At 71.5% G+C, this 115,343-nt stretch carries 92 protein-coding genes and 1 pseudogene (2 of these 93 running past the window's edge); 42 read left to right on the top strand and 51 right to left on the bottom strand.

Features of this window, described 5'->3' with window-relative positions:
- The 4 genes from ACFPZ3_RS38985 to ACFPZ3_RS38970 all read left to right on the top strand — a co-directional run.
- Positions 1-310 carry the end of a carbohydrate ABC transporter permease gene (locus tag ACFPZ3_RS38985; RefSeq protein WP_379519378.1) on the top strand. 563 nt of this gene lie to the left of the window's left edge, so 310 of the gene's 873 nt are visible here — the last part of the coding sequence; its start codon lies off the left edge, out of view; the stop codon is at positions 308-310.
- Positions 307-1,107 carry a carbohydrate ABC transporter permease gene (locus ACFPZ3_RS38980; protein ID WP_379519377.1) on the top strand — a complete coding sequence of 267 codons (801 nt, stop codon included), beginning with the start codon at positions 307-309 and terminating at the stop codon, positions 1,105-1,107. The genes ACFPZ3_RS38985 and ACFPZ3_RS38980 overlap by 4 nt, the downstream gene beginning before the upstream one ends.
- Positions 1,108-1,120: 13 nt before the next feature.
- On the top strand, positions 1,121-3,865 hold the full coding sequence (locus tag ACFPZ3_RS38975) for a sugar-binding protein (protein WP_379519376.1): 2,745 nt from the start codon (positions 1,121-1,123) through the stop codon (positions 3,863-3,865).
- A 144-nt stretch (positions 3,866-4,009) separates the two neighbouring features.
- Entirely contained in the window at positions 4,010-4,924 is a 915-nt protein-coding gene (locus ACFPZ3_RS38970) for a zinc metalloprotease (protein WP_379519375.1), read from the top strand.
- A gap of 150 nt (positions 4,925-5,074) precedes the next feature.
- Here the strand turns inward: ACFPZ3_RS38970 and ACFPZ3_RS38965 are convergent.
- Positions 5,075-5,323 (bottom strand): annotated as a pseudogene (locus ACFPZ3_RS38965) (ATP-binding cassette domain-containing protein); the annotation flags it as partial.
- Entirely contained in the window at positions 5,320-6,210 is an 891-nt protein-coding gene (locus ACFPZ3_RS38960) for a hypothetical protein (protein ID WP_379519374.1), read from the bottom strand. The gene ACFPZ3_RS38960 and the pseudogene ACFPZ3_RS38965, both read right to left, overlap by 4 nt.
- A 138-nt stretch (positions 6,211-6,348) precedes the next feature.
- Here ACFPZ3_RS38960 and ACFPZ3_RS38955 point away from each other — a divergent pair, with 138 nt between their 5' ends.
- Both ACFPZ3_RS38955 and ACFPZ3_RS38950 read left to right on the top strand, forming a co-directional pair.
- Complete coding sequence (locus tag ACFPZ3_RS38955; RefSeq protein WP_379519373.1) at positions 6,349-7,578, top strand: NAD(P)/FAD-dependent oxidoreductase; 1,230 nt, start codon at positions 6,349-6,351, stop codon at positions 7,576-7,578.
- Between the two features lie 224 nt (positions 7,579-7,802).
- Positions 7,803-8,498 carry a DUF3152 domain-containing protein gene (locus ACFPZ3_RS38950; protein ID WP_379519372.1) on the top strand — a complete coding sequence of 232 codons (696 nt, stop codon included), beginning with the start codon at positions 7,803-7,805 and terminating at the stop codon, positions 8,496-8,498.
- Positions 8,499-8,641: 143 nt separating this feature from the next.
- Here the strand turns inward: ACFPZ3_RS38950 and ACFPZ3_RS38945 are convergent, their stop codons facing one another.
- Positions 8,642-9,217 carry a TetR/AcrR family transcriptional regulator gene (locus ACFPZ3_RS38945; RefSeq protein ID WP_379519371.1) on the bottom strand — a complete coding sequence of 192 codons (576 nt, stop codon included), beginning with the start codon at positions 9,215-9,217 and terminating at the stop codon, positions 8,642-8,644.
- A gap of 107 nt (positions 9,218-9,324) precedes the next feature.
- Here ACFPZ3_RS38945 and ACFPZ3_RS38940 point away from each other — a divergent pair, with 107 nt between their 5' ends.
- Complete coding sequence (locus ACFPZ3_RS38940; RefSeq protein ID WP_379519370.1) at positions 9,325-10,113, top strand: SDR family NAD(P)-dependent oxidoreductase; 789 nt, start codon at positions 9,325-9,327, stop codon at positions 10,111-10,113.
- A gap of 86 nt (positions 10,114-10,199) precedes the next feature.
- Positions 10,200-11,321: an MBL fold metallo-hydrolase gene (locus tag ACFPZ3_RS38935; RefSeq protein ID WP_379519369.1), complete on the top strand. Its 1,122-nt coding sequence runs from the start codon at positions 10,200-10,202 to the stop codon at positions 11,319-11,321.
- A gap of 8 nt (positions 11,322-11,329) precedes the next feature.
- On the opposite strand, the gene ACFPZ3_RS38930 is transcribed toward ACFPZ3_RS38935, so the two are convergent.
- Entirely contained in the window at positions 11,330-11,476 is a 147-nt protein-coding gene (locus tag ACFPZ3_RS38930; protein ID WP_379519368.1) for a hypothetical protein, read from the bottom strand.
- A 90-nt stretch (positions 11,477-11,566) separates the two neighbouring features.
- A complete protein-coding gene (locus ACFPZ3_RS38925) occupies positions 11,567-12,127 on the bottom strand; it encodes a hypothetical protein (RefSeq protein ID WP_379519367.1) in 561 nt (186 codons plus the stop codon).
- 65 nt (positions 12,128-12,192) lie between these two features.
- Between ACFPZ3_RS38925 and ACFPZ3_RS38920 the strand changes: the two genes are divergently transcribed.
- Positions 12,193-13,128 (top strand): pirin family protein, encoded by a 936-nt coding sequence (locus ACFPZ3_RS38920; protein WP_379519366.1) that lies wholly within the window; start codon positions 12,193-12,195, stop codon positions 13,126-13,128.
- An 8-nt stretch (positions 13,129-13,136) separates the two neighbouring features.
- Here ACFPZ3_RS38920 and ACFPZ3_RS38915 read toward each other — a convergent pair whose 3' ends face one another.
- From ACFPZ3_RS38915 to ACFPZ3_RS38890, 6 genes are all read right to left on the bottom strand, one after another.
- Positions 13,137-15,500, bottom strand: coding sequence for a serine/threonine protein kinase (locus tag ACFPZ3_RS38915; protein ID WP_379519365.1), 2,364 nt, complete (start codon positions 15,498-15,500; stop codon positions 13,137-13,139).
- A 75-nt stretch (positions 15,501-15,575) separates the two neighbouring features.
- Positions 15,576-16,529, bottom strand: coding sequence for an ABC transporter permease (locus tag ACFPZ3_RS38910; protein ID WP_379519364.1), 954 nt, complete (start codon positions 16,527-16,529; stop codon positions 15,576-15,578).
- The gene (locus ACFPZ3_RS38905) at positions 16,526-17,506 is read right to left on the bottom strand and encodes an ABC transporter permease (RefSeq protein WP_379519363.1); all 981 of its coding nucleotides are present in this window, start codon (positions 17,504-17,506) and stop codon (positions 16,526-16,528) included. The genes ACFPZ3_RS38910 and ACFPZ3_RS38905 overlap by 4 nt, the downstream gene beginning before the upstream one ends.
- Positions 17,499-19,061, bottom strand: a complete 1,563-nt coding sequence (locus ACFPZ3_RS38900; protein WP_379519362.1) for a sugar ABC transporter ATP-binding protein — start codon at positions 19,059-19,061, stop codon at positions 17,499-17,501. The genes ACFPZ3_RS38905 and ACFPZ3_RS38900 overlap by 8 nt, the downstream gene beginning before the upstream one ends.
- Positions 19,048-20,115, bottom strand: coding sequence for an ABC transporter substrate-binding protein (locus ACFPZ3_RS38895; RefSeq protein WP_379519361.1), 1,068 nt, complete (start codon positions 20,113-20,115; stop codon positions 19,048-19,050). Before ACFPZ3_RS38895 ends, ACFPZ3_RS38900 begins: the two co-directional genes overlap by 14 nt.
- Positions 20,116-20,176: 61 nt before the next feature.
- The gene (locus ACFPZ3_RS38890) at positions 20,177-22,702 is read right to left on the bottom strand and encodes a PA14 domain-containing protein (RefSeq protein ID WP_379519360.1); all 2,526 of its coding nucleotides are present in this window, start codon (positions 22,700-22,702) and stop codon (positions 20,177-20,179) included.
- Positions 22,703-22,864: 162 nt separating this feature from the next.
- Here ACFPZ3_RS38890 and ACFPZ3_RS38885 point away from each other — a divergent pair, with 162 nt between their 5' ends.
- From ACFPZ3_RS38885 to ACFPZ3_RS38870, 4 genes are all read left to right on the top strand, one after another.
- The gene (locus ACFPZ3_RS38885) at positions 22,865-23,665 is read left to right on the top strand and encodes a DeoR/GlpR family DNA-binding transcription regulator (protein ID WP_379519359.1); all 801 of its coding nucleotides are present in this window, start codon (positions 22,865-22,867) and stop codon (positions 23,663-23,665) included.
- 515 nt (positions 23,666-24,180) lie between these two features.
- On the top strand, positions 24,181-24,657 hold the full coding sequence (locus ACFPZ3_RS38880) for a hypothetical protein (RefSeq protein ID WP_379519358.1): 477 nt from the start codon (positions 24,181-24,183) through the stop codon (positions 24,655-24,657).
- Positions 24,658-24,925: 268 nt separating this feature from the next.
- The gene (locus ACFPZ3_RS38875; protein ID WP_379519357.1) at positions 24,926-25,324 is read left to right on the top strand and encodes a hypothetical protein; all 399 of its coding nucleotides are present in this window, start codon (positions 24,926-24,928) and stop codon (positions 25,322-25,324) included.
- Between the two features lie 282 nt (positions 25,325-25,606).
- Positions 25,607-26,125, top strand: a complete 519-nt coding sequence (locus ACFPZ3_RS38870) for a DUF6879 family protein (RefSeq protein ID WP_379519356.1) — start codon at positions 25,607-25,609, stop codon at positions 26,123-26,125.
- A gap of 51 nt (positions 26,126-26,176) precedes the next feature.
- Here ACFPZ3_RS38870 and ACFPZ3_RS38865 read toward each other — a convergent pair whose 3' ends face one another.
- The 4 genes from ACFPZ3_RS38865 to ACFPZ3_RS38850 form a co-directional block, all read right to left on the bottom strand.
- Complete coding sequence (locus ACFPZ3_RS38865; RefSeq protein ID WP_379519355.1) at positions 26,177-26,551, bottom strand: hypothetical protein; 375 nt, start codon at positions 26,549-26,551, stop codon at positions 26,177-26,179.
- A gap of 120 nt (positions 26,552-26,671) precedes the next feature.
- Positions 26,672-27,511, bottom strand: coding sequence for a helix-turn-helix domain-containing protein (locus tag ACFPZ3_RS38860; RefSeq protein ID WP_379519354.1), 840 nt, complete (start codon positions 27,509-27,511; stop codon positions 26,672-26,674).
- Between the two features lie 3 nt (positions 27,512-27,514).
- On the bottom strand, positions 27,515-28,036 hold the full coding sequence (locus tag ACFPZ3_RS38855; protein ID WP_379519353.1) for a DUF6879 family protein: 522 nt from the start codon (positions 28,034-28,036) through the stop codon (positions 27,515-27,517).
- A complete protein-coding gene (locus tag ACFPZ3_RS38850) occupies positions 28,017-28,421 on the bottom strand; it encodes a hypothetical protein (RefSeq protein ID WP_379519352.1) in 405 nt (134 codons plus the stop codon). The genes ACFPZ3_RS38855 and ACFPZ3_RS38850 overlap by 20 nt, the downstream gene beginning before the upstream one ends.
- Positions 28,422-28,881: 460 nt before the next feature.
- Between ACFPZ3_RS38850 and ACFPZ3_RS38845 the strand changes: the two genes are divergently transcribed.
- On the top strand, positions 28,882-30,363 hold the full coding sequence (locus ACFPZ3_RS38845) for a sugar ABC transporter ATP-binding protein (protein WP_379519351.1): 1,482 nt from the start codon (positions 28,882-28,884) through the stop codon (positions 30,361-30,363).
- Here ACFPZ3_RS38845 and ACFPZ3_RS38840 read toward each other — a convergent pair.
- The 5 genes from ACFPZ3_RS38840 to ACFPZ3_RS38820 form a co-directional block, all read right to left on the bottom strand.
- Positions 30,360-31,343: a coiled-coil domain-containing protein gene (locus ACFPZ3_RS38840; RefSeq protein WP_379519350.1), complete on the bottom strand. Its 984-nt coding sequence runs from the start codon at positions 31,341-31,343 to the stop codon at positions 30,360-30,362. The genes ACFPZ3_RS38845 and ACFPZ3_RS38840 overlap by 4 nt on opposite strands.
- 110 nt (positions 31,344-31,453) lie before the next feature.
- Positions 31,454-33,076, bottom strand: a complete 1,623-nt coding sequence (locus ACFPZ3_RS38835) for a serine/threonine-protein kinase (RefSeq protein WP_379519349.1) — start codon at positions 33,074-33,076, stop codon at positions 31,454-31,456.
- A 134-nt stretch (positions 33,077-33,210) separates the two neighbouring features.
- A complete protein-coding gene (locus tag ACFPZ3_RS38830) occupies positions 33,211-34,278 on the bottom strand; it encodes an NAD(P)-binding domain-containing protein (protein ID WP_379519348.1) in 1,068 nt (355 codons plus the stop codon).
- A 56-nt stretch (positions 34,279-34,334) separates the two neighbouring features.
- Complete coding sequence (locus ACFPZ3_RS38825) at positions 34,335-35,357, bottom strand: LacI family DNA-binding transcriptional regulator (RefSeq protein ID WP_379519347.1); 1,023 nt, start codon at positions 35,355-35,357, stop codon at positions 34,335-34,337.
- A complete protein-coding gene (locus tag ACFPZ3_RS38820; protein WP_379519346.1) occupies positions 35,341-37,890 on the bottom strand; it encodes a glycoside hydrolase family 3 N-terminal domain-containing protein in 2,550 nt (849 codons plus the stop codon). Before ACFPZ3_RS38820 ends, ACFPZ3_RS38825 begins: the two co-directional genes overlap by 17 nt.
- Before the next feature lie 364 nt (positions 37,891-38,254).
- Here ACFPZ3_RS38820 and ACFPZ3_RS38815 point away from each other — a divergent pair, with 364 nt between their 5' ends.
- Genes ACFPZ3_RS38815 through ACFPZ3_RS38805 form a run of 3 tightly spaced genes read left to right on the top strand, consistent with a single transcriptional unit; the run spans position 38,255 to position 41,433 of the window.
- Complete coding sequence (locus ACFPZ3_RS38815) at positions 38,255-39,610, top strand: extracellular solute-binding protein (protein ID WP_379519345.1); 1,356 nt, start codon at positions 38,255-38,257, stop codon at positions 39,608-39,610.
- Complete coding sequence (locus tag ACFPZ3_RS38810; RefSeq protein ID WP_379519344.1) at positions 39,607-40,521, top strand: carbohydrate ABC transporter permease; 915 nt, start codon at positions 39,607-39,609, stop codon at positions 40,519-40,521. The genes ACFPZ3_RS38815 and ACFPZ3_RS38810 overlap by 4 nt, the downstream gene beginning before the upstream one ends.
- Before the next feature lie 3 nt (positions 40,522-40,524).
- Positions 40,525-41,433, top strand: coding sequence for a carbohydrate ABC transporter permease (locus ACFPZ3_RS38805; RefSeq protein WP_379519343.1), 909 nt, complete (start codon positions 40,525-40,527; stop codon positions 41,431-41,433).
- Here the strand turns inward: ACFPZ3_RS38805 and ACFPZ3_RS38800 are convergent.
- Positions 41,369-42,184, bottom strand: a complete 816-nt coding sequence (locus ACFPZ3_RS38800) for a phosphotransferase enzyme family protein (RefSeq protein ID WP_379519342.1) — start codon at positions 42,182-42,184, stop codon at positions 41,369-41,371. The genes ACFPZ3_RS38805 and ACFPZ3_RS38800 overlap by 65 nt on opposite strands.
- A 99-nt stretch (positions 42,185-42,283) precedes the next feature.
- On the opposite strand from ACFPZ3_RS38800, the gene ACFPZ3_RS38795 reads away from it, so the two are divergent.
- The 5 genes from ACFPZ3_RS38795 to ACFPZ3_RS38775 all read left to right on the top strand — a co-directional run bounded on the left by ACFPZ3_RS38795 (position 42,284) and on the right by ACFPZ3_RS38775 (position 47,903).
- Positions 42,284-43,006, top strand: a complete 723-nt coding sequence (locus ACFPZ3_RS38795) for a response regulator transcription factor (RefSeq protein ID WP_379519341.1) — start codon at positions 42,284-42,286, stop codon at positions 43,004-43,006.
- A gap of 8 nt (positions 43,007-43,014) precedes the next feature.
- A complete protein-coding gene (locus ACFPZ3_RS38790; RefSeq protein ID WP_379519340.1) occupies positions 43,015-44,412 on the top strand; it encodes a sensor histidine kinase in 1,398 nt (465 codons plus the stop codon).
- 88 nt (positions 44,413-44,500) lie between these two features.
- Positions 44,501-45,442 (top strand): polyphosphate polymerase domain-containing protein, encoded by a 942-nt coding sequence (locus ACFPZ3_RS38785; RefSeq protein ID WP_379519339.1) that lies wholly within the window; start codon positions 44,501-44,503, stop codon positions 45,440-45,442.
- A 6-nt stretch (positions 45,443-45,448) separates the two neighbouring features.
- On the top strand, positions 45,449-46,126 hold the full coding sequence (locus ACFPZ3_RS38780) for a DUF4956 domain-containing protein (RefSeq protein WP_379519338.1): 678 nt from the start codon (positions 45,449-45,451) through the stop codon (positions 46,124-46,126).
- A gap of 10 nt (positions 46,127-46,136) precedes the next feature.
- Positions 46,137-47,903: a CotH kinase family protein gene (locus tag ACFPZ3_RS38775; RefSeq protein ID WP_379519337.1), complete on the top strand. Its 1,767-nt coding sequence runs from the start codon at positions 46,137-46,139 to the stop codon at positions 47,901-47,903.
- Here the strand turns inward: ACFPZ3_RS38775 and ACFPZ3_RS38770 are convergent, their stop codons facing one another.
- The 3 genes from ACFPZ3_RS38770 to ACFPZ3_RS38760 form a co-directional block, all read right to left on the bottom strand.
- The gene (locus ACFPZ3_RS38770) at positions 47,904-48,143 is read right to left on the bottom strand and encodes a hypothetical protein (protein ID WP_379519336.1); all 240 of its coding nucleotides are present in this window, start codon (positions 48,141-48,143) and stop codon (positions 47,904-47,906) included.
- Positions 48,144-48,820: 677 nt separating this feature from the next.
- A complete protein-coding gene (locus ACFPZ3_RS38765) occupies positions 48,821-49,588 on the bottom strand; it encodes a bestrophin-like domain (RefSeq protein ID WP_379519335.1) in 768 nt (255 codons plus the stop codon).
- Between the two features lie 1,655 nt (positions 49,589-51,243).
- Positions 51,244-51,402, bottom strand: a complete 159-nt coding sequence (locus ACFPZ3_RS38760; protein WP_379519334.1) for a hypothetical protein — start codon at positions 51,400-51,402, stop codon at positions 51,244-51,246.
- Between the two features lie 166 nt (positions 51,403-51,568).
- Between ACFPZ3_RS38760 and ACFPZ3_RS38755 the strand changes: the two genes are divergently transcribed.
- A complete protein-coding gene (locus tag ACFPZ3_RS38755; protein WP_379519333.1) occupies positions 51,569-54,301 on the top strand; it encodes a helix-turn-helix transcriptional regulator in 2,733 nt (910 codons plus the stop codon).
- Between the two features lie 121 nt (positions 54,302-54,422).
- On the top strand, positions 54,423-54,758 hold the full coding sequence (locus ACFPZ3_RS38750) for an avidin-fold protein (protein ID WP_379519332.1): 336 nt from the start codon (positions 54,423-54,425) through the stop codon (positions 54,756-54,758).
- 7 nt (positions 54,759-54,765) lie between these two features.
- Here ACFPZ3_RS38750 and ACFPZ3_RS38745 read toward each other — a convergent pair whose 3' ends face one another.
- Complete coding sequence (locus ACFPZ3_RS38745) at positions 54,766-55,404, bottom strand: Lrp/AsnC family transcriptional regulator (protein ID WP_379519331.1); 639 nt, start codon at positions 55,402-55,404, stop codon at positions 54,766-54,768.
- Positions 55,405-55,514: 110 nt separating this feature from the next.
- Here ACFPZ3_RS38745 and ACFPZ3_RS38740 point away from each other — a divergent pair, with 110 nt between their 5' ends.
- The 10 genes from ACFPZ3_RS38740 (at position 55,515) to menC (ending at position 66,022) form a co-directional block, all read left to right on the top strand.
- Positions 55,515-57,089, top strand: a complete 1,575-nt coding sequence (locus ACFPZ3_RS38740; protein ID WP_379519330.1) for an ABC transporter substrate-binding protein — start codon at positions 55,515-55,517, stop codon at positions 57,087-57,089.
- Positions 57,090-57,096: 7 nt separating this feature from the next.
- Positions 57,097-58,185 (top strand): ABC transporter permease, encoded by a 1,089-nt coding sequence (locus tag ACFPZ3_RS38735; protein ID WP_379519329.1) that lies wholly within the window; start codon positions 57,097-57,099, stop codon positions 58,183-58,185.
- Positions 58,182-59,060, top strand: coding sequence for an ABC transporter permease (locus tag ACFPZ3_RS38730; RefSeq protein ID WP_379519328.1), 879 nt, complete (start codon positions 58,182-58,184; stop codon positions 59,058-59,060). The genes ACFPZ3_RS38735 and ACFPZ3_RS38730 overlap by 4 nt, the downstream gene beginning before the upstream one ends.
- Positions 59,057-59,830 (top strand): ABC transporter ATP-binding protein, encoded by a 774-nt coding sequence (locus tag ACFPZ3_RS38725; RefSeq protein WP_379519327.1) that lies wholly within the window; start codon positions 59,057-59,059, stop codon positions 59,828-59,830. Before ACFPZ3_RS38730 ends, ACFPZ3_RS38725 begins: the two co-directional genes overlap by 4 nt.
- Positions 59,827-60,738, top strand: coding sequence for an ABC transporter ATP-binding protein (locus ACFPZ3_RS38720; protein WP_379519326.1), 912 nt, complete (start codon positions 59,827-59,829; stop codon positions 60,736-60,738). Before ACFPZ3_RS38725 ends, ACFPZ3_RS38720 begins: the two co-directional genes overlap by 4 nt.
- Positions 60,735-61,751, top strand: coding sequence for a M24 family metallopeptidase (locus ACFPZ3_RS38715; protein ID WP_379519325.1), 1,017 nt, complete (start codon positions 60,735-60,737; stop codon positions 61,749-61,751). The genes ACFPZ3_RS38720 and ACFPZ3_RS38715 overlap by 4 nt, the downstream gene beginning before the upstream one ends.
- A 101-nt stretch (positions 61,752-61,852) precedes the next feature.
- A complete protein-coding gene (locus ACFPZ3_RS38710) occupies positions 61,853-63,439 on the top strand; it encodes a Na+/H+ antiporter (RefSeq protein ID WP_379519324.1) in 1,587 nt (528 codons plus the stop codon).
- 55 nt (positions 63,440-63,494) lie between these two features.
- The gene (locus ACFPZ3_RS38705) at positions 63,495-64,052 is read left to right on the top strand and encodes an acyclic terpene utilization AtuA family protein (protein WP_379519323.1); all 558 of its coding nucleotides are present in this window, start codon (positions 63,495-63,497) and stop codon (positions 64,050-64,052) included.
- 108 nt (positions 64,053-64,160) lie between these two features.
- Positions 64,161-64,925 carry a GNAT family N-acetyltransferase gene (locus ACFPZ3_RS38700; RefSeq protein WP_379519322.1) on the top strand — a complete coding sequence of 255 codons (765 nt, stop codon included), beginning with the start codon at positions 64,161-64,163 and terminating at the stop codon, positions 64,923-64,925.
- The gene (gene menC / locus ACFPZ3_RS38695) at positions 64,922-66,022 is read left to right on the top strand and encodes an o-succinylbenzoate synthase (protein ID WP_379519321.1); all 1,101 of its coding nucleotides are present in this window, start codon (positions 64,922-64,924) and stop codon (positions 66,020-66,022) included. Before ACFPZ3_RS38700 ends, menC begins: the two co-directional genes overlap by 4 nt.
- Here the strand turns inward: menC and ACFPZ3_RS38690 are convergent.
- From ACFPZ3_RS38690 to ACFPZ3_RS38660, 7 genes are all read right to left on the bottom strand, one after another.
- Positions 66,012-66,677 carry an ABC transporter ATP-binding protein gene (locus ACFPZ3_RS38690; protein WP_379519320.1) on the bottom strand — a complete coding sequence of 222 codons (666 nt, stop codon included), beginning with the start codon at positions 66,675-66,677 and terminating at the stop codon, positions 66,012-66,014. The genes menC and ACFPZ3_RS38690 overlap by 11 nt on opposite strands.
- Positions 66,674-68,584 (bottom strand): dipeptide/oligopeptide/nickel ABC transporter permease/ATP-binding protein, encoded by a 1,911-nt coding sequence (locus ACFPZ3_RS38685; protein WP_379519319.1) that lies wholly within the window; start codon positions 68,582-68,584, stop codon positions 66,674-66,676. Before ACFPZ3_RS38685 ends, ACFPZ3_RS38690 begins: the two co-directional genes overlap by 4 nt.
- Entirely contained in the window at positions 68,581-69,525 is a 945-nt protein-coding gene (locus tag ACFPZ3_RS38680) for an ABC transporter permease (protein WP_379519318.1), read from the bottom strand. Before ACFPZ3_RS38680 ends, ACFPZ3_RS38685 begins: the two co-directional genes overlap by 4 nt.
- Positions 69,522-71,087 (bottom strand): ABC transporter substrate-binding protein, encoded by a 1,566-nt coding sequence (locus ACFPZ3_RS38675; RefSeq protein ID WP_379519317.1) that lies wholly within the window; start codon positions 71,085-71,087, stop codon positions 69,522-69,524. The genes ACFPZ3_RS38680 and ACFPZ3_RS38675 overlap by 4 nt, the downstream gene beginning before the upstream one ends.
- Before the next feature lie 319 nt (positions 71,088-71,406).
- Positions 71,407-72,990: a PucR family transcriptional regulator gene (locus ACFPZ3_RS38670; RefSeq protein WP_379519316.1), complete on the bottom strand. Its 1,584-nt coding sequence runs from the start codon at positions 72,988-72,990 to the stop codon at positions 71,407-71,409.
- A 14-nt stretch (positions 72,991-73,004) separates the two neighbouring features.
- A complete protein-coding gene (locus tag ACFPZ3_RS38665) occupies positions 73,005-74,318 on the bottom strand; it encodes a serine hydrolase domain-containing protein (protein WP_379519315.1) in 1,314 nt (437 codons plus the stop codon).
- Positions 74,282-76,138 carry a S9 family peptidase gene (locus ACFPZ3_RS38660; protein WP_379519314.1) on the bottom strand — a complete coding sequence of 619 codons (1,857 nt, stop codon included), beginning with the start codon at positions 76,136-76,138 and terminating at the stop codon, positions 74,282-74,284. The genes ACFPZ3_RS38665 and ACFPZ3_RS38660 overlap by 37 nt, the downstream gene beginning before the upstream one ends.
- 382 nt (positions 76,139-76,520) lie before the next feature.
- On the opposite strand from ACFPZ3_RS38660, the gene ACFPZ3_RS38655 reads away from it, so the two are divergent.
- Positions 76,521-77,816: a UDP-glucose dehydrogenase family protein gene (locus tag ACFPZ3_RS38655; protein ID WP_379519313.1), complete on the top strand. Its 1,296-nt coding sequence runs from the start codon at positions 76,521-76,523 to the stop codon at positions 77,814-77,816.
- A gap of 231 nt (positions 77,817-78,047) precedes the next feature.
- Positions 78,048-79,214: an elongation factor Tu gene (gene tuf / locus ACFPZ3_RS38650; protein WP_379519312.1), complete on the top strand. Its 1,167-nt coding sequence runs from the start codon at positions 78,048-78,050 to the stop codon at positions 79,212-79,214.
- A gap of 165 nt (positions 79,215-79,379) precedes the next feature.
- Here tuf and ACFPZ3_RS38645 read toward each other — a convergent pair whose 3' ends face one another.
- The 9 genes from ACFPZ3_RS38645 to ACFPZ3_RS38605 form a co-directional block, all read right to left on the bottom strand.
- Positions 79,380-82,181, bottom strand: coding sequence for a glycoside hydrolase family 2 TIM barrel-domain containing protein (locus ACFPZ3_RS38645; RefSeq protein WP_379519311.1), 2,802 nt, complete (start codon positions 82,179-82,181; stop codon positions 79,380-79,382).
- 33 nt (positions 82,182-82,214) lie between these two features.
- Entirely contained in the window at positions 82,215-83,642 is a 1,428-nt protein-coding gene (locus ACFPZ3_RS38640; RefSeq protein WP_379519310.1) for a M20 metallopeptidase family protein, read from the bottom strand.
- On the bottom strand, positions 83,639-84,784 hold the full coding sequence (locus ACFPZ3_RS38635; protein ID WP_379519309.1) for an amidohydrolase family protein: 1,146 nt from the start codon (positions 84,782-84,784) through the stop codon (positions 83,639-83,641). Before ACFPZ3_RS38635 ends, ACFPZ3_RS38640 begins: the two co-directional genes overlap by 4 nt.
- A gap of 101 nt (positions 84,785-84,885) precedes the next feature.
- Positions 84,886-88,281 carry a phosphodiester glycosidase family protein gene (locus ACFPZ3_RS38630; protein WP_379519308.1) on the bottom strand — a complete coding sequence of 1,132 codons (3,396 nt, stop codon included), beginning with the start codon at positions 88,279-88,281 and terminating at the stop codon, positions 84,886-84,888.
- A gap of 105 nt (positions 88,282-88,386) precedes the next feature.
- Positions 88,387-90,516, bottom strand: a complete 2,130-nt coding sequence (locus ACFPZ3_RS38625; protein WP_379519307.1) for a hypothetical protein — start codon at positions 90,514-90,516, stop codon at positions 88,387-88,389.
- Between the two features lie 55 nt (positions 90,517-90,571).
- Positions 90,572-92,827 (bottom strand): hypothetical protein, encoded by a 2,256-nt coding sequence (locus ACFPZ3_RS38620; protein ID WP_379519306.1) that lies wholly within the window; start codon positions 92,825-92,827, stop codon positions 90,572-90,574.
- 112 nt (positions 92,828-92,939) lie between these two features.
- Positions 92,940-93,791: a sugar ABC transporter permease gene (locus ACFPZ3_RS38615; protein WP_379519305.1), complete on the bottom strand. Its 852-nt coding sequence runs from the start codon at positions 93,789-93,791 to the stop codon at positions 92,940-92,942.
- Entirely contained in the window at positions 93,788-94,789 is a 1,002-nt protein-coding gene (locus ACFPZ3_RS38610) for a carbohydrate ABC transporter permease (protein WP_379519304.1), read from the bottom strand. Before ACFPZ3_RS38610 ends, ACFPZ3_RS38615 begins: the two co-directional genes overlap by 4 nt.
- 3 nt (positions 94,790-94,792) lie before the next feature.
- Positions 94,793-96,082, bottom strand: a complete 1,290-nt coding sequence (locus ACFPZ3_RS38605) for an extracellular solute-binding protein (RefSeq protein ID WP_379519303.1) — start codon at positions 96,080-96,082, stop codon at positions 94,793-94,795.
- A 334-nt stretch (positions 96,083-96,416) separates the two neighbouring features.
- On the opposite strand from ACFPZ3_RS38605, the gene pulA reads away from it, so the two are divergent.
- Entirely contained in the window at positions 96,417-99,233 is a 2,817-nt protein-coding gene (gene pulA / locus ACFPZ3_RS38600) for a pullulanase-type alpha-1,6-glucosidase (protein ID WP_379519302.1), read from the top strand.
- A gap of 127 nt (positions 99,234-99,360) precedes the next feature.
- Here pulA and ACFPZ3_RS38595 read toward each other — a convergent pair whose 3' ends face one another.
- Complete coding sequence (locus ACFPZ3_RS38595; RefSeq protein WP_379519301.1) at positions 99,361-99,951, bottom strand: TetR/AcrR family transcriptional regulator; 591 nt, start codon at positions 99,949-99,951, stop codon at positions 99,361-99,363.
- A gap of 91 nt (positions 99,952-100,042) precedes the next feature.
- On the opposite strand from ACFPZ3_RS38595, the gene ACFPZ3_RS38590 reads away from it, so the two are divergent.
- Together ACFPZ3_RS38590 and ACFPZ3_RS38585 are read left to right on the top strand one after the other, a co-directional pair.
- Positions 100,043-100,975 carry an SDR family NAD(P)-dependent oxidoreductase gene (locus ACFPZ3_RS38590; RefSeq protein ID WP_379519300.1) on the top strand — a complete coding sequence of 311 codons (933 nt, stop codon included), beginning with the start codon at positions 100,043-100,045 and terminating at the stop codon, positions 100,973-100,975.
- 276 nt (positions 100,976-101,251) lie between these two features.
- Positions 101,252-101,917 (top strand): hypothetical protein, encoded by a 666-nt coding sequence (locus tag ACFPZ3_RS38585; protein ID WP_379519299.1) that lies wholly within the window; start codon positions 101,252-101,254, stop codon positions 101,915-101,917.
- 27 nt (positions 101,918-101,944) lie between these two features.
- Here the strand turns inward: ACFPZ3_RS38585 and ACFPZ3_RS38580 are convergent, their stop codons facing one another.
- The gene (locus ACFPZ3_RS38580; protein ID WP_379519298.1) at positions 101,945-102,574 is read right to left on the bottom strand and encodes a Uma2 family endonuclease; all 630 of its coding nucleotides are present in this window, start codon (positions 102,572-102,574) and stop codon (positions 101,945-101,947) included.
- 242 nt (positions 102,575-102,816) lie between these two features.
- Between ACFPZ3_RS38580 and ACFPZ3_RS38575 the strand changes: the two genes are divergently transcribed.
- Positions 102,817-103,539 carry a VIT1/CCC1 transporter family protein gene (locus tag ACFPZ3_RS38575; RefSeq protein ID WP_379519297.1) on the top strand — a complete coding sequence of 241 codons (723 nt, stop codon included), beginning with the start codon at positions 102,817-102,819 and terminating at the stop codon, positions 103,537-103,539.
- A 300-nt stretch (positions 103,540-103,839) separates the two neighbouring features.
- On the opposite strand, the gene ACFPZ3_RS38570 is transcribed toward ACFPZ3_RS38575, so the two are convergent.
- The 5 genes from ACFPZ3_RS38570 to ACFPZ3_RS38550 all read right to left on the bottom strand — a co-directional run bounded on the left by ACFPZ3_RS38570 (position 103,840) and on the right by ACFPZ3_RS38550 (position 109,921).
- Positions 103,840-104,466: a LysE family translocator gene (locus tag ACFPZ3_RS38570; protein WP_379519296.1), complete on the bottom strand. Its 627-nt coding sequence runs from the start codon at positions 104,464-104,466 to the stop codon at positions 103,840-103,842.
- A 225-nt stretch (positions 104,467-104,691) separates the two neighbouring features.
- Positions 104,692-105,045 carry a GerW family sporulation protein gene (locus tag ACFPZ3_RS38565; protein WP_379519295.1) on the bottom strand — a complete coding sequence of 118 codons (354 nt, stop codon included), beginning with the start codon at positions 105,043-105,045 and terminating at the stop codon, positions 104,692-104,694.
- Between the two features lie 48 nt (positions 105,046-105,093).
- Positions 105,094-106,473, bottom strand: coding sequence for a glucose-6-phosphate dehydrogenase (zwf, locus tag ACFPZ3_RS38560; protein WP_379519294.1), 1,380 nt, complete (start codon positions 106,471-106,473; stop codon positions 105,094-105,096).
- A 1-nt stretch (position 106,474) separates the two neighbouring features.
- On the bottom strand, positions 106,475-108,106 hold the full coding sequence (pgi, locus tag ACFPZ3_RS38555) for a glucose-6-phosphate isomerase (protein ID WP_379519293.1): 1,632 nt from the start codon (positions 108,104-108,106) through the stop codon (positions 106,475-106,477).
- A 108-nt stretch (positions 108,107-108,214) separates the two neighbouring features.
- Entirely contained in the window at positions 108,215-109,921 is a 1,707-nt protein-coding gene (locus ACFPZ3_RS38550; protein WP_379519292.1) for an IlvD/Edd family dehydratase, read from the bottom strand.
- A gap of 53 nt (positions 109,922-109,974) precedes the next feature.
- Between ACFPZ3_RS38550 and ACFPZ3_RS38545 the strand changes: the two genes are divergently transcribed.
- Together ACFPZ3_RS38545 and ACFPZ3_RS38540 are read left to right on the top strand one after the other, a co-directional pair.
- The gene (locus ACFPZ3_RS38545) at positions 109,975-112,278 is read left to right on the top strand and encodes a phosphoketolase family protein (protein WP_379519291.1); all 2,304 of its coding nucleotides are present in this window, start codon (positions 109,975-109,977) and stop codon (positions 112,276-112,278) included.
- On the top strand, positions 112,254-113,414 hold the full coding sequence (locus tag ACFPZ3_RS38540; RefSeq protein WP_379519290.1) for an acetate/propionate family kinase: 1,161 nt from the start codon (positions 112,254-112,256) through the stop codon (positions 113,412-113,414). Before ACFPZ3_RS38545 ends, ACFPZ3_RS38540 begins: the two co-directional genes overlap by 25 nt.
- Here the strand turns inward: ACFPZ3_RS38540 and ACFPZ3_RS38535 are convergent.
- From ACFPZ3_RS38535 to ACFPZ3_RS38525, 3 genes are all read right to left on the bottom strand, one after another.
- Positions 113,411-114,454: a PAS domain-containing sensor histidine kinase gene (locus ACFPZ3_RS38535; RefSeq protein ID WP_379519289.1), complete on the bottom strand. Its 1,044-nt coding sequence runs from the start codon at positions 114,452-114,454 to the stop codon at positions 113,411-113,413. The genes ACFPZ3_RS38540 and ACFPZ3_RS38535 overlap by 4 nt on opposite strands.
- Positions 114,455-114,504: 50 nt before the next feature.
- Positions 114,505-114,939 (bottom strand): ATP-binding protein, encoded by a 435-nt coding sequence (locus ACFPZ3_RS38530; protein ID WP_379519288.1) that lies wholly within the window; start codon positions 114,937-114,939, stop codon positions 114,505-114,507.
- Between the two features lie 94 nt (positions 114,940-115,033).
- Positions 115,034-115,343, bottom strand: partial view of a response regulator gene (locus ACFPZ3_RS38525; RefSeq protein ID WP_379519287.1) — the end only. It continues 335 nt past the right edge of the window; the window shows 310 of its 645 coding nt (coding positions 336-645); its start codon lies beyond the right edge, outside the window; the stop codon is at positions 115,034-115,036.

The following is a 115,343-nucleotide window of genomic DNA, read 5'->3' as shown; positions in this document are numbered from 1 at the left end:
GGCCGCGCGCCTGGACGGGGCCGGGGCCGTGCGGGAGTTCTTCGCGGTCACTCTGCCGTCGGTCCGCGCGGAGATCGCGGTGGCCCTGACGCTCACCGTGATCGCCGCGCTGCGCACCTTCGACCTGGTGTACGTCACCACGCGCGGCGGACCCGGCGATTCCACCTCGGTGCCGTCGTACGAGGTCTACCACCGCGCCTTCGGTCTGGGCCAGGTCGGCTCCGCGGCGGCCATCGGCGTCACGCTCACCGTGGTGATCTTCGTGATCTCGTTCGGGATCAACCGTTTCGCGGACAGGGGGGTCTCGTGATCTCGCGCGGGGAGCGGGTGGCCAACTACGTCATCCTGTCGGTGTTCGCCGCCTTCGCGCTCTATCCCATCGTGGTCATCCTCTCGGCCGCGCTCGGCACCGCCGACAGCGGCGGCACGGCCGGGCTCGCGAACTTCGCGGCGGCGTGGGAGATCGGCCGGTTCGGCGACTACCTGCGCACGAGCCTGGCAGTGTCGGCGTTCGTCGTGGTCGTGAGCGTAGTGTTGTCGATCATGAGTGGGTACGCGTTCGGCACGATGCGCTTCCGCGGCCGGTCGGTGCTGTTCTACCTGTTCATGCTCGGGATCATGATGCCGAGCGAGGCCGTGGCCGTGCCCCTCTACTTCGACCTGCGCACACTCGGGCTCATCGACACCTTCTGGTCGATCTCGCTGCCGCAGGTGGCGTTGTCGGTGGCGTTCGGCACGTTCTGGATGCGGGCGTACTTCCTGGGCGCCAACCGGGCCATCGTCGAGGCGGCCCGCATCGACGGGGCGACGAGCTGGCGCATCCTGTGGCAGGTCCTCCTCCCGCCCGCCCGGCCCGCCGTCGTCACGCTGATCGTGCTGGTGTTCATGTGGACCTGGAACGAGTTCCTCATCCCGTTGATCATGGTGACGAGCGAGTCGCTGCGTACGGCGCCGCTGGGACTGGCCTTCTTCCAGGGGCAGTACACCTCCGGCTTCACGTTGCTGGCGGCCGGCTCGGTCATCGTGGCCACGCCTGTCGTGGTCTTCTACCTGTTCCTCCAGCGCCACTTCGTCCGCGGGCTGCTCCAGGGGGCGGTACGCGAATAACTCCGGAGGTTCGATGCGTTCCCAACCCGTGTCCGGCTCCACTCCCTTGACCAGGTCCACCGGCGCGCGCCGCCTGGTGACGTTCGCCGGCGCGGTCGCGCTCGCGTTCCTGCCCGCCATCGTCTCCCTGCCCGCCTCCGCTACCGAGCCCGCACCGATCGACCTCGACGTCCTGTTCGTCGGCGCCCACCCCGACGACGAGGCGGGCAACCTGTCCACGCTCGGCCAGTGGAACGAGGACCACGACGTGCGTACCGGCGTCGTGACCGTCACCAGGGGCGAGGGCGGCGGGAACGCGGTCGGGCCCGAGGAGGGGCCCGCGCTCGGGCTGCTGCGCGAGGCGGAGGAGCGGACGGCGGTCGGGAAGGCGGCCGTGCGCGAGGTGTTCAACCTCGACGACGTCGACTTCTACTACACGGTCAGCGCCCCGCTCACCGACCAGGTGTGGGGCGGCGGCACCCTGGAGAAGGTCGTCCGGATCATCCGCAGGACCAGGCCCGAGATCCTGCTGACCATGGACCCGGCTCCCACGCCGGGCAACCACGGCAACCACCAGGAGGCCGCGCGGCTGGCCGTCGAGGCGTTCTACGCGGCGGCCGACCCGAAGGCGTTCCCCGAGCAGATCAGCCGGGAAGGGCTGCGTGCCTTCGCCCCCGCCCGGCTGTTCACCGGCGGCGGGCGCGGCACCTCCCAGACCGGGCAGGACTGCGCCTCGACGTTCCGCCCGGCCAACCCGGCGCAGAACGTGTTCGGGGTGTGGAGCGGACGCGCCTCGCCGAGCCGGGGCACGACGTGGGCCGCCGTGGAGCGTGCGGCGCAGCGCGCCTACGCGTCCCAGGGCTGGGCCGGCTTTCCCGACGTGCCCGCCGATCCGGCCCGGCTCGGCTGCGACTTCTTCACCCAGGTCGACGCGCGGGTGCCGTTCCCCGAGCCGGGCGGCACCGCGGCCGCCGCGCCGACGGCGATCCTCGACGGGGCGCTGACCAGGGCGAGCGGCGCCGTGCCCCTGGGCACCCGGTTCGACCTGCGGACCAGTACGTTCGACGTGCTCCCCGGCGTTCCGTTCACGGTCGAGGTCTCCGCGACCGCGCCGCCCCGCGAGCCCCTGGGCCGGTCGTCGGTGACCCTGCGCGTCCCGGACGGCTGGACGGTCACCGGAACCGGCGGCCTGGGCAGGCTCGCCGCGAGCCGTTCCGGGTCGGCGGCGTTCACGGTGACCCCGGCGAAGAGCGCCACCGCGGGCCGGGCCAGGGTCGCGGCCACGCTCACCACGGAGCGGGGCGGCGGCTACACCGACCGGCAGGTCGAGCTCAGCCCCGCCGTACGAGGGACGCAGCAGCCGCTCCCCCAGGTCGCCCAGTACGAGAAGTGGACCACCGAGGTCGGCGTGCCGCAGCTACGCGGCGTGGTCACCCCGGTGCTCACGCTGCCCTCCGCCGGCAGCAGGCAGGTCGGCGTCGTGGTCACGAACGTGAGCGACGCGGCCAGGTCCGGTGCCGTAGGCCTGGACCTGCCCGCCGGCTTCACCGCCGACCGCGCCGAGGCCCCGTACGACGACCTGGCCGCCGGCGCCACCACGACGGTGCCGTTCACCATCACCAACACCGACCCCTCGCTCAAGACCTCCAACGAGGGCGGCGACTACACCTACACGATCACCACGACGGGCACCACGACAGGCACCACGACGGGCACCAGCCGCCCCGCCTTGGAACTGGTCCCGGCGGCTTCCATTCCCCAGGCGGCCTCGGCCCCGGCCGTGGACGGTGCCGAGGGCGACGGCGAGTACGCGGGCACCGCCCTGGACATCTCCCGCCTGTGGGAGGGCACGGCGTGCTCGTCGGCGGCCGACTGCTCCGGCACGGCCAAGGTCACCTGGCACGACGACACCCTGTACCTGCTGGTCCACGTGAAGGACGACGTCGCCGGCACCCGGCTGGCCACCGCCGACTGCAAGCGCCACTGGCGTACCGACTCGGTGGAGATCACCCTCGACCCGCGCGGCACCTCCGAGAACACCTCGACCACGTTCAAGGCCGCGGTGCTCCCGGTGACGGCCGAGGGCCCGCCCTGCTACCTCCGCGACGCCGACAACCGCCAGGGCCCCGGCGAGGAGACGGCCCCGGGGACGCGGGTGGCCTCGAAGGTGTCCGCCGGGGAGTACACGGTGGAGCTGTCCATCCCGATGCGGGTCCTGCCGGGCGCCGTCGATCCGGCCCACCTGGGGCTGAACATCCTCGTGTACGACTCCGACACCCAGGACAAGACCGGCCAGACCCGCATCGGCTGGTCGACGTGGGGCGGCGTCCAGGGCGACCCGTACCGATGGGCCGTCGCCACCCTGCCCGGCTACCAGCCTCCGGCCGACCGTCCGACCACCCCGCCGGACCCGGTGATCCCCGACACGGCGCTGTCCAGCCTGGACTCACCGCAGTCCCTGGAGCAGGCGGCCCGAGTGCACGTGCCGCTGGGCGGAGGCCCCGCGGCCAAGCCCTCGGAGAGCGGCCAGGCCGTCTCGGCCTCGGGCGCCCGGGGGACGGTGAAGGTGACGCTACAGGCCGCGGGAGCCGGCAAGGCGCACCTGTTCGTCCGTGACGGCGACGGGACGGCGGGCAGCCGCGTGGTGACCGTGTCCGGGAAGGGAACCACGAGCGTGACCGTGCCCCTGACACGAGCACTGGCCGCGCATCCGGCGGTGGTGGCCGGATGGCAGGCGCCCGGCGGCGGAACGACGACCTCCCAGGTCCCGGTCCGCTGACCGCCCTGGGTCGTCTGTGCGCCGGTCGACCGGCGCACAGACGACCCCCACAGGTCACGGGAGATTCAAGACATAACTCTGAGTGATTAAAGAACTACGGTACGGGTACGCGTACAGGAACCAGGCCCCCACGAAGGGAACCCCGTGTCCGACCGTTGCGCCACCATGCCCGTCCACCGCCGGCTCCTCGCCGCCTCGCCCCGCTACGCGCTCGCCCTGTCCTCCATCGAGAACGCGACGTTCGCCAGGAAGAACGCGCGCACGGCGGCCCGTGAGGAGGTGGTCACCATCCCCGTCGTCGTCCACGTCGTCTACCGCACCCCCGAGCAGAACATCGGGCAGGAGCAGATCGACAGCCAGCTCAAGGTGCTCAACGAGGACTTCCGGCGCGCCAACCCCGACGCGAGCAAGGTGCCCGAGGTGTGGAAGGAGCTCGCGGCCGACGCGCGACTGGAGTTCAAGCTGGCCGAGACAGGCCCCGACGGCGGGCCGACCTCAGGTGTCGTACGCCGCCAGACCGACGCCGAGGAGTTCCAGCCCGACGACAAGGTCAAGTTCGACGCCCAGGGCGGCTCCAGCGCCTGGCCCGCCGACCGCTACCTCAACGTGTGGGTGTGCGAGATGCGGGGCGTTCTCGGGTACGCCACCTTCCCCGGCGGCCCCAGCGACATCGACGGGGTCGTGATCGCGCACACCGCGTTCGGCACGACGGGCACGGTGGCGGCGCCCTACGACAGAGGCCGCACCGCCACCCACGAGATCGGGCACTGGCTCAACCTGCGCCACATCTGGGGCGACGACGGCGACGGCTGTTCCGGCACCGACTTCGTGGACGACACCCCCAACCAGGCCGGCCAGAACCACGGAGCCCCTGACTTCCCCAAGCTGAGCTGCGACAACGGCCCCAACGGGGACATGTTCATGAACTACATGGACTACACCGAGGACTCGGCCATGTTCATGTTCACGAGGGGGCAGGCGGAGCGGATGGACGCGGCGCTGGCCGGGCCCCGATCGTCGTTCCTCCCGTCGCAGGCCACGGCCGGCACACCCACCTGACCGGCAGCCGATCTCGATCAGCCGGGTGAGCCGCCAGCCTGCGGCTTCCGTACGGGTACGCCACATGCGGGCGTAATGGCCGTCGAGGGCGATCAGCTCGGCGTGAGTGCCGCGTTCCAGCACGCGGCCCGGCGGGTCCTCATCGAGCAGGACGACGGGACGGTCCTGGAGTGCGACCCTGGCCAGGGCCACGCGCTGGCGTTCGCCGCCGGACAGGGCCGAGCCGCGCTCGCCCACGGGCGTGTCCCAGCCTTCGGGCAGGCGGGCGATCATCTCGTCCACACCGGCGAGCGCGGCGGCCCGGTCGAGCGCGTCCTGGTCCGAGCCGGGGCGGCCCGCCAGGACGTTCTCCCTGACGGTCCGTACAGCCTGGGCGGCATCGCGGGCCGCCGGCCTCACACCGCGACGATCAGTGCCTGGGAACGGCCGGCGGGGAAGGCCCAGACGTGCTTGCCCGCCGCGATCATCAGCGCGAGCGGCGCCCGCAGCCCTAACCTGATCACGCGCAGCGCGGCGCCGGCGGCCGAGGCGAGGGTGAACAGGTCGCGCCCGCCGCCCGCCAGCACCCCGTTCGCACACACCAGGAACGGCACCGGCCCCTCCGGCGTCCCCACGAACCGCCCCGGCTCCCCCGACCAGGCCGATACGCGTAACAACCCGCCGGTGACGCTGATCCACAGGGAGCCGGCGCACACGGTCATGGCGCCGCGCTCGCGCCGCCCGAGGTCCACCTCTTTCGGCCCGCCGCGCAGGACGGTGTCACGCGTGGAGGTCCACCACAACCGCTCGCCCTCCACGGCGCACAGGTCGAGGCCGGGCAGTTCGAGGGGCTCCAGGAGCGTCCCCGGCCCGGCCAGCCTGCGGGCGAGGCCGTCGCCGACGGCCCAGATCTCCCCGCCGCCCGCGAGCACCCGGCCGCTGAAGGGCACGCCCGCGATCGGCGCGCCGGAGTGGTCGAGCCAGTGGACCCGGCCCCCGGCGATGCCCGCCAGCGTCCCCTCGGACAACGGGTTGGACGGCGACACGCCCGCGAACAACCCCGCGAACGACCGGGGCACGACCACGGTCTCCGCCAGCGTGCCGGGCACCCCCGCGGAACCGGTCACCGTCCCGGGCACCGCCGCCAGGGACCGCAGCCGCGGCGCCGCTCCGTTCCCCGGCAGCGGGGTGCCGGTGGTCGTGTAGGCATGCACTCCGCCGGGGCCGGCACACCAGACGGTGGTCCCGTCGGACGCGGCCGCGCGGACGGGACGAGGCAGGTCGATCCTGGTGACCGCGACGTCCATGCGCTGACCTTAGACCCCGGCGACGCGCTCGGGGAGAGGCGGCTCAGGCACGGAGAAGACCGCGCCGCGGTAATCCGCACGGCAAGAGACCGATCCCGGTCATCGGCCCCGGTGACCCCGGCTGCGATCATTGTGACCATGCGTGTTGTGGTGATCGGAAGCGGCATCGTCGGGGCCGGCGCGGCCTACCACCTGAGCCGCAGGGGCGTGGCGGTGACCGTGGTGGACGGCGGGTACCCAGGCGAGGCGACGCAGGCGGGCGCGGGCATCGTGTGCCCGTGGGTGGACCATCCGGAGGACGACGACTGGTACCGCCTGACCAGGGAGGGCGCCCGCCACTATCCCGGGCTGGTGGAGGAGCTGGGCGAGGACATCGGCTACGCCAAGGTGGGCGCCCTGCTGGTCTCCGAGGACCCGTCCGACCTGGAGCCGGTACGCGCGCTGCTGCGCCGCCGTCACCCGGCCGCGCCGGAGATGGGCGACATCACCGACGTGCCCACCCCGTCCGAGTTGTTCCCGCCGTTGTCGGACGACCTGAGCGCGATCCTGGTGCCGGGCGCGGCGCGGGTGGACGGCCGTTCGGTACGCGACGCGCTCCTGCGCGCCGCCGTGGCCCAGGGCGCTCAGGTACGCGCGGGCTCCGCCACCCTCACCCCCGACGGCCAGGTGCTCCTGCACGCCGCGGCCGGGGAGCCGTACGAGGACACGGCCACGCCTCCTCTCCCGGTCGCGACGGCCGGCGTCAGTGGTGAGACCAGTGGTGAGACCGCGTCCTGGCGGCAGGCCGCGCCTCTCACGCCCGCCGCCCCGCCCCGGGCCGGCTCCGGGATCAGGAAGGCCGGGGAGGGTGAGCCGCTGGAGGCCGACGTGGTGATCGTCGCCGCCGGGGCCTGGACCGGTGAGGTGTGCCGCCCCCTGGGCGTCGAGCTGCCGGTCTTCCCGAGGCGCGGCCAGATCCTGCACGCCACCCTGGAAGGCGTGGACACCGCGTGGTGGCCGATCATCCTGCCCAGGATGGGCCCGTACCTGCTGGGCTTCCCCGACTCCCGCGTCGTGATCGGCGCGACCGTCGAGGACGTCGGGTTCGCCCCGCGTGTCACGATGGGTGGCCTGGACGAGGTGGTCGAGGCGGGGCTGCGGGTGGCCCCTGGCCTGTTCAACGCGACGGTGACGGAGACCAGGGTCGGCCTGCGGCCCGTGTACGCGCCCGGCCCGGCCCTCATCGGCACCCTGACGGAGCGGGTGATCGTGGCGACGGGCCTGAGCGCGTACGGGCTGACGGCGGGCCCGCTCACCGGCCAGATCGCCACCGCGCTGGCTCTCGGTGAGACGCCGCCCATCGACATCTCGCCCTACGCGCCCGCGTAGGGCGAGACGCCGCCCCCGGCATCACACCCAATGTGCCCGCGTAGGGCAAGACGCCACCCCCCGACATCACGCCCAATGTGCCCGCGTAGGGCGAGACGCCGCCCCCCGGCATCACACCTAATGTGCCAGCGTAAAACCGGCGAAAGACGACCTGACCGCCAAGCGCGACAAGCCCCAACGTAATATCGGATACCTCCCCACCGTGAAGTCGTGGGGAGGCTGTCGTGCCGCTGCTCCTCTTGCTCGTGCTGCTCGTCGTGGTGGCCGCGGGATGCGCGTCCGAGCCGCAGACACCCCCGCGGCCACCGGCGACGAAACCGGCCCAGCCGCCCGCCCCGCAGCCCAAGCCCATCGCTCCGAGGGAGCGCGACGTGAAGGTCCGGGTGCCGCAGGCCGCCTCGGGCCGCTACGCGGTGGTGCCCGGCGGCGGGCCCGCCCGGCCGGGACGGGGCGCGGCGGTGCGGTATCTGGTCGAGGTGGAGCGCGGGCTGCCGTTCGATCCGGTGGAGTTCGCCGCCGAGGTGCACAAGACGCTCAACGACATACGCGGCTGGGCCCGGTTCGAACGCGTGGACCACGGCCCGGTACGGGTGCGCGTCGCCCTGTCCAGCCCTCACCTGACCACCCGCGAGTGCCGCCCGCTGCGCACGGGAGGCGAGTTGTCCTGCTGGAACGGCCACCGCTCGGTCATCAACGCCCTGCGCTGGGCCAAGGGCGTCCCGCAGTACAAGGGCGATCTGGCCGCCTACCGCGACTACGTGATCAGCCACGAGGTCGGCCACGGCCTGGGACACCACCACCGCTCCTGCCCCGGCCCCGGCCGCCTGGCCCCGGTCATGGCGCAGCAGTCGAAGTCACTGGGCCGCTGCCGCCCCAACCCGTGGCCCTTCCCGAACCGCGAGCGGGACGAGGAACGCTGACCCCCGCACGCCCCCGCGGGCCGGCCGGGCGGGCGCTGCCGTGCCTGTTGCCGTGCCTGTTGCCATGCCTGTTGCCATGCCTGTTGCCATGCCTGTTGCCATGCCTGTTGACGGCGGGGATCCCCGCAGGCCAGAGTCCGGTTTCAGGCCAGTCCGCGTCCCGTGCCGACGCCCCGCAGCAGCGTGTCCACCACGCGCGCGGCCAGGGCGTCGGGGTCGCCGTCGCGGACCTGCACCGACTCGTGGATCAGCGCGTAGTAGACCCGCTTGGCCCACAGCGGGTCCACCTCCTCACGCAGCACCCCTGCCTCCTGGGCCTTCCTGAACAGCCGCTCGCAGCGCTCCTCCACGTCCGCGTGCACCCTGGCCACCTCGGGGTCGGCCGACAGCGCCCGGCTCATCGCGAAGCCCCAGTCGCTCTTGACCCGCAGCACGTTGGCGGTGACCTGGTAGAGCGCGACCAGCGGCGGCGTGGTGTCGGGATGGGCGGCCGCCACGGCCTCGGCGAACTGCCGGGTGGCCCAGGCCGCCATCGCGTCCACCAGCGCCTCACGCGAGGCGAAGCGCCGGTGCACGGTCGTGCGCGCCACCCCGGCCGCCTCGGCGATCTGCTCCATGCTGGCCGCCGGGTTCCTGCTGAGCACGCGCTCGGCGGCCTCCAGGATCGTGCGCATCGTGCGCTCGGTGTCGGAACGCGGCGCGCGGGTCGTCTCACTCACACGCCACAGGGTACGGCATCGTCCCCCCTTACGACAGACTTGCGTCATCGATGTTGCAAGTCGTAGAGTCGAGGCATCAAACGTGATGCGGATAGGAGAACGACGTCATGGACATGGGACTGACCGGCAAGACCGCCGTGGTGACGGGCGCGAGCAGGGGCATCGGGCTGGCGATCGTACGGGCGCTGATCGGCGAGGGGACGCGGGTCGTGGCGGCCTCGCGGACGATCACGCCCGAGCTCAAGGAGACCGGCGCCGCCCTCGTGACGGCCGACCTGTCCACCCCGCACGGGCCCGCCGAGATGATCGGCCGGGCGCTGGAGGAGCTGGGCGAGATCGACCTGCTGGTCAACAACGTGGGTGGCGGCGACACCGGCGATGAGCTCGCCGGCGGGTTCCTGGGCACCGATGACGACGTGTGGCGCCAGGTCCACGACCTGAACTTCCTCAGCGCCGTGCGCGTCACCCGCGCCGCCCTCCCTAGCCTGCTCAGGCAGCGCGGCGCGGTGGTCAACATCTCCTCCAACGGCGCCAGGATCCCGCACGCGGGGCCGATCTCGTACACGACGGCCAAGGCCGCGCTGACCGCGCTCGGCAAGGCTCTCGCCGAGGAGTTCGGGCCGCGTGGCGTGCGGGTCAACACCGTCTCGCCCGGCGCCGTGCTCACCTCCATGTGGGAGGCCCCCGGCGGGTACGGCGCCGCCGTCGCGGCCGCCCACGGCGTGGAGCACGAGCAGTTCCTGGCGGGGCTGCCGTCGAACGCCGGAATGACGACCGGTAGGTTCATCCAACCGGACGAGGTCGCCGCTCTGGTGACATGGCTGGCATCGCCGCACGCGGGAAGCGTCAGCGGCGCCGACTACGTCATCGATGGAGGGGCGATCAAAACCGTCTGACCTATCGCGATATATCGTAGGAAGAACAACCGGGGAGTCCCGTTCGGAGGGAACGGGATGATCGACCTTCCAGGGGAGAGTGGGCGATGGCAGGGATGCGGACAGCGCGGCGGATCCTGGCGGGCGGCGCGGCGCTCGCCGCGGCCGGCTGGGCACTGCGCGAGGTGCCGGCCGAGCTGGGCATGCGGCCGCTGGCGTCGGGGCCGGAACGGGCGTCGAGGATACGGCACTCGCCGCAGTTCAGGAACGGCTCGTTCGTGAACACGATGCCCGAGACGACCACCATGATGACCAGGCCTCCGGTGAGCCTGCTCGGCGAGCTGACCAAGGACAGGAACCAGCGCCACCCGGCCGGCCCCGTCCCGCTGCGCATCCCGCCGTCGGACCCGCCGCCCGCCGACGGGGTCCGCGCGATCTGGTACGGCCACGCCTCCACGCTGGTGGAGATCGAGGGCCGGCGGGTGCTGTTCGACCCGGTGTGGAGCAGGCGGCCCTCCCCCTCCCGGTTCGTCGGCCCCAAGCGGCACCACCCGGTGCCCGTGGGGCTGGACGAGCTGGGCGACGTGGACGCCATCGCCATCTCGCACGACCACTACGACCACCTCGACATGGCGACCGTGCGCACGCTGACCCGCACGCAGAAGGCGCCGTTCCTGGTGCCGCTGGGCATCGGGGCGCACCTGGAGCGGTGGGGCGTGCCCACCTACCGGATCATCGAGATGGACTGGGACGAGGAGACCGAGGTCGCGGGGCTGCGCTTCATCGCCACGGCGGCCCGCCACTTCTCCGGCCGCTCCCTCGTCCGCAATGACACGTTGTGGGGCTCCTGGGTGGTCGCGGGCGCGGCCAGGAAAGTCTTCTACGCGGGCGACTCGGGATACTTCGAGGGCTATCGGGGCATCGGGTCCGCGCACGGGCCGTTCGACCTGACGCTGATGCCGATCGGCGCCTACAGCCCGGCCTGGCCGGACATCCACATGGACCCGGAGCAGGCCGTCAACGCCCACCTCGACCTGGGCGGCGGCCTGCTGCTGCCGGTGCACTGGGCGACGTTCACGCTGGCCCTGCACCCGTGGGCGGAGCCGGTGGAGCGGCTGTGGCGGGAGGCCAAGGCGCGCGATGTGAAGGTGGTCGTGCCGCGCCCCGGTGAGGCCGTGGACACCTCAGCCGCCCCTGCGGTGGAGGGCTGGTGGGAGATGCTGGGCTGAGAGCTTCGTCAGCTCGCGATGTCGCGATCGGCGCAGAGCGCGGCGAGGACCTCGTCGCGGTCGGCGCAAAGTGCGGCGAGGACCTCGTCGCGGTCGGCGCAGAGTGCGGCGAGGACCTCGTCGGGGTCGTCGGGCACGTGTACGTAGGCGCGCAACGAGGCGAGGTGCGCCTCGCACTCCGTCTGGAGGCGTAGCAGGTCGCCGAGGTCGGGCGGTGGCCACGGCGGCCCCTCCCCGAGGGTGTCTCATTCGGCGAGCTGCTCGGCGGCCCGCGCGAGCGCGGCGTGCAGGTCGCCGCGTTCCGGGTTGCCGGCGCCCAGCCACAGTGCCCGGGCCCGCTCGCGGAGCGCGTGCCGTTTCCTGCGGCCTGGGTACCGTGCGCGGCGGCCGGCCGGGCCGCCCTCGCCCGTGGCCTCGGCCAGGCGGGCGGGGCCGGCCTCGAAGACGCGGGGCGAGAGCAGTCGCATCGTCTGCGCGACCCCGGCGAACAGCCGCAGCCGCTCTGTCCGCTCGCGGTGGTTTCCCGGTTCGCGCAGACCCGCGCGGGTGCACGCCTGGCCCACGCGGTAGGCCAGCAGCGGGAGCAGGTGGGAGTGCAGGCGCGCGGCCAGGTCGGCGGCGTGGTGCGCCTGTTCGGCGGTGTGCAGGGCGGCTCCGTGCCAGGGGGTGGCGCCTGACTGGAGCTTGAATCCGCCCAGGTGGGCGAAGTCGCGTATTTCATCCCGGATCGAGTCGGCCGTCCCGGCGTCGGTGACCGGCTCCGCCTCGATCAGGGCGGTCCTGCGGTTGTCGAAGGGTTCTGCCATGAGTGTCTCCTCTGCCCTGGCAGGGCCTTTGCAGTCCCGTGGCGGGCGGAACGTACAGTTTTGACGTGAGCAACCTGGAACGTGACCCGCAGGAGATCCGCTGCGCCACCGGTGTGGGCGCCGAGGCCGAGGTGCTGACAGGACGGGAGGTGCTGACGGGGCGGGAGGTGCCGCTGGGCGGGCCGCGGGCGATGACGGTGAGCAGGACGTTGCCGGGCGTGCGCCGGCGGATGATCGGCGCGTGGTGCTTCGTGGACGCCTACGGGCCCGAGCGGGCCGTGATGCGGGTGCCGCCGCATCCGCACACCGGGCTGCAGACGGTCAGCTGGCTGATCGCCGGGGAGGTGCTGCACCGTGACAGCCTCGGCACGCTGCGGGAGGTCCGCCCCGGGCAGCTCAACCTCATGACGGCCGGGCGCGGCATCTCGCACTCGGAGGAGTCCGCGGCGGGGGTGCTGCACGGGGTGCAGCTCTGGGTGGCGCTGCCCGGCGCGCACCGGCACACCTCGCCGGCCTTCGAACACCATCCGTCGTTGCCCGTCCTGTCCGGCTCCGGTTTCGAGGCGACCGTCGTCATGGGGTCGCTCGGCGGGGTCTCCTCGCCCGCCACCGCCTACAGCCCGCTCGTGGGGGCCGAGGTCGCCGTGGACGGCTCGTGCGAGGTGCCACTCGATCTCGGGTACGAGCACGGGCTGCTGCTGCTCAACGGTGAGGTGGCGGAGCTGGGGCGGGGGCCGCTGACATACCTGCCGCCGGGACTCTCCGGGGTACGGCTGTCGGGGCGCGGACGGGTGTTGCTGATCGGCGGGGAGCCGTTCAGCGAAGAGATCGTCATGTGGTGGAACTTCGTGGGCCGCTCCCACGACGAGATCGCCGCGTACCGGAAGGAGTGGATGGAGGGCGAGGGGTTCGGGGCCGTCGAGGGGTTCGACGGCGCGCCGCTTCCCGCGCCGGTCCTGCCGGGCATCCGGCTCAAGCCGCGCGGGCGGGTGCGCGAGTAGACCCGACGCTAGTTGCGGCGGGTGGTGGTGTAGATCACGTCGAGGCCGGTGGCGTTCTCCGGTACGTCGGCCAGCAGGCGCACCATCTCCCCGGTGAAGTCGATCACCTGGATCTGCTGCCCGCCGGCCGACGGGTCAGGGCGAACCCAGCAGGCCAGGTGGTCGTCGTCGTACCAGGTGGCCAGGCCGGTGCAGGGTGACTCGACGCGCTTCACCTCGGCGCCGGTCCGGGAGTCGTACAGGCAGTTGTCGCCGTTGCGCAGGCCCGGGCAGTTGGTGACGAACAGCTTGCCGGACGGCGAGAACATCGCCTCCGCGATGCCCGCCCCGACGTTGGGCAGGCGGCGCACGCGCAGCCCGCGAGCGTCGAAGAAGCGCAGCGCCTGCTGGCCGGCGTCGTTCGACAGGGCCACGACGCCGGTGCCGTCCTGGTCGAAGCCGTACCTGATGCCCTTGAGCGAGCCTTCCCTGAGCGAGGCGACGGTGGCCTTGCGGGCGGTGACGTCCACGATGGCGAAACCGGTGGACTGCCAGAGCTGCTTGACCGGGTTGCCGATGTTGACCAGCAGGCGGGTGCTGTCGCGCGACCAGCCCTGTACGTACGCGCTGAGCGGCTGGCGGGAGGTCTTCACCGTGAACCGCCGTGATGTCATCTTGTCCGTGATCTCCACGGTGTCGTAGCCGTCGACGTAGCTCTTGCCGCGCTGGGCCAGGTACCGGCCGTTGGGCGAGAGCATGCTCTCCCACGTGTTCTTATAGCTGGTGAACGACCCGGTGAGGGAGTCTCTCGCGTAGTACACCCACGCACCGGATTTGGCGTCCTTGACCAGGTATGTGGTGAGGCGGACCGGGTCAGCGGGACTCTCGTAGACAGTGGCGCCGGTGTCGGGCAGCTTCACCGGGATCAGGTTCGCGGTCGGAACCGGGGACGGGGAGGCCGTGGCGGGGACGGTCTGGCTGGGGCGGGGCTGCGGCTTGATCGGCAGGCTGACGGCGGTGACCACGACTATGGCGACGGCCGCCACCAGGGCCACACCCGCCACGCCCGCCCCGATCAGCCAGTTCCTCCTGTTGCCCGTGGACCGCGGCCAGGCGGGCGGCTGACCTGGGGAGCCGGCCGTTCCCGTCGGCGGCGGGTAAGCGGGATCGTGGAAGGGGGCGGGTTGGGCCGAGCGGCCGAAGTCTGGCCGGGCACTTGGCGGCGGCGGTCCGGAGCCGGGCGGCGGGAAACCGGATGACCTGCCACTCGGAGGTGGCGGCCCCGAGCCGGGCGGCGGGAAGGGGAACGGCCTCCCGCTCGGAGGCGGCGGCCCCGAGCCGGGCGGCGGGGAGCCGGTGCCGGGAGCGGTGCCGGGAGCGGTGCCGGGGATGGAGGACTGCTGAGGGCCCGATGGGTGGCCGACGGCCGGCGACTGCGGAGGGCCGGAGGACGGGGGGTGCCAGGGAGCCTGTCGAGAGAGATCGCCGCTGGGTGCGGCGGAGGGGTGGCGGACGTCGTCCGGGGCGGTGGAGGGACGGTGGAGGTCGTCCGGGGCGGCGGAGAGGTGGTGGGAGGTGGTGGTGGAGGGGTGGTCCAGGAGGCGGAGGATGACCTGGTCGGCGGGCGGCCGATGGGCGGGGTCCTTGGACAGGCAGGCGGCGAGGAGGTCGCGGAGGGGGCCCGTGAGGTGGGAGAGGTCAGGGGCGGCGTGCAGGACGCGGTGGATGATGGCCGGGACCGTCTCGGCTTCGAAGGGGCCGGCTCCCCCGGCCGCGAACACCATCGTGCCGGCCCAGGCGAACAGGTCGGCGGGCGGGCCGACGGGGTGGGCGAGGATTTGCTCGGGGGCCATGAAGGCGGGCGTGCCGAGCGGGGTGGAGGTGATCGTCGAGGTGGCGTCGAGGGCTTTGGCGATGCCGAAGTCGATCACGCGGGGGCCTTCGGTGCCGAGGAGCACGTTGGCGGGGCTGAAATCGCGGTGCACGATGCCGGCCTGGTGGATCGCGGCGAGCGCGGTGGCCGTGCCGACGGCGAGGCGGTGCAGGGCCGCCTCCGTGCGCGGGCCCTCGTCGGCGACGGCCTGTTGCAGGGACGGGCCGTCGACGTACTCGCTGGCGATGTACGGCCGCTGCTCGTGTACGCCGGTCCCGAGCACCTGCGCGATGCAGAACGGCGCCACCCGCCGCGCGGCCGCCGCCTCCCTGACGAAGCGCTCCGCCGCCACCTCGTCGCTCGCCAGGTGCGGGCGCAGCCACTTGATCGCCGCCTGGGTGCCCTGGTCGTCCACCCCGAGGTAGACGACGCCCTGTCCGCCCTCTCCCAGGCGCCCCCGGAGTTCGTAGCCTCCGAGACTGGCGGGATCTCCTGCTCGCAGCTCAGAAATCGACGGCATACGGGGATTATGCGCCCAGAAAGTTGCAATCGGCTTTCACCGATTCGCAGCTTTCGTCCCACGGCGGGGGCGGGGTCAGGTCAGTCTTTGTGCCTTGCTGAGCAGGCGTTGCGCCACCACCACCAGCGCCAGGAACACCCCGCTGACCACCTGCTGGAACGCCGAGGTCAGACTCCCCACCTGGTTGATCAGACTCTGGATGACCCCGAGCAGCAGCACTCCTGCCACCGACCCCGTGATGCCCCCGGCGCCGCCGGTCAGGAGGGTGCCGCCGATGACGACGGCGGCGATGGCGTCCAGTTCGAGGCCGATGCCGAGGATCGTCACCCCGGAGGAGAGCCGGGCGGCGTTGAGGGCGCCGGCCAGGCCCGCCAGGAGGCCGGACATGACGTACACGTACACCTTCGTGCGCGTGACCGGCACACCCATGAGGGCGGCGGCCTGCTCGTTGCCCCCGATGGCGTACACGTTCTGGCCGAAGCCGGTGCGCTGGAGCAGGACCATCGCGACGAGGGCCAGGGCGACGGTGATGTACACGGGGTAGGACAGGCCGAGGATCTCGCCCTGGCCGAGGGTGGCGAAGGCGCGGTCCTTGACGAGGTAGGTGACGGCGCCCTCGTCGGAGATCGCCAGCATCAGGCCGCGCACGCCGAGCAGCCCGGCCAGGGTCACGATGAACGGCGCCATCCCCGTACGCGCGATGACCAGTCCCTGCAGCAGCCCCACCACCCCGCACACCGCCAGGGGCAGCAGGAGGGCGACGAGGAGGCCGTACTGGGAGCCGTAGGCCGCCAGCACCCCGCCCAGTACGAACAACGACCCCACGGACAGGTCGATGCCGCCACTGATGATCACGAACGTCATGCCGATCGCGATGATCGCCAGGAACGACGAGGACACGACGACGCTGGCCGCGTTCCCTGGCGTGGCGAAGGAGTCGAAGGCCAGGCTGCCCACGATCACCAGCAGTCCCAGCACCATGGAGGCGCCGTGCTGCTGGAGCACCCGGCTCACCTGTTCGCGGTTCAACGGGTCTCCCGTTTCCTGGTGGCGTACACGGCGGCCAGGATGATGACCGCCTGGACCATCTGGGTCCACGACTGCGGCAGGTTGTGCTTGATCAGCGTGGCCGCGAGGAGTTGCATGAGCAGCGCGCCCATGACGGTGCTGAGCACCCTGATCCGGCCGCCGGTCAGCGGGGTGCCGCCGACCACGACGGCGGTGATCGCCGACAGCTCGATGAACTGGCCGAGCGAGGTCGGGTCGCTGGCCTGCAGCCGGGCCGTGGCCAGCACTCCGGCCAGGGCCGCGAGGAGGCCGGAGATCACGTACACGGTCAGGAGCACCCGTTTGACGGGCAGTCCGGACAGCTCGCTGGCCGACCGGTTGCCGCCGATGGCGACGACCTGCCGCCCGAACGTGGTGCGCCGCACCACGAACAGCACGATCACGGTCAGCGCCGCCGCGATGAGCACGATCACCGGGAGCCCGGCCACCGAGCTGCTGCCCAGCGCGATCAGGCCGGGGTTGCGGAACTCGACGAGCTGCGGCACCAGGACGTTCGCCAGGCCGCGCACGCCGACCAGCAACGCCAGTGTCGCCACGATCGGCTGCACCCCCACGTACGCGACCAGCGCCCCTCCCGCGGCCCCTGCCACCGCGCCGCCGATCACGGCCACGATGAGAGCGGGCAGCCAGCCGTACCCGAGGTAGAGCACGGTCAGCGCGGCGGCCAGCGCCATCACCGAGCCGACGGACAGGTCGATGCCCTGGGTGCCGATCACCAGCGCCATGCCCAGCGAGATGATCACGATGGGGGTGACCTGGACGAGCTGGGTGCGGAAGTTGGAGGCGTCCAGGAAGTGCGGGGTGAACAGCACGTTGAACAGCAGCAGCGCCAGTACGGCCGCGTACACGCCGTAGTCCTGCACCCAGGCGAACACCTGCGGCTTGAGCACGGTCATGCGCCCGCCGCGCCCGCCCTGCCGTGAGGTGAGCTCAGCCATCGGCCTGCTCCGCGATCGTCGCCATGATCCTCTCCTCGGTCACCTCGTCGCCCGACAACTCGCCGACGACCGTGCCCTCGCGCAGCACGAGGATCCTGTCGGCGCCCTCGACCAGCTCCTCCAGGTCGGAGGAGATCAGCAGCACGCCCAGCCCTTCCTCGGCCAGCTCGTCGATCAGCGCCTGCACCTCGGCCTTGGCCCCGACGTCGATGCCCCGGGTGGGCTCGTCCAGCAGCAGCACCTTGGGGCGCACGGCCAGCCAGCGGGCCAGCAGCACCTTCTGCTGGTTGCCGCCGGACAGCTCGGAGACGAGCTGGTTCGGCGAGGCGGCCTTGATCCTCAGCCTCCGCATGAAGATCCCGACCACCCGGTCGATCTTCGCCTCGGACACCACGCCCGCCCTGCCCAGGGAGGGCAGGGCGGCCAGGGCGATGTTCTCGCGCACGGACAGGGTCGGGATGATGCCCTCGGCCTTGCGGTCCTCGGGCAGCAGGCTGACGCCCGCCCTGATCGCCGCCGCCGTGGACCCCTGCCGCAGCGGGAGCCCGGCCACGAGCACCTGCCCGCCGTCCAGGGGAAGCGCGCCGACGATGGCCTTGGCGGTCTCGGTACGTCCCGCGCCCAGCAGACCGCCCAGCCCGACGACCTCACCGGGCTTGACACTCACGTCCACGCCGTCGAGCACGTGACGCCGCGTGAGCCCGCGTGCCTCGACGGCCGGCACGTGCCCGTTGCCCCGCTCCTCGCCCGGGGACGCGGTGGCGGGGCGGCGGTCGCGGGCGAAGCTGGTCATGCCGTCCGAGCGGACCACGTTCAGGTCGCGCCCGAGCATGAGCGAGATCAGCCGCAGCCGTTCCAGCTCCGCCAGCGGGCCCGTGTGCGCCAGGCGGCCGTCCCGCAGGACGGTCACCCGGTCGCACACCCGGTACAGCTCGTCGAGGCGGTGGCTGACGTACAGGACGGCGATCCCGCTGTCCCGCAGCCGCCTGATCACCCCGAACAGCGTCTCCACCTCGCGCGGCTCCAGCGACGACGTGGGCTCGTCCATGATGACCACCCGCGCGTCCACCGAGACCGCCCGCGCCAGGGCGACCATCTGCTGCGCCCCGACCCCGAGCGTGCGCAGCGGCCGCCGTACGTCGGTGGCCACGCCGTAGCCGGCCAGAACGCGTTCCGCCTCCGTGTACATGGCGGTCGCGTCGATCACCCCGAACCGGCCGCGCGGCTCGCGGCCGAGCAGCAGGTTGCGGGCCACCGACATCATGGGGACGAGGTTGACCTCCTGGTAGATGGTGGAGATCCCGGCGCGCTGCGCTTCCATGGGGGTGCCGAACGCGGCGGGGACGCCCTGGTAGCGCAGTTCGCCGCCGTCCGGCTGGTACACGCCGGTGAAGACCTTGATCAGGGTGGACTTGCCCGCGCCGTTCTCGCCGACGAGCGCGTGCACCTCGCCCGGCTGCAGGGCGAGGGACACGTCGTCGAGGGCGAGCACGCCGGGGAAACGTTTGCTGACCTCCCTGGCTTCGAGAACCGGTTCCAAGTCAGTACGCCTCACCGAGGGAGTCCTTGGCGTTGGTCGTGTCGTAGTCGCGGTCGGAGATGATCACCTTGTCGGGGATGGCCTCGCCGTCGAGGAACTTCTGGGCGGTCTCGAAGGCGAGCGGGCCGAAGCGCGGGTTGGACTCGATGACCGCGTGCAGCCAGCCGTCGGCGATGCCCTGGACGGCGCTGCGGGTGCCGTCCACCGAGACGATCTTGATGTTGCCTGCCTCCTTGCCCGCGCCCTTCAGCGCGGTGACCGCGCCCAGCGCCATCTCGTCGTTCTCGGCGTAGATGCCGTTGATGTCGGGGTTGGACTGGATGAGCTGCTCGGTGACCTGCTGCCCCTTCTCGCGGGCGAACTCGCCGGTCTGCTCGAACGAGATCGTGATCCCGGGGGCCTTCTCCTTGACGCGGTCCTTGAAGCCGTTCGTCCGCTCGGTGGTGACGTTGTTGCCCGGCGCGCCGAGCAGGATCGCCACCTTGCCCTTCCCGGACAGGGCATCGATCATGCGGTCGGCGGCACGCTTGCCCTGCTCGTAGAAGTCCGAGCCGATGAACGTCAGGTAGTCGCTGCACGCCTTGGCGTTGATCTTGCGGTCGACCGTGATGATGGGGATCTTCTTGGCGGCGGCCTGCTGGAGCACCGGCTCCCAGCCGTCGGAGTTCAGCGGGGCGATGACCAGGAGCCGCACGCCCTGCGCGATGAGCTGCTGGACGTCGGTGATCTGCTTGGAGAACTGCGACTGGGCGTTGGTGACCTTGAGGTTCGTGATGCCGAGCTTGGCCGCCTCATCCTTGATCGACTTGGTCTCGGCGATGCGGAACGGGTTGGCCTCCTTCTCCGACTGGGAGAAGCCGACCGTGGCCGTCTTGAGGTCGAACTTCGTGCCGCCGAACTGCTCCAGCGTGCATGTCGGCCCGGCCGTGCCCGAAGGCGTCTGGACGACCTGCTGCCCCGCCGTGCTGGTGGCGGCGGGCGCGCTCTGCGGCTCCTCCGCCTTGGCGCAGGCCGCCGCGGTGAGGAGGACGGCCAGCGCCAGCGCGGCCGTCCGGAGATGGGGGGTCATCGCGGTTCCTTTCCTATCAGGTGCGGCGCCCGGGCCACGAGAGCCCGGGCGCTCGAGAGGGTCAGCTACAGGTCGGGTTGATCGCGCTCGTCAGCGCCTTGTGGGCATCGTGTACGCGCTTGACGTCGGGCTTGGTGACGGCCCTGTCGTACGTCATGAGGCCGTTGATCTCGGTCTCGACGTCCGTCGTCTGGGTGTAGATCGCGGCGCTGAGCTGCTCGCAGGCGTGCAGCTTCTCCAGTTCCTTGATCATGTTCACGTAGCGGGTGGTGAGGGACGCGGGGTCGGGCTCCACCGCGTAGCCCCAGCCGCCGCCGGACCAGGTGTGGCCGACCACGGGCAGGGCCAGGCCGCCGTACTCGCCGATGACGTTCGCCCTGGTGCCCGATGGTTTGCCGGGGTTGCCGGGGCCGGGGTAGATGTGGAAGTCCTTGACGTCGCCGTTGCCGCCGTCCACGGCGCCGCAGCAGTTGATCCCGCTCATGTTGTTCACCAGGCGGGAGGGGTCCCAGCCCTTGACCATGTCGGCGATGCGCGCCTGGTCGTACTGGCCCCAGCCCTCGTTGAACGGCACCCACATCACGATCGACGGGCTGCTGCGGTGCTGGTCGAACATCTCGCGCAGCTCGGCCTCGAACTGCGGCCTGTCGGTGGTGCGGAAGGCGGCGGGCATGTCCTGCCAGACCAGCAGGCCGAGCTTGTCGGCGTGGTAGTACCAGCGGTCGGACTCGACCTTGGTGTGCTTGCGCACGACGTTGAAGCCGAGGGCCTTGGTCTGCTCCAGGTCGTAGCGCAGCGCCTCGTCGGTCGGCGGCGTGTAGATGCCGTCGGGCCAGAAGCCCTGGTCGAGCGGGCCGATCTGGAAGACCGGCTGCCCGTTGAGCAACATGCGGTTGCCGGACAGCTCGATGGAGCGCATCCCGAAGTACGACTCCACCTTGTCGCTCTTGAGCCTGACCTCCAGGTCGTACAGGTGCGGGTCGTCAGGGGACCACAACTTCGGGTTCGGCACGGGCAGCCGCAGCTTCTGGCCGACCTGCCCGTGGATGACGCCGACCACGCGCCGGCCGTCCCTGGCGATCACGGTGGCGGTGCCCGGGGAGCCCTGGACGGTCACGTACAGGGCCTTGGCCTCCAGGTCGGGGACGGTGTCCACGCGCTCGATACGGTCCTTGGCGACCGGCTCGATCCAGACGGTCTGCCAGATGCCGGACACGGCGGTGTACCAGATGCCGCTCGGGTTGAGCCGCTGCTTGCCGATGGCCTGGGCGCCGTTGTCGGTGGGGTCGTACACGCCGACGACCAGTTCCTGCCTGCCCTCGCGCTTGAGCGCGCCGGTCACGTCCACGCTGATCCGGTCGTAGCCGCCCTTGTGGGTGGTGACCTGCTTGCCGTTCACGTAGACGGCGGCGTCCCAGTCGACGGCGTCGAGGTGCAACATCAGCCGCTCGCCGCGCCAGGTGCGGGGCACCTCGAACGTGCGGCGGTACCACATGCGCTCCTCGTGCCGGCCGATGCCCGACAGCTGCGACTCCACCGGGTACGGCACCACGATCTTCTCGGGCAGCTTGCGGCCGATGGGCGCGGCCTCGCCCTCCTTGGCCGGGCCGAACTCCCAGGCGCCGTTGAGGCTGCGCCAGCGGTCGCGGACGAGCTGCGGCCTGGGGTAGTCGGGCAGCGGGCTCGCCGGGTTCACGTCGTCGGCCCACTTCGTCCTGAGGACGTAGGTGGAGGCGTTGACCACGTGGGCGAAGGGGTAGGCGGCCAGCGGGGTGCCGTCGGCGTAGGTGATGCCGCCGTTGCCGTCGTAGGAGGTGCGGACGGTGCTGCCGGCCTTCGACGGAACCGGATATTTAAGCTTCAGCTCCACCGTTTCCGGATTTTTCTGGACTGCTGAGGTGACGGGCCAGGCCGCGCTTCCGACCGTGACCGCCAGCTTCCCGGCGGCGTCCGCGGGCAGGGCGCTCAGCGGCTTGGCGTAGGTGAGCGTCGCGACGTCACCGGCCGCGTTCAGCCTGGCGTCGTACGGACCGTCCGGCTGGAAGTCCGCCGGCACGGTGAACGCCTCCATGGGCACGATGGCCTTCGGCTGGCTCGGGCTCTGCCAGCGCAGCCGCAGGTTGGCGCCGCCGAAGTGCTCGAAGTACTCGACCTTGACGTCGTACTTCGTGCCCGCCTCCAGGGCGATCGGGGTGCCGGCGTGCTCCACGTCCCAGTCGTCCACCCAGTGGTCGATGATCGGCTTGCCGTCCACCCACAGGCGGTAGCCGTTGTCGCCGACGATGGAGAAGGTGTAGGTCTCGGAGTATTTCGCGGTGATCTGCCCCGTCCACCGTACGGTGACGTCGTCCTCCCTGCCGGTCAGCAGCTTGAACGTCGGGTTCAGGTCGGACATCTCCAGGTTCGGGTCGATGATGCTCGCCTTGAGCTCGGCGAAGTCGAACTTCCCTGCCGCCGAGGCCAGGTAGTAGTCGCCGCGCAGCCCGTTCCGCTCGGGAAGGGCGGCGGAGTCGGCTGAGGCGAGGGCTGGCATCTGCCATAAGACGGACATCAGTACGGCCAGCAACAACGCGAGGCGCTTACGCACGGGGGGTCCTTTCGAAACGCGCCGATCAGGTTCGGACAGCTTTTGACCCTGACATGCTCCAAAGTAAGCACCGGCGGACCGAGGCGGTCAAGATTTCCGATCAAATTCGTTCTCGTTCGGTCAGAGGTGAACTTGGGTTGGCGCGTCGACTATGATCGGGCCGTGAGCGACACGCAGAGTGACGGACGCAGGCCGGTGTTCGCCGCTGAACGCCGGCAGCGCATCCTCGAACTCGTGCGTGCCAACGGCGCCGTGTCGCTGCGCGAGCTCGCCCAGTCCGTGCACTCCTCCGAGGTGACCGTCCGCCGCGACCTGCGCGCGCTGGAGTCGGAGGGCCTGCTCAACCGCCACCACGGCGGCGCCACCATGCCGGGCGAGCTGTCCCGCGAAGCCGGCTACGCGCACAAGGTCTCCCTGGAGTCGGCCGAGAAGGCCGCCATCGCCGACCTGGCCGGAGCCCTGGTCGAGGACGGCGACGCGATCGTGGTCGGGCCCGGCACCACCACGCAGGAGTTCGCCCGCCGCCTGGCCAGGCATTCCGAGCTGGCCGTGGTGACCAACTCACTGCTGGTCGCCCAGGTGCTGGCCGGGTCGCCGCGGATCGAGGTGATGCTGACCGGCGGCACCCTGCGCGGCTCGATCCTGGCCCTGGTGGGCAGCGCCGCCGAGCACTCCCTGGCCGGGCTGCGCGTGCGCCGGGCCTTCATCTCCGGCAACGGGCTCACCGCCGAGCGCGGGCTGTCCACACCCAACATGCAGGTCGCCGGGGTGGACCGGGCGCTGGCGGCGGCGGCCGAGGAGGTCGTGGTGCTGGCCGACCACACGAAGATCGGCGTGGACACCATGGTGCAGACCGTCGCCCCCGACCGCATCGACCACCTGGTCACCGACGACTCCGCGGCCCGCGACGTCCTCGACGAGCTGAGCGCCCGCGGCGTCCGCCTCCACGTCGCCCAATTCTGACCGCCCGCCGGCGCCTCGCGGGTAGCTGCATGGCCTTCCATGGGGGGCGCTGCGCGCCATGGGATTCCAGACAGCTCTTCCCAAGGGGCTCGCGCCCCTTTCGAACCCCCGACAAGCCCGCTCGCTGACGCTCGCCGAACCCGCCCGAGCCCCGGTTACACGGTGGGCCGTTGGACCCCACCCCGAGCGGTCCTCGCTGATCGCTCGGGCTGACCGCCCGGGGGCTCGCTGACGCTCGCCTCTGGATCCGCCCGGCACCGTGTGTGCGGTGAGCCGGGCTTTCACGTTCTCCCGCGTCCGTGGATCGTCGAACGATCGCCTTCATCGCCAGCCGGAACCGACGCGTCTTCCGCCGTCGGCGTTCTTCTCCCTTTTCCCTACAGTTAACCTGGAGGATTCCGCATGGTCACCTCAGTATCTTCGCGGTATGTCCGGAGTATATTTCCGGATATCGCGGTTGCGTAAACGGTGGAACAGCGGGGATTATTCGCTTGATTCCACAAGAGAGGGAACCAATGAACAGAATCGGCGCTTTATTCGTATCCACCCTCTTTTTCGCGGCTACGGCAATCGTCACCACTACCCCCGCGCACGCGGCCGCCGCCTGCGGCTACTACATGCAGCTCTGGATGCCCGCGCCGCTGCATTACCCGTGGACGTTGGAGATCGATGCAAAAGCCGTCAATTCGGCCAAGCCGGCTGGCTGCCGGGTCAAAGTTTACACACATTTCAACCTCAAGGGCCTGTCCGGAACCAGGATAGCGAAATCGAGCCGCAACGATACCTTCAGCTACAGCTCGCCTTCACCCGGATTCACGGTTTACAGCTACAGCGCGGGAGCAGCCGGCGCGTCGAATCGCATCATCATGAACAACGACGACGCCGCATCCGCGAAACTGGACCACGTCGAGACGTACTACGTGCTCTACAAGAACGAGAAATACGTGAAGACGTGTGCCTACGGGCAGAGCCAAGACTCCTGGTGTGGCTGAGCGGATCTCCTGAAAGGGTGCTGCGCGCGACCGCGACCGACCCGCTGCAGGCGCAGTTATGGCCGCAGCGGGTCGCTTGCCGAGTTGCTCGGTCGCGAATCCCGGCGAGTGTGACATCTACGCGGCCACCAGGGGCCCCTCAGCGGTCCGCACCCTGCAGGCGGCTGACCCAGACTTCTAAGCACGTCTTGGGGTGATGGCGTGACGTCGGCCGGCCGGTTTACGATCACCGGAAACCCTGTCCACGACGATCACCTGGGGGGCCGCAATGTCAGTCGGCGTTTCGCGTTCGGGGTTTTTAGCGTTCCTCGGCGTCCTCGCCCTCGCGGGCGCCGTGCTAGTGGCGATCGTCGCCTTCCGCGGCACCGACGACCAGCGGTTCATCCGCTCAGCCGCAGAGATGGAAGCGTTCGCCCGCACAATGAGGGACGGTGACCGGCTCGGCCTCCGCACCGTCGGCGGGATGGACTTCGAGGAGGTCCGCCGCGAGCGCGGGGTGGTCGTTTTCCAACAGGGCGAGACCTTGGCCAGCCCCTACGGCTACGCCTGGAGCCCACAGGGCAATCCAGCCCGACTCCTTGAGGACGTGGAGTGGTCAGAGGATCACGTCGATCACTATTTCGAGCATCTGCACGGCGCCTTCTACTCCTGGCATGGAAGGCGCTGACGCGCGGCTGAGCTTCGGTCGGCCACGGCCGCAGACGCGGAGTCTGCCACAGCTATGCCGGGCTCCGTGGCCAATGCGGCATTCCATGATCACGCGCCAGGTAGTCTGAGACATTCCACCCGGCACGCCATGATCGCTGAGACAACCGCATCCTTGACGTCTCAGCCGACTTGGCGTCCACCAGGTCAAAGCCTCGCGCGCACGCCAAGTTCAATGAGACGGGACAGAAAGGGACCGAGCATGAAGCTACGAGCGCTGCTCCGCTTCACCAAGGAGGCCTGAGTGCCATCCTTGTCCGCCGCGGAGTTCGGCGAACTCTGGGACACATTCGAGCACACCGCGTTCAAGTTCGAGATGCGTGACCGTTACAACGTGGCGTCCGAGCAAGAGTCGCTGCGCCGCTTCCTCGCCGGCCAGCCGGATCCCGAGCGGGCGGCGCGGCCGTGGCTCGCCAAGATGAAGGCCGCGACCGGGTCGGGTAGGCGGGTCGAGCGGGTGCGGATCGTTTCGGAACCTTACAGCGAGTACGTGCGCTTCCTGCTCGACGGCACCCCGCTCAACATCGCTGCGGGTGAGGACATCCGATATCTGGAACGTCCACGTGCGGCCCGGATGGGGCTCCCCGGCCACGACTTCGCGCTGTTCGATTCCGCGCGTCTTGTGCTGCTCCGCTTCGATGCCGACGATCGGCCTCTCCGGCACGAACTGGTGACCGATCCTGGTGCAGTGCTCCAGCACTGCCAGTGGCGGGACGCCGCCTGGCACCACGCCGTGCCGTTCGAGCGGTACGCGGGCCAGTAGCATCGGCGCGTGACGCGGGTTCGGGAAGCCCGCGAGGGCCTCGGTCGGCAACTAGGGAGCCGGGGCAGCCCGATCGCTCTCCGCCTCGCCGGCCAGGACGTCGCGGACCACGCCCGGGTACCGCTGGATCAGCTCACGGAGCACTGCTTCCGCTTCGACGACCTGGGGTGGCTTCGCGCGATTGCGGCGGATCGCCGCTCCGAAGTCAGCCAATCCCCGGTGGAGCTGGAGGCGGTCGGTCCAGCTCCGCGCCAGGTCCTCGATCGTGCCGCCCGCTTCCGCGATCGCCACCTCCTGCAGGCGCTCCAGTGCGGCGGGGTCGGCACCGTCGTCGATCGCCTCCTGCTGGACGCGCCGGATGTCCTTCGGCGTGATCGTTTCCAGGTTGTGCAGCCACCAGGATGGGTCGTAGTCAAAACGCTTCATGAGGCCTCTCCGCACATCAGGCGCATCACGCCGCATCGCAGGCTCTGACCTGCGGCTGTCCATGCCTAGGACGGTAGAGGAGGCTTTGCTTCAGCCCCAAGATGTTTGCTCATGTTTGCTTCAAGGAAGTCGAGCGAGTGCTTCGGCGACAAGCCGCCGGGCGTTCTGACCGTATACAGCCGATCGCTGAAGCAGACCGAACGCGCGACCGTACATCGCGATCTCGTTCGGCTCAGTGATGGTCAGTTCCGCCGAGTACGTCTCCAGCATCACCATGCGCTCGTCGAACATGATGAACATGTTTCCTGGCCAGATCTCGTACGCCGCCCGGACAGGGATGACGCCGAGGCTGAGCCGGGGCAGCGACATGACCGCCAGGAGCCGATCGAGCTGGCCTCGCATCACTCCCGGACCGCCGATGTTCGTGTGAAGCGCCTGCTCTCCCAGGAGCACGTTGAACATGCGGTCGCCCCGGTACAGGTATTGCTGGCGTTCCATACGGGCCTCGACGCCCGCCTCGATGTCGTTCGGCCCGTCGCCCATGAAGTCGGCCAGTTGCCGCATGAGCGTTTCGGCGTACTCAGCCGTCTGGAGGGTTCCCCAGATGATGGCGGGATTGTAGGCGCGGAAAACACGCGTCCGCTCGTACTGGTCGAGGGAGCGTCGCTGCCGATGACGCGTGCCGGCCCGGAGGGCGCGTCGCCACTCCATCCACAAGGTTTCGATCGTGCGGACCGCTGCCACGAGATCGGGCAGAATGTCCTCGCGCCGGCAATGGCTCAGCCAAAGCCGGACGTCGGCTTCGGTCGCGGCCTGTTTGCCGTGCTCGATCTTGCTGATCTTGGAGAGTTGCCAGCCGGTCAGCTCGGCGAGCGCGCGCCCGGTGAACCCCGCTTGGAGGCGGATCTCACGCAACCGGATGCCGAGCGCCTCACGCGATCGCTGAGCTTCTTGAGACACTGTTCAGATCTTGTACTCGTCGTGAGGAACAGCCTGCGCCCACAGCAGATCGCGAACCTCTGCGCACCGTGCCACCACGGCGGCGTCGGTGACGAGTTCGGAGCCGAGCACACGGCCATCGTCGTCGAACCGGCCGACCGCCAGCAATCGATCGTCGAACAGCCACCAGTCGGCGCCGCTCATCGGCAGTTCGAGTCGGGACAGGCGATGGCGCGGCAACCAGCGGATGTCCTCACCGGCCTCCAGATTGGTCGGAGCAACAGCGTGCTCCCATCGTATGTAGTCGCTGACCGGCTCTGTGACCACGCGGACCCGCCGTACGATCCGATCGGCGGACGTGGCCGCCCGAACCCGGGCCAGCCATGGTTGGAGCCATCCCAGGTCATCCGGTACACCTCGCCGCCAGCGGGCGAACGGCCCTTCCTCTCCGGGCACGCCGTAGTGGTCGCGCAACTCCAGGTGGAACGCCTCGCACCGGAATGACTCGAACAGCTCGTCGCGCTGGTCAGACGTGATGAACTCCATGCCCCTCCTCCTGGAGCAAGGCGGCGACGGCGGCCCGCGGCACCTCGACGCAGCTCTCATGCCCGGGCATGTCCATGGTGACCAGCGTCTCGGGGTCGGTGACGCGGGAGCCCCGGATGAAGCACGTCTGGCGTTCGGTGACGTGGACGACGGGAGGAGACCAGTTGGTGACGATGCCGGACAAGCCGTCCTTGGCGAAGTGGCCGAACAGGTTGAACGGGATCTCTACGACGTCCTGATCTGGTTCGAGGGCGGCCTTCGCGCGTAGATCGGGGTCGTCGGCAACCCACCCCTGGATGATGAAGGTGTCGTGGTCAGTGGCGTAGACGGTGGGGGAATCGCCGCCCACGGAGTTCGTGTCCTTGCCGAGGAACCGTAGTGCCATGCTGAGCTCCTGACACAGTTTGCTTGAGATTGCTCGCAACACTGAGCATGCGTGCGATGGTTCGCTCCGTCAAGGGGTACGTAGGGACTCACTGGCCGGAGGTAACGCTGGTCAGCGGATCCAGAGGCGAGCGTCAGCGAGCCCCCGGGCAGTCAGCCCGAGCGATCAGCGAGAACCGCTTTGGGGTGGGGTCCCGCCGGCCCACCGTGTAACCGGGGCCCGGGCGGGTTCGGCGAGCGCGAGCGAGCGGGCTTGTCGGGGGTTCGAAAGGGGGGCCGTCGGCCCCCCTTGGGAAGCGCTGTCTGGAATCCCGTGCGCGCAGCGCCCCCCATGCAAGGCCATGCAGTCGCCGGGCGCCCGAGGGGCTTCAGGGTGTTCGGTTCTGATCGAATGTGACAGGGTCGTTACTGGAACGTTTCCTTCCTGGACCACGATCGAGGCGGAGGCAACCGTGCTACAGGTGGCTGGCGTTCTCAAGGCGTTCCAGGGTGTCACCGCCCTCGACCACGTCACCCTGTCCGTACGCGCCGGCGAGGTGCACGCCCTGGTGGGCGGCAACGGCGCCGGCAAGTCGACCCTGGTCAAGGTGCTCTCGGGCGTCCACCAGCCGGACGCGGGCGAGCTGCGTTTCCTCGGCGAGCCGGTGAGGTTCGCCGGACCGGCCGACGCCAAGCGCGCCGGGATCGCCACGATCCATCAGGAGACGAACCTCGTCCCGACCATGAGCGTGGCCCGCAACCTGCTCCTGGGCAGGGAGCCACGGGGCCGCCTCGGGCTGATCGACTCCACGGCCGTGCACGCCCGCGCCGAGGAGATGCTGGCCGCGTACGGACTGAAGGTGGACGTGCGCCGCCCGCTCGGCTCGCTGGGCGAGGGCGCCCGCCAGATCGTGGCTCTGGCCAGGGCGGCCTCCGCGGACGCCCGCCTGGTGATCATGGACGAGCCCACCACGGCGCTGGACCACGCCGAGCTGCGGACCCTGTTCGGGGCCGTGACCCGGCTGCGCGAGCAGGGCCGCTCGGTCGTCTACGTGACGCACCGGCTGGAGGAGCTGTACGGGATCTGCGACCGTGTCACGGTGCTGCGCGAGGGCCGGGTCGTGCACACGGGACCGCTGGCCGGGCTCGACCGGTTGCGACTGGTTTCGCTCATGCTGGGCCGCCCCTTCCATCCCGTCGAGCCGCCGCTCCAGGCGGGCGAGCCGGACGTGCCGGCCGATGTGCCGGTGCTGGAGGCCAAGGGCCTGACCCGCCACCACATGCTGGACGGGGTGTCGCTGGAGATGCGGGCCGGCGAGGTGGTCGGGCTGGGCGGGCTGCTCGGCGCGGGCCGCAGCGAGACGGCCCGCGCGATCGCGGGTGTGCTGCCGGTGGACGCGGGTCAGGTGACGGTGGCCGGGGCGTCCGCGCGCAAGTGGTCGATCAGGAGCGCCGTACGCGCGGGGATCGGCCTGGTGCCGGAGAACAGGAAGACCGAGGGCATCGTGCCGACCCTGTCGGTACGCGACAACATCGCCCTGGCCGCCCTGCCACGCCTGTCACGGGCGGGGATCGTGTCGGACGCACAGGTGGACAACATCGTGGCGACGTTCATGCGGCGGCTGGGCATCAAGGCGGTCTCGCCCCGGCAGCCCGCCGGGGAGTTGTCGGGCGGCAACCAGCAGAAGGTGCTGCTGGCGAGGTGGCTGGCCATGCATCCCCGGGTGCTGCTGCTGGACGAGCCGACCAGGGGCGTGGACGTGGCGACCAAGCTGGAGATGCAGGTGCTGCTGGACGAGCTGGCCGTGGACGGCCTGGCGATCCTGCTGATCTCCTCCGACGTGGCCGAGCTGGCCGGGAACTGCGACAGCGTGGTGGTGCTCAGGGACGGCGCGATCACCGAGCAGCTCACCGGCACCGAGGTCACCGAGGACCGGCTGCTGGCAGCCCTGGCGAAGGACTAGTAGACCGAGACGTGCGGGTGGTCGTAGTGGTTGGCCGTCGTGCCGCCACGGTCGGACATGGTGCGCCATGAGCCCGTTCTGGCGTGCCAGATGCGCTGGCGGTAGATCACGTACAGGATGCCCAGTCGTCTGGCGTTCTTGATCGCCCAGGCGGCGATCTGCTCGCCGCGCTTCAGCTCCTCCCCCGCCGGCATCGCGCCGCCCCTGCTCAGCATGAAGTCGCAGGCCCGCCCGAGCGGGTGCTCGCCGCCGTCCTGGATCACCCGGTAACACCCGATCCCGTACGGCACCTCGAACCGCTCCTGGATGAGCTGCTTGACCAGCCGCATCCGGGGCGTGATGTTGTCCGCGCCCTCGGGGAGCTGCGGCACCCACGTGCCGTCGGGACGCCGGATCCCCGGCGCCGTGTAGAGCTGGTCGATCTTGTCCTTGATCTTCTCGATCTGTTTCTCGGCCTTCTTCTTGCGCTTGTCCAGCTCCTCCACCGTGCCGTCGAGCTCGTCCGCGCGGGCCGACGCCTCGTCCTCGGCCAGCTGCCGGGCGTCCCTGACCTGGGCGTAGCCGCGCAGTCTGGCGTCCTGCGCGTCGATCAGGTGCTGGGTCAGCGCCATCCGGCCGAGCAGCGTGGTCGGGTCCTGCCCGCTGGTGAGCAGGGCGATCTGGCCGGGCTCGCCGCCCATGTACTGGGCGAGGGCCATGGCGCGCAGCTCGGTGGAGTGCTGGTCGTAGAGCTCCTGGGCGGCGGCGAGGTTCTCGCGGGCCGCCTTCTCGCTCTGCTCCGCCTTCTGGCGGGCGATGCGGCTGTTGTAGTACTCGGTGATGAGCTTGTCGGAGTCCTTCTGCAGCGCGGCCAGTTCCTTCTTGAGCTGCTTGACCGTGGGCTTCGGGGCGGCCTGGGCCGGGGTGGTGTGGAGCAGGAGCGCCAGGGTGAAAAGCACGACCGGCCAGCGCGACCGGTGGGTGGGGGACGCAGCCGCCACTCTTCTCCTCTGCCCGAGCCTCAGGGCAGTTCCGGTCGTCAGCTATTCAGGCCGGGGGACACCCTCTATTCGACGCACGATAGTAGGGATCATGCCTCCCGGCACGCAATTCACCGCTTTTCGCGACCTTTGCGTACTCTGCGCACCACGATCTGCCGTCCGGCCAGCACCGAACCCGGCACCACCACGAACCCCAGCAGGCCGGTGCCCAGGCCCAGGCCGATGTCGGCGTCCACCAGCCCGTCGCCGTCGCCGCCGAGCAGCGGCAGGCCGAGCGACACGCTCACCGAGACGGAGAGCAGCGGCTTATGGGCCGGGGCGGGTTCTGGCGCGCTCGTCGCCGGCGGCCGGGTGGCGGGCGGGTCGTCCGGAGGCCGCGTGGTGGGCGGCCGGGTGCTCGGCTGCGGCTCGCTGGACCTCGTGGGCTCCCGCGTCGGTTCGCGGGTGGGCTGCCTGGTCGGCTCGCGCGTGGGCTCGCGCGTCGGCTCCCGGGTGGGCCGGCGGGTCGGCTCGCGGGTCGGCCGGCTCGTCGGCGGTCCTCCGGTGGGGTCCGAGGTCGGCCGGCTCACGAAGCTCACGGGCGGGGAGAGCGTGATGGGCTCGCTCAGCGTGGGCACCGCTTGCGAGGGGGTCGGCTCCTGCGGCGTCGGCGAGGCGGGGGCCGGGGTGAACGGCGGGGCCGAGGTGGCGGGCGGCTGGGCGGGCGGCAGGGCGGTGCCGCTCTCCGGCTCGGGCGAGCCGCCCAGGATCACGAACGCCGACGCCACCGCCGCCGCGGTCGCCAGCACCAGCCCGCCGGTCACCGCGAACTTGCCCACCGGCGACACCGTGTTGTGGAACAGGCTCGTGGCGCCGCCCCCGTCCGCGACCGGCGGCGGGTTCGGCAGCAGGGCCGCCAGCGGCACGGTGAGGATGGCGAGGCCGGTCCGTCCCCGCAGCTCCCATCCACGCCCGTACGTCTCCCGGGCGACCTCCTCCAGCTCGCTCAGGAACTCCTCCGCCGACTCCGGCCGGCCGCCGGGGTCCTTGGCCAGGCCGTGCAGGACCAGCGGGCGCAGCGGCTCCTCGATGTCCTCCATCGGGGGCGGCACGTGCTGGTGCTGGTAGGCCAGGGCGGCCACGTTCTCGCCGTGGAAGGCGCGGTGGCCGGCCAGGCACTCGTAGAAGACCAGGCTGGCGGCGTACACGTCGGTCGCCGGGCCGGCCGGGGCGTCGTCCCACTGCTCGGGCGCCATGTACGACGGGGTGCCGACGAGCGCCGCCGTCTCCCCGAAGTGCGCGGCCACGCCGAAGTCGACGAGCTTGCTGTCGCCGTCCTGGGTGATCATCACGTTCTCGGGCTTGAAGTCACGGTGCACGACCCCGTGCCGGTGGGCCTCGGCCAGGCCGAGCAGGGCCCCCTTCAGCACCACGAGCGCCGCCTCCGCGCCGGTCGCGCCCTCGTGCTCCAGCAGCCGCCGCAGCGTGACGCCGTCCACCAGCTCCATGACGATGACGGCGTCGTCGCCGCTCTCGACGTAGTCCAGCAGGCGGGCAGTGTGGGGGCTGTCGATCTCCCGGATGACCAGGGCCTCCGCCCGGAACCTCGCGACGAATCGCACGTCGTCGCGCAACGGCTCGGACAGGTGCTTGATCGCGACCGCCAGCCCGTCGGAGTCCCGTACGCCGAGCATCACCCGGCCGGTCCCGCCGTGGCCGAGTTCCCGGATCTCGGTGTAGCCGGGAACCTCCATGTGGGACCTCCTGACCGGATAAAGATCCTTATGTCAGGACGCTATCCCGGCGTCACACCGCGTGTCGAGGCCCTTCGCCGGAGTGACCACAGCAGTGCCGCAATCGGTATTTTTACTACCTCGGATAGTAGGTTTCAGGCCGCGAGGCGGGCGGCCAGGAGGGCGCGGACGTTGCGGGCGGCGGTGCGGCCCGCGCGGTTGGCGCCGATCGTGCTGGCCGAGGGGCCGTAGCCGACCAGTTGCAGCCGGGGCTCCCTGAGTACCTGGGTGCCGTCCACGCGGATGCCGCCACCGGGCTCCCTGAGGCGCAGCGGGGCGAGGTGGTCGAGCGCCGAGCGGAAACCGGTGGCCCAGATGATCGTGTCAGCCTCGACGGACGCGCCTCCGTCCCACGCCACCCCGTGCCCGGTGATCCGGTCGAACATCGGCAGCCGGTTCAGCGCGCCCTTGGCCAGCGCCTCGCGTACGACGGCGCTGTAGCCGAGGCCGGTCGCGCTGACGACGCTCTGCGGCGGCAGCCCGGCGCGGACGCGCTCCTCCACCCTGGCCACGGCCTCCCGCCTGGCCTCCTCGCCGAAGTCGTCGTCCCTGAAGACGGGCGGCCGCCGGGTCACCCAGGCGGCCACCCCGGAGAGCTCCGACAATACGTGCATCGCCGCCGCCCCGCCGCCCACCACGACCACGCGCCGTTCCGCGAACTCCTCCGGCCCCCGGTAGTGCGCGTAGTGGAGCTGCCTGCCCGCGAAGGCGGCCGCGCCCGGATAGTACGGCCAGTACGGGCGCGTCCACGTGCCGGTCGCGTTGACCACGGCCCTGGCCGCCCACTCCCCCGCGTCCGTCCCGACCACCAGCCGGTCGCCCGCGTCACGGCCTGCGTCGAGGTCCGTGTCGCGCACGGCCGTGACGCGGACCGGCCGCACGACCTCCAGCCCGGTCTCCCGCTCGTAACCGGCGTAGTAGGCGGGCACCGCCTCGGCGGCGGGCCTGCGCCCGTCACCGTCCGGCCGCCGGGGCACGCCGGGCAGGTCGAAGACGCCGTGCACCTTGTCCATGGTCAGCGACGGCGAGCGGTGCCGCCACGCCCCTCCGGCGCCCTCGGCCGCGTCCAGCACGACCGGCTCGAACCCGAACCGCCGCAGGAAGTACGCGCTGGACAGCCCCGCCTGCCCGGCGCCGATCACGACGACCTCGCTCAGCTCCACGACAGGCTGCAACCACGACGGCGCCGCCGATCTTCCCGGCCCGCGGGTCCCGGCTGTCAGGACCGTCCAGGCACCGGGGCCGTCGAGCCACGTACCACCAGCTCGGTCGCCAGCTCCACGTGATGGGAGTCGATCCTCTCGCCCGCCGCCAGCCGCAGCGCCGTGCGCAGGGCGACGCCGCCCATCTCGCGCAGCGGCTGCCGGATGGTGGTCAGCGGCGGCGAGGTCACCTGGGCGATCTGGGTGTCGTCGAACCCCACGATGCTGAGGTCCTCGGGGATGCGCAGCCCCCGGGCCCGCGCCGCCTCCATGATCCCGACCGCCATCTCGTCGCTGCCCGCGAAGATGGCCGTCGGCGCGCGCGGCAGGCCGAGCACCGCCGCCCCGCCCTCCACCCCGTCGTGGTAGCGGAAGTGGCCGGAGCGCACGTAGCCCGGCAGGACCGGCGCGCCCTCGGCCTCCATCGCGGCGCGGTAGCCGTGCAGCCGCGCCTGGTTGCAGGCGGCGGTGGCCGGGCCGCCGATGTAGGCGACGCGGCGGTGCCCCAGGGAGAGCAGGTGGTGGGTGGCGGCCAGGCCCCCGGCGAAGTTGGTCGAGCCGATGCTGGTGACGCGGGTGCGCGGCAGGTTGAGCGGGTCGATGAGGACCAGCGGCAACCGCGCCCTGGCCAGCGCGCCCGGCTGCCCGGAGGTCAGCTCGCTGGTGACGGCGATCAACGCGCGCCGGCCGGCCGCGACCAGCTCGCGAGCCCAGGTCGTGGTGCGGTCGGCGCCCTTCCTCATGCTGATGACGATCCCGACCCCCGCCTCCGCCCCGGCCTCCACCGCACCCTGGATGATCTCGGTGGAGTAGGCGTTGAGGTCGGCGTCGAACTGCACCTCGACGGTGGCCAGCCCGGTCGGCTCGCGGCGCGGCGCGGGCGCGACGTAGTCGTGCTGCTGCAGCAGCGACTGCACGAGTGAGCGGGTGGCCGGCGAGACGTCGCTGCGGCCGTTGAGCACCTTGGAGACGGTGGCGACCGACACCCCGGCCGAGGCCGCGACGGTGGCCAGTGTGGCGCGCCTAGGGCCGGCCGGCATCGGCACCCCCTTGCCGTGCTGTGGCCCCTTCCACCTCGGCGGGCGTGCGGAGCCGCCGGTCGTGGCCGACGTGCCGGGACGGCCCGGTCAGTCGTACGACGCCGCGGCACGGCAGGTCCGCAGCCGACGTCCCGGCGAGCACCTCGACCTCGCCGGGCTCGACCACGCGGCGCAGGTCGCGGCCGGTGAAGGCGGTGCGGTCGGCGTGCACCAGGAAGCGCACGTCGGCGCTCTCGCCCGGCGCCAGCCGGACCCGCGCGAATCCGGCGAGCTGCCGTACCGGCCGGGTGACCTGGGCCAGGACGTCGTGCAGATAGAGCTGGACGACCTCCTCCCCGCTCCGGCCGCCGGTGTTGCGGACGGTGACGGCCGCGGTGAACTCGCCGTCGGTGGGCACCTCGGCGTCGCTGATCCGCAGGTCCGCGACCTCGAAGGTGGTGTAGGAGGCGCCGTACCCGAACGGGAAGAGCGGGCTCGGGTCGAGGTTGCTGATGCCGTGGCTGTCGGCGCCCAGCGGCGGCTGCAGGTACGTGCCCGGCTGCCCGCCGGGACCGCGCGGGATCTGCACGGGCAGCCTGCCCACCGGTTGCACGCGGCCGGACAGCACGCCTGCGATGGCCGCGCCGCCCTCCTCGCCCGGCATGAACGCCTGTACGAGCGCGGCGGCCGAGTCGTGCACCTCGCCCAGCGCGTACGGGCGGCCGGAGACGACGACCACGACCAGCGGCGTGCCGGTGGCGGCCAGCTCTGCCAGCAGGCCGGCCTGCGCCCCCGGCAGCCGCAGGTCTTCCGCGTCGCAGCCCTCGCCCGAGGTGCCGTGCCCGAACAGGCCCGCCAGGTCGCCCACCGCGGCCACGCACACGTCGGCCTCGCGGGCGGCGGCCACCGCGGCGGCGAACCCTGAGCGGTCGTCGTCGCGCACGTCGCAGCCCCGCTCGTAGCGGATCTCGGCGCCGGGCAGCTCGGCGGTGAGCGCGTCGAGGAGAGTGGGCGCCTCGATGCCGAGCCCGAGCCCTGGGTGGCGGGGCGAGACGTGGTTGGGGAAGGCGTAGCAGCCCATGAACGTGCGCGGGTCGTGCGCGGCGGGCCCGACGACGGCGATCCGGCGCACCACGGCACGCCCCTGGTCAAGCGCCACGGCACGCCCCTCGTCAAGCACCACGGCACGCCCCTCGTCAGGCGACGCGGCGGGCCCTCCGTCAAGCGGCTCTGTGCGCCCGTCTCCGAGGGGCCCGCGCAGCGGCAGGACGGTCCCCGCGTCGAGCAGGACGACCGACCGTTCGGCCAGCTCCCTGGCCAGCGCCCGGTTGCCCGGCGAGTCGAGATCCACGGCGGCGGCCCCCGCGACCGAGCCCTCCGGCGTCCAGTCCGGGTCGAGCAGCCCGAGCTGCACCTTCTGGGTGAGCAGCCGGCGCGCCGCCCGATCCACCAGAGCCTCTGACAGCTCGCCGCGCCGCACCCGCCCGGCCAGCTGCTGCCCGAATCCGAGCGTGTCGGGCAGCTCGACGTCGATCCCGGCGCTGAGCGCCTGGGCGCCGGCCTCGGCCGGGTCGGCGGCGATCCGGTGCATGGTGGCCAGGAACGGCACGGCCCAGTAGTCGGAGACGACGGTCCCGGTGAACCCCCACTCCTCGCGCAGCACCTCGGTCAGCAACCAGGAGTCGGCTCCGGCCGGGACACCGTCCACGTCGGCGTAGGAGTTCATCACCGAGCGGGCCCCGCCGAGCGCGATGGCCGTCTCGAACGGCGGCAGCACCATGTCCATCAGCTCCCGCCGCCCCATCGGCACCGGCCCGTGGTTGCGGGCGGCGCGCGAGGCGGAGTAGCCGGCGAAGTGCTTGAGCGTGGCGATGATCCCGGCGCTCTCCAGCCCGCGCACGTAGGCGGCGCCGAGCATGGAGACCAGGTACGGGTCCTCCCCCATCGTCTCCTCGACGCGCCCCCACCGGTAGTCGCGCACCACGTCCAGCACCGGCGACAATCCCTGGTGCACCCCCACGGCCGCCATGTCCCGCCCGATGGCGGCGGCCATCCGCTCCACCAGCCCGGGGTCGAACGTGGCCGCCCACGCGATGGCCGCCGGATAGACGGTCGCCCCGTAGGTGGTGAACCCGGTCAGGCACTCCTCGTGCACGATCGCCGGAATGCCCAGCCTGGACTGCTCGACGACGGCCCGCTGCAACCGGACGACCTCCGCGGCTCCCTGCGCGGCCGTGACGGGGGCGCTGCCGTGGACGCGGGTCAGGTGGCCGAGCCCGTGCCGGATCGCCTCCTCCAGCGGGACGGTCCCGGAGGCGGCGAACACGTCCTGCATCGGCGCCACGTTCAGCGTCTCGGCGTCCGCCGGTTCGGCGGCTCCGGGCTCGGCCTGCGACATGTCGTTGCCGATCCACCGGCTGCCGAGCTGGCCGATCTTCTCCTCCAGGGTCAGCTCCGCGAGGAGGGCGTCGACTCGGTCGGCCACGGCGAGCGCCGGGTCCTGCCATGGGCGCAGAGCCCTGTCCGCCGTGGGGGTCCGATCTAGAGCCGTCATGTACTGCACTCCTTAAAGAGGTGCGGTGCGGTCGCAAGTTTTCGAAATGTTTCGACGCCTTGGACGACCTCCGCGCGAAACCTTCCGCTCTATCGAAACACCAGCTAAAGGTGCGCGCGGAAGTACATTACACGTGACACTCAGGAAATCCAGTGGTTGCCTGATCGACAAGGTCTTGACACCTTTATTGCCGAAACCTAGATTGGCGAACCCCGCGGTCATGTCGAAAATGTTTCGATGAGCTGACATTAGGAGGAGTGGACCCGTGGCATCGGTACGATGCCGATCCACGACCGCCGGCCATCGCATCCAGTGATCAACGAGCCGCATCCCCAGCCCGCGGCACTCGAGTACGGAGATCAGCGTGGAGTCCAGGACTACCTCTCGCCGCAATTTCCTCAGCCTCTCCATGGGGCTTCCCCTGGGAGCCGCGCTCGCCGCGTGCGGCAGCTCAGGCCCCACCCAGACCGGCGCGGGCGGCACCGCCGCCGCCACCGGCGACGCTGGTGGCGGCGCCACTTATTGGTACCTGTCGACGCAGCCCCAGGAAGGCGTGCGCACCAGGACGATGGAGCGGTTCAACAAGGCCAACCCCAATGGCAAGATCACCGGCACCACGTTCCAGAACGACGCGTTCAAGACGAAGATCAAGACGGCTATCGGGGCCGGCCAGGCGCCCACCCTGATCTGGGGCTGGGGCGGCGGCGGGCTGCGCAGCTACGTGCAGGCGGGCCAGGTCGAGGACCTGACCTCGTGGTTCGACCAGAACGCCGCGCTCAAGGACAAGCTGTTCCCCTCGTCCTTCGGCGCCGCCACCATCGAGGGCAAGGTCTACGCGATGCCCTGCGAGACGATGCAGCCCATCGTCCTCTACTACGACAAGCGGGCCTTCGAGAAGATCGGCGCGCAGCCGCCCCAGTCGTGGGGCGACATCATGGACCTGGTTCCGAAGTTCAACGCCAAGGGCATCGCGCCGTTCTCGCTCGGCGGGCAGTCGCGCTGGACCAACATGATGTGGCTGGAGTTCCTCTTCGACCGCCAGGGCGGCCCCGAGATCTTCCAGGCCGTGTTCGACGGCGAGAAGGACGCCTGGAACAACCCGGTCGCCATCGACGCGTTGGGCAAGATGCAGGAGCTGATCAAGGCCAACGGGTTCATCAAGGGCTTCTCCTCGATCACCGCCGACTCCAACGCCGACCAGGCGCTGCTCTACACCGGCAAGGCCGCGATGATGCTGCACGGCGGCTGGACCTACGGCAGCATGTCCACCGACGGCGGCGACTTCGTCTCCGGCGGCAACCTGGGCTACATGAACTTCCCGCCGATCGACGGCGGCAAGGGCGACCCCGGCAACACTGTGGGCAACCCCGGCCAGTACATCGCGATCTCCTCCAAGGCCACCGCCGAGCAGAAGGAAATCGCCAAGAAGTTCTTCTCCACCGAGCTGATGGGCGACACGGCGGTCAAGGAGTGGGTCGGGACCGGCGCGGTGCCGATCGTCAAGGGCGCCAACGCGCAATTCGCCGGCTCCAAGGACGCCGACTTCCTGAACTTCGTCTACGACATCGCCGTCAACGCCAAGACCTTCGCCCAGTCCTGGGACCAGGCGCTCAGCCCGACCGCCGCCGAGGTGCTGCTGGACAACATCTCCAAGTTGTTCCAGCTGTCGATCTCGCCGAAGGAATTCGCCACCAACATGAACGCGGTCATCGGCAAGTGAGCGCGGCCACGACCACCACCCGGCCCGCGGGACACGCGGGCCGCGGTGGCGGCTCACTCGGGTGGCTGGCCATCCCCGCGCTGCTGTTCTTCGCCGCGTTCGGCATAATCCCGCTGCTCGGGGTCCTCGTTCTCAGCTTCACCTCCTGGGACGGGCTCGGCGACATCCACGCCACCGGGTTCGACAGCTGGCGGGCCGTGCTGAGCGATCCCGGCCTGCCGCACGCGCTCTGGATCACCTTCCTCGTGATGGCCGTGTCGTGGTTGGTCCAGACGCCGGCGAGCATCCTCATGGGCGTGTTCCTGGCCGGGCACCAGCGCTACCGCGCGGTCCTGTCGGTGGTGTACTTCGTCCCGCTGCTGCTCAGCTCGGCGGCCCTGGCGATCACGTTCAAGGCGCTGCTGGACCCGAACTTCGGGCTCGGCGCGGGGCTGCAGATCCCGCTGCTGGTGCAGGACTGGCTGGGCGATCCGGTGCTGGCCTTCGGCGTGGTGATCTTCGTGGTCTCCTGGCAGTACATCCCGTTCCATTCGCTGATCTACCAGGGCGGTGTGCGGCAGATCCCCCGCTCCATGTACGAGGCCGCGGAGCTGGACGGCGCGGGCCGGGTCCGCAGATTCTTCAGCATCACCCTGCCGCAGCTCAAGTACACGATCATCACCTCCTCGACCCTCATGGTCGTCGGTTCGCTGACCTTCTTCGACCTGATCTTCGTGCTGACCGCGGGCGGCCCGGGTGACGCCACCCGGGTGCTGGCCCTGGACATGTACAAGCGCGGTTTCCAGGCCAACCTCATGGGCCCGGCCAGCGCGATCGCGGTCATCCTCGTTCTCGTCGGCCTCGTCCTGGCGCTGCTCCTGCGCCGGATCGGCGGCCGCGACGCCAGCCAAAGCCAGCTCGAAGGGGCCTGACGCATGACGACCGTCCCCACCAGGGCCCCCGAGCTCGCCGCCGCTCCCCCGTCCGAGCCCCGCCACCGCCGCAGGGTCCGCCGCCGCAGCAGCGAGCGTCCCAACTATCTGGCCGGCCTGACCAGCGTCATCTGGCTGGCGATCGTGATCGTGCCGATCTACTGGATCGTCGTCACCAGCTTCAAGTCGCAGAGCAGGTACTACGCGGAGAATCCGCTCGTGCCGCCGGCCGAGCCGACGATGGCCAACTACCGGATGGTCATCGAGGCGGACTTCCCGCAGTACTTCCTCAACAGCGTCATCGCCACGCTCGGCGCCGTCGTGCCCGCGGTGTTGTTCAGCTTCATGGCGGCGTACGCGATCGTGCGGGCGAGCAGGAAGAGCCGGTTCCTGCGCTGGACGAACTCCATGTTCCTCATGGGCCTGGCCATCCCGCTGCAGGCCACGGTCATCCCGATCTACCTGATCATCATCCGGCTGCACCTGTACGACACCCTGCTGGCGCTGATCCTCCCGTCGATCGCCTTCGCCATCCCGCTGTCGGTGCTGATCCTGGCCAACTTCATCAGGGACGTGCCGAAGGAACTGTTCGACTCGATGCGGATCGACGGCGCGAGCGAGCAGGTGACGATGTGGCGGCTGGCGTTCCCGCTGACCCGCCCGGCCGTGGTGACGGTGACGGTCTACAACGCGCTGCAGATCTGGAACGGGTTCCTGCTGCCGCTGATCCTCACCCAGAGCCCCGACAAGCGCACTCTGCCGCTGGCGCTGTGGTCGTTCCAGGGTCAGTACAGCATCAACGTGCCCGCGGTGCTGGCCTCGGTCGTGCTCACCACGCTGCCCATCCTCATCCTGTACGTGGTGGGCCGCCGTCAGCTCCTGGCCGGTCTGACCGCGGGGTTCGGGAAGTGACCCAGTCGAACGTGGCCAGGTGCGCCATGTCCGTCTCGTAGAAGCGGTCGTCCCCCCGGGCGACGTGGCCGGCGAAGGCCGCGTCGCCCGCGGCGGCCCGTTCGCGCATGAACCGGACCAGGTGCGCGAGGCGCGCCCGCGCCGTCTCCACCAGCGCCGCCCTGTCGTCGTCGCCGAGCCCGTACGCGTCGGCGAACAGCCGCAGCCGCCGCGCCTGCTCCTCCACCGGGCACGCGCCGTCATGGCCCGGGTCGTTGAGCGGCACGAACCGGTAGGCGGCGTAGGCCACGTCCCAGACCCGCGGCCCGGGGTGCGCCGTGTCGAAGTCGATGAACGCCACCGGCAGCCCGTCCCTGAACACGCAGTTGTACGGCGCGATGTCCCCATGGCAGATCACCTCGGCCGGTTCGACCGGCGGGAAGTACCAGGCGGCGTCCGCGGGAACCGGGAAGGCGACGGTGGCGTCGTGGTATTCGCGCAGCAGCCGGGCCACCGCGACCAGGGCCTCGTCGGTGCGCACCCAGCCGGGCAGCGGATAGTCGGCGGTCTCGCCGGGCACGAAGTCGAGGACCTCCCTGCCCCGCGCGTCGAGCCCGTGACCCTTGGGCGCGCCGGTGAACCCCCACGCGACCAGGTGCCGGAGGAGGGCGTGCACGGCCGGGGTCCAAGGGCCTACCGGTCTGCGTACGGTGTCGTTCACCCTGACCACGTGGTTGACGCCGCCGCCGGTCAGCACCTCTTCGCCGGGCACCGCACCTCCTTGATCGCGTCTGGCCAGTGTGCCACGCGACGCCGTGCCTTTGCGTCCCCTTTTAACCGGATTCCCAGGTAGACCGGATAGAACAGGCTCATGGACGTAGGGCCCAGACCTCCCGTGGTGCTCGTGGTGGACGACGAGCCCAACATCCGCGAGTTGTTGTTCGACGCCCTGGAGCTGAACGGGTTCCGGGTGCGCACGGCCGCCACGGGCACGCAGGCGCTCGAATCGGTCGGCCGGGAGCGCCCCGACCTCATTCTCCTGGACGTGATGCTGCCCGACCTCGACGGGTTCGCCGTGGCGCAGCGGCTGCGGCCGGACGGCGGCGGGCCGCCGGTGTTGTTCCTGACCGCGCGTGACACGGTGGCCGACAGGATCGCGGGGCTGAGCGCGGGCGGCGACGACTACGTGACGAAACCGTTCAGCCTGGAGGAGGTGGTGCTGCGCATCCGGGCCATCCTGCGGCGTACGGGGCCGCGCGAGGAGTCCTGCGACGACGGGCTGCTGCGCTACGCCGACCTGGAGCTGGACGAGGAGACGCACGTCGTGCGGCGGGCCGGGCGGCGCGTGCACCTGTCGCCGACCGAGTTCGCCCTGCTGCGCTACCTGATGATCAACGCGGAACGGGTGATCAGCAAGTCCCAGATCCTCGACCGCGTGTGGGACCACGGGTTCGGGACCGACAGCCGCATCGTGGAGTCCTACATCAGCTACCTGCGGCGCAAGATCGACGTCGAGGGGCCGCCGCTGATCCACACCCTGCGAGGGGTCGGCTACTCGCTGCGCGACCAGAGCCTGCTGGACCGGGGCCGATGAAGAGGCCGATGAGGGGTCCGCTGAAGCCCATGGGCCGGGCCTGGCCGCTGCGGCACCGGCTGCTGGCGGCCCTGCTGGGACTGTCGGCGGCGGCGCTGGCGGCGTTCGCGGCGGCGGGGGTGCTGCTGCTCGACCGGTCGCTGACCTCGCGGGTGGACACCCAGCTCACCGACTTCGCCGCCACGTTCATGAAGGGGCCGCCGCCGGGCGCGCCGGTGCGGCCGCCGCGCCGCGACGACGTGGAGCTGCCCACCCAGTTCCGCGTCGCCTTCTTCACCGCCTCGGGCGCCGTCGTACGCCGCCTGCCCGACTACGGCGACGGCCCCGCCATCCCGGCCGAAGCGGTCTCCGCCGTTCCCCCGGCCCCCTTCACCGTGCCCGCCAGGTCCGGGACGGGCGAATGGCGCACGATCGTGGTCGGCATGCCGGACGGCAACCGGGCCGCGGTGTCGATCTCCCTGGCGGACAACCGGAGCACCGTGCGGCAGTTGCTGCTCATCGAGGCGGCGGCGGGCGCGCTGGTCCTGGCCCTGCTGGGGGCGGTGGCCCTCGTCGTGGTGCGCCTCGGCCTGCGCCCGCTGACCCGGATGGAGCGCACGGCCACCGCGATCGCGGCGGGCGAGCTGGACCGGCGGGTGTCCGACAGCGACCCGCGTACCGAGACCGGGCGGCTCGGCAGCGCGTTGAACGTCATGCTCGGCCGCCTCGGTGAGGCCCTGCACCAGCGTGAACGCTCCGAGCGGCGGCTGCGCCACTTCCTCGCCGACGCCTCCCACGAGCTGCGCACGCCGCTGACCTCCATCAGGGGTTTCGCGGAGTTGTACCGGCACGGCAGGAGCGAGCCTGACCCGGCCGTGGCGCGCATCCTGAGCCGCATCGAGGGCGAGGCCGAGCGGATGGGGGTCCTGGTGGAGGACCTGCTGCTGCTGGCCCGGCTGGACCAGGAGCGGGCGCTGGACCTGACGGAGGTGGACCTGCACGTCATCGCGGGCGACGTGGTGCACGGGGCGCGGGCGCGCGATCCGGAGCGTCCCATCGAGCTGGCGCTGGGCGAACGCCCGGTGCGGGTGACCGGGGACGAGCACCGCCTGCACCGGGTGGTCGCGAACCTGGTCACCAACGCCGTCGCCCACACGCCGCCGGGGACGGCCGTACGGGTGCTGGTGCAGCGGGCCGGGTCCATGGCGGCCGTCGAGGTACGCGACGACGGGCCGGGAATCGAGCCTGACCACCTGCCGTACGTGTTCGACCGCTTCTACCGCGACGGGAACGACGGCGGCACCGGCCTGGGGCTGGCCATCGCGGCGGCGCTGGTGGAGGCGCACGGCGGCCGCATCGAGGCGAACAGCAGGCCCGGCCACGGCACGACCTTCCGCGTCCTGCTGCCCGTGCGGGGACCCGCCTGAGCCGCTCGTTCACCTTTCATTTGGGCCGCGTTCACACACTATTCCCAGGTTGTTGCTGTGAGCTGTGCTCGGACACGAAAGGAGGATCATGCTGCAGAGGTTCAGGAAGCAACGCCTCTCCCCAGCTCAGAGCACATCCGCGCCCCCGGGGAAAGAGCATGCGGAAGGGGACGCGGGGCACCGGCTGCGCGCGCCGAGCACGCTGCACGCCTTCAACCGCTACGAGATCAAGTACCTGATCGACACGGCGCAGGTGCGCGAGTTGCGCGAGGAGATGGAGCGGCGGCTCGACCGCGACCAGCACTGCCCCGACGCGGGTTACACCATCTGGAGCGTCTACTACGACACCCGTCAGCTGCGCTTCTACTGGGAGAAGATCGAAGGGCTGAAGTTCCGCAGGAAGCTGCGCATCCGCCACTACGGCGACCGGTTCGCCGCGGGCGAGGACACGCCGGTGTTCGTGGAGATCAAGCAGCGGGTCAACCGGGTCACGCAGAAGCGCCGGGTGCTGCTGCCCTACCGCGACGCCCTGACCCTGTGCGACGGGCGGCGGATGGTCGAGCACGAGCCGTCCCAGCGGGCCTTCCTGGAGGAGGTGCTCGATCTGGTGTCCAGGCTGGAGCTGAATCCGACCGCCATGACGGGTTACCAGCGCCACGCGTACATGGGCCGCGACGCCGACGTGGGCCTGCGGGTGACCTTCGACCAGCGCGTCCGCGGCCGGGACCGGGACTTCCACTTCGGCGCCGACGCCGAGAACCGGCTGATCGTCCCGGCCGGCAAGGCGATCATGGAGGTCAAGGCCAACGAGCGCGTGCCGTACTGGCTGACCGACCTGACCGCCAGGCGGAACCTGCAGGTGGTGCGGGTCTCCAAGTACTGCCAGAGCGTGGAGGCGTACGGACTGGCGCCGCGCTCGATCTTCCACATCCCCGACCACGACCTAGATCTCGACCACGACCTAGACCACGACCTTGACCTTGACCGGGGCCGCCCGCAGGCGGACCTGACGGCTGCCACGGAGGCATGACCCCCCATGGACTTCTCTTTCCAGGACCTGTCCGGCACGTTCAGCGTCGCTGACATCGCGATCGCGATGTCCCTGTCGTTCGTGCTCAGCGCGATGATCGGCTGGGTCTACCGGGCCACGCACCGCAACGTCTCCTACAGCCAGTCGTACGTGCAGACGCTCGTCATCCTCGGCATGCTGATCTCGCTCATCATGCTCGTCGTCGGCTCGAACATCGCCCGCGCCTTCGCCCTGGTCGGCGCCCTGTCGGTGGTGCGCTTCCGCAACGCCATCAAGGAGACCCGCGACGTCGGGTTCATCTTCCTGGTGATGGGCGTCGGCATGGCCGTCGGCACCCGCTTCTACCTGCTGGGCATCGTCGCCGCCGTGGCGATCTCGCTGATCGTCATGGTCATGCACCGGTTCAACTGGTTCCAGCTCAACGTGCGCCGCCAGGTCGTCAAGGTGCAGGTGCCCTCCGACGAGGACTACACGCACGCCGTCCAGGACGTGCTCGTGCGCCACACGGACGAGTTCGAGCTGGTCAGCATGGAGTCGATCCGGGCCGGCGCGCTCATGGAGCTGATGTACACCGTCAAGATCAAGAAGGGCAGCGAGCCCGCCGACGTCATCGCCGCGCTGCGCGAACGCAATCACGGCCAGTCGGTCACGGTCCTGACCGGATACGACCAGACCGACCTGTGAGGCCCCTTTCATGGCACAGCCCAAACGGCTCAAACACCGCATCCCCGTCAAGCTCCGGCACAACTGGAAGCTGGTCGCGTTGTGCACGGCGTTCCTGGCGGCGTGCTGGGGGGTGTTCGGCAGCGGCACCATCCGCCCGTACGTCACCACCTCCCAGACCGCCGAGGCCGACGTCGCCGTGCAGAACCTCACCGGGTCGCGGGAGTTGTTCAGCGCCTCCACGCCGCACGAGGTGTCGCTCACGTTCAGGGACGAGAGCTATCAGGACATGCTGACGGAGTACTTCAAGGACGGCGACAAGAAGTACGTCGAGGCCGACCTGACCATCGACGGGACCCGCATCCCCAGCGTGGGCATCCGCCTCAAGGGCAACTCGACGCTCCAGGGCCTGACCTGGAAGGGCCAGTCCAAGCCCCGTTCGATGCCGGCAGGCGGCCAGCCCGGCGCGGGCCGCCCCGGTGGCGGGCAGCCCGGCGCGGGCCAGCCAGGCGCGGGCCAGCCAGGTCAGCCTCCCGAGGGTGTCCAGCTTCCCGAGGGCTTCCAGCCTCCCGGTGACGGGCAGCAGCAGGGTGGCAACGGCCGGCAGCCCGCCGGCGGCGGGCGTCCGGGCGGCTTCGGCACCTCGCTCAAGGCCGAGGAGCCGGAGAACCTGCCGTGGTTGATCAGCTTCGACGAGTTCGTGGAGGGCCGCCGCTACCAGGGCCACACCCAGGTCGCCGTACGCCCGGCCGCGATGCAGTCCTCGACCCTGCTCAACGAGTCCCTGGCCATCGCCATGGTCGGGGCGGCCGGGGAGCCCACCCAGCGCTCGGCCTACTCCTCCTTCACGGTCAACGGCCGCGCCTCCAAGCCGCGCCTCCTGGTCGAGTATCTGGACGAGGGGTACGCCGAGAGCCTCGGCAACGGCGTCCTGTACAAGTCCCTGGCCTCCAGCAGCTTCGCCTACCAGGGCGAGGACCAGACCGAGTACGTCGACGACTTCAAGCAGGTCAACCTCAAGGGCCAGCGCGACCTGCAACCCGTGATCGACCTGATCAAATGGGTCGAGCAGTCCTCCGCCAAAGAATTCTCAGCGGGCCTGTCCTCCCGCCTGGACGTGAACTCCTTCGCCCGTTACGTGGCCCTGCAGAACATGCTGCTGAACTTCGACGACATGGCCGGTCCCGGCCGCAACTACTACCTCTGGTACGACCTGGACACCCGCAAGTTCAAGGTGATCGCCTGGGACCTCAACTTCGCGCTCAGCGGAGACGCCACGGCCGGCCCCAACGACACGATCGGCATGGGCGGCATGGGCGCCAACCGCGGCCGCACCACCCAGACCGGCCAGGCGCAGCCGAACACGCAGGCCCAAACCCAGACGCCCACGCCCACACCCACGGGCACGCCCACACCCACGGGCACGCCCACACCCACGCGCACGGGCACGGCCACACCCACACCCACCGCGACGGCGACGGCGCAGCCCGGGCAGCCCCAGAATAACCAGAACGGGCAGAACGGGCGCGCCGGTGGCGGTCCCGGGGGTATGCAGATGGGTCACGCCTTGAAGGACAAGTTCCTCAAGGACGCCGGGTTCAAGAAGGTCTACGAACGCGAGTACGCCGCCCTGTACCGCAAGCTGCTGGCCAACGGCACCGCGACGGGGCTGCTGGATCAGGCGCTGGCGGCGTACAAGAACAATCAGGGCGCCGACGCCGCCAAGGCCGCCGCGGAGGCGACCACCCTGCGCAAGACCCTCGAAACCCGCACCGAGGCGCTCAAGTCGATGGCCTGATCACCGGCGCGACCGGAACGCCACGGCCGTCGTCGAGGTGATCGCCGTCACCAGCACGACCGAGACCAGCACGGTGTTCATCGGGTTACGCCGCCGCTGCGGCGGCTCGGCCCGCTCGACGTGCGCCCGAGCCGACGGCGTCCGGCTCGGGGTAGGCGTCGGGGCCGGGGTCGGTGATGGCGGTGGCGGCGACACCAGCGCCGTCACCGGCACCACCGGCGGCACCACCGGGCGCTTCACCCGTGCCTTCCTCCGCGGACACGGCCCCACCTGCACCCCACCCACACACACCCCATCGGGATAGACGGTGACCTGAGGCACCGTGACCATAGGCGCCGCCCGCCGCTTACCAGGGGGCATCGAGATCGACACCCTGGGCCTCGGCGACCGCTGCACCATCACTCTCGGCACCTTCACCCGTGGCCCCACGGTGACCCTTTCCGGCGGAGCGGGCGGCCGCACGGTCACCTTCGGCACTCGCCGAGGCCCCGGCACAGGATCGTCCACCGCCCCCCGCCCAGCCATCGGCACCACCACCGATTCCGCCCCCGGACCGTCCACGGCCACCTGGCCAACCATCGGCACCCGCCCGGCCATCGGCACCACCACCAAACCCGCCACCGAATCGGCCACCCCATCAACCGCACGGTCCGCCGCACGGTCCGCCGCACGGTCCGCCGCACGGTCCGCCGCACGGTCCGCCGCACGGTCCGCCATCGGGATAGACACCGGATCAGCTACCCAGTCGGCCGCTCGGCCAGCCACTCGGTCAGCCATCGGGCCAGACGCCGGATCAGCCACCGGGTCAGCTACCGGCGTTCGACCGGGCTCTCCGAAGGCTGTCGCGGGGCCGGCCGCGGCGGCGGTCGCGAGGAGGGCGGCGGCCAGCAGGAGCGGCGCGCGCCTGACGCCCACGGTCACATCCCCCCGGCGATCCGCGCGAACTCGTCCAGCGCCCCCCGGAACGCCTCCGGCCCGACCGCCAGCGGCCCCGCGAAGGCGTGGGAGATGTCCCAGGACAGGTAGACGCCGAAGCCGATCAGCGCCGCCGTGGCCACCAGCGGCAACATGGCCAGCCCGCGCGGCCGGGCCCCGGCCAGGAACGGGAAGACGATGACCAGCACGCCGGTGAGGACGGTCAGGAACAGCAGCCCCTCCGGCGGAGAGGCGGCGGCGTCGGCGGTGCGCTGGGCGCGGGCCGTGGAGATGGCGCTGAGGTGCTCCAGCACGGAGGCCTTGGCGTCCTCTTCGTCGGCGTCGCTGGTCTTGAGCTCGGTGACCCGGCCGCGCAGGTCGTCCATCCGTTCCGCGCCGACCGGGTGCATCTTGCCGTCGGCCATGACCGGCCACTCGTCCCTGACCACGAACGAGACATAGTCACGCAACGACCTGCGCACCTCCTCGGGTGCGTTGCCGGGCAGGTCGGAGGCCGCCCAGTAGGCGTCGACCGCGGCCTGACTCTCGCTGTGGGTGTTGAGCCGCGCGGCGTCGGCCGTGGTCCACGGCACGATGATCGCGATGGCGAACACCAGCAGGAACATGGCCGACAACATCGCCCCGGCGTGAGCGGCGGACGGGCCGCTGGGGTCACGGTCCTCTCCGGCTCTCTTCACCCGCCTGAACACCAGCGCGGTGAGCGCCACCGCGCCCACCGCCGCCAAGATCGAGAGCGCGTACGCCACCATGAATATCTCCCGGATCCATTCGAATACGCAGTGTCACATTACTATCACACAGCGCAATGATGGCGTCAGGCCAAGAAAGGTAAAGTCCCGGGCAACCCGCTCCCGCAACCCCACCAGGAAGCAGGGCAGAACGCAGGGCTCAGACCCGCCAGGGCGCACGGGGCAGAGCGCACGGCTCAGGCCCGTCAGGGCGCACGGCAGAGCGCACGGCCAGAGCACTCGGCCAGAGCACTCGGCTAAGGCCCATCGGGGCGCACGGGACAGGGCGGCACGACCCATGCACGGCAACGCCCACGGCAGAGCACTCGGCTCAGGCCCGTCAGAGTGCACGAGGCAGGACGGACGGCAGAGCCGCACGACGGCTCGTCACGGCAGGGCGCATGACTGGGCGTACGACCGGGCGCGGCAAGGCGCACGGCTCATCGCGGTCCTGCTCGGCCGCCTCACCCCTTGGTCCCCCGGCATGGTGCCGTTCGGACGCGGGCTGACACGCAGGTGCATTGCGGCACGGGTCCCGGCGCGACGTTCGGGGCCGCGCGGCCCCGTGATCCGCGCGGCCCCGAACGTCGTGCTCGCCCCGCGAGCCGCCGCCCGGCGCCCCAGGCCCAGCAGGCCGTAACCGGGCGATCCAAGGCCAGCGGCCCGCCGGCCCGGCGTCCCAGAGCCAGCAGGCCCGCCCGACGTCCCAGGACCGACAGGCCGCGGGCCCGGCGCCCCAGGCCCAGCAGGCCGTGACCAAGCGATCCAAGGCCAGCGGGCCGCCGACCCGGCATCCCAGAGCCGGCAGGCCACGGGCCCGGCGTCCCAGGCCAACAGGCCACGGATCGCCGCCCAGGCCCCCGGGAGCCGTCCCGAGCCGTCTCGGGGCCCGCCAGCCGTTCCGGACCCTGCCAGCCGTCCCGGGTGCCCGCGAGCCGTGGCCCGTGGCCCCCCGTGGCCCAGGGGCCCGCGGCGGGCCGCCGGGGGAGCCGCCGCCGCGGGCGAACGGGTGGGCGGTGCTGCCGGAGGCAACCAGCCCGATAGCACCGCCCCTTGGGCGAGGCGCCCGTAAGGGTGCCGCCGTGGGAACGAAGCCGCCCGCGGCGAACGGGCCCCTGAGGGACAGGACCGCGAGCGCCCGCGCCCGACCGTCCCACGAGGAGCGCCGACCCGAGGGACGGCACCACGGGCGCCCGCGGCCCGCCGTCCCACGAGTGGCGCCGACCCCAGGGACGGCACCGCGAACGCCCGCCGCCCGCCGTCCCACAAGAGGCGCCGACCCGAGGACAGCACCGCGAGTGCCCGCAGCCGGCCGTCCCACGGGAGGCGCCAACCTGAAGGACAGCACCGCGAGCGCCCGCAGCCGGCCGTCCCATGAGGGGCGGCGCCGTGAAGGGCCGTCCCGTGAGGGGTGCCGTCGCGGCAGTGGAAGGTGCCCCGGGGCGGCCGCCGCATGGCTACCTGCGGCGGTCGCCCCGGGTGGCCGCCGGGCCCGGCACCGGTTTGGCGAGAACCGGCGCGCGACGTGGACTTGGCTCCACGGGGGCTGGCGGGCACCCTCCCCTGCGCCGGTGAAAACCCTTGGCCATCCCTCCGCGAACGGCCTGAAGGTCATCACCCGCGCCCCTCCCACGGGGGGACGTCTCACATGCTGGAGCTTCCGGAGGCGGCGCGCGTCAGGGTACGTCCAGGGGATTTCCCCTGGAGTGCGGCCCTTCGAGCACCCTCAGCAGGTCCAGCCACCCGTGGAACGGCTCGGCCCGGTCGCTGTCCTCCCGCGTGACCAGCCCGTGCACCCCGTCCTCGCCGTACTCCATTTCCACGACGAACCGCATGATGGCCTCCCGGCTCACCCGTGAGCGTAGGGAGGCGAGCCCCGGGTGGGCACCTGGGGAAAACCCCTGATTTTCGCGCCCGCTCTGGACAGAGGACAGAGAAGTCTTACTTGAGGTACCCGGCGTGCCGCGCGAACGTGGATACCCCGGGATGCGGAGGCCCGCCATGGCTGAGCCGATCGCGACGTTCGTCGGGCGCGAGCACGAGCTCCGGTGCCTGGGAGAGGAGTTCGGGCGCGCCAGTGCCGGGCTGCCCAGGCTCGTGGTGGTGGAGGGTCAGGCGGGGATCGGGAAGACGACGCTGATCCATCGGTTCCTGGAGACGTGCGGCGCGGCGAACGTGTTGTCCACCGACGGGGACGAGGGTGAGTCGCTGCTGCCGTACGGGACGCTGACGAGGTTGTTCGGCGGGCCTGGCGGGCTGCCGGCCCGGCTGAAGGCGCTCCAGCCGGCCGATCCCGCCAAGCTGCCCGACCCGCTGGCGGCGGGGGCGGCGCTGCTGGACGTGGTGAGCGAGCGGCAGCTCGGCGAGCCCCTGTGCCTGGTCGTGGACGACGTGCACTGGGCGGACGAGCCGACGTTGCGGGCGCTGACGTTCTGCCTGCGCAGGTTGCGCGTGGACCGGGTGCTGGCGGTGCTGATGTTGCGGGACACCGCCGCGCTGGCGGGCCCCGAGGGGCTGCTGCGGCTGATCGCCTCCGATGCCACGCGCCGGTTGCGGCTGTCCGGGCTGCGGGTCCCGGAGGTGGAGGCGATGGTCGGCGGGCCGGTGTCGCAGCGGGGGCTGGCGCGGCTGGTCACGCATACCGAGGGCGTGCCGCTGCACCTGCGGGCGCTGCTGGAGGAGGTGCCGCCGGCGGCGCTGGACGACCTGGCGCAGCCGTTGCCCGCGCCGCGCTCGTACGCGCTGTTGGTGCTGGCCAAGGTGGCCAGATGCGCGCCGCCGGTGCGTGAGCTGATCAGCGCGATGAGCGTGCTGGGCCTGTCGTGCCCGCTGCATCTGGCCGCCAGGGTGGCGGGGGTGGAGGAGCCGCTGCAGGCGCTGGAGCAGGCGGTGGGCGAGGGGGTGCTGCTGGAGCGATCCTCCTCGCGGGGGCCGGTGGCGGCGTTCGCGCATCCGCTGATCCGCGCGGCGGTGTACCGGGACCTGGGGCCCGCGCACCGCTCGGCGCTGCACGCGCGGGCGGCGCTGGTGGCGGAGGGCGAGCAGGCGCGGCTGCGGCACCGCATCGAGGCGGTGGCGGGCCCGAGCCCGGAGCTGGCCGCCGAGCTGGCGGAGCTGGGCCGGGCGCAGGTACGGCTGGGCGCGTTCGGCAGCGCGGCCGAGCATCTCAAGGCGGCGGCGGAGCTGTCAGGCGATCCGGCTCCGCTGGCCGCGGAGGCGGTGGAGGCGCTGCTGCTGGACGGCCGGGTGGAGGAGGCGGCCCGGCTGACCGCGAGCCTGCCCGAGCGGGCGCACCCGGCGGTGCGCGGCTACGCCCTGGGCCATCTGGCCATGGTGCGCGGCCAGGTCGAGGAGGCCCGCGCGCACCTGGTCACCGCCTGGGAGCGGGCCGGGACGCCCGAGTCGGGCCTGGCGGCGCGGGCGGCCCAGCAGCTCGCCATGCTCTGCCTGGTCAGCGCCGAGGGCAGGCAGGCCACCCGGTGGGCCGAGCGCGCCAGGAACTCCCCCGGCTACCGCTTCAGCATCGACTACAACCGGTACACGCTGCTCACCGGGCTGGGCATCTCCGGGCAGATCGACGCCGCGCTGGCGGCCACCACGGACCTGCCGGCGCCCTCGGCCGCGTCGATCGCGGAGCTGGACGCCCTGCTCGGCCGCGGGGTGCTGCGGTTGTGCAGCGACGACCTGGCGGGCGGTCTGGCCGACCTGTCGGGGGCGGTCGCCGCCTGCGCGGAGCGCTCGGTGCCCTACCGCATGTTGTCGATGGCGATGCTGGGGCAGGCCGAGTACCGGGCGGGCCGCTGGGACGACGCCGGGCTGCACACCGAGACGGCCGCCTCCGTGGCCGACGACGCGGACCAGCGGTGGCTCTCGCCGGTCTGTCACGCGCTGGCCGCGCTCGTCCCGGCCGCGCGCGGCGACTGGGAGCCGGCGGAGGCGCACGTGGAGGCGGCCCTGGCGGGCAGGAGCACGAGCGTGGAGGCGGTGGCCTCGCTGGCGCACGTGTGCAGCGCCGCCGCCCATCTGGCCGCCGCCAGGGGCGATCACGCCCGTACGGTGGAGGCGCTGGAGCCGCTGGTGGCGGTGAAGGTGCACGACGTCGTGTACGAGCCCGGCGTCGTCCAGTGGCTCGACCTGCTCATCGACGCCCTGGTGGCGCTGGGCGAGACGGAGCGGGCCGAGACCCAGCTCGCCGGGATGGAGCGGCTGGCCGGGCGGCGCGGCAGGAGTTCCGCGCTGGCCGCGGCGGCCCGGTGCCGGGGCGGCCTGCACGCGGCGCGGCACGAGAACGACCTGGCCGACGCCGCGTTCACCACCGGGCTGGCGCACGCGGCGGTGGCCGGGCTGCCGTTCGACGAGGCGCGGCTGCGGCTGGCGTACGGGAGGTTCCTGCGCAGGCTGGGACGGCGCAAACAGGCGCAGGCCCAGCTTGAGCCGGGGCTGGCGTTGTTCGCCCGGCTGGGCGCGCTGCCGTACGTGGACTGGTGCGAGCGGGAGTTGTCCGCCTGCGGGCTGCCGCGGGCGGAGAGCGGCCCCACGCCGCTGATGCGGCTGACGCCGCAGGAGCAGGCGGTGGCGCGGCTCGTGGCGACCGGGATGACCAACCGCCAGGTGGCCAGGGAGCTGGTGCTGAGCGTGAAGACCATCGAGTACCACCTGGGCAACGCCTTCGCCAAGCTGGGGGTCAACTCGCGGGTGTCGCTCACCACCAAGATCCGGGCCCCGATGGACTGAGCCGCCGGAGCGGCCCCGCCGGCCCGGCTGTCGCTGGACGGATTGCCGGGCGTTGACAGGTGATCATCACGAAATGTCCAACCGACTGCTGATATTTCGGAAATATCGGGAGCATGGGCGCGTGAATCTCAACGGTCGCACATTCGTGATGGTGAGCTCGACGGCGAGCGCGGTGAACCCCGGCAGTCCCACGCGGTTCGAATACTGGGAGGCCGACGAGGTGGTGTGGGGCAGCTACACCGGCGACACCGTGACCCACGGGCGCTTCGTCGGGACGCGGGACGGCGACCAGGTGTCGATCGCCTACGCGCACGCGCTGGTCGCCGGGGGCAAGGCGGGCGGGAAGAGCACCAGCCGCATCGAGACCGGGCAGGACGGGCTGCTGCGGCTGGTGGAGGAGTTCACGTTCGACGGGGACGACACGCCGCACGTCAGCGTGTGCGCCGAGGTCGGCTGACGATCCGTCAGTCGTCCTTTTGCAGGGCGGCCCGGCCCTCGGCGGCGCCGACGAAGCGCATCTTGCCGAGCGGCACCTCACCCCGCTCCTCGGGTACGGGCCGCCGCTGCGAACGGGCGGCCTGGTCGCGGTCGCTCGGCAGCACGTACGGGCGCTTGAGCACCTCGTCCAGGATGAACACCGTCTCCGTCGCCTTGACCGCCGGGATGTTGGCCAGCCGGTCGGTCACCATGGTGTGCACCGCGGCCACGTCGGAGACGCGTACCTGGATCATCGCGTCGTGCTGGCCGGTGGTGATCGCGCAGTACTCCACCTCCGGCATCCTTGCCAGCTCCGCCCTGAACTGCTTCCACATCTGCTGGCGCACGGTCACGAAGATCAGCGCCGTGATGCCGAGCCCGGCCCTGACGTGGTCGATCTCGGCCGTGAACCGCTTGATCGCGCCGTCCGCGCGCAGCGCCTCGAAGCGGGTGTAGGCGTTGGCGCGGGAGATGCCCACCCGCTCGGCCAGCGCCGCCACCGAGATCCTGCCGTTCTCGCGCAGGACCTCGAGGATCTTCATATGGACCTCGTCCAGTTCGAGACCGATGCCGATCCGTCCAGCCTGACCGCCACCGCTGACACCATTTCTGGAAATTTCACTCATCATTACCTCATCGCACTCTATATACGTCTCGCCGGCCGCACGGAGGCTGGACGTTCTGCCGCACAATCCTCGACATCCTTCTGCCGAACGTCCAATTTTGGAGGACCTACATGGCGACCCGCTCGCAGACGGCGGCTGTACTGCTCGCCGGTGCGCTCTCCCTCGCCGCCTGCGCCAGCGGCGGCACCTCCCAGGCCCCCGCGGCCTCCGGGAGCAAGACCCTCGTCATCGACACGTCCTTCGACCTCAAGACGGCCGACCCGGGCCGCACGTACGAGCCCACGGGCCTGTTCGTCGACAAAGCTCTCTACGAGACGCTGCTGACCTTCGACGGCGCCGACGTGACCAAGCCGGTGCCGGCGCTGGCCGAGTCGTACGAGCTGTCCGAGGACGGCAAGACGCTGACGCTCAAGCTGAAGCAGGGGGCCACGTTCGCCGACGGCTCGCCGGTGACGGCCGACGACGTGGTGTTCTCCCTCACGCGGGTGCGTGACATGAAGGGTACGCCGTCGTTCCTGCTGGACGGCGTCGAGGTGGCCAAGGACGGCGACTCGACGATCACGATGACGTCGAAGGCGGCCAACCCGGCGCTGCCGTACATCCTGCCGAACCCGGCGCTCGGCATCATCAACAGCAAGCTCGCCAAGCAGAACGGCGCGACCACGGACCCGCAGGACAAGGCCGAGCAGTACCTGAACTCCACCTCGGCTGGGTCGGGCCCGTACGAGATCGAGTCGTTCAACGTGAGCAGCCAGGTCACGCTCAAGGCGAACCCCAAGTACTACGGGACCAAGCCGGCCTACGACAAGGTCGTCATCCGCAACGTCGAGGCCGCCACCCAGAAGCTGAACGTGCAGCGCGGCGACAGCCAGGTGGCGCTCAACCTGTCGGGCGACCAGGTCACCGGCATGCCCGCGACCATGCAGGTCAAGAAGATCGCCTCGGCGAACGTCATCTTCCTGCTGGCCAACCAGGACTCCGGGGTCAGCAAGACCACCACGAACGCCAAGTTCGTGGAGGCGGTGCGCAAGGGCGTGGACTACGCGGGGCTGCTGGAGCTGGCCGGGGAGGGCTCGGCGCAGGCGCCGGGCGTCATCCCGTCGCAGCTGCTCGGCGCCCTGCCCGCCGGCCAGGCCGCCAAGCGGGACGTCGAGGGCGCCAAGGCCGCGCTGGCCGCCAGCGGGCTGTCGAACCCGACCGTGAAGCTGGAGTACCCGAGCGAGCTGACCGTGAACGGCCTGTCGTTCCAGCCGCTGGCCGAGCGCGTCCAGGCCAACCTCAAGGAGGTCGGCATCACGGTGGACCTGCAGCCGGCGCCGGTCACCACGGCGCTGGACAACTACCGCAACGGCAAGGAGGAGATGGGCCTGTGGTACTGGGGTCCCGACTACCCGGACCCGAGCGACTACCTGGCCTTCCTGCCCGGCAAGACGGTGGGGCTGCGGGCCGGCTGGAAGGAGGGCGCGGCGAAGGAGATCGAGGCCGCGGGTGAGAAGGCCGCGGCGGCGATCGGCGACGACGCGCGCACGGCCGCGTACACCGACCTCCAGACCAAGCTCAACGCCTCCGGGCCGTTCGTCCCGCTGATCCAGCCGGGCCAGAACATCGTGACGACGGCCTCGGTGACCGGGCTGGAGTACCACCCGGTGTGGACCGTGGACATCGCCGACCTCGGCGCGAAGTAGGGTCTCGATGTCCGACTCCCCTGACCAGCCGGGCCCGCCTCCCGGCGCTCCTGTGCCCGTCAGGCGGCAGGGGAGGCATCCGCTGGCGCGGTTCCTCATCCGCCGCGTGCTCCTGGCCATCCTGATGGCCTGGGGCATCACCCTGGTGACGTTCGTGCTGACGAACCTCGTCCCCGGCGACCCCGTGGCCGCCAACCTCGGCCAGCGGGCCCTCGGCGACCCCGCCATCGTGGCCCAGTGGCGGGCCGACCACGGGCTGGACAAGCCGCTGTGGCAGCAGTACCTGATCCACCTCCAGGGCCTGTTCCACGGCGACCTGGGCACCAGCCAGCAGAGCCACCGCCCGGTCGGTCAGGACCTGGCCGAGTTCGTCCCGGCGACGCTGGAGCTGGCCGGGGCGGCGATCCTGGTCTCGCTCGTGCTGGGCGTGGCGTTCGGCGTCGTGGCCGCGCTGCGCCGGGACCGCCTGGCCGACCACGCGCTGCGGGTGCTGAGCCTCATCGGCATCTCCGTGCCGACGTTCTGGCTGGCGCTGCTGGCGTTCTACGTGTTCTTCTACCGGCTGCAGCTCACCCCGGGCAGCGGCCGGGTGGACGTGGCGCTCGGCCCGGCCCCGCCGTTCACCGGGCTGCAGACGGTGGACGCGCTGCTGGCCGGGCGGTGGGACATCTTCTCCTCCGCCGTCGGCCACCTGGTCACGCCCGCCCTGGTGCTGGCGCTCTACACGATCGGGCTGCTCACCAGGTTCACCCGGTCGGCGGTGCTGGAGGTGCTGGGCCAGGACTACGTGCGCGCCGCCAGGGCCAAGGGCCTGCCGGGCCGCACCATCCTGTTCCGGTACGTCCTGCGCTCCGCCCTCGTGCCCATCATCACCGTGGCGGGCCTGGCCTTCGGCAGCCTGCTGTCCGGCACCGTCCTGGTGGAGGCCATCTTCGCCTGGCCCGGCGTCGGCCAGTACGCCTACAAGAGCGCCACCACCCTGGACCTGCCCGCCGTCATGGGCGTCGGCCTGGTCGTGGGTGTCGTCTACCTGGTCATCAACCTGATCGTGGACGTCCTGTACGGCGTCATCGATCCCCGAGTGAGGCTGCGATGAGACGCCGGGACCCCCTGGCCCGCAAGGGCCTCCTGAGGCGGCTGCCCGAGGCGTGGCGGCAGCCGCTGGCCGTGGTCGGCGGTGTGCTGGCCGTGGCCTGGATCGTCATCGCGCTGGCCGCGCCCCTGCTGGCGCCGCACGACCCCCTGGCCCAGGAGCTGCCGCGGCTGACGCCCCCCGGGCCTGGCCACTGGTTCGGCACCGACCAGCTCGGCCGTGACATCCTCAGCCGCGTCATGTACGGGGCGCGCGTGTCGATCCCGCTGACGCTGCTGCTGGTGACCCTGTCGGTGCTGATCGGCGGGCTGCTCGGCGCGTGCGCCGGGTACTTCGGCCGCTGGGCCGACGAGACGATCATGCGGCTGGCGGACCTGGTGTTCGCGTTCCCGACGGTGATCCTGGCCATGGTGGTGGCCGCGGCGCTGGGCGCGAGCCTGACGAACGCGGTGCTGGCCGTGCTGGTGGTGGCCTGGCCCGCCTACGCCCGCGTGACGCGCGGGCTGGTGCTGGGGGTGCGGGAGCGGGAGTTCGTGCTGAGCGGGCGGCTGCTGGGCTTCTCGGTGTGGCGCTCGCTGCGGGTGGACGTGCTGCCGAACGTGACCGGCCCCATCCTGGTGCTGGCCACCCTCGACATCGGCACCGCGCTGCTGCTGCTGTCCGGGCTGTCGTTCCTGGGCCTGGGCGCCAAGCCGCCCTCCCCGGAGTGGGGGGCGATGGTGGCCTCGGGTGTGGAGGTGTTCGACAGCTGGTGGGTGGCGACGTTCCCCGGGCTGGCGATCCTGACGGTGGTGCTGGCGTTCAACTTCCTGGGCGACACGTTGCGGGACGCCCTCGATCCCCGTACCGCCCGCGCGATCAAGGAGCGTGCGCTGTGACGCTGGACATCGCGGACCTGCGGGTGACGATCGGCGGGAAGGACATCCTGCGCGGCGTCGACCTGCGGCTGGAGCCGGGCAGGGTGCACGGGCTGGCCGGGGAGAGCGGGTCGGGCAAGACGATGACGGGGCTGGCCGTGCTGGGGCTGCTGCCGCACGGCGCCCGCGTCTCGGGCACGATCCGGCTCGGCGAGCGGGACCTGCTGACGCTGCCGCCCAAGCAGCTGAACCGGGTACGCGGCGGCGAGGTCGCCATGGTGTTCCAGGACCCGGCGACCAGCCTGCACCCGATGCTCACGATCGGCAGGCAGCTCACCGAGCACATGCGGCACCATCTGCGGCTGGGCAGGGGCGAGGCGAAGGCGCGGGCGGTGGAGCTGCTCGGCAAGGTGCGCATCCCCGGCCCGCTGGAGGCCTACGGGCGCTTCCCGCACCAGTTCTCCGGCGGGATGCGGCAGCGCATCGCGATCGCCATCGCGCTGGCCTGCTCCCCCAAGGTGCTGATCGCCGACGAGCCGACGACCGCGCTGGACGTGACCGTGCAGGCGGGCGTGCTGCGGCTGCTGCGCGGGCTGTGCGACGAACTGGGACTGGCGGTGCTGCTGGTGACGCACGACCTGGGCGTCATGTCGGCGGTGGCCGACGAGGTGAGTGTGATGAAGGACGGCCTGGTGGTCGAGTCGGGGCCGCGCGCCCGCGTGCTGCGGGAGCCCGAGCATGCCTACACGCGCTCGCTGCTCGACTCGCTGCCCGATGCGGAGGTGCGATGAGCAGTCTGCTGACCATTGACGACCTGGTCGTCGAGCACCGCTCCCCCGGGCGTCCCGTGGTGCGGGCGGTGGCGGGGGCCAGCCTGGAGGTCGGCCCCGGCGAGGTCGTCGGGCTGGTCGGGGAGTCCGGGTGCGGCAAGTCGACGCTGGCCCGCGCGGTGTGCGGGCTGAACCCGGTCGCCGCCGGGTCGATCGCGTTCGACGGGCAGCCGGTCACGCCGCTCGGGCTGCGGCGCAGGCGGCTGACCGGGATCCAGATGGTGTTCCAGGACCCGTACGCGTCGCTCAACCCCAGGCGGCGGGTGGGCGACCAGATCGCCGACGGGCTGCGTACCGCGGGCGACACCACCTCCACCCCCGCTGACCTGCTGGAACGCGTCGGGCTTCCGCGCGACTTCGCGGGGCGGCATCCGCACGAGTTCTCCGGCGGGCAGCGGCAGCGCATCGCCATCGCCAGGGCTCTGGCCGCCCGGCCGCGGCTGCTCATCGGCGACGAGCCCATCTCGGCGCTCGACGCCTCGGCGCAGTCGCAGGTGGCCAGGCTGATGCGAGACCTGGCCGTGGAGTCGGGCGCGGGGCTGCTGTTCATCAGCCACGACCTGTCGGTGGTGCGGCTGATCGCGGACCGGATCGCGGTCATGTACCTGGGCAGGATCGTCGAGGTGGGCGACACGGCGGAGGTGTGGGCGGGGCCGCGGCATCCGTACACGCAGGCGCTGCTGGGGGCCGTCCCGAAGCCGGACGGGATGGGCGTGCTGCCCGCCGAGCTGCCGGGGGACGTGCCCGATCCGGCGAACCCGCCCGGCGGGTGCCGGTTCAACCCGCGCTGCCCGAAGGTGATGGACGTGTGCCGCGAGAAGGAGCCGGACTTCGGGCCGGTCGCCTGCTGGTTGCACGAGCCGAAGTGAGGCGGGCCGCGCCGGGCGAGATCATGGACGAGATCATGGACGGGGCCGGGCGGGTGGCGGCGGTACGGGAGGCGATGGCCGCGGCCGGGGTGGACGCGCTGGTGTTGCGGCCCTCGCCCGACTACCGGTTCCTGGGCGGGCTTCCTGACAGCGGCGCGTTCCTCGTGGTGACCGCGGACGTGGTGGCCGAAAGCGCCGATCCCGCCGGGCTGGTGCCCGAGGGGGCGCGCCGGGTCGGGGTGGATCCGGAGATGCGGGTGCGGGAGTTGTTCGGGCTGGCGATCGAGGCCGAACTGGTGCCCGCCTCGGCCGTGCTGGCGCCGCTGCGGCTGTGCAAGGAGCCGCGGGAGATCGAGGCCATCGGGCGGGCGGTCGCCGCCGCGGAGGGGGTGCTGGGGCGGGCGCGGGAGCTGGCCTGGTTCGGGGCGACCGAGCGGGCGATGGCTCACCGGCTGCGGCTGCTGCTGGTGGAGTCGGGCTGCGAGGAGGTGGTGGCGCTGCGGGTGGCGGCGGGCGAGCACACGGCCAGGCCCGGGCACGTGCCCGGGAAGCGGGTGATCAACCCCGGGGACGCGCTGACCGTGTCGGTGTGCGGGCGGTGGGGCGGCTACTGCGCGGAGGTGGCCAGGGTGTTCGTGGTGGCCGAGCCGCCGGAGGACTTCGAGGCTATGTACTCGGTGGTGGCGGCGGCGTACCGGGCGGGGCTGGCGGCGGTGCGGCCCGGCGTGCCGGCGGCGGAGGTGTCGCGGACGGTCGGCGAGGTGATCGACGGCAGCGGGTACGGGCGCTTCGCCGCGCCGCACGCCTGCCGGGGCGTCGGCCTGGGCCCCGACGAGGGCCCGCGGCCCGGCGACGACACCGTGCTCGCGGCCGGGATGACGCTCTGCCTGGAGCCGGCCATCTACGTGCCCGACCTGTTCGGGGCCCGGCTCGCCGACGTGGTGGCCTGCGCGCCGCCTGGCCCCGCGCCGCTCGGCTCGACCTCGCACACCCTGCACGTCCTCGACCGCTAGCCTCCCGTCCCCAACGACCTTCACCGGCGTACGGCGATGACGTGCGGAAACGGGGCCGGCGCCCGACTACCCTGGTCGGGAAGATCGGTTGGGGGGCCGTCGTGGACCAGTTCGTGCTGCTCATGCTGGTACTGCTGGGCGCGCTGATCACGGTCCCGCTGGGCGAGCGGCTCGGCCTGCCCTCGCCGGTGCTGATGACGTTGCTGGGCATCGTGCTCGCCGTCCTGCCCTTCGTCCCGAACGTGGACGTCCCGCCCGGCATCGTCCTGCCCCTGCTGCTGCCCCCGCTGTTGTACGCCGCCGTGCAACACACCTCGTGGCGGCAGTTCGCGGCCAACTGGCAGCCGATCTTCCTGCTGGCCGTGGCGCTGGTGTTCGTGACGACGGCGGCCGTGGCGGCGGTGGCGCACGCGCTCGTGCCGGGGCTGCCGCTGGCGGCGGCGGTGGCGCTGGGCGCGCTGGTGGCCCCGCCCGACCCGGTGGCGGCCACGGCGGTGGCGGGCAGACTCGGGCTGCCCAGGCGCATGGTGTCGCTGCTGGAGGGCGAGGGGCTGTTCAACGACGTCACCGCGATCGTGCTCTACCACGTGGCGATCGCGGCGGCGGTGACCGGGACGTTCTCCTGGCCGGGGGCGCTGTCCGAGTTCGTGTTGTCGGCCGGGGTGGCCGTGGCGGTGGGGCTGGCGCTGGGGTGGCTGGGCGGGCGGCTGATGGCGCTGCTGGGCGATGCCACGCTGCAGGTCGGGCTGTCGCTGCTGGTGCCGTTCGTGAGCTACGCGCTGGCCGAGGAGTGGCACGGGTCGGGGGTGCTGGCCGTGCTGACCAGCGCGTTCTATCTGAGCGACCGCATGTCCGACGCGGACGACGTGCTCGGCAGGTTCGCCGCGACGACGTTCTGGCAGGTCGTGGACACGCTGGTGACGGGGGTGGCGTTCGGGCTGATCGGGCTGGAGCTGCACGCCGTGTTCGGCACGGTGCACGGCCGCCTCGGCACGGTGCTCCTCTGGAGCGCCGCCGTGGTCGGGGTCGTGGTGCTCGTCCGGCTGGTGTGGCTGCTCCCTGCCGCGTGGCTGGCCAGGAAGATGCGGGCGCCTGGGCACGAGGACACCGAGATCCCGCTGAGCTGGCGCGAGACCGTGGTCATGTGGTGGGCGGGGATGCGCGGCGTGGCGTCGGTGGCGCTCGCGCTGGCCATCCCGCTGGAGACGGAGGACGGCGGGGCGTTCCCCGGGCGGCCGGTGATCGTGTTCGTCGCGTTCGCCGTCATCCTGACCACGCTGGTCGTGCAGGGGCTGACGCTGCCGTGGCTGGTGGGCAGGCTCGGCGTCAAGGCGGACACGGCGGCCGAGCGGGAGCTGGAGAAGCGGCTGGCGATCCGGGCGGGACGGGCGGCCAAGCGGCGGCTGCGGGAGATCGACGAGGCCGAGGACCTGCCGGAGGACGTGATGGAGGTGCTGAGCAGGCGGCTGATGGACCTCGGGCCGCGGATCAGCCCCGAGGCGGCCGACGAGGAGCGGCGGGAGGCGTACGAGCAGCGGGTGCGGCGGGTCAAGCTGCTGCGGCGGGTGCAGGGCGAGATGATGTCGGCCGCCAGGCAGGCGGTCCTGGAGGCGCGGCGGGACCCGAGCGCCGACCCGGTGGTGGTGTCGCGGGTGCTGCGCCGGCTCGACGCCCGGAGCCTGCGCTGACCGCTGTCAAGTGTGACGGTGTGTGATGGTTCGCGGCAAAGGGTAGTCACCGTACATGCTGCGCATCGGCACGTGGAGGTCTGCCGAGTCGATCGACGTCGTCGCCTGCGGCTGGCACGACGACGGCCCAGGACCTCTCGAAACGGGCATCAAACTCATTTATGGGATCGATGGCCGGGTGCCGGCGTTCCCCGGGCTGCGCGTCGGCCCCCTGGCCGCGCGGGGCGCCGAGGAGATCGCCGTGCTCCTGTCCCAGGGCCTGGACGTGGTGCTCACCGCCCCCGGCTGCTGCCCGGCCGCGCCGGTGGTGGCGGCGGGCATGTGGCACTACGGCTGGACGAGGGGCGATGCCGGGCCGCTGGCGGGGGCGACCGTGGCGGGGCTGGCGCTGGCCGCGCAGCGCGGCCCGTGCTCGGTGGAGATCCGGCGCGACGGCCGCAGCTCGCTCGACGGCGACGTGACGGCGGCGGCCGTGCGGGCGGGCCTGGCCGACCGCTTCCCCGGCGGCCGTTACCGCACGCCGGAGGTCACGGTGCCGCTGGAGTCCGTACGCCTGAGCCAGGAGGCGCCGAGCCGCATCCTCATCGCCCTGCGAGCAGGCGCGGCCCGATGAGTTTCCGCTACGAAAGACCCCCGTCCTCTTGGTGGTCCCGCACGAATCCCGGGCACCCCCCGATGGCATAACGTCGCCTTGGAACCTCAGGTGAGGAAAGGTGACACGTTGATCGAGGTCAGGGAGCTCCACGAGATGGCGGAGTTCGAGCGCGTCAACGCGCTGTTCGACGACATCTGGCACTTCGGCTCCGCCGACCCGCCCATCACCATGGAGCTGATGCGCGCCCTGTCGCACGCGGGCGGCTACGTCTCCGGCGCCTTCGACGGCGACCGCATGGTGGGCGCCTCGGCGGGCTTCCTGGCGGCGGACAGCACCCTGCACTCGCACGTCACCGGCACGGCGCCGGGCCACGGCATCGGGTGGGCGCTCAAACAGCACCAGCGCCTCTGGGCCCTGGAGCGCGAGCTGGAGCGGATCACCTGGACCTACGACCCCCTGGTGCGCCGCAACGCGCACTTCAACCTGGCCAAGCTGGGCGCCCGCCCCATCGAGTACCTGCCGTCCTTCTACGGTGTCATGGGCGACGCGATCAACCAGGGCGACGAGTCCGACCGGCTGCTGGCCTCCTGGCCGCTGACCTCGCCGCACGTGGAGGCGCTGGCACGGCGGGAGCCTTACGTGACGCCGGTGTCCGACGACGCGGTGGTGGCGCTGGCCGACGAGGGCGGGCGGCCGGTCACCGGTTCGATGGACGCGGCCACCGTGCTGGTCGCGGTGCCCGCCGACATCGAGACGTTGCGCCGCGCCGACCCGGAGGCGGGCAAGGCGTGGCGGTACGCCGTACGCGACGTGCTGGGCGGCCTGATGGGCGAGGGCCGCAGGGTCACGGGGTTCTTCGAGAAGTCCTCTTACATAGTGGAGAAAGTGTGAAGATCACAGGAGTAGAGCTGCGGCGGATCGCGATGCCGCTGGTGGCGCCGTTCCGCACGTCGTTCGGCACCGAGACCGCCCGCGACGTCCTGCTGGTGAGGGTCGTGACGCCGGACGCCGAGGGCTGGGGCGAGTGCGTGGCGATGTCGGAGCCCCTCTACTCCTCCGAGTACGTGGACGGCGCCGCCGAGGTGATCCGCCGCTTCCTGCTGCCCGCCCTGCCGAAGGGCGTGCACGCCAACGACGTGGCCCGCGCCCTGGAGCCGATCAAGGGCCACCGCATGGCCAAGGCGGCGGTGGAGACTGCGGTGCTGGACGCGCAGCTCAGGGCCTCGGGCGAGTCGTTCGGCCAGTTCCTCGGCGCGGCCAGGACACGGGTGCCGTGCGGGGTGTCGGTGGGCATCATGGACTCGGTCCCGCAGCTCCTCGACGCCGTGGGCGGCTACCTGGAGGAGGGATACGTCCGCATCAAGCTGAAGATCGAGCCCGGCTGGGACGTCGAGCCCGTCCGTGCCGTGCGCGAGCGGTTCGGCGACGACGTGCTGCTCCAGGTGGACGCGAACGCCGCCTACTCCCTGTCCGACGCCCCCCGCCTGGCCCGGCTGGACGCCTTCGACCTGCTGCTGATCGAGCAGCCGCTGGCCAACGACGACCTGGTCCAGCACGCGAAGCTGGCCAAGCAGGTCAAGACGCCGATCTGCCTGGATGAGTCGATCGAGTCGGCCGAGCACGCCGCCGCCGCGATCGCGCTCGGCTCGTGCTCGATCATCAACATCAAGCCGGGCAGGATCGGCGGCTACCTGGAGGCGCGGCGGATCCACGACCTGTGCCGGGCCAACGGGATCGCCGTGTGGTGCGGCGGAATGCTGGAGACGGGGCTCGGCCGGGCGGCGAACGTGGCGCTGGCCGCGCTGCCCGGCTTCACCCTGCCCGGCGACACCTCCGGGTCGCGCCGCTACTTCCAGACCGACGTCACCGAGCCGTTCGAGCTGGTCGACGGGCACCTGGAGGTGCCCGTGGGGCCGGGGCTGGGCGTGGCGCCCATCCCGGCCGTGCTGGATGAGGTCACGACCTCGACGGAGTGGATCACCCTCTGAGCCGGGGCACCGCGGCCAGCAGGGCGCGGGTGTAGTCGTGCGCGGGCTCGCCGATGACCTGCTCGGTGGGCCCGACCTCGACGAGGCGGCCGTGGTGCATGACGGCCACGACGTCGGCCACGTACCTGACGACGGCCAGGTTGTGGGAGATGAACAACATCGTCAGCCCCAGCTCGTCGCGCAGCCCGCGGACCAGGTTGAGCACCGCGCCCTGCACGGACACGTCGAGCGAGCTGGTGATCTCGTCGGCGACCAGCAGGGCGGGGTCGCCACCGAGCGCGCGGGCGATCGCGACGCGCTGGCGCTGCCCGCCCGACAACTCGCGCGGGTAGCGGCCGGCCAGTTCCGCGGGAAGCCGTACGAGGTCGAGCAGCCGCTCCACCTCGCCGTGCCCCGCGCCTTCCGCGATGGTCTGGGCGACGGTCATGCGGGGGTTGAGCGAGGCGTACGGGTCCTGGAAGACCATCTGCACCCGCCGCGCGCCCTGGACGCTCCCGGTGTGGGGGACGAGCCCGCACACCGCCCTGGCCAGCGACGACTTGCCCGACCCCGACTCGCCGACGAGCCCGACGACGTGGCCGTCGGGGATCTCCAGCGTGACGTCGTCCACGGCGGTGAACGCGCCGAAGCGCACGCTCAGGTTCTTGATGATCATTTGACCTCCCAGCAGGCGACCCGCTGCCCGGGGCCGTGCGCGACGAGTACGGGACGCTCCTCCCGGCACCGGTCGGTGGCCAGGGCGCAGCGGGGTGCGAAGGCGCAGCCGGGGCCGACCCGCGCGGGGGCCGGCTGGGTGCCGGGGATCCCGGCCAGCGGTTTGGAGCGGTCGGTGTCCAGGGCGGGCAGGGAGGCGATCAGCGCCTTCGTGTACGGGTGCGCGGCCCCGGCGGCGAGCCGGTCGGCGGGCAGCTCCTCGACCACGCGCCCCGCGTACATGACCACGACCCGATCGCAGAGCTCCCCCACGACGGCGATGTCGTGTGAGATGAACAGGGTCGCCGCGCCCGTCTCCTCGACGAGCTCGCGCAGCAGCCGCAGGATCTGCCCCTGCACGGTCACGTCCAGGGCGGTCGTGGGCTCGTCGGCGACGATCAGGCGGGGCGTGCCCATGAGCCCCATGGCGATCACGGCGCGCTGCCGCATGCCGCCGGACAGCTCGTGCGGGTGTTGCGCGGCCCGTCTGGCGGGCTCCGGCAGGTGGACGTGGCCGAGCCGGTCCACGGCGCGCCGGCGGGCCTCGGCGCGGCCGGCCCCCTCGTGGACGACGGCCACCTCGGCGAGCTGCCCGCCCACCTTGAGCGCCGGGTTGAGCGCGGCCAGAGGGTCCTGGAACACCATGGCGAGGGCGGTGCCGAGCTCCTTGTCCGACAGCGTGGCCATGTCCCGGCCGCCCAGCCGGAGCGCCGCGTACGTGACGGCCCCCGGGTAGGGCACGAGCCCGCCGATCGCGGCGGCGGTCAGGCTCTTGCCGCTGCCGGACTCGCCCACCAGGCCGACGATCTCGCCCGGCGCGACCGTCAGCGACAACTCCCGCACCGGGGTGACGCCGCCGGGGAAGGTGACGGTCAGGTCCCGCACCTCCAGCAGCGCGCCGGGGTCTGGCTCGCCGGCGGGAGCCACCGCCGGGGGCGCCTCCTCGCCGGCCGGCACGGACGTGCGCGCGGCTGCCCTGGCCAGGGCGTCACCCAGCAGGTTGAAGCCGATCCCCGCGAGCGCGATGGCGGCGGCGGGCCCGAGCGCCACCTCCGGTGTGACGTAGATGCGCGGGAACCCGTCGAACAACAACCGCCCCCAGTCGAAGTCCGGCGGCTGCACGCCGAGCCCCAGGAACGACATCCCGGCCAGGCCGAGCAGCGCGCCGCCGAGCGCCTGGGTGAGGTTGAGGATGAGCGGCTCGGCGATGTTGGGCAGCACGTGCCTGGTCAGGATGCGGCGGCGGGGCACGCCGAGCATGCGGGCGGCCGAGACGTAGTCGGCCCCCGCGACCGTGGCCGCCAGCGTCTGGGTGAGCCGGGCGAAGCCGGGCGCGATGGCCGCGCCGATGCCGAGCACCGCGCCGCGCGCGCCCAGCCCGGCGACGACCGCGGTGAACATGGCCAGCAGCAGCCCGGGGAAGGCCACCAGGGCGTTGACCGTGCCGGTGGCCAGCCTCGCGCCGCGCCTGGGCAGCACCGAGGGCAGCGCGCCCAGCACGACTCCGGCGACGGCGCCGATGAGGGTGGCCGCGAGGGCCAGCAGGAGCGAGAACCGGCCCGCCACCAGGACCCTGGCCAGCAGGTCGCGGCCCAGGTTGTCGGTGCCGAGCGGGTGCCCGGGCGAGGCGCCCTGGAGGATGTGGGCGGCGTCGATGCGCCCGGCGGTCTCGCCCCAGACGAGCGGGCCGACGACGGCCAGCACCGCCATGAGCGCCACGATCACGGCCCCGGCCACGCCGGGCACGTTCCTGCGCAACCGCCCGGCCAGACCTTCCCCGTTCCCGCGCGACCGCCCGGCCGCTCCTTCCCCGTTCCCGCGCGACCGGCCGATCGGTCCGGACGCCTTCCCGCGCGACCGGCTGGTCATCGGGCCTCCTTGATGGCGGACGTCGGATCGAGCGCTCCCAGCACCAGATCGACGGCGAGGTTCACGACCAGCACGATCGCCCCGTAGACGAGGATCACGCCCTGGGCCACCGGATAGTCCTTCTGGGTGATCGACTCGACGATCTTCAGCCCGAGCCCGGGCCAGGCGAACACGTACTCGACCAGCACCCCGCCCGCGATGAGCGAGGTCAGCAGCAGCCCGCCGACGGTCAGGGTGGCCGTGAGCGTGTTGGGCAGCACGTGCCGCAGGTGCAGCCGGGCGGCGGGCAGCCGTTTGGCGCGGGCCAGCCGCACGTAGTCCTGCCCGAGCTCGCGCAGCGTCTCGACGCGCGAGATGCGGGCGATCATGGCGGTGGGCCCGGCCGCGAGGGCCAGGACGGGCAGCACGTACGTGGCCGCCCCCGCCTTGCCCGCGGGCGGGAACCAGCCGAGCCCGATGGCGAAGGCGGCCACGAGCGCGATGGCGTACAGGAACTCGGGCACGGCCACGACGGTGCCGGTGGTGGCGCCGAAGCCGATCTCGGTGCCGCGGTTGCGGCCGTTCTCGGTGCGGATGGCGGCCCACATGCCCAGCGGCACGGCCACCAGCAGCGCCAGGGCGGTGGCGAGCAGAGCCAGGGTGAGGGTGTTGGGCAGGCGGGCCAGGATGACGTCCCCGACGGGCTCACCCGTCAGGAACGAGGTCCCGAAATTTCCGGACAAGACGTTGGTCGCGTACGTGAAGAGCTGCTCCGGCAGCGGCCGGTCGAGACCGAGCGCCGCCCGCCGGGCCTCGACCAGCTCCACGGGCGCCGCCGGGCCCAGGGCGGTGCGCACGGGGTCGCCGGGGATGAGGTGGATCATCGCGAACGACACCACCATGAGCACGGCCAGCGACACCAGGAACCGCACCACCAGCCGTACGCCGAGACGGCCGATCATTGGGTGAGCCGGATCGTGGTGGGCAGGAACAGCCCGGCGACCTGCTCGTAGGTGGCGCCCTTGGAGGCCAGCAGGACGGTGTTCTCCACCACCGGCACCAGGTCCGCGTTCTCGAACAGCGCCGACTCCGCCTCCCGCCACTGGGCGCAGCCCTCGGCCGCCGGGACCTCGGTGGCCTTGGCGACGAGCGACTCGTACCGGTCGTTGGCCATGTGCGCGAAGTTGGCGCCCTTGGGGGCGGCCGGGCCGGACATGAAGCCGACGAGCTGGCTGGGCAGCGTGACGCCGATGGGCAGCCAGACGACGTCCCAGTCCTGGGTGGTGTTCAGCGACTCCGACAACTTGGTGTCGATCACGCCGTTCAGCTTCACCTCGACCCCGGCCTTGCGCCAGGCGGCGGCCAGGTACTCCGCCGCGGCCTGCACGCCGGAGCCGCGGGTGGTCGCGTACAGGTAGCGCAGGGTGAGCCGCTTGCCGTCCTTGACCCGGATGCCGTCGGCGCCCGCCCGCCAGCCCGCCGCGTCGAGCGCCGCCGCAGCGGCGGCCGCGTCGAAGGCGGGGACGTGGCCGGTGATGGTGTCGCCCGGGCAGGGGCGCGGGTCCAGGACGAGGCCCGTGGCGGGCCTGCCGGTGCCGCTGGAGGCGATCCCGGCCAGTTCCTTGAGGTCTATGGCCTGGGTGAGCGCCTTGCGTACGGCGGGGTCGTGGCCGGGCCGGTCGTCGCCCTGGTGGTAGAAGAACTGGCCGTTGCCCGACGGGATGACCTTCTTGCCCATGCCGGGGGTGGCCTCCAGGCGGGCGCGGTCGGGGCCGTAGATGGTGGCGCCGTTGATGGTGCCCGCGACGAGGAGGTTGGCGGCGGTCTGCTCGTTCGGCACGATCTTGACCACCACGGTCTCCGGCGCGTCCTTCGCCGTGCCGCCGGACGGGCCCCAGGTGTACTCCCTGCGCACCTTGAAGGTGTAGTGGTCGCCCGGCACGGCCTCGGTCAGCTTGTACGGGCCGCTGCCGTAGGTGGCGCGGGCCAGCAGCGAGTGGTCCTTCGCGCCCTTGCCGCACACGACGTAGAACGACCGGCCGGTCTCCAGGATGAAGCTGAACGGTTTCGGCGTGCTCAGCGTCACGGTCCCGGCCGCGTCGTCGGCGTCGGCCTTCATGCCGGTGGGCACCAGGACGCCGTAGATGGGCGACTTGGTGTCGGGGTCGGTGATGTCGTTGAGGCTCGCGGCCACGTCGGAGGGCATGACCGGCGCGCCGTCGGAGCAGGTGGCGCCCTTGCGCAGGGTGAAGGTGACCTTGTCGGGCTCGACGGTCCACTTCTCGGCCAGGCCCGGCACGATCTTGCCGTCGGCGGTGGCGGAGACCAGGGTGTCGTAGGCGAGCGAGAGCGTGGTGTTGGTGACGTTCAGGACGCCCATGGAGGGGTCCAGCACACCCGGGTCGGCCGGGAGCGCGTAGGTGAACGTGCCGCCCCCGGCCGGCGCGCCGCCCCCCTCCGTGCCTCCGCAGGCGGCCGCGAGCAGGGCGAGCGCGGTGAGGGCCGCCGCTTGTGGTGTTCTCATTGGGCACTCCAGACGAGCTTGGGGGAGAGCACCACCCTTGCCGCTCACCGGGGGCCCGTTCTTCGTGGCCGGTCACGAAAAAGCCGGGCCGCCTCGTGCTGGCCACCCAAGATCACCCTGAAGCTCGGTCCCGGTTTCCGCACGTCACATTCCCTGCCTCCCGTCCGTACTCCGGTGCGGGTCCCTTTGAGGGAGACGTGGAAGAGCGATCCGCCTCGCACGAGGCCGCGTTGGGGCTCCCCGGGACGGGGCGGCCGGCACCCTCTCTTGAAGGACCTGTACCGAAGTGCGGAGGGAGGGAACGGGCGGGGCCGCGGAGCTAGCCGTCGAAGATCCGCATCTGGAGCTGCACGGTGAGCCGGGCCTCGGGGTCGGTCAGGTCCAGGCCGCCGATCTCGGCCAGGCGCTTGAGCCGGTAGCGGAAGGTGTTGGGGTGCACGTGGACGCGGGCGGCGGCCGCGTTGACGTCGCCGAAGGCGTCCAGGTAGGCGCCCAGCGTGGCGGCCAGCTCGGTGCCGTGCTCGGCGTCGTGATCGAGCAGCCGCTGGTAGGGCCCGGTCGGCGTCTGCTCCTCCGCGGCGGCCACGTCGGCGACCTGGAGCAGCAGCGACTCGAAGTGCACCTCGGTGTATCCCGCGGCCCGGCCCGCGGCGTCATGGGTGCGCAGCACGCGCAGCGCCCGGTCGGCGTCGGCCCGTGACCTGGCGACCTGGGCGAGGTTGAGCGCGAGGCGGCCGACGCCGATGTTGGCGGCGTGCCGGGGCCCGACCCTGGCCAGGAAGCTCTCGGCCACCCGTACGGCCCGCTCCTCCTCCTCGCCGCCGGGCGTCAGGGGCAGCACCGCGTAGGCGACCGAGCCGACGTGCGCCGCGGCGGCCTTCGGGTGGATGGCCGCGACGTGCAGCGCGAGCGCGTCGCAGAAGCGCTGCCGGTCGCTCTCGCCGCGCGCGTTGTCGGCGGGGACGCCGGTGAGCTGGGCGGCCAGCACGCACAGGCGGGCGGTCGCGATGCCGAGCCGCCCGGCGGCCTCGGCCGCGTCCGCGCCGCCCTCCAGCACGGTGGACAGCAGGTCGGTGCGGAGCCGCCGCTGGCTGTCCGCCCCGGCGCGCTCGCGCAGCAGCCGCAGCGCCACGATCTTGGCGGCGTCGGCCATCGCGCGCTGCCGCTGCGGGCTGAGCGGCTCGTGCACGGCCGCCCAGATGGAGCCGAGGATCTCGTCGCCGGCCCGCACCGCCACGGCGGCCCGGTTGATCACCCGGTCGTCGTCCAGCTCGATGTGGATCGGCTCCTGGCTCTGGTAGAGCCGCTTGAACGCGCCTTGATCGTCGAGCAGGCGCAGGTAGTGCTCGGGCACCTGGCGGCCGAGCACGGTCTCCACGCGGCCCTGGTCGGCCTCGTCCTGCCGCCCGGAGAAGGCCAGCACCCGCGAGGACCTGTCCTCGATCGTCACCGGCGCGTCGAGCAGCGCGCAGACGGCGTTGGCCAGGGAGAACAGGTCGCCGTGCGCCTCCTCCCCCGGCTCGGTCAGCTCCCCTTCCGCCAGCAGGGAGCGCAGCAGCGCCGCCACCTGCGCCCAGGAGGCGGCCCTGGTCAGGCCGAGCACGGCCACGCCGGTCTCCAGCACTGCCGCGCGTACCCGCTCGTCCACGTCGACCGGCAGCTTCACCACGACCCCCGCCGCCTGCGCGGCGCGGGTCAGCAGCGCGCAGATGCCGGCGGCGCCCTGCACGCCGACGGCGAGCACGATCGCGCCCGGGGGCACGATCAGCTCGTCGAGGGGGTCGTAGATGTGCACCCCGGTGACCTCGGCGTCGAGGTCACCGGGGGAGGCGGCCACGTCGAGCACGGTCGTGCCGAGGTCGTCGAGGATCCGCCCGATGCTGGCGCGCGGGCGGGTCCTCATGGGGTCACGATAGTTCACCCGGTCTTGGGGGTGGCACGGGCGCCCATATGCACGTACGGGGAGCCGTCGGCCAGCTCGTAGAACACGACCGGGGTCCACTCGGGAGCCTCGGGCGCCTTGCACACGAACGTGGTCCCGTCCACCGCGATCAGCTGATGCTCCTGCGCCTCGGGTTGCAGGGCGGCCAGGGCGCCGGTGGCCTCGAACCGCAGCCAGGGCTCGCCGTCCTTGATCGACACCGTGAGCAGGGCTCCGGCGCGCTCGTAGACGCCGGCGTACGGCGTCGCGTCCACCTCGACCGGGGTCTCGGGCGGGAGCGGCATCTGCGGCACGGTCAGGCCGTCGAGCTCGGCGAACAGCTCGGTGGCCACGGCCCGGGTGAAGGAGCCGGAGTGGCCGCCGTTGGCGGTGACGCAGACGATCGTGCCGGTGCCGGGCACGGCCCACAACATGGCGTGCTGGCCGATGGTGTTGCCACCGTGGGACAGGACGCGCTGTCCGCTCCATTCGTCCAGGATCCAGCCGAGACCCCACTGCGGGCCCAGCCCGTACGGGTTGGGCACGTCCACCTGCGGCTCCCACATCGCCTGGGGGTCGGCGAGCAGCCCGCCCTCCAGGTGGGCCCGGGCGAAGGCCACCACGTCGGCCGGGCTGGCGCAGATCAGGCCGGCCGGTCCCATGCCGCGCATGAGCCCCCATACCGGGGCGGGCTCGCCCTCCGCGTGGCCCATCGCGGCGCGGAAGCGCAGCACGTCCTCGGGCAGGGTCCAGGTGTGGGCCAGGCCCAGCGGCTCGGCGATCTCCTCGCGGATCAGGTCGTCCCAGCGCTTGCCGCCCAGCCGCTCGGCGATCCGGCCCGCGATGACGAAGCCGGAGTTGCAGTAGGACTGGGTGACGCCGAGCGGGTGGTTCTGGATCAGGTCGGCGCACGCCTCGACGTACTTGGCCACGCAGTCGTCGCCGCGCCCCGTGTCGAGGAACAGGTCGCCGTCGATGCCGCTGGTGTGGGTGAGGAGGTGCCTGATCGTGACGGTCTTGGTGACCTCGGGGTCGGCCACCTTGAACTCGGGCAGCACCTCGGACACCGGCGTGTCCAGCGTGAGCCTGCCCCGCTCGATCAGCAGCATGATCAGCGTGGCGGTCCACACCTTCGAGACCGAGCCGATCTGGTAGAGCGCGTCCGGGGTGGCCTCGACTCCGGTGGCGACGTTGAGGGTGCCGGCGGCGAACTCGTGCAGCTCTCCCTCATGCAGGTACGCCAGCGCCGCACCCGGCACCTCGTACTCGGCGATCAGCTCGGGGAGCCGCTGACCCATTGCTCCAGCCACGCGATGATCCTTTCGTTGTAGTCGTACCTGTGGGAGGGCCGGCCGTTCAGGATGAACAGGTGACCGGCGCCGGGGTAGCGCACGAGCCGGACGGGCACCCGCCGCTCGCGCAGCGCGGCGAACCACTGCTCCGACTGGCCGATGGGGCACCGGTCGTCGCTCTCGCCGTGCAGGAGGAGGGTGGGGGCGGTGACCTCGCCGATCCTGGTGATCGGGGACTGGGCGATCAGGTCACCGGGGCATTCGTACTCCTTGAGCAGATACCCCAGGTCGGACGTGCCCGCCATGCTGGTCAGGTCGCTGACGACGCCTCCGGCGATCGCCGCCTTGAACCGGTCCGTCGCACCGGTCAGCCAGCACGTCATGTAGCCGCCGTAGCTGTAGCCGGTGACCGCCAGCCGCTCGGGGTCGGCGACGCCCTCGGCCACCAGGTCGTCGAGCGCGGCCTGGAAGTCCTGCGTGTCGGCCAGACCCCAGGCGCCCACGGCGGCGGTGAAGAAGTCCTCGCCGTAGCCGTCGCTGGCGCGGGGGTTGAGGGTGAGCACCGTCCAGCCCCGGGCGGCCAGGGTCTGGTGGTAGAGGTGGACGTTGTCGAGCACGGGGGCCCAGGCGTTGTGCGGGCCGCCGTGGATGTCCAGGAGCAGCGGGCCGGGGGCCTGGGCGTTCTCCTCGCGCAGGACGAAGCCCTCGACGACGGTGCCGTCGGGGGCGGTGAAGGTGCGGCGGGCGGGGACGTACAGGTCGAGGTCGGCCGGCGTGTGGTGGGTGAGCTGGACCGCCTTGCCGTCCTCCAGGAGGTAGACCTCGCCCGCGCTGTACGGGGTCGCGGCCACGTACGCGACCTTCCCTGCCGCCACGCTCGCGCCCGCCACGCTCACGTCCTCGGGGACGAGCTTGTCCGCCGGGGCCTGATAGAGATGCGAGCAGCCGCGGTCGCGCGCGCAGAACAGCAGGTCGTCGCCGAGCAGCGCCGGAGCCGCGCCCGGATACCCGGGGCCCCCGATCATCACGTTGCGGTCGAGCCCCGTCTCCACCTCGGCCGCGCCACTCGAATCCAGCGTGAACAGCCGGACGTGCCCGACCGGTTCACCCTTCTGCCCGGCCACGATCATCCGCTCGCCGAGCCACCACACCCCCGCGCAGATGAGCTCAGGATCGGTCAGCCGCTCGGGCGCGCCACCTCCCGCCGCCACGGTGTACACCGCGCCGCCCACCTCGAGGTCGCGGTCCGGCGCCATGCTCGCCGCGAACGCCAGCCGGGTGCCGTCCGGTGACCACGACGGCTCCCCCGCGTGGAAGTCACCCTCGGTGAGCTGCGTCGTCTCCCCGGACGCGACGTCCACCGCGAACAGGTGCGTGGTGATCCCGCGCAACAACCCGGCCCCGTCGGCCTTGTACTCCAGCGTCTCTGCCACCACGGGCGCGTTCGGGTCGGGCGCCTCTCCCCCGGGCCCGACCGGCCCGGCGTAGGCGACGCGGGTCCCGTCCGGCGACCACCGCGCGGGCCCGGCGCCGAGCGCCGCCTCGGTCAACGGCGACGGCTCACCGCCGTCCATGGGCAGCAGGTGGAGTTGCGGGCGTCCGTCCACCGGCCGCAGGAACGCCAGCGTACGGCCGTCCGGCGACCACCGTGGCGCACTTCCCGTCGCCAGGCGGCGCGGCTCGGCATCGGGGGTCACGAGCCAGATCGCGGTGCGGTTCTCGTCGGCGTCCCGGTCGGCGGTGGTGAGCGTGTAGGCGACCGCACCGCCGTCGGGACGCATTGCCGGATCGGACGGTACGGCGAAGCGGTAGAGGTCGTCCAGGGTGAGACGTGGCATATCCGAACCGTAGGCCACCATCTTCCGGCCTGCTTCGGCGCGCACGACGAACACCACCGCCCCCGTTGTCCGCCCCACCAACCAGCCACCCGCCCGCCGTCACCGGCCCGTCCGCCCGTGCGACCGGTCCGCCGCCCGCCTGTCCCGCCGCCGCATCTCCCATCCCCGCCTGCCCGTGCGACCGTCCGCCGCGCGCGACCGAAGGAGGACGCGCAGGGGGGCGCACGCCGAGGCGTCGGCGGCCAGGCGGTCGGGAAGTGTCGGCGGGTCGGGGACAATGGCAGGGGGAGCGTTAAGGTGTAGGTCCTCCGCCGGTTTCGGCAGCTCAATTCCCGAGTGGCGGGCCCGCCCGTCTCAGACCCACGAGAATGGATGGTCAGCCATGGTTGGCAAGCCGGAACGGCAGGTGGCTGTGTTCGGTGCGGGATACATCGGTCTGGTGACCGGTGCCTGCCTCGCCGAGCTCGGTCACCGGGTGGTGGTCAAGGACATCGATCCGGAGAAGGTGGCCCTGCTGAGCTCCGGCGACGTGCCGATCTACGAGCCGGGCCTGGGCGACATGATCACCAGGAACAAGGAACGCCTGACGTTCACCCTGGATCTGCGGGAGGCCCTGGACGGCACCGAGATCGCCTACGTGTGCGTGGACACCCCGCCCTCGGCCTCCGGCGACGCGGACCTGTCGCGGCTCTGGTCGGTGATCAAGTCGCTGGAGGGCGCGAGCCACCTGAAGGCCGTCGTGGTGAAGTCCACCGTCCCGGTGGGCACCGGCGCGCGGGTGCGGACCGCGCTGGACGCCGCGGGCCTGCCGCACGTCGGCTACGCCGCCAACCCCGAGTTCACCGCCGAGGGCCGGGCGGTCAGCGACTTCCTGCGCCCCGACCGCATCGTGATCGGCTCGGCCGACGAGGCGACCGCGCAACTGATCTCGGAGCTGCACGACGGCGTGGACGGCCCGGTCGTCGTGATGGACGTGCGCTCGGCCGAGATGGTCAAGCTCGCCTCCAACGCCCTGCTCGCCACGAAGATCAGCTTCATCAACGAGATCGCCACCCTGTGCGAGAAGACCGGCGCCGACGTCGAGGAGGTCGCCCGCGCCGTCGGCCTCGACCACCGTCTCGGCCCCCACTTCCTGCGCCCCGGCATCGGCTGGGGCGGCTCCTGCTTCCCGAAGGACTCCGAGGCGCTGCGCCAGCTGGCCAGCAACACCGGCTACCACCTGCAGCTCCTGTCGGCCGTGATCGAGGTCAACAACCTGCAGAAGCGCCGCGCGATCCAGAAACTCAAGGACGAGCTGGGCCCGCTGACGGGCATGCGGGTGGCGCTGCTCGGTCTGACGTTCAAGCCGGGCACCGACGACATGCGCGAGGCGCCGAGCACGGTGCTGGCCGCGCGGCTGCTGGCCGAGGGCGCGGACGTACGCTGCTGGGACCCGATGGCCCGCCCAGCCGCGACCGAGCCGTGGGCCTCCACGAGCCGCCACGCGACGCCGGAGCTGGCCGTCGAGGGCGCGGACGCGGCGATCGTGGTCACAGAGTGGCCGCAGCTCAAGGACGTGGACTGGGCGCTGGCGGCGGCGTCGATGCGCCGCCCTGTGCTCTTCGACGGCCGTAACCTGTTCGACCCGGCGGTGATGCGCGCACTGGGCTTCACGTACATGAGCGTCGGCCGGCCTTAACCCAGGGCCGGAATATTCCGTTGCGGTCCGGTGCTGATGACCAGCACTATGTTCTTCATGTTCCCGCGCACCCACCTCGTGACGACGCCCGCACCCGCGGGCGCGTTCGGGCGTGCCTGCGACGGCCTGGAGCGCTGACCTCTTCCCGTAAGTCCAGAAGTGACCCGGCGGGGGGAGGTTGAACGGCCCTTCGACGGGTCACACACGCTTCAGGTTCTTAGGGAAGGGACCATGGCCAAGCAGGCCTACGTACGGAACAAGCCGCATCTCAACATCGGCACGATGGGTCACGTCGACCACGGCAAGACCACGCTGACCGCCGCCATCACGAAGGTGCTGGCCGCGCGCGGGCAGGCCACGTACACGCCGTTCGAGAGGATCGACCGCACCCCGGAGGAGGCCTCCAGGGGGATCACGATCAACATCTCGCACGTCGAGTACGAGACCGCCACCAGGCACTACGCCCACGTGGACATGCCGGGCCACGCCGACTACGTGAAGAACATGATCACGGGGGCGGCGCAGCTCGACGGCGCGATCCTCGTCGTGTCCGCGCACGACGGGATCATGCCGCAGACCAGGGAGCACGTGCTGCTCGCCAAGCGGGTCGGCGTCGAGCACCTGGTCGTGGCCGTCAACAAGGCCGACGGCGCCGACCCGGAGCTGACCGACCTGGTCGAGCTGGAGCTGCAGGACCTGCTGACCGAGCACGGCTACAGCGGCGTCCCGATGGTGCGGGTGTCCGGGCTGCGGGCGCTGGAGGGCGACCCGGTCTGGACGGCGTCGGTCGAGGCGCTGCTCCAGGCGGTGGACGAGCACATCCCCGTACCTGTCCGGTACGTGGACGCGCCGTTCCTCATGCCGGTCGAGAACGTGCTGACGGTCACCGGCCGCGGCACGGTCGTCACCGGCGCCATCGAGCGCGGCACGGTCCGGGTCGGCGACACGGTCGAGGCGGTCGGCTTCGGTGACGGGCTGTCCGCCGTCGTGACGGGCGTGGAGACGTTCGGCAAGACGATGGAGCGGGGCGAGGCCGGCGACAACGCCGCCGTACTGCTGCGCGGGGTGCGCAGGGACCAGGTACGGCGGGGCATGGTGCTGGCCGAGCCGGGCAGCCAGCGGGCCCTCGGCTCGTTCACCGCTCGCGTCTACCTCCTCACCCCGGAGGAGGGCGGACGGCGCCGGCCCATCGCGTCGGGGTACCGGCCGCAGTTCTACCTGCGCACGACCGACGTGCCGGGCGAGCTCGTCCTGCCCGATTCGGTCACCGCCGAGCCGGGCGACACGGTGGAGGTGGCGGTCACGCTCGGCAAGGCGGTCGCCCTGGAGCCAGGCCTCGGCTTCGCCATCCGCGAGGGCGGCCTCACGGTCGGCGCCGGCACAGTCCTCACCACCTAACCCCGACCGACCAGTCGGGTCGGCTGACTGGCCGGTCGGGTCGGTCGGGCCGGTCGGGCCGGAGGGCCGGGTCGGGCGGGTCGGGTGGTCGTCTGTTGGAGTGCCCAAAGGGCCGGGTCCCACGTCGTGTGGGGTCCGGCCCTTCGTGGTGCTCGGGTTCCGTTCCTACGCCCGGTCGAAGCGGAGCCTGAGGGTGGCGCGGCGGGCCATCAGGTCGTAGCCGGGCAAGGTGCCAGGACCGCAGGTGGCTGTGCCGATGCCCTGGTGGGCGAGGTCCAGGTGGAGGTACAGCTGGTCCTCCGGCACCAGGTCGGGGCGGTGGCGGGCGGCGGTCAGGGCGGCGGTGCTCCATCGGCGGGCGGTCAGGCCGAAGATGGGCTCGCCGGAGATCCTGAGCCCGCCGAGCTCCGCCCACCGCACGTCGGCGCGGTGCCCGTTCTCCTGCGGATAGACGTACGGCGTCTGGAGTTCCTCGACCGTGCCCGACCACCGGCCGATGCGGGCGGACATGCCCGTGTCCGGGTACGCCTCCCCCGGCCCCAGCCCGAACCACGTCACCCGGTCCACGGCCGAGCCCGGCAGCGCCATCGTGATTCCGAGGCGCGGGATCGGATCCCGCCAGTCGCCGTCCGGCTCGATGTCCAGCGCGAGCCTCAGCCCGCCGTCGAACGTCCACCGGTACGTCGCCCAGATCCCGAGATCGGTGGCCGCCGCGGCGACCCGGGTCCGGACGACCAGTTCGTCCTGTTCGTCGCTGAGTGAGATCTCGTCCGCCCGGTGGGTGAGCCGGTGCAGGCCGAGCGCGCGCCACCTGGTCTCGAGACCGCCGTACCGGTCGTTGTCGGTCGGGGCCCGCCACAGATCGAGCCGGGGCCCGTCCACCTCCATCCCGAACAGCCGCACCAGCCGCCCCGTCACCGCGTCGAACGCACAGCCGCCACCAGTGGCTGTGAAGCGGGCGCCGTCACGAGCGCCGTCACGAGTGAAGGTCACCGGGACCTCGGGCGTCCGGGGCTCGGAACGGGCCAGGAGCGCCTGGCCCCAGGCCACCTCGTGCCCCGCCGCCGCCCACGGCTGGTCCACGGCCAGTTCGGCGTGCACGGTCAGCCAGCGTTCCCCGTGCGGCCCGCCCGTCGTATCGGGCAGCTTGCACTCGCCGCCCTCGGCGGGCACGTCGAGCCGGTGCGAGGCGACGACCGAGCCCTCCAGCGCGACGGTGGCGACGAAGCGCAGGTGGGACAGGTCGGTGAAGCCGTGGCCGTTGACGACCCTGACGATCCCGTCGCCGAACTCGAACTTGACCGGCTCGAACACCTTCTTCAGGTCGGTCAGCCCGGGCGACGGCGCCCGGTCGGGGAACACGAGCCCGTCGATGACGAAGTTCCCGTCGTGCACGGGCTCGCCGTAGTCGCCCCCGTACGCGTACTCGTACGTGGGATGCGCCAGCCCGTGGTCGATCCACTCCCAGATGAACCCTCCGGCCAGGCGCGGATACCGCTCGAACAACTCCTGGTACTCGGCCAGCCCACCGGGCCCGTTGCCCATGGCGTGGGCGTACTCGCACTGCAGGAACGGCATCCACCGCCGCCGCGTGTCCAGCTCCGGGTCCTCCAGCGCCTCCTCCTCGTGTCGGCCGATGGCTTCGACCTCGGCGTGGGAGGCGTACATGCGGGAGTAGACGTCCGTGTGCGCGCACGAGCGGTCGCCCTCGTAGTGCAGCGGCCTGGACGGGTCGCGCTCACGCGTCCAGTCGGCCATGACGGCGAGGTTGACGCCCTCTCCTGCCTCGTTGCCGAGCGACCACATGATGACGCTGGGGTGGTTCTTGTCGCGTTCGACCATGCGGCGCATGCGGTCGAGCAGCGCGTCGGCGTAACGCGGGTCGTCGGTGGGGTTGCCGCGCCAGCTGACCTGGCCGAAGCCGTGGGTCTCCAGGTCGCACTCGTCGATCACCCACAGGCCCAGCTCGTCGCACAGGTCGAGGAAGTCGGGGTGCGGCGGGTAGTGGCTGGCCCTGACGGCGTTGACGTTGTGCCGCTTCATGAGCAGCACGTCCTCGCGCATGGTCTCGTACGGCACCGCACGCCCGTGCACGGGGTGGAACTCGTGCCGGTTGACGCCCTTGAACAGCAGCGGGCGCCCGTTGGCCAGGAGCACGCCCTCCACGATGGAGATCGTGCGGAAGCCGACGCGCAGGCGCAGGGTCTCCTCCGGGCAGGTCACCACGGCGTCGTACAGGCGCGGCGTCTCCGCCGTCCACGGCTCCACCTCGGCCGTGACCTCCGTGCCCGGCTCCAGTGCGGAGATGCCGAGTTCGGGGATGGCGAGCGTGCCGGGGCCGTCGAAGCTGAGCGTGCCGCGCCCGTCCTCGTAGGAAGCGCGTACGAAGACGTCGGCGGTGGAGCGGGTGAGCGTGACGTCGCGGAAGATGCCGGGCAGCCACCACATGTCCTGGTCCTCCAGGTAGGTGGCGGCCGACCACTGGTGTACGCGCACGGCCAGCACGTTGCGGCCGGGACGAAGGTAGGGCCCCGCGTCGTACTCGACGGGCAAGCGGCTGCCGGTCGAGAAGCCCAGTTCGTGGCCGTTCAGCCAGACCCGGGCGAACGGCTCGGCCCCCTCGAACCGCAGCCGCCCGCCCGTCCAGCCCTCGGGCAGGTCGAAGGCACGGCGGTAGTCGCCCGTCGGGTTCTCGTCGGGCACGCGCGGCGGGTCGATGGGAATGGGGTAGGAGACGTTCGTGTACGCGGGAGCGCCATGACCGTGCAGGACCCAGTGGGACGGGACCGGGAGATCGTTCCAGCCCGCGTCGTCGTAGTCGGGCACGGCGAAGTCCTCGGGGACGTTCGCCGTGGGTGAGAGGCGGAAGCGCCACGTCCCGTTGAGATCGAGGGCGGGCGCGTCTGAGCGGAATGAGGCCCTGGGTTCGAGTCTCCCCGAACCGGGGGTGAAAGTTTCGAGATCCATCTCCGCTGAGCCTAGAGGTTCGGGCTGCTTTCGTCAGCGATGAGTTTCGTGTCCCGTATGGAGACGCGTTCCGCTCGTGCTCGACGACGCCGCCAGATAGCCGGCCAGCAGCGCCTCCGCGACCGCCCCCACGGCGTCGTCGTCCGGCAGGAACCCGGGGCTGTGCAGCCCGGACGCCGTGTCCACGCCCACGAACATCATCAGCGACGCCGCCACGTCCCCGTAGCGCGCGAAGTCGTCGGCCCCGCACGAGCGCAGCTCGTCGTTGACCGCCCACCCCTGCTCCCGCAGCCTGTCCCCCGCGCGTGCGGCCAGCGCCCGGTCGTTGACCAGCATCGGCTCGCCGGGCAGGATCTCCACCTCGGCCGTGCAGCCGTACGCTCTGGCGGTGTTCTCGGCCACCTGCGCGAAGCGGCGCTGCAGCCGCTCCCGCCACCCTTCCGACATGGTCCGCAACGTCCCCCTGGCCACCGCCTCGCCCGGCACGGCGTTGGGCGTGCTGCCCGCGTTGACCGTCCCGAACGTGACCACGGTCGGCACCATGGGGTCGGCGGCCCGGCTGACGAGCTGCTGCGCCGCCACGATCACCTGCGCCATGGCGAGCACGGGGTCGCGGGCGAGATGCGGGTAGGCGGCATGCCCCTCGCCCCCTTTGACGGTCACCCTGAACTCGTCGGAGGAGGCGTTCACCGGCCCCGGCGTGCAGGCGATGGTGCCCTCGTCCAGCACGGGCTGGACGTGGGCGCCGATCATGGCGTGCACCCGGTGCCGATCGAGCACCCCGGAGGTGACCACGTCCAGCGCCCCGGACGGGAAGGTCTCCTCACGCGGCTGCAGCACGACGACGAGCGGCGCGAGCTCACCCCCGCTCACGGCTTCGGCCGCCGCCTCCACGGCCCCTTCCGCCGCGGCTTCCGCGGCCACTTCCGCGGCCGTGGCGGCTTCTGGACCGGCTTCTGCGACGATCTCGGGGTCGATCACGGCGTCGGCGGCGCCCCGGGCGGCGGCTTCGGCGACGGTCCTGGCGTCGGCCCGCTCGACGTCCTCGGAGCCGGTCGCGGCGATGGCCCGGGCGAGCGCGACCACGGCGGCCAGGTGCACGTCGTGCCCGCAGGCGTGCATGGCCCCGTTGGCGGCCGCCCACGGCACCCCGGTCCGCTCGACGATCGGCAGCGCGTCCAGCTCACCCCGCACCCCGACGGCCGCCCCTGGCCCGCCGATCCGCAGCACGGCGCCGGTGCCCGCCACGTGCTCGACCGCCCCTTCCGGCAGCGCGTCGATCACCCGCTTGAGCGTCGGCGCCTCCTGCCCGGAGACGCGCGGCGCGGCGTGCAACTCCCGCCGCAGCGCCACGGCGGCGGGCAGCTCCCGGCGCAGCGCGGCCCGCAACGCCACCTCCACACCGACGTGCCGCCCTTCCTTGCTCTTCTCCCCTGCCCCCGGCACAACCTCTCCTCTCATCCCAGTCCATAGACGCGGCGCGCGTTCTCGACCCCTACCATGGTCGCCACCCGCACCGCCTGTGTGAGCGACCACTCCTCCTCGGCCACGAACCCGCCCAGTACCCGTGCCATGGCCCGCCGCCACAACAACGCCCCCAGGTGGTGCAGCTCGGCGGCCCCGAAGGCGTCGGACGAGAAGAGGATCTTCGCGAACGGCGCCACCTCCAGGCTCTCCGCCACCACCGCGGCGCTCCGCGCCCCCGTGTAGCTGACCCCGAGCCCCACGTCGAAGAACACGTGCGGGTACGCCTGCGCCAGAAACCCCGCCTCGCGCTGGTACGGATAGCAGTGCAGCAACAGCAGCGGCACCCCTGTGGGCTCGGCCAGCTCGATCAGCCCCCGCAACAACAGGGGCGAGGCCCGCCGCAGGTCCACCTCGGGATCGCCCAGGCCGATGTGGAACTGCAGCGGCAACCCCCGCTCCAGCCCGGCCCAGATCAGGTGCCGCACCAGCACGGGATCGGTCAGCCGCCCGCCCCCGCCTTCGAGCCACCGCCCCGCGGCCGCCACGACCTCCTCGGCGGAGGGCGGCGCGGGATCGAAGTCGAGCCCGCACCGGTAGGCGGCGATGGTCTTGAGCCCTCTGGCCGTCCGCGTTCGCTCCCACAACGCCTCGCCGAACCGCTCGGCGAACGAGGCGGCCGAGCACCCGGAGGCGGCCACCTGCTCGGCCACGCTCTCCAGCCGCACCACCTCGTCGGCGGGCACTCCGCCGGCCTCCGCCATCCCGGAGGGCCCGAGCAGTTCCTCCCCCCGGTAACCGGTCTCGACCAGGAAGTGCCCGATCCCGCTGGCCCCGAGCAGCAGCCGGTTCACCTCACCGGCCCCGAGCCTGGCCCGTCTGGCCAGGTATTCCTCGGGCGTGCAGAAGGGCTCCAGCCCGAGCACGGGCGCGCAGTGGCGCAGGATGGCGAAGCCGAGCTGGGAGTCGAACTGCGTCATCCAGTCCGGCACCGGCCGGTCCGACTCGGTGATCAGCTCCTCGAACGCCATGCGCGACAGGTCGTGCGACGACACCCCGTGCACGTGGTGGTCGACCAGCGGCAGTTCCTCCAGGGCGTGGCCGAGCCCAGCGGGCACGAGATCGAGCTCCATGGTCATGCTGCGATCCTCCCCGGTCGGCCGTACCCTCTGCCCCTTCCCATGACCCGCGTCCCGAACACGAAAGGGCCCCGCGGGAGTCCCGCGGGGCCCGGAAGAGATCAGGCGGCGGCCTTGAGGCTCACCGCCACACTCGCCTGCTTCGTGACTCCGCTGACGGTGACGGCCACCGTCACCTGCCCGGGGCGCAGCGCCGTCAGCGTGCCCGTGGCGGGGTCGAGGACGGCGACGTGCCAGGGCTTGGCGGTCTTGCGGGTGCCGACGTGCAGGTTCGGCGAGCCGGACCACTTCACCGACACCGGGTACGCGGCCGGGACCGTCCTGGCTCCCTGCTTGACCGCGGCCGTCACCGTGGCGGGCGAGCCGACGGCGACCGTGGCGGGGGCGGTGAGGGCGAGGTCGTCCACGTGCGGGCGCACCTGCGTGCCGATCCAGTCGGGCGCGTCGGCGAACCAGTTCCGCTTGACCTGCTCGGCCTCGGCCCGCGTCACCGGGTCCACGCCCCACAACGACCATCCGGTGAACCCGCCGTCGTCGGGCGCGGTGGCGGGGTTCTTGCCGGAGTTGCCGTTGATGAAGAAGGGAACCGCGTCCACGTGCTCGGCGTGGAAGGTCCCCACGTGCGCCCCGATGAACGCGGCGCCCTTGCCGGTGGTGCGCTGGAAGTCGGCCAGCCAGCCTTCGACGAGCGCGGCCTCCTTGCGGTCGCCGAGCTGGCTGCCCTTGCCGGGCGTGGGGTCGCGCGGCGGCACGTGGAACAGCACGGTGACCGACCCGATCGAGGAGTCCTTGGCCGCCTTGTCCAGTTCGGCCCGGAACATCGCCACCTGGTCGTAGCCGCCGCCCCTGAGGGTCAGGCGGGAGGTGTCCAGGGTGATGAAACGGGTGCCCTTGTGGTCGAAGGTCGCGTACGTGTCCCCGAAGACGGTCTTGAAGTTGTCGATCTGACCGCCCATGACCTCATGGTTGCCCGGAACGTAGTGATATTTCACCGTTCCGCCGAGCTCCTCGTCGAGGATCTTCTTCGCCAGCGCGAAGTCCTCCGGCGACGCCTCGTCCACCAGGTCACCGTTGATCACCAGGAAGTCCGGCTTGGCCGCCTTGATCTCCTGGAGCGTGCGGCGCGCGTTCTTGACGATGTCGCTGTCCGGCTCCCTGGCCACGAACTGCGCGTCGGACATGACCGCGAACCGCCACGGCATGTTCGCCACCTCGGTCTCGACCACCGGGTCGGCCACCTCGGGCACGGCCGGGGCCTCGACCGACGGCGGCACCTTGGCGACCAGCCCGTCGATGAGGATCTCGTTGGTGTACTTGACGTCGGCCTTGGTCTCGGCCACGTAGAAGCGCCGCAGCTTGAGCGGGTAGTTGACGCCGGGCGGCACGGCGAACTCGACGTACTTCCAGCCGGTCCACGTCATGTACGGCCCGCGCAGGATCTGCGACTGCCCGAGCGCGTCGTAGAACTCCAGGCTCGGCCACTCCCCCTTGCCGGTGGAGTTGATCCACATCCCGAACGCCTGCGGTTGCCCGTCGATCACGATCTGCCGCGGCGGGCTGGCGTAGGCGGCCCGGGTGGCGGTGGAGGTGGTGAAGTCGTAGGAGAGCTTGAGTCCGCCCCCGCTCTGCCCTGGCGCGGCCGCCAACGAGCCGGTGGCGCGGGCGGCGGCGAACGTCCACGTGGCCGCGTCCTCGAAGTCGGCGACCGGTTTGTCCTCGAACCCGACCGTCACCGGCACGGCGGTCGTGAGCTTGCCGACCTTGGCGGTGATCAGCCCGGAGCCGGTGGCCCGCTTCGCCTTGACGGTGAAGTAGCCCTGCTCGGCCGCGGTGACCTCGAAAAGGTTCTTGTCGTAGTCGAGCGTGAGGTCGCCCGGCTCGATGGGCGCGGAGTTGCCGTTGTGGTCGTAGCCGACCACGCCGAAGGTCGCGGTGCCGTCCGCGCCCGCCATGCCCAGGCGGTCGGCGGTGGCGCCGAGCCGCTCCAGGGGCTGCAGCACGGTCAGGTCGATGTCGCCCTTGGCGGTGCCGCGCGAGGCGGTGACGGTGGTCTGGCCGGGCACCAGGGCGTGGAACCTACCGTCGCGGACGACGCCGTGGACGGCCGGCTTCGACCGCCAGGAGGGGGTTCCGGCGGCGGGGCCGTAGGTCTCGTCGTACCCGGCGGCGGTCAGGCGCCTGGTGAGGCCGGGGAAGACGCGGTCGGGACGGCCACCGGTGACGGGCCCGACGCCGGGCGCCTTGGCGGGGTCGCTGGTGGTCTCCAGCCAGTAGCCCTTGAGCTTGCCGCTGCCCTCGGGCGCGTAGAGCGCGAGGCCGTTGGGGACATGGCGCTCGCCTCCGTCGGAGGGGTTGTTCTCCACCTGGACGTCGGGAGCGCCGGGCTCGCGGGCCAGCATGGTGGAGGAGCCGCCGCCGTCGAGGTTGAGCGCGTTCGCGGCGCCGAGGTCGATCATCATGGCGGCCAGCTCGTTCAGCGTGACGCCGCGGCTGTCCACCTGGCGGCCGTCCACGGTCAGCAGGTACATCTTCCTGCCGTCGGCGGAGAACCCGACGGCGGTGCGGGGGTGGGCGGCCGGGTCGGTGGAGTTCTGCACGACCCCGTCCTTGACCAGCACCCAGTTACCGCCCACGGCGGCCTTCACCGAGCTGCCGTCCGACGGCTTGGGCTGGTACTTCACCTCCACCCGGTCGCCGGCCTTGAGCGCGGACACGGCGGCGGCGCCGGCGTCGCGGCCCAGCAGGATCGAGGTGCCCGCGGGGATCGGGCCGGTTCCCGCGGAGGTGCGTACCTCCGTCACCACCCCGTCCACCAGCACGGCCTCGGCGACGGAGGTGGCGCCCTCGACGGCGCGGGCCCGCGTGTAGGAGCCCCACAGCGGCGTGAACAGCCCCACGCCGCCGCTCTGCACGATCTGGTTGAACTGGGCGAGCGCGATCGGCGAGCCGCCGGCCGGGGTGGCGCTGCCCTCGAAGTACATCTTGAGCACGCGCCCGACGCCGTCCCCGGTGACCGCGACCGCGTTCTCGTGGCCTGCCACCGGCGACTGGATCAGCGCGCCGTCCTGGACGCCGATGCCCTGGGCCGCGCCGGAGTTGTTGATGTCGAAGAAGTCGCCGTTGACGGCCGCGACGGCGTGCGAGCGCTTGGCGGGCCCGGACAGCGGCTCGGTCTTGGACACCTCGCCCGAGTAGACGTAATCCGCCTTGGCGCCGCCGAGGTCGGCGGTGACGGCGTCCGCGCGCAACCAGCCGAGCGCGTCGTAGGTGTCGAACGAGGTCAGCGAGATGCCCGGCGCGATCGGCCGGGTCGTCTTGGCCGTCTCCAGCCGCTGCTGCGCGGCCGTGGCCTTGGCGAGCAGCGTGGAGGGCGCCGCGTAGGAGGACGCCTCGGCGGCGTCCTCCGCTGGAGGTGTGGGATCGGCCTTCGCGGGCGCGCTGAGGGCCATGGGGCCTAACACGAGCGCGGCGGCGGCCAGCAATCGGAGGGTCTGCACGACCGAACTCAATCGCTCGTGGATATAACTTTCAAGGCCTCAGAATGAACTAAAAGAAAATTTCAGATCTTGTACGCCCCCCACCTCCCCGAACGGGTTCACCGCCTACGTCTCGCTCGCCAGGACGTCACCCTGGCGGCCACGCTCATCCACCGAGCTCCCGAGCAGCTCCACCTCACCCGGCGAGTCCGTCGAACGCACCCCGGCGTGCAGCACCAGCGGCACGGCCAGCGCCACCGCCATGGACAGCACGGCGGTGCCCGAGTCGTTGACCAGCATGCCCACCACGCCGCTGACCAGCGCGCCGACCAGCCCGGCCCGCAACATCGGCGCCTGCGCGAACGCCCTGGGCACCACGCCCGCGCTCACCTGCCCCGGCCGCAGCACCGCGAAGATCAGGAACGCCAGCCCGGCCAGGACGATCGGCATGAGGTTGGGCGAGAGCATGGTGTTCAGCATGGCGCCGAGCTTGCGCGCGATCATCGGCAGGAACGTCCCGTCGAGCACCTGCCCCACGAACCTGCCCAGGTGCGTCTGCGAGGCCGGCGGCCGCAGGTGGTCGAGCACGGCGATGACCGACACCGCCACCCCGCCCAGCACGCAGAACCCGACTACCTTCAGCACCGACACCTTCTTGCCCGCGACGAGCAGCGCGGTCACGGCGATCCCCGGCACGAACGCGATCACGCCGCCGAAGTCGCTGCCGATCCCTGGCCAGCCCGCCAGCAACATCGCCGCCACGCCCAGCCCGGTCACCCCGGCCACCGCGAGCCGCGTGCGCCCCGCGCGTACGAGGTTCTCGGCGGCCACGGCGGCGCCCATGAGCACGGCGGTGGCCAGCAGCGCGAACGGGATGTTCGCCAGCCCGTAGAAGCGCCCGCCGACCACCGCGGTGTACCCCATGAGGCTGTTGAACTGCATGGTCGTCCCGGTCAGCAGGTCGCCGACGAGCACCACGGCGTTGATCGCGGCGACCGCGGCCGGCGGCCCGAGTGGGTCGCGCCGCCACGGTCCCAGCAGGGCGATCGCGGCGAGGACCGCCGTGACCGCCAGCACCGCGCCGACCAGCGTCACCACCACGTACGGGCTGCGGTCCCACGGCAGCAGGTTCACCACGTACGTCGAGACGGGCACGCAGGCCAGCACGATGGCGACGGTGCCGATCAGGCCGAGCTTCCTGCGGCGCGAGAGCAGGAAGTAGGACACCGCGTAGAAGGCGACGGTGGTGACGGCGAAGGCGGTGAAGAAGATGCCGGTCATGCCGCGCACGGTGGTGCCCGCCATGTCGGACCTGACCAGGTCGGCCGGGGTGACGGGCTCGCCGAGCCGCCACGGCAGCCCGATCACGCTGTCGGGCGGGGTGATCCCGGCGGCCAGCATGATCGTGGGCGTGGCGTCGGGCAGCACGACGAGATCATCCCGCCTGGTGGAGTTGGCTCCGATCGCCGGGCCGCCCTCGGTCGCCCCCGCCACGTCGGTGACACCGGGGCGCATCCACATCGCCACCCGCAGGTGCGGGACGGAGCCGTGGTCGCCGACCCCGGCCAGCACGATCTCGGTGCCGGCGGGCAGCCGGTCCAGCGCCGCGCCCACCTGGCTGTCGGCCTGGCGGGCCAGCTCCCGCCGCCGCTCGGGCGAGAGCGCCTCGGGCTCCTGCGACAGCTTCCCGTCCGTCAGGTACGGCTCCACGAGCGCGGACACGTCCACGGCCAGCACCTTGCACTTCGACCAGTCGGCCAGCCCGCCCGGCTCGGAGGCGTACAGGTCGACCCGGCCCTCCTTGTCGGCCAGCGCCAGCGCCGCGCCCCGGCCGACGGCGGCCGTGCACTGGCCGGCGGCGTGCACGGCGGAGCCCAGTGTCCCCGCGAAGGTCCCGTCACGGGCGCCGAGCAGCTCACGCACCTCGGGAACGACCGCGCCCGCCCCCTGGGCGACCGGCTCGGGCGGCAGCCCGCAGCGGTGCCCCACGGCCGAACGCACTCCGGCCGACACCGACAACCATCCGTCGTACGGGCAGGTCACGGTGCCGACGGCCTTGACCGACACGGACCCGATCCCGCTCCGCCCCGCCAGCTCCCACAGGCGGGGTGTGTTCCGAGCGTCGAGATCGTCCCACGTCAACCCGGGCACCCCGATGAACGCCACCCTCCCCCCGTCGTTCCCGGACGCCTGGGCGGCCGCCGGAGCCGACCACCAAAGCGCCGAGGCCACCACGAGCAGCAGCATCCATCTCACCGTCTTGCCCCCATCTGGACATGGCGATCGACCAGGACGCGGGCCACCCTACCGGTCAGGCAGCGGGTTTGACGGTGATCAACCGAGTCAGGGCCGCATCGTAGGAAGGTTCGAGCCAGTAGTCCGAGTGCCACCTCGTCTGGGGCAGCGGTTCGCCGGGCCCGGGCCGCCGCGGATCCCAGCAGAACCGGTCCACCGCGTCCCGTTCCCCACCGGCGAACGGATCGACCCGGCGGAAGGCGGGCCCGCCGATGGGGTCGCTCAGCCGGTAGAGATTGCACCAGGGCACGGCCTCGCGTACGGCGGCCAGCCCCGGGTCACCGAAGTAGGCGGGGAAGAAGCAGGTGTACAGGCGCCGCAGCGGCGACCCGTGGGTGAGCATCCTGACGCGCTCCCGCAGGGTGGGGTCGAGTTGCAACACCACGGCGGCGGAGATGACGGCCCCCTGGCTGTGCCCCGACAACACGACCTCGTCCCGCTCGTTCCTGGCGAGCGTGCCGACGCGGGCCATCAGTTCGGGGACGACCCGCTCGGTGTAGCAGGGCGGCGACAGCGGGTGGATCGCCCGGGGCCAGAAGGTGGACAGGTCCCACACGATCCCGACCGTCCTGCGCAACCGTGAGTCGCTGTACGTCCTGCGCCCGACCAGCACCAGCCCGAGGGCGATCGCCACCATGACCCAGCTCCCGATCGAGGCCAGCACGTCCGCCAGCCCGTCGTGCGGCCTGAACCAGCCCAGCCCGTAGACCAGGGCCACCGCCGCCGACCCCGCGGCCCCGATCCCGGTGAGCACCCCCAGCACGAGCCCGGACCGGTCGGTGAGCGAGGCCAGCGCCCACGTCCCTGCGACCACCTCGGCGTCGTCGCGCTCCAGGTAGTAGGGCTTCAGCTCCGGTTCCAGCCGCGCCGCCACGTTCCTGCGGATCAGGTACAGCACGCCCGCCACCACGGCGAACCCCACCACCAGCAACGGCACCAGCGCCGCCGTGCCCCAGACCGGGTCGTCGAGGAACAACGTCCGCTCGACCGGCCCCGGCTCCGAGGCGGACCCCGGCACGCCGAAGTATCCCGCCGTCGAGAACAACACACCCAGCGCCATCACGTTCGCGCTGCCGGCGGCCAGCATGAGCACGAACCAGGCGGCCATCCCGCCCATCGCCCGCGGTTGCGACGGCCGATCCATGCGCGCCAGCACGCCGGTGCCGACCAGGATGAACAGCCCGAGCGCGAGGGTGAGCGCGTACTGGAACGCGCCGATCCCCACGCCGGGAAGCCGCCACACGGCGCTCCCCGCCGCGCGGGAGGACGCCGCCGCGCCGAGCGGCATTCCGATCAGCGCCGCCCCGATCGTGGCCAGGAACGCCGCCGGCGCCGCCACCCGCAACACCTGGCACGCGAACGGCAGCCACACCGGCGCCCGCCTGCCGGAACGCGGATCCACCCGGCGGGCGATCCACGGCAGCGTCGCCAGCACGGCGGCGGCGACCTGCACGCCCGCGTTGGCCACGGTCAGCGCGAACCCGGGCTCAGTCCCCGCGAACGGCCCCGACACGGCCACCCCGATGGAGGCGATCGCGAAGGCCACGTGCACCACCCGCAGCCGCCACACGGGCGCGCCGCCGTCCCACAACCGCGGCCTGGCCAGCAGCACATCGCCCGGCGGGCCCGCGGGCGCGCCGACGTCGGCGGGGACGAGCGTGCGTTCGTCCCGGTGCCAGGTGCGCCGCGCGATCCACCACAGCAGGACGACCATCAGCAGCGGCACCAGCGCCGTGACGGCCAGCCGCTTGGACGGCTCCTCCCCCCACAACACGCTCAGCCACCGCACCCACCAGGGAGTCTCCTGCGATGAGCACGCCCGCCCTGCGGCCGTGCACTGCCAGCCGACGAGATCAACGCACGCCCGCGTCACCGCGCCGACGAGCGTGCCGGTGAGCAGCAGCGCGAACAGGCGCTGCGCCGCCTCCACCGCGTGCCGCAACCGCGCCCCCGCAGCGGGCCTGGGCAGCATGAAGTAGGACAGGTTCGCCAGCGAGAACGGCAGCAGAAGCAGCCACAACGCGATCGTCCTGCCGCCGGAGGTGAGGTTCCCCCAGGCGTAGGCCTCCCGGTGGCGGACGCCGGGCACGTCGGGATGCTCGTCCGACGGCCGGGAGCCCGGCCACCAGCGGCGGTAGAACCCGGTGGTGCCGTCGCCCGAGACGAGCCGGGGATGGGGGTGGTTGAGGATGCCGGCCGGGGGCGTGCCGGAGACGCCGTGCACGCGGAGCTCCGTCACACCTCCGCAGGTCTCATCGAGAAATCCGTCCATAAAACAAGGATCTAATTACAGTCAGTGACGAGTCAACTACTCAGGCGAAGGTAGCGTAAACCCCGTCCCTGCTCATGAGCTCCTCATGGGTGCGGATCTCGACGATACGACCTTACGACTTCGTCGCCCCGGCCGTGAGGCCGGTGATCAGATGACGCTGAACCAGCAGGAACACCGCCCCCGCCGGGATCGCGATGAGCACCGCGGAGGCGGTCATCAACCCCCAGTCCGACCAGTGCTGGCCGATGAACTGCTGCAGCCCGACGCCGAGCGTGCGCTTCTCCTCCTGCGACATGAACACGGTGGCGTACCCGACCTCGCCCCAGGCGGTCATGAAGCAGTAGAAGGCGGTCACCGCGATCCCCGGCCGCGCCAGCGGCAGCACCACCCGCCAGAAGACGCCGAACGGGGTCAGCCCGTCCACCATCCCCGCGTGGTCGATCTCCACCGGCACGGTGTCGAAGTAGCTCTTCATCATCCAGGCGCAGAACGGCACCGCGATCGTCATGTACGCGATCACCAGGCCGGGAATCTGGTTGAGCAGCCCGAGCCCGGCCATCAGGTTGTACAGCGGGACGATCAGGATGGCGACGGGGAACATCTGGGTGATCAGCAGCAGCCACATCACCGAACGATGGCCGGGGAAGCGGAACCGGCTGACCGCGTACCCCGTGGTGGCGGCCAGGAACACCCCCAGGATCATGGTGAGCCCGGCGGTCAGCACGCTGTTGAGCAGCCACCGCGGGAACTCCGTGGCCGTCAGCACGCGGATGTAGTTGTCCAGCGAGGTGCCGTTGAAGAACTGCAGCTCGGCCGACAACCAGCTGTCGCGCGGCTTGAGCGACGTCAGCACCAGCCAGACGATGGGGAACAGGGAGATCGCGACCGCGAGGAGCAGCCCGGCGTGCAACCCGATGGAGGCCGCAGGGCCGCGCTCGCCACGCCCGCGGGTAGTCGTGCTCACCAGGGATCTCCTTGACTGCGCAGGGTACGGCGATAGCCGACGGCCAGCACGACCAGCATGGCCAGGATGATCACGCCCCAGGCCGCCGATCCCGAGTAGTTGCGGATGCCGGTGAACGCCTCGCGGAAGGCGTAGGTGACCAGGATCTCCGTCTCGCTGCCCGGCCCGCCCCTGGTGACCAGGAAGATGATCGGGAACATGTTGAACGTCCAGATCGTGCCCAGCAGCACCACCGTGGTGGACACCTGCCGCAGCCCCGGCAGCGTGATGGCCCTGAACCGCTGCCAGGGGCCGGCGCCGTCCACCTCGGCCGCCTCGTACAACTCGGCCGGGATCGACTGTAGCCCGCCCAGCAGGGCGACCATCATGAACGGCACCCCGATCCACACGTTCACCGCGATCACCGCGATCTTCGCCGTGGTCGGGTCGTCCAGCCACCCGACCCCGCTGATCCCCGCCATCTTGAGGAAGCCGTTGATCACGCCGTAGTCGCTGTTGTACAGGTAGCGCCAGATGAACGCGGCCACGAACGCGGGCACCGCCCACGGCAGGATCAGCAGCACCCGGTAAACCGAGCGGAAGGCAAGGCGGCGGTTGAGCATCACGGCCAGGCCCAGGCCGATGCCGTAGTGCAGGCCGACGCAGACCGCCGTCCACACCACGGTCCAGAGCAGCTTGTCCCAGAACAGAGCGCTGGTCAGGATCTGCAGGTAGTTGTCCAGGCCGACGAACTCGTAGGTGGACGGGATCACGTTCACCCCGATGGTGCGGCCGATGTTGGCCTCCGTCGCGTCCGTCAGCGACAGGTAGAGGCCCCGCGCCAGCGGCCAGCCGATCAGCACCAGCATCACGGCCAGCACCGGCGCGATCATCACCCACGCGTACCAGTGGGTGGACAGCGAGCGCCGCAACCGGCCCGGGCTCTCACGGCGATGGCCGCGGGCGGACTCGCCCGCGGCCCCCGCCTGTCCGCTCGACTGTCCGGTCGACACGGCCACCGGTCAGCTCCAGTCCTTCATGATGCCGCGGTACTGCTCATCGACCTTCTTGAGCATGTCCGCGGGGGCGGACGTGCCGCCCACCAGCGACTGGTAGCCCTCCAGCAGCGGCTGGAAGAGCTGGCCGCCCTCGGGGATCCAGGGCCGCGCGACCGCCGTGTCCATGATCGGCTTGAACACCGCCACGTCGGCGTTGCCCTGCACGTCGGGGCTGGAGTAGGCGGAGGTGCGGGTGGGCAGGAGGCTGATCTCCTTGGCGATCTTCGCCTGCGCCTCGGCGGTGGTCATGAACCGGACGAACTCGTAGGCGGCCGGGATGTTCTTCGACCCCGCGTAGATGGCCAGGTTCCAGCCGCCCGTGGGCGCCCCCGCCTTCACCGACCCGGCCGGGACCGGGGCGATGCCGAGGTTCTTCTTGTCCTTGAACTCCTTGCCCTGGTAGATCTCCGACAGCGCCCACGGCCCGTTGTAGATCATCGCCGCCTTGCCCTCCTTGAGGGCGGTCATGGCGTTGGCGTAACTCTCCGTGGTGGCGGGCTTGGGTGCGGCGCCGGAGGTGATCAGGTCGGAGACGGTCTCCATGGCCTTCACGTTCGCCGGGGAGTTGACCACGATCTTCTTGTTGGCGACGTCGAGGAGGTCGCCGCCCTCGCCGTACATGAAGGGCAGCAGGAAGTAGGAGTCGACGTTCAGCGCCAGCCCCGCCACGCTGGTCTTGGCCTTGACGTCGAGTGCGGTCTGCTTCAACTCCGCGATCGTCTTGGGGGCCTCCTCGTGGCCGGCCTCCTTCAGCAGGCGCTTGTTGTAGATCAGCGCGAGCGTGTCGGTGACCTGCGGCACGGCGTAGGTCTTGTCGTTGTACTTGGTGCTGCTCAAGGGCCCCGGCAGGAAGTCGTCGGGTTTGTCCACGGCCCTGCTGCCGTCCAGCGGCTGCAGATATCCCAGCGAGGCGAACTGCGGCGTCCACGCCACCTCGGACCGGATCACGTCCGGCGCTCCCGAACCGGCCTGCGCGGCGGTCTGGAACTGGTTCTGCGCCTGGTCGGAGGGCACGTTCACATATTTGACCTTGACCTGCGGATACTTGGCCTCGAACTCCTTGATCAACGCCTGGAAGGTCGGCCCCTCGCTTTCCGGACGGGTCGTGTCCCACCAGGTCAGCTCGCCGCTCACCTTCGACGGGTCGGAGGCCGACGCGGCCGGAGCGGCCGTCTCACCACCGCCGCCGCCACAAGCGGACAGCGCCAGAGCGAATGCCGCAACGACTGCCGCGGCTGGTAAGTGTCGTCGCATAGGTCCTTCTCCTCACAGCTCGGTCGGAGGTCGGAGTAAGCCGGAGGTTACGCCGCCGTGACGCTCACCGGTAGATGGAGTCGTAAGGTTTCTGCAAGTTGTTACATTGATTCTTCCTAGCGGATATCTCCCGCGCTTCGGGCATTTCCGCAGGTCATCGCCACTGATACGCGCCGCCCCTCATTGTGAACCCTCCTCCGCCCTGCGTCTGCTGGCGCGCGCGCCAGGTTGGGGTTCCCGACATTTCAGAAATTTCCAGAAAGGATTGCAAAGATCGAGTGGGGTGAGTAACTTCCGGGCAACACCCTCGAAATGACGACTTGTGGAGGCCATGGTGCTCTGGCCATTACCCGTCGCGTCCCGGCTGCTCAGCGCCGGTCTCACCACCGTCCTGCTCCTGTCGGGCGCCCCCTCCGTCGGGCCCGGGGCGGACGTCAGGACCGCCGCCTTCCCGCATCACCTCCGCCCCGGCGGGAACGACGACGACGGGGGGCCGCACGTGCGGGGCGGCGCCGCCGAGGGGGCGAAGAACCTGAGTGCCATCGACAAGGAGCTGCCCGCCGTCCAGTTGCCGGCGGAGCGGCGACCGGCCGCCACCGGCGTCGATCTGGGCCAGGCCAGGGCCCACTGGATCGACCGGGACACGGTGGCCTGGCAGGCGGAGCCGTCGGCGCGGCACTTCCTGGCCTTCAGCGCCAAGGGCGACATCGCCTACGCCGGCGGCGATCTCACCGGTGACCTGCGGCTCATCCGGCTCGTCCCCGGCACGCTGAGCGACGAGCAGAAACGGCAGTGGCCGCACCTGGCGTCGTACGCGGCCTTCAAGGTGGACCCCGGGGACGCCGGCCTCGTCCGGCGGGCGCTGCGCGGCCAGGTCGTGGCCGTGCGGCGGGACACCTCCGGCACGCTGCTGACGGCGACGGGCGTGCAGATCCCTGGGGTGCTGGACGACCTGTACGCCAAGGCCGCGACCGCGAAGCTGGGCCCGTCCGGTGGGAGGCTGGCGCTGTGGGCGCCGACCGCGCGGAGGGTGGACCTGGCCCTGTACGGCTCCGGCGGCCGCACCGTGCACGCGATGCGGCGCGACGACGAGACCGGCGTGTGGTCGATCCAGGGTCCGCTGGCGTGGCTGGGCCGCGAGTACACCTACCTCGTCACGGTCTACTCCCCCAAGGCCGGAAAAGTCGTGACGAACGAGGTCACCGACCCGTACAGCCTGGCCGTCACCACGGACGGGGTGCGCAGCCGGCTCGTCAGCCTCGACAGCGCCTCGCTCAAGCCCCCGGGCTGGGACCGCCTCGCCAAGCCCGGGCCGGTGCCGCAGGACCGGGCCTCGATCTACGAGCTGCACGTACGCGACTTCTCCGCCTCCGACGCCACCGTCCCGGCGTCGCTGCGCGGCACGTACGCGGCCTTCGGAGGCGACTCGGCCGGGATGCGGGAGCTGCGCTCGCTGGCGGCCGACGGACTGACCCACGTCCACCTGCTCCCCGTGTTCGACCTCGCCACGATCCCCGAGCGCAGGGCCGACAGGACCGAGCCGGCGTGCGACTTCGCCGCGCTGCCCGCCGACTCCGAGCGGCAGCAGGAGTGCGTCGCGCGCACCGCCGTCAAGGACTCCTTCAACTGGGGCTACGACCCCCTGCACTACACGGTGCCGGAAGGCTCATACGCGACCGACCCCGACGACCGGACCAGGGAGTTCCGCGGCATGGTCGCCGGACTCAACCGGGCCGGGCTGCGCGTGGTCATGGACGTGGTCTACAACCACACCCACTCCACCGACGTGCTCGACCCGATCGTGCCCGGCTACTACCACCGCCTCCTGGACGACGGCAGCGTGGCCACCTCCACCTGCTGCGCCAACACCGCGCCCGAGCACACGATGATGGGCAGGCTCGTGGTGGACTCGATCGTCACGTGGGCCAGGCAGTACAAGATCGACGGCTTCCGCTTCGACCTCATGGGCCACCACCCGAAGGCGAACCTGCTCGCCGTCCGCCGCGCCCTCGACTCGCTCACGCCCGCCAGGGACGGCGTGGACGGCAGATCGATCATCCTGTACGGCGAGGGCTGGAACTTCGGCGAGGTGGCCGGCGACGCCAGGTTCGAGCAGGCCACGCAGGCCAACCTGGCCGGCACCGGCATCGGCACGTTCACCGACCGGCTGCGTGACGCGGTGCGCGGCGGCGGCCCGTTCGACGAGGACCCGCGCGTGCAGGGCTTCGGCTCGGGGCTGGCGGGCGCGCCCAACGGCTCCCTGGCCAACGGCACGGCCGAGCAGCAGCGGGCGCGACTGGCCGACTACGGCGACCTGATCAGGATCGGGCTGACCGGGAACCTGGCCGACTACGTGCTGCCGTCGGGCAGGAAGGGGTCGGAGGTCGACTACAACGGCTCGCCCGCCGGGTACACGGCCGCGCCCGGGGAGGCGGTGACGTACGTGGACGCGCATGACAACGAGACGTTGTTCGACGCGCTGGCCTACAAGCTGCCCCAGGAGACGCCGATGGCCGACCGGGTCCGCATGCAGGCGCTGTCGCTGGCCACGGCCGTGCTCTCGCAGGGGACGACGTTCGTGCACGCGGGCAGCGAACGGCTGCGCTCGAAGTCGCTCGACCGCAACTCCTACGACTCCGGCGACTGGTTCAACCGGCTGTTGTGGGACTGCGCGCAGGGCAACGGGTTCGGCTCCGGCCTGCCGCCGCGCGCGGACAACGAGGCCAAATGGCCCTACGCCCGCCCGCTGCTCGCCGACCCGGCGCTGAAGCCGGACTGCGCCGCGATCAACGCCGCCCGCGCCAGGTACGGCGAGCTGCTGCGGATCCGGGCGTCGTCCCCGGCGTTCGCGCTGGGGTCGCTGGCCGAGGTGCGGGGGCGGCTGACGTTCCCCTCCTCGGCGGAGGGTGTGATCGCCATGCACGTCGGCACCGGCGGCCTGGACCCGCGCTGGAGGTCGGTCACGGTCGTCTTCAACGCCACGCCGTCGGAGCACACGCAGGCGATGCCGTCGCTGGCGGACCGGGAGGTGTCGCTGCACCCCGTACAGGCGGGCTCGTCCGACCCGATCGTGCGGCGGTCGTCCTTCGACCCGGCCACCGGCGCCCTGACGGTCCCGGCCCGCACGGTGGCGGTGTTCGTCGAGACCTGAGCGCTCGCGGTCAGGTCGCCTCCTGCGCTTGGGATCTGAGCACTAGCGGGTCAGGCCGCCTCCTGCGCTGTGGACCTGAGCGCTCGCGTCAGGTCGCCTCCTGCGCTTGGGGACTTGAGCGCTCGCGTCAGGTCGTCTCCTTCGCTTCGGGCCAGCCGTGTTCCAGCAGGTCGAAGATGGCGTTCATCGCGGCCAGAGGGTCGGGTTCCGCGCCCGCGAGCTCGGGGATCTCCAGGACGTAGCGGGCGAGAGTGCGGATGGTCATGTCGGAGGGGTCGCGGCCGCTCCCGGCGGCGATCGCCTCGGCCAGGGCCGCCTCGCCGGCTATCCAGAGCCTGCGTGAGTATTCGCGCAGGGCGGGCGTGCTGACGATCAGGTCGCGCTTGCGACGCAGGTCGGCCGGGAGATCGTCGGCGAAGGGCCCCCGGCCTGCCAGGCAGTGGCGCAGGGCCCGCAGGATGGACTGGCCGGCGGGCCGGTCGCGGATGGCGGCGACCAGCCAGACGGATCGTTCGGCGCCGTCGTCGAAGATCAGCGCGTCCTTGCCGTCCGGTACGTGCGCGAACAGGGTGGCGATGGAGACGTCCGCCTCGTCGGCGATCTGAGCGACGGTGACGCCGTCGTAGCCGTGCTCGGAGAACAGCCGCAACGCGGCGTCCGACAAGGCCCGGCGGGTCTGTGCCTTCTTACGCTCGCGGCGTCCCATCGTCGTCGGCATGCCCTCATCGTAGCGATACCCGGAACGCATCTGAATCTATAGTGATTATAGTTTCAGAGCCAGTTCAGATTTCTGTCGCAAGGAGCCGGACATGTCCCCCTGGGACGTACGACGCCTGCCACGCGCCGAGGGCAAGAACTTCCTCGTCACCGGCGGCAACGCGGGCATCGGATACTTCGTCGCCGAACAACTCGCCGGCACCGGCGCGACCGTCGTCCTCGGCAGCCGTGACGCCGCCAAGGCCGAGGCCGCGCGGTCCTCGATCCGCGCCCGCGTCCCCGGCGCGCACATCCGTCACATCCCCCTGGACCTCGCCGATCTCTCCTCGCTCAAGATCTCCGCGGATGCCCTGCGGCTGGAAAGACTGGACGCGGTCGTCTGCAACGCCGGCGTGCTGCTCGACCGGCCACCACGACGCGAGACCGAGGACGGCCACGAACTGATGTTCGCCACCAACCACCTTGGGCACTTCGCGCTGACCTGGTGGCTGGCGCCCCTGCTCGCGGCCGCACCCGCGAGCCGCGTCGTCACCACCGGCAGTTTCACGGCCAAGTCCGAGACCCTGGACCTCGACGACCTGCAGAGCACGCGCGACTATCGGCCGAAGCGCGTCTACGCGCGCTCCAAACTCGCGCAGATGCTCTTCGGCCTCGAACTCGACCGCCGCCTGCGCGCCGCCGGCAGCACGACGCTGAGCGTGATCACCCATCCCGGCGGCGCACTCGACTCCCTCACCCCCTCACGCCCGCCCGTCCGCCTCAGAACCACCGGCGAACGACTGCGCGGCCTGCCCGCCGGCCTCCTCCTCCAGGGCAAGGAAGCCGCCGCCTGGCCCGCCGTCCGGGCCGTCCTCGACCCGTCCGTACGCGGCGGCCAGCTCTGGGGACCCCGGACCTTCGGGATCCGCGGCCTGCCCACGCCCGAGCCCGTCCGAGGCCCCCTGGCCGACACCGAGCTCGCGGCCCGCCTCTGGTCCGCCAGCTCCGGCCTGACCGGCCTCGATCCCAGCTCGATCCTCGGTTAGGCGGACCGGGTGCGACCGCCCCGGCTGTACGGCCGGGGCGAGCAAGCGGGCCGAGTGCGGCTGTACGGCCGGGGCGGAGAAGCGGGCCGGGTGCGGCCGTACGGCCGGGGCGGGCAAGCGGGCCGGATGCGGCCGGGGCGGGCAATTCGCGGGGGTCTAAGTGTGGCCCGGGCGGGTAGCGGGAACGTTCATGACGAACACCCCGCATCACTGGCAATGAGCCGCACGACGGCGCAAACTGTTAAAACGGCGATCGCGTGGAGCAGTGGAGCACCCGTGGACAATTTCCTTGATCACATGCCGGTCCTGTCCCGCGGCAGACATCGCAATCCCAAACGCGGTGCCTGCTTCATGGAACTGGCCTCCTACCTGGCAGGGGAGCGCTGGAGCGACCATCCGGCCTGCACGCATCCGCTGCTGGCCGCACTCGCCCGCCTGGTCAACGACAACACCGGTGACGAGAGCCGCGCCAAGCTCGTCCAGTTGGTGCCCTCCATCATCGGCCTGGCCAGCGACGACCTGCGCGTGGACGCGCGCATCGCGCTCCGCTGCGCCACCACGGCCCTCCCGGTGGCCGCCGCCGAACGCCAGCTCGCCCTGGCCGTCTCGGTGCTGGCCGCGGAGGAGATGCTCGCCCGGCTCGACGGGACACCGTCGGGCACCCTGAGCGAGCGCAGCCGCCGCGCCATGGAGGAGGTCCCGCACGCGGCCGAACAGGCCAGGCGCTTCAGCCGTGCGGCCCGCATCACGGACAAGGGCTTCCGCCGGTACGCGGCGCCGAACGCGGTGCAACTCGCCGTGGTGGGGGTCGTACAGGCGTGCATCCCCGACCCGGACGCACTGCTGCGCACGCTGCTGGAGGAGACGATCACGGACTGCGACGCCCTGATCCGCGGCCAGGAGAGCGAGACCTCCGCTGTCGCGCCCCCGGTCCACGCCTGATCCTGTTTGACGCCGCCGTGAACCGACTCAGGGTTTGCGGCGGCCGGTCAGAATCGCGGGATCGAAGGAGACAAGGCACGGCTGGGTCAGAGTGAGCACCTCACCGGCTTTCGCGGCCGTGGCAAGCTCGTAACGCCCCCCACGCAGATGGAACACCTCGACCCAGGGTGCGCCGTCCCCTTCGAGCTCTACGCGTATGAAGGTGGGAATGCCGGCTGCCGCGCATTTGGGCGGTTTGATCTCGTAGTCGCGTTTCTTGTTCCCCACTCCGGGGCTCACGACCTCGGCCACTGCGACGACGTCGGGGAACGAGATCCCCTGCATTCCAGAAGTCATCACCTCCGCATCCGCAACCACGACGTCGGGGATGAGGCCATCGTCACCCACCAAGGTTCCGACCGCTTCGGCCACCTCAAGATCGTCCGGCGCCGCGTCAAGAAGCACACGCGCCAGCCGCCCGGCGCAGATGGCATGATTGGGGGCTGGCACGCCCTGCACCACGAGACTCCCGTCGATCAGCTCCATGCGCTCCCCGGTTTGGGGCAGCCTGAGCCACTCATCGGCGGTGTAACCGGCGGTTTTGGTGAGCGGGAACAGGGGCGTATGGCTGGGCGGCGGATGCGCGATCAACCAGCCCTCATTCGGCAGAGCACTCATGTCGTCGCCACCTTCCATATACCGAGTCTCGCACGCCATGACCTTAGGCGGCCATCCGCATTCGCGCGATCACACCGAGTGACGTGATCACATTACCATCGCTTGACCCGGATCGCCCTCCCTCTGCGAACATTCGTTCACTCTCCGTGAGGAGCGCAGGCCAGGCAAGCCTCTCCTTCGTTGCGAACCCCAGTTCGGATATGCCACATTTAGGGGAGAAATCATGTAATTGGAGGACATACATGACCATCGAGCTCGCCCGGCCACACTCCCCCGAGCAGCACCACAACCACCGGGACGTCACCGGCGGCTGGCTGCGGCCGGCGGTGTTCGGGGCGATGGATGGGCTCGTGTCCAACTTCGCGCTGATCGCCGGAGTCGTCGGGGCAGCCGGGGCCGGGCAGGGGGCGGTGCTGGCCGGGTGCGCCGGGCTGATCGCCGGGGCGTGTTCCATGGCGGCCGGCGAGTACACGTCCGTGAAGTCCCAGACCGAGCTGATGCGGGCCGAGATCGCCGTCGAACGCCGGGAACTGGCGCGCAACCCCGTCGGCGAGCGTGCCGAGCTGGCGGCACTCTACCGGTCCCGCGGGCTCGACCCCGAGCTGGCCGAGCGGGTGGCCGAAGGGCTGTCGGCCGATCCTGAGCAGGCGTTGCGGGTGCACGTACGTGAGGAGCTGGGCGTCGACCCCGACGACCTGCCCTCCCCCTACCTGGCCGCCGGCTCCTCCTTCTGCGCCTTCGCCGCCGGGGCCCTCGTGCCCCTGGCGCCGTTCCTGTTCGGGGCGTCCGGTCTGGTGGTGGCGCTGGTGGTGAGCGTGCTGGCGCTGTTCGGCTTCGGCGCCGCGGTGGCGGTGATGACGGCACGCCCGTGGTGGCTGGGCGGCCTGCGCCAACTCGCCCTGGGCATCGGCGCGGCCACCGTCACGTTCGGCCTGGGCCACCTGCTCGGCGTGACGGTCTCTTAACGGCACCCCGCTCAGCCCGATGACCGCCCGGGTCACATAGCGGCACCCCGCTCAACCTGATGACCGCGCGGGGCTCATGAGACGGCACCCGCTCAGCCTGATAACCGCCCGGGGCTCATGACAGCACCCCGCTCAACCTGATAACCACGCGGGATCCATGACGGGACCCGCTCAGCCTGATAGCGCGCGGGCGACGGCCGCCAAGCCGTTGTGCCGTTGTGGCCGTCCGGAGGGCCGTTTTACGGGTGCCTTGAGGGTCCTACGGGCGGCTGGAGGGCCGTTACGGACGGTGGAGGGCTGCTATGGGCGGCTGGAGGCGGCCAGTTTGATGCCGAGGCCGATGAGGGCGATGCCGGTCAGACCGTCCACCGCGCGGCGGACGGCCGGGCGGGCGAACAGCTTGCGGAGCGCGCCCACGACGTTCGCCACCACCAGGAACCAGGCGACCGTCCCCGCCAGCGCCACCACCGACAACATCAGCGCGGACGCCCCGGAGCCGAGGAACTGGGGCACCAGGGCGATGAGGAACAGGGCTGCCTTCGGGTTGAGCACGTTCGTCAGCAATCCCTCCACGAACGCCGCCCACGAGCCGCGTCCTCCAGGATCCGGGACGTCCAGCGAGAGGGTCCCGCCCCCGCGCCGGGCCGCGCGCAGTGACTTGATCCCGAGGTAGAGCAGGTAGGCGGCCCCCACCACCTTGACCACCGTGAACACGACAGCCGAGGCGGCCAGAAGCGCCGCGATGCCGGTGGCGACCGCCACCACCCAGGCGAACACGCCCACCGCGATCCCCGCCGCGGCCGCCATGCCGTGCCCGCGTCCCGAGACGGCCGAGCGGCGCACGACCACCGCGAAGTCGGGGCCGGGTGACATCGCCCCAAGGAGAATCACTCCGCCGAAAGCCGCAATCTGCGCCATAGAGGTCATGACGTCCACCTTACGAGCACACAGCCCTCCCGGATCGAGATCACCACCCCTACCCGGCCAGCACCTCACCCTCCCGACCAAGGTCACGACATCCACCCGGCAGGCTACAGCCGGGGGTCGGGGAGGCGTGGCCGGGCGCCCCCGGCGGGTTGGGGTCGGGGAGGCGTGGGCGGGCGGCTGCGTGACGTGGAGCGGGTCGATCTGCGGGGCGGCCGTCCGGGCTTGTCAGCGCTTGCGGTGCCACTTCTTGAAGATGGTGCGCAGCGTGAGCAGCAGCACCACCGCCACGAGCTGCCCGCCGATGACGATGCGGTTGACGTCGATGGCGGGCCGCCACAGCGCGTCGCCGTCCTTGAGTACGAACACGCCGGCCGGAGTGGCGCCGAAGCCGAAGCCACCGCCGCCGCCTCCGCCCTCCTCACCTTTCTCCCCCTTGCCCTGACCCTGACCTCCGCCGCCCCCTTGGGTGAGCCTGGCTACGGGGATGACGACGATGTCGCCGTGCTGGATCGGCTCGCCGAAAACGCGCTTGACGGTCGCGATGTCCTTCGACTTCTCCAGCAGTTCCATGATGTCCATCCCCCCATCGTGGCCCCGGCCCGCCGTCCCGTCGAACATGGGTTTCCGTCAGTCGAACGTGGTGGAGATCTCGTGCCAGCCACCAGGCGGGATGTCCGCCGCCGGCTCAGGCCCCCAGGACCCCTTCTCGTACGGCAGAGGCCGATCCGCCAGGTCGAGCACCGGCTGGACAATCCGCCACGACTCCTCCACCAGGTCGAACCTGGCGAACCTGCGCGCATCGCCGCTGAGGGCGTCGGTCAGGATGCGCTCGTAGGCGGCCTCCATGGGCCCGAGCACCTTGGTGAAGTCGACGCTGACCGGCACCGGGCGGGTGTGCTGTTTGCCCGGCTCCTTGGCCAGCAGGTCGAAGGTCACCCCGGCGTCGGGCTGCAGCCGGAACCTGACGAGGTTGGGGCTGTCGGGCGCGCCGCCGTTGCCGAACATCGTGACCGGCGGCCTGCGCAGCTCGGCGACGATCTCCAGGTCGGTGGTCGGCATGGCCTTGCCGGAGCGGATGCACCACGGCACCCCGGCCCAGCGCCAGTTGTCGATGTAGGCGCGCAGCGCGACGTAGGTCTCGGTGGTGGAGCCGGGGCGGACGCCGTCGGTGGAGAGGTAGCCGTCGTATTGGCCGCGCACCACGTCGGCGGGCGTGACGGCCTGGACCGCGCGCAGCACCCGCCACTTCTCGTCGAGCTGGGCCCGGGCGTCGGTGGAGGGCGGCGGGTCCATGGCGAGGATGGCCAGGAGTTGCAGCAGGTGGTTCTGGACGACGTCGCGGATGGTGCCGTTGGCGTCGTAGAAGGCGCCCCGGTCGCGTACGTCGAAGTCTTCGGCCATGGTGATCTGCACGCTGCGGATGTGGGCGCGGTTCCAGATGGGCTCCAGCAGCGTGTTGGCGAACCTGAAGACCATGAGGTCCTCGACCGGCTCCTTGCCCAGGAAGTGGTCGACCCGGCGCAGGTGATCCTCGTCGAAGAATTGGAGCAGTTCGCCGTTGAGGCTGCGGGCGGAGGCGAGGTCGTTTCCGAACGGCTTCTCCACCACGAGCCGCGCGTCCTTGTTGAGGCCCGCCCCGGCCAGCCCCTCGGCGACCGCGGAGAAGAGCGACGGCGGGGTCGCCAGGTAGTGGACGAGGAAGCCCTTGCCCTCGACCTCCTCGCGCACCCGGGCGAACGTGCCGGGGTCGCGGTAGTCGCCGGCGACCAGCCGCAGGTTGCCGGCCAGCTTCTCGAAGGCCGCGTCGCTGACGCCGCCGCAGGCCTCGCGGGCGTGCTCGCGCAGCCCGTCGAGGTCGAGGTCGGTCTTGGCCACGCCGATGATCGGCAGGTCGAGGCGGCTGTCGGCGGTCAGGTGGTAGAGCGCGGGCAGCAGCATCTTGCGCGCGAGGTCACCGGTGACGCCGAACAGGACCAGCGCGCCCGCCTGGTCACTCTCCTGCTCCATCTCAGACCCGCCTTCCGCGCAGCTCCCGGTATTTGCGGATGAGCTCTTCCGTGGAGGTGTCGGGGAAGGTGGTGGGCGGCTCGTCGGAGGTGAGCGCGGGCGCCAGGTCGAGCGCCATCTTCTTGCCCAGCTCGACGCCCCACTGGTCGAAGGAGTCGACGCCCCAGATCGTGCCCTCGACGAAGACGATGTGCTCGTAGAGGGCGACGAGCTGGCCCAGCGTGGAGGGGGTGAGCTTGGGCGCGAGGATGGTGGAGGTGGGGCGGTTGCCGGGCATCACCTTGTGCGGGACGATCTCCGCCGCGGTGCCCTCGGCCGCGATCTCCTCGGCGGTCTTGCCGAACGCCAGCGCCGTGGTCTGGGCCAGGAGGTTAGCGATGAGCAGGTCGTGCATGCCCTCGCGGTCCTCGTGGGGCTCGGCGAAGCCGATGAAGTCGGCGGGGACGAGCCGGGTGCCCTGGTGCAGGAGCTGGTAGAAGGCGTGCTGGCCGTTGGTGCCCGGCTCGCCCCAGAAGATCTCGCCGGTGCTGACCGTGACGGGGGTGCCGTCGGCGCGCACGGACTTGCCGTTGGACTCCATCGTGAGCTGCTGGAGGTAGGCGGGGAAGCGGTGCAGCCGCTGGCTGTAGGGCAGGACGGCGCGGGTCTCGGCTCCGAAGAAGTCGTTATACCAGACCCCGAGCAGGGCCATCAGCACCGGCATGTTGGCCTCGAACGGGGCCGTGCGCAGGTGCTCGTCCATGGTGTGGAAGCCGGCGAGCATCTCGCGGAACCGCTCGGGCCCGATGGCGATCATCAGGGACAGGCCGATGGCGCCGTCGTAGGAGTAGCGGCCGCCGACCCAGTCCCAGAAGCCGAACATGTTGTCGGTGTCGATGCCGAACTCCTGCACCTTGGGCGCGTTGGTGGAGACGGCCACGAAGTGCTTGGAGACGGCGTCCTCGCCGAGCGCGTCGACCAGCCAGCGGCGCGCGACCTTGGCGTTGGTGAGCGTCTCGAGCGTGGTGAAGGTCTTGGAGCTGACCACGACCAGCGTGGTCGCCGGGTCGAGGCCGGCGAGGTTGCCGGTGATGTCGGCGGGGTCGATGTTGGAGACGAACCTGGCCGTGATGCCGGCGTCGGCGTAGTCGCGCAGCGCCTCGTAGGCCATGGCGGGGCCGAGGTCGGAGCCGCCGATGCCGATGTTGACGACGGTCTCGATGGGCTTGCCCGTGGCGCCCTTCCACTCCTTCGATCTGACCTTGTCGGAGAAGGCGCTCATCTTGTCGAGCACGGCGTGCACGTCGGCCACGACGTCCTGGCCGTCCACGACGAGCTCGGCCTCGCGCGGCATGCGCAGGGCGACGTGCAGGACCGCGCGGTCCTCGCTGACGTTGATGTGCTCGCCGCCGAACATGGCCGCGATCCGCTCGCGCAGGCCCGCCCGCTCGGCCAGGGCCGTGAGCAGGTCGATGGTCTCCTGCGTGGCGCGGTGCTTGGCGTAGTCGAGGTAGAGGTCGCCGGCGGTGACCGTCATGCGCGTGGCCCGCCCGGGGTCCTGCGCGAACAGCTCCCGCAGGTGGCTGCCGGCCAGCTCCTCGTGGTGCTTGCCCAGGGCCGCCCATTCCTGGCTCTGGGTGATGTCGCCGCTCACGTGTTTCCTCCTCGCGTCGCCAAGCCGATCATGCCTGGGTCCATCGTCCCGTAACCCCGTACCCCGCGTCGTTGATTCCGCGCATGGCGCAGTGGAGTCTTTAAGCCCTCAGTGGGACTCGCGGCCCACGTGGTCGCCGCTGGAGCCGATGAGAAAGTCGAGGTCCGCGCCGCGGTCGGCCTGGGTGACGTGCTCGACGTAGAGGCGTTCCCAGCCGCGTACGGGAGCGGCGTATCCGGTCGTGACCGGCGGCCTGGCGGCGAGTTCGGCGTCGGGTATGTCGACATCGAGGCGCCGGGCGGCCACGTCGAGCACGATCGGGTCGCCGGTGCGCACCCTGGCCAGGGGCCCGCCGGCCGCCGCCTCGGGGACGGTGTGCAGGACGACGGTGCCGTACGCGGTGCCGCTCATGCGGGCGTCGCTGATGCGTACCATGTCGCGCACACCCTTCTCCAGCAGCTTGGCGGGCAGCGGCAGGTTGCCGACCTCGGGCATGCCCGGATAGCCCTTGGGCCCGCAGCCGCGCAGCACCAGCACCGAGGTCTCGTCCACGTCGAGGTCGGGCGAGTCGAGGCGGGCCTGCACGTCTTCGACGCTGTCGAAGACGACGGCGCGGCCGCGGTGGCGCAGCAGCTCGGGCGAGGCGGCGGCGGGTTTGATCACCGCGCCGCCTGGGGCGAGGTTGCCGCGCAGGACGGCGATGCCGGCGTCGGGCAGCAGCGGGTTCGAGCGCCGCCGGATGACGTCCTCGTCCCAGATCTCGGCCCCGGCCAGGTATTCGACGAGGGGCCGGCCGGTGACGGTGATCGCGGCCGGGTCGAGCAGGTCCTCGACCTCCTTCAGCAGGGCCGCCAGTCCGCCCGCCCTGAACAGGTCGTCCATCAGGTGCCGCCCGGCCGGTTGCAGGTCGGCCAGCAGCGGCACGCCGGAGCCGGTGCGGTCGAAGTCGTCCAGCGACAGCTCGACGCCGAGCCGGCCGGCGATGGCCAGCAGGTGCACGACGGCGTTGGTGGAGCCGCCGACGGCGGCCAGGGTGACGATGGCGTTGAGGAAGGAGCCCCTGGTCATGACCTGGCTGGGACGGCGGCCCTCCTTGACCAGCTCGACGGCCAGGCGGCCGCTCTCGTGGGAGCGTTCGAGCAGGCGGCTGTCGGGGGCCGGGGTGCCGGCGGTGCCGGGCAGGGTCATGCCGAGGGCCTCGGCCATGCAGGCCATGGTGGAGGCGGTGCCCATCGTGTTGCAGTGGCCGCGGCTGCGGATCATGGACGACTCGGAGCGGAGGAAGGCCTCGCGGGAGAGCGTGCCGGCGCGTACCTCTTCGCTGAGCCGCCACACGTCGGTGCCGCAGCCGAGCGGGGCGCCGCGGAAGTGGCCGGTCAGCATGGGGCCGCCGGGCATCACGAGGGAGGGCAGGTCCACGGAGGCGGCGGCCATGAGCAGCGACGGGATGGTCTTGTCGCAGCCGCCGAGCAGCACCACGCCGTCGATGGGGTTGGCGCGCAACATCTCCTCGGTCGCCATGGCGGCCAGGTTGCGCCAGAGCATCGCGGTCGGGCGCACATTCGTCTCGCCGAGGGAGACGACGGGCAGGTTGAGCGGCACGCCGCCGGCCTCCCAGACGCCGTGCATGACGCTCTGGGCGACCTCGTTCAGGTGGGAGTTGCAGGGGGTGAGATCGGAGGCGGTGTTGGCGATCGCGATGTGCGGTTTGCCGCCCTCGAAGGCCTCCTGCGGCAGTCCTCGCCGCATCCATGCCCGGTGTATATAGGAGTTCCGGTCATTTCCTGCATACCAGCGCGAACTTCTGAACTCCATAGTTCGGAACCCTATCGGGGATTCATCACGCTCTGTAGAGGAATCAGCAGGGCATGGACCATATAGACGCGTACTGGCGGGCGGCGAACTATCTGTCGGTCGGGCAGATCTACCTGCTGGACAACCCCCTGCTCACCGAGCCGCTGCGGCCCGAGCACATCAAGCCGCGCCTGCTCGGCCACTGGGGTACGACGCCGGGCCTGAACTTCTGCTTCGCGCACCTCAACCGGGTCATCCGCGAGCGGGACCAGGACATGATCTACATCGCCGGTCCCGGCCACGGCGGCCCCGCGGCGGTGGCCCACGCGTGGCTGGAGGGGTCGTACTCCGAGCGGTACCCGGACGTGTCGCAGGACGTGGAGGGCATGCGGCGGCTGTTCCGCCAGTTCTCCTTCCCCGGCGGCATCCCCAGCCACGTGGCCCCCGAGACGCCCGGCTCGATCCACGAGGGCGGCGAGCTGGGGTACGCGCTGGCGCACGCGTACGGCGCCGCCTTCGACAACCCCGACCTGGTCGTGGCCTGTATCGTCGGCGACGGCGAGGCCGAGACCGGCCCCCTGGCCGCGAGCTGGCACTCCAACAAGCTGCTGGACCGCCGCCGCGACGGCATGGTGCTGCCCATCCTGCACCTCAACGGCTACAAGATCGCCAACCCGACCATCCTGGCCCGCATCCCGGCCGGCGACCTCGTCAAACTCATGGAGGGGTACGGCTACCGCCCCCACCTGGTCGGCGCCGACCACGCGGAGATGGCGGGCACGCTGGACACCGCGTTCGAGGAGCTGGCCGCGTACAAGGCGGGCGACGACGCCCGCCTGCCGATGATCATCCTGCGCACGCCCAAGGGCTGGACCGGGCCCAAGGAAGTGGACGGCAAGCCGGTGGAGGGCACGTGGCGGGCGCACCAGGTGCCGCTGGCCAACGTCCGCGAGAACCCGAGCCACCTGGGCATGCTGGAGGAGTGGATGCGCTCGTACCGGCCGGAGGAGCTGTTCGGCTCGGACGGGCGGCCGATCGAGCCGATCCTCGGCACGGTGCCGCGCGGCGCGCGCAGGATGAGCGCCAACCCGCACACCAACGGCGGCGAGCTGCTCGAACCGCTGCGGCTGCCGGACTTCCGGCGGCTCGCGGTCGAGGTCAAGTCGCCGGCCGCGCAGTCGAGCGAGCCGACGCGGGTGCTGGGCGGGTTCCTGCGCGACGTGATCGCCGCCAACCCGCGCACGTTCCGGCTGATGGGGCCGGACGAGACGGCGTCGAACCGGCTGTCGGAGGTGTTCGAGGTCACCGACCGGGCCTGGAACGCCGAGACGCTGCCGACGGACGAGAACCTGGGCGCCGGCGGCCGGGTCATGGAGGTGCTGAGCGAGCACCTGTGCCAGGGCTGGCTGGAGGGCTACCTGCTGACCGGGCGGCACGGGCTGTTCAACTGCTACGAGGCGTTCATCCACATCGTGGACGCCATGTTCAACCAGCACGCCAAGTGGCTGGAGTCGTCGCAGAAGATCCCGTGGCGGCGGCCGGTGGCGTCGCTGACGTACCTGCTGTCGTCGCACGTGTGGCGGCAGGACCACAACGGCTTCAGCCACCAGGACCCGGGCTTCCTCGACGTGGTGGTGAACAAGAAGGCGTCGGTCGTGCGGGTCTACCTGCCGCCGGACGCCAACACGCTGCTGTCGGTCGGCGACCACTGCCTGCGCTCGCGCGACTACGTGAACGTGATCGTGGCCGGCAAGCAGCCGGTGCTCGACCTGTTCACGATGGATGAGGCCATCGCGCACAACACGCGCGGCCTGGGCATCCTGCCGTGGGCCTCCACCGACCAGGGCAGCGAGCCCGACGTGGTGCTGGCCTGCGCGGGTGACGTGCCGACGCTGGAGACGCTGGCCGCCGCCGCGCTGCTGCGCGAGCACGTGCCCGGGCTGAAGGTACGCGTCGTCAACGTCGTGGACCTCATGCGGCTGCAGCCGCCGTCCGAGCACCCGCACGGCATGGCGGACGCCGAGTTCGACACGTTGTTCACCACCGACCGGCCGATCATCTTCAACTTCCACGGCTACCCGTCGCTCATCCACCAGCTCACCTACCGCCGGCACGGCCACGACAACATCCACGTGCGCGGCTACAAGGAGGAGGGCACCACGACGACGCCGTTCGACATGTGCATGCTCAACGACATCGACCGCTTCCACCTGGTCATGGACGTGATCGACCGGGTGCCGGGGCTGGGCTCCAGGCAGGCGCACCTGCGCCAGCACATGATGGACGAACGGCTGCGGGCCCGCGCCTACACGCGCGACCACGGCGAGGATCCGGCGGAGATCAGGACGTGGACGTGGCCAGGCACATTCTCGTCCTGAACACCGGCTCCTCCTCCATCAAGTACGAGCTCGTGGACATGCGCACCCGCCTGCGCCCGGCGCGGGGGCTGGTGGAGCGCATCGGCGAGGAGCGCGGGCGGCTCACGCACCATGTGGAGGACGAGCCCCCGTACCAGGTAGAGGCCCGTTTCCCCGGGCACGGCGAGGGGCTGGCCGCGGTCATGGAGGCGTTCGAGACGGCGGGGCCCGCGCTGGATCCCGTCGCGGTCGGGCACCGGGTCGTGCACGGCGGCGACCGTTTCACCGAGGCCGTGCTCGTCGACGACGGGGTGATCGCGGCCATCGAGGAGCTGGCGCCGCTCGCGCCGCTGCACAATCCGGTGAACCTGGCGGGGATCCGGGTGGCGCGGGAGGCGTTCCCCGGGGTGCCGCAGGTGGCGGTGTTCGACACGGCGTTCCAGCTCACGTTGCCTCCTGAGGCGTACACCTACGCCGTGCCGCGGGAGTGGGGCGTGCGGCGCTTCGGCTTCCACGGCACCTCCTGCGCGTACGTCTCCCGCCGCGCCGCCGCCTTCCTCGGCCGCGACCTGGCCGATCTGAACCTGATCGTGGCGCACCTGGGCAACGGCGCCAGCGCCACCGCGATCTCGGGAGGCCGCAGCGTGGACACCTCCATGGGCCTGACCCCGCTGGAAGGGCTGGTCATGGGCACCCGCTCGGGCGACGTCGACCCCGCCATCGGCGGCTACCTGGCCCGCGTGGCCGGACTGGACGCCAAGGAGGTGGAGGACGCGCTCGAGCACGCGAGCGGCCTGCTCGCACTCACGGGCACGGGCGACATGCGGGAGGTACGCGCCCGCGGCGACGCCGAGGCCCGGCTGGCCCTGGAGGTGTACACAAGGCGCATCCGCAAGTACGTCGGCGCCTATTACGCGGTGCTCGGGCGGGTGGACGCGATCGTGTTCACCGGCGGGGTGGGCGAGCACGACGCCGCCACCCGGGCCGAGTCCCTGGCCGGGCTGGAGCGCCTGGGCATCGAGGTGGACCCGGCGCGCAACGGGGCGGAGTCGGCGCAGGAGCGGGCGGTGTCGCCGCCGGGGGCGGAGGTGGCCGTGCTCGTCGTCCCGACGGACGAGGAGTGGGAGATCGCCCGCCAGGCCCTGGACCTGATCTAGCCGGCGTGCGGGATGGCGGGAACCCAGAACTCCACCGTCGTGCCCGCGCCTCGCGTGCCGGTGATGTTCCACCAGCCGCCCGCGGCCTCCGCCCGCTCCCGCATCTCGGCCAGCCCGAAGTGCCCGGTGAGGTGGCCCGTCTCGCCGTCCGCGAATTTCAGGCCCACGCCGTCGTCCCGGACGCGTACGTGCACGCCCCGGTCGAGCGAGACCAGCTCCACGGTGACCCGGCTCGCCGCGGCGTGCTTGCGCACGTTCGTCAGGGTCTCCTGGCAGATCCGGTAGATGGTGATCACGGTCTCTTCCGGCGGCTCGCCGTCGAGGTCGTGCCGCAGCTCGTATGCCAGGCCCGCGCCGGGCATCGTCTGCTCCAGGTAGCCGGTCAGGCCGTCCACCAGGCCCTCGCCGGGCGGGCGCAGGTTGAAGGCCAGCTCGCGCAGGCGGTGCACGGCTGAGTCCACGGCGTCGCCCAGCGCGTGCGCGGCGACGGCGAGCTCCCCGGGCAGGTCCGCGCCCCATAACCGCAGCCGTGTCCCGACCGCGACCATGGACTGGATGGTGTCGTCGTGCACGCCGGAGGCGATGCGGCGGCGTTCGCGCTCCTGGGCCTGGACCAGGCGGGACAGCAGCACGCCACGCTCGTCCAGCGCCCTGGCCATGCCGCGCCGCTCGGTCAGGTCACGCGTCACCTTGCCGAATCCGCGCAGGCCGCCGTCGTCGTCGTAGAGGGCGGTGATGACCACGGTGGCCCAGAACCGGGTGCCGTCCTTGCGCACGCGCCACCCTTCCTCCTCCCACCCGCCCTCGGAGGCGGCCATCGCCAGGCCCTTGGCGGGCTTGCCCGACGCGATGTCCTCAGGTGGGTAGAAAACGGAGAAATGCGTGCCGATGATCTCGTCGGCGGTGTAGCCCTTGATACGTTCGGCGCCGATGTTCCAGCTCACGATCAGGCCACGCGGGTCGAGCATGAAGATGGCGTAGTCACGAATGCTCTGGACGAGCAGCCTCATGTCCTCCTGCGGCTGGTCATGCTCGGGCATACCGCAGCCTTTCACGACCTGCCCAGAGAGCCAAACCCGGAGTTGGAGGTTCAGGTTTCGAACGAGGGGGCCTGTACCGGGGCGAACCGGGCAGCCAGCTCGCACCACACCACCTTGCCGCTCTCCGCAGGACCGCCCTCGCCGGGCGCGATGCCCCAGCCGGTGGACAACAACCGGACGACGTGCAGCCCCCAGCCGCTCGCCGGGCCCGGATCACGCGTCTGCGGCAGACCGGCGCCGGAATCGCCGACCTCGATCCGTACCAGATCGGTGTCGCCCCGCACCCGCAGCACGGGCGCGCCGTCTCCATGCACGAGAGCGTTCGTCACCAGCTCCGACACCACGAGCAGGGCGTCCTCGTGCCGCCCCTGATAGCCGCACTCCCGCAGGGCCACGCCGACCAGGCGGCGGGCCACGGTGATGCTGGCCATCTCCTCCGGCAAACGGGTATCCACCTGGTACGTCTCGGCCTCCTCACTTCCCACGCCTCTACTCTCGGGGAGGCCAGTGGCCCGTCACGAGACGCAAGCGCCTTAGGTCGTCTGACACAGATGTGGGACGCGTCCTGATGCATTTGCGTCAGTCCAGCAGCCCATCCCTGCGAGCGAAGGCCACCGCTTCCAGCTTGGAGCGGGCGCCCAGCTTCTCCAGCACATGTTGTACGTGGTTGCGCGCGGTGTTGCGGGCCACACCGAGACGGTCGCTGATCTCGTGCGTGCTGGCCCCTTCGGCCAGGAGGAGCAGGGTCTCCCGCTCGCGCGCGGTCAACGCCGACCCCACGTGCCCGGACCTGCCGGTCAGCCGGGCGAGCACCCCCGGCAGCAACCCCGGAGCGAACACCACCCCACCCGCCGCCACCTCGCGCACCGCCGTCTCCAGTTCGCCCAGC

The sequence above is a fragment of the Nonomuraea insulae genome (genome assembly GCF_042656245.1).
This window is presented reverse-complemented; position numbering and strand designations above follow the sequence as displayed.

What these genes read in the sequence shown, in the direction of transcription:
- ACFPZ3_RS38975 (WP_379519376.1), top strand. Translation starts at nt 1,121, where the DNA reads ATGCGTTCCCAACCCGTGTCCGGCTCCACTCCCTTGACCAGGTCCACC.
- ACFPZ3_RS38960 (WP_379519374.1), bottom strand. Translation starts at nt 6,210, where the DNA reads ATGGACGTCGCGGTCACCAGGATCGACCTGCCTCGTCCCGTCCGCGCG.
- ACFPZ3_RS38955 (WP_379519373.1), top strand. Translation starts at nt 6,349, where the DNA reads ATGCGTGTTGTGGTGATCGGAAGCGGCATCGTCGGGGCCGGCGCGGCC.
- ACFPZ3_RS38940 (WP_379519370.1), top strand. Translation starts at nt 9,325, where the DNA reads ATGGACATGGGACTGACCGGCAAGACCGCCGTGGTGACGGGCGCGAGC.
- ACFPZ3_RS38935 (WP_379519369.1), top strand. Translation starts at nt 10,200, where the DNA reads ATGGCAGGGATGCGGACAGCGCGGCGGATCCTGGCGGGCGGCGCGGCG.
- ACFPZ3_RS38925 (WP_379519367.1), bottom strand. Translation starts at nt 12,127, where the DNA reads ATGGCAGAACCCTTCGACAACCGCAGGACCGCCCTGATCGAGGCGGAG.
- ACFPZ3_RS38915 (WP_379519365.1), bottom strand. Translation starts at nt 15,500, where the DNA reads ATGCCGTCGATTTCTGAGCTGCGAGCAGGAGATCCCGCCAGTCTCGGA.
- ACFPZ3_RS38905 (WP_379519363.1), bottom strand. Translation starts at nt 17,506, where the DNA reads ATGGCTGAGCTCACCTCACGGCAGGGCGGGCGCGGCGGGCGCATGACC.
- ACFPZ3_RS38895 (WP_379519361.1), bottom strand. Translation starts at nt 20,115, where the DNA reads ATGACCCCCCATCTCCGGACGGCCGCGCTGGCGCTGGCCGTCCTCCTC.
- ACFPZ3_RS38880 (WP_379519358.1), top strand. Translation starts at nt 24,181, where the DNA reads ATGAACAGAATCGGCGCTTTATTCGTATCCACCCTCTTTTTCGCGGCT.
- ACFPZ3_RS38875 (WP_379519357.1), top strand. Translation starts at nt 24,926, where the DNA reads ATGTCAGTCGGCGTTTCGCGTTCGGGGTTTTTAGCGTTCCTCGGCGTC.
- ACFPZ3_RS38865 (WP_379519355.1), bottom strand. Translation starts at nt 26,551, where the DNA reads ATGAAGCGTTTTGACTACGACCCATCCTGGTGGCTGCACAACCTGGAA.
- ACFPZ3_RS38855 (WP_379519353.1), bottom strand. Translation starts at nt 28,036, where the DNA reads ATGGAGTTCATCACGTCTGACCAGCGCGACGAGCTGTTCGAGTCATTC.
- ACFPZ3_RS38850 (WP_379519352.1), bottom strand. Translation starts at nt 28,421, where the DNA reads ATGGCACTACGGTTCCTCGGCAAGGACACGAACTCCGTGGGCGGCGAT.
- ACFPZ3_RS38835 (WP_379519349.1), bottom strand. Translation starts at nt 33,076, where the DNA reads ATGGAGGTTCCCGGCTACACCGAGATCCGGGAACTCGGCCACGGCGGG.
- ACFPZ3_RS38825 (WP_379519347.1), bottom strand. Translation starts at nt 35,357, where the DNA reads ATGCCGGCCGGCCCTAGGCGCGCCACACTGGCCACCGTCGCGGCCTCG.
- ACFPZ3_RS38820 (WP_379519346.1), bottom strand. Translation starts at nt 37,890, where the DNA reads ATGACGGCTCTAGATCGGACCCCCACGGCGGACAGGGCTCTGCGCCCA.
- ACFPZ3_RS38805 (WP_379519343.1), top strand. Translation starts at nt 40,525, where the DNA reads ATGACGACCGTCCCCACCAGGGCCCCCGAGCTCGCCGCCGCTCCCCCG.
- ACFPZ3_RS38795 (WP_379519341.1), top strand. Translation starts at nt 42,284, where the DNA reads ATGGACGTAGGGCCCAGACCTCCCGTGGTGCTCGTGGTGGACGACGAG.
- ACFPZ3_RS38790 (WP_379519340.1), top strand. Translation starts at nt 43,015, where the DNA reads ATGAGGGGTCCGCTGAAGCCCATGGGCCGGGCCTGGCCGCTGCGGCAC.
- ACFPZ3_RS38785 (WP_379519339.1), top strand. Translation starts at nt 44,501, where the DNA reads ATGCTGCAGAGGTTCAGGAAGCAACGCCTCTCCCCAGCTCAGAGCACA.
- ACFPZ3_RS38780 (WP_379519338.1), top strand. Translation starts at nt 45,449, where the DNA reads ATGGACTTCTCTTTCCAGGACCTGTCCGGCACGTTCAGCGTCGCTGAC.
- ACFPZ3_RS38775 (WP_379519337.1), top strand. Translation starts at nt 46,137, where the DNA reads ATGGCACAGCCCAAACGGCTCAAACACCGCATCCCCGTCAAGCTCCGG.
- ACFPZ3_RS38765 (WP_379519335.1), bottom strand. Translation starts at nt 49,588, where the DNA reads ATGGTGGCGTACGCGCTCTCGATCTTGGCGGCGGTGGGCGCGGTGGCG.
- ACFPZ3_RS38760 (WP_379519334.1), bottom strand. Translation starts at nt 51,402, where the DNA reads ATGCGGTTCGTCGTGGAAATGGAGTACGGCGAGGACGGGGTGCACGGG.
- ACFPZ3_RS38755 (WP_379519333.1), top strand. Translation starts at nt 51,569, where the DNA reads ATGGCTGAGCCGATCGCGACGTTCGTCGGGCGCGAGCACGAGCTCCGG.
- ACFPZ3_RS38745 (WP_379519331.1), bottom strand. Translation starts at nt 55,404, where the DNA reads ATGAGTGAAATTTCCAGAAATGGTGTCAGCGGTGGCGGTCAGGCTGGA.
- ACFPZ3_RS38740 (WP_379519330.1), top strand. Translation starts at nt 55,515, where the DNA reads ATGGCGACCCGCTCGCAGACGGCGGCTGTACTGCTCGCCGGTGCGCTC.
- ACFPZ3_RS38735 (WP_379519329.1), top strand. Translation starts at nt 57,097, where the DNA reads ATGTCCGACTCCCCTGACCAGCCGGGCCCGCCTCCCGGCGCTCCTGTG.
- ACFPZ3_RS38730 (WP_379519328.1), top strand. Translation starts at nt 58,182, where the DNA reads ATGAGACGCCGGGACCCCCTGGCCCGCAAGGGCCTCCTGAGGCGGCTG.
- ACFPZ3_RS38720 (WP_379519326.1), top strand. Translation starts at nt 59,827, where the DNA reads ATGAGCAGTCTGCTGACCATTGACGACCTGGTCGTCGAGCACCGCTCC.
- ACFPZ3_RS38705 (WP_379519323.1), top strand. Translation starts at nt 63,495, where the DNA reads ATGCTGCGCATCGGCACGTGGAGGTCTGCCGAGTCGATCGACGTCGTC.
- ACFPZ3_RS38690 (WP_379519320.1), bottom strand. Translation starts at nt 66,677, where the DNA reads ATGATCATCAAGAACCTGAGCGTGCGCTTCGGCGCGTTCACCGCCGTG.
- ACFPZ3_RS38685 (WP_379519319.1), bottom strand. Translation starts at nt 68,584, where the DNA reads ATGACCAGCCGGTCGCGCGGGAAGGCGTCCGGACCGATCGGCCGGTCG.
- ACFPZ3_RS38680 (WP_379519318.1), bottom strand. Translation starts at nt 69,525, where the DNA reads ATGATCGGCCGTCTCGGCGTACGGCTGGTGGTGCGGTTCCTGGTGTCG.
- ACFPZ3_RS38675 (WP_379519317.1), bottom strand. Translation starts at nt 71,087, where the DNA reads ATGAGAACACCACAAGCGGCGGCCCTCACCGCGCTCGCCCTGCTCGCG.
- ACFPZ3_RS38670 (WP_379519316.1), bottom strand. Translation starts at nt 72,990, where the DNA reads ATGAGGACCCGCCCGCGCGCCAGCATCGGGCGGATCCTCGACGACCTC.
- ACFPZ3_RS38660 (WP_379519314.1), bottom strand. Translation starts at nt 76,138, where the DNA reads ATGCCACGTCTCACCCTGGACGACCTCTACCGCTTCGCCGTACCGTCC.
- ACFPZ3_RS38655 (WP_379519313.1), top strand. Translation starts at nt 76,521, where the DNA reads ATGGTTGGCAAGCCGGAACGGCAGGTGGCTGTGTTCGGTGCGGGATAC.
- tuf (WP_379519312.1), top strand. Translation starts at nt 78,048, where the DNA reads ATGGCCAAGCAGGCCTACGTACGGAACAAGCCGCATCTCAACATCGGC.
- ACFPZ3_RS38645 (WP_379519311.1), bottom strand. Translation starts at nt 82,181, where the DNA reads ATGGATCTCGAAACTTTCACCCCCGGTTCGGGGAGACTCGAACCCAGG.
- ACFPZ3_RS38640 (WP_379519310.1), bottom strand. Translation starts at nt 83,642, where the DNA reads ATGAGAGGAGAGGTTGTGCCGGGGGCAGGGGAGAAGAGCAAGGAAGGG.
- ACFPZ3_RS38635 (WP_379519309.1), bottom strand. Translation starts at nt 84,784, where the DNA reads ATGACCATGGAGCTCGATCTCGTGCCCGCTGGGCTCGGCCACGCCCTG.
- ACFPZ3_RS38620 (WP_379519306.1), bottom strand. Translation starts at nt 92,827, where the DNA reads ATGGACGGATTTCTCGATGAGACCTGCGGAGGTGTGACGGAGCTCCGC.
- ACFPZ3_RS38605 (WP_379519303.1), bottom strand. Translation starts at nt 96,082, where the DNA reads ATGCGACGACACTTACCAGCCGCGGCAGTCGTTGCGGCATTCGCTCTG.
- ACFPZ3_RS38595 (WP_379519301.1), bottom strand. Translation starts at nt 99,951, where the DNA reads ATGCCGACGACGATGGGACGCCGCGAGCGTAAGAAGGCACAGACCCGC.
- ACFPZ3_RS38590 (WP_379519300.1), top strand. Translation starts at nt 100,043, where the DNA reads ATGTCCCCCTGGGACGTACGACGCCTGCCACGCGCCGAGGGCAAGAAC.
- ACFPZ3_RS38580 (WP_379519298.1), bottom strand. Translation starts at nt 102,574, where the DNA reads ATGAGTGCTCTGCCGAATGAGGGCTGGTTGATCGCGCATCCGCCGCCC.
- ACFPZ3_RS38575 (WP_379519297.1), top strand. Translation starts at nt 102,817, where the DNA reads ATGACCATCGAGCTCGCCCGGCCACACTCCCCCGAGCAGCACCACAAC.
- ACFPZ3_RS38570 (WP_379519296.1), bottom strand. Translation starts at nt 104,466, where the DNA reads ATGACCTCTATGGCGCAGATTGCGGCTTTCGGCGGAGTGATTCTCCTT.
- ACFPZ3_RS38565 (WP_379519295.1), bottom strand. Translation starts at nt 105,045, where the DNA reads ATGGACATCATGGAACTGCTGGAGAAGTCGAAGGACATCGCGACCGTC.
- zwf (WP_379519294.1), bottom strand. Translation starts at nt 106,473, where the DNA reads ATGGAGCAGGAGAGTGACCAGGCGGGCGCGCTGGTCCTGTTCGGCGTC.
- ACFPZ3_RS38550 (WP_379519292.1), bottom strand. Translation starts at nt 109,921, where the DNA reads ATGGAGTTCAGAAGTTCGCGCTGGTATGCAGGAAATGACCGGAACTCC.
- ACFPZ3_RS38545 (WP_379519291.1), top strand. Translation starts at nt 109,975, where the DNA reads ATGGACCATATAGACGCGTACTGGCGGGCGGCGAACTATCTGTCGGTC.
- ACFPZ3_RS38535 (WP_379519289.1), bottom strand. Translation starts at nt 114,454, where the DNA reads ATGCCCGAGCATGACCAGCCGCAGGAGGACATGAGGCTGCTCGTCCAG.